105 protein-coding genes (2 of these 105 running past the window's edge) are annotated in these 112,256 nt (G+C 65.1%); 40 read left to right on the plus strand and 65 right to left on the minus strand.

Annotated features, from left to right (window positions below):
• From R2669_RS15345 to R2669_RS15360, 4 genes are all read right to left on the minus strand, one after another.
• A protein-coding gene (locus R2669_RS15345; protein WP_316901018.1) for a bacteriophage N4 adsorption protein A crosses the window boundary here: on the minus strand, positions 1-656 show its 5' portion. 1,078 nt of this gene lie to the left of the window's left edge; the window shows 656 of its 1,734 coding nt (coding positions 1-656); its start codon is at positions 654-656; the stop codon falls past the left edge of the window.
• Complete coding sequence (locus tag R2669_RS15350; RefSeq protein ID WP_316874548.1) at positions 653-2,764, minus strand: glycosyl transferase family protein; 2,112 nt, start codon at positions 2,762-2,764, stop codon at positions 653-655. Before R2669_RS15350 ends, R2669_RS15345 begins: the two co-directional genes overlap by 4 nt.
• Before the next feature lie 741 nt (positions 2,765-3,505).
• Entirely contained in the window at positions 3,506-5,335 is a 1,830-nt protein-coding gene (locus R2669_RS15355; RefSeq protein ID WP_316901020.1) for a methyl-accepting chemotaxis protein, read from the minus strand.
• A gap of 90 nt (positions 5,336-5,425) precedes the next feature.
• A complete protein-coding gene (locus R2669_RS15360; protein ID WP_147215367.1) occupies positions 5,426-6,115 on the minus strand; it encodes a glycine zipper 2TM domain-containing protein in 690 nt (229 codons plus the stop codon).
• A gap of 269 nt (positions 6,116-6,384) precedes the next feature.
• Between R2669_RS15360 and R2669_RS15365 the strand changes: the two genes are divergently transcribed.
• Positions 6,385-7,317 carry a 2-hydroxyacid dehydrogenase gene (locus tag R2669_RS15365; RefSeq protein ID WP_316901022.1) on the plus strand — a complete coding sequence of 311 codons (933 nt, stop codon included), beginning with the start codon at positions 6,385-6,387 and terminating at the stop codon, positions 7,315-7,317.
• 32 nt (positions 7,318-7,349) lie between these two features.
• Here R2669_RS15365 and R2669_RS15370 read toward each other — a convergent pair whose 3' ends face one another.
• Entirely contained in the window at positions 7,350-8,606 is a 1,257-nt protein-coding gene (locus R2669_RS15370; protein ID WP_316874551.1) for a branched-chain amino acid ABC transporter substrate-binding protein, read from the minus strand.
• A 229-nt stretch (positions 8,607-8,835) separates the two neighbouring features.
• Here R2669_RS15370 and R2669_RS15375 point away from each other — a divergent pair, with 229 nt between their 5' ends.
• From R2669_RS15375 to R2669_RS15385, 3 genes are all read left to right on the plus strand, one after another.
• A complete protein-coding gene (locus tag R2669_RS15375) occupies positions 8,836-9,501 on the plus strand; it encodes a TetR/AcrR family transcriptional regulator (RefSeq protein ID WP_316890757.1) in 666 nt (221 codons plus the stop codon).
• A 41-nt stretch (positions 9,502-9,542) separates the two neighbouring features.
• Entirely contained in the window at positions 9,543-10,988 is a 1,446-nt protein-coding gene (locus tag R2669_RS15380; protein WP_316890756.1) for an MFS transporter, read from the plus strand.
• Positions 10,989-11,083: 95 nt separating this feature from the next.
• Entirely contained in the window at positions 11,084-11,518 is a 435-nt protein-coding gene (locus R2669_RS15385) for an HIT family protein (protein ID WP_316901023.1), read from the plus strand.
• Between the two features lie 9 nt (positions 11,519-11,527).
• Here the strand turns inward: R2669_RS15385 and R2669_RS15390 are convergent, their stop codons facing one another.
• From R2669_RS15390 to R2669_RS15405, 4 genes are all read right to left on the minus strand, one after another.
• Positions 11,528-14,707, minus strand: coding sequence for an efflux RND transporter permease subunit (locus tag R2669_RS15390; protein WP_316901025.1), 3,180 nt, complete (start codon positions 14,705-14,707; stop codon positions 11,528-11,530).
• An 11-nt stretch (positions 14,708-14,718) separates the two neighbouring features.
• Positions 14,719-15,906 (minus strand): efflux RND transporter periplasmic adaptor subunit, encoded by a 1,188-nt coding sequence (locus R2669_RS15395; RefSeq protein WP_316901027.1) that lies wholly within the window; start codon positions 15,904-15,906, stop codon positions 14,719-14,721.
• A 24-nt stretch (positions 15,907-15,930) separates the two neighbouring features.
• A complete protein-coding gene (locus R2669_RS15400) occupies positions 15,931-17,100 on the minus strand; it encodes a TolC family protein (protein WP_316901029.1) in 1,170 nt (389 codons plus the stop codon).
• Between the two features lie 101 nt (positions 17,101-17,201).
• Positions 17,202-17,555, minus strand: a complete 354-nt coding sequence (locus R2669_RS15405; RefSeq protein ID WP_316874563.1) for a hypothetical protein — start codon at positions 17,553-17,555, stop codon at positions 17,202-17,204.
• Between the two features lie 197 nt (positions 17,556-17,752).
• On the opposite strand from R2669_RS15405, the gene R2669_RS15410 reads away from it, so the two are divergent.
• Both R2669_RS15410 and R2669_RS15415 read left to right on the plus strand, forming a co-directional pair.
• The gene (locus tag R2669_RS15410) at positions 17,753-18,427 is read left to right on the plus strand and encodes a heavy metal response regulator transcription factor (protein WP_232039092.1); all 675 of its coding nucleotides are present in this window, start codon (positions 17,753-17,755) and stop codon (positions 18,425-18,427) included.
• Positions 18,427-19,857, plus strand: coding sequence for a heavy metal sensor histidine kinase (locus tag R2669_RS15415; protein ID WP_316901032.1), 1,431 nt, complete (start codon positions 18,427-18,429; stop codon positions 19,855-19,857). Before R2669_RS15410 ends, R2669_RS15415 begins: the two co-directional genes overlap by 1 nt.
• A gap of 8 nt (positions 19,858-19,865) precedes the next feature.
• Here the strand turns inward: R2669_RS15415 and R2669_RS15420 are convergent, their stop codons facing one another.
• On the minus strand, positions 19,866-20,228 hold the full coding sequence (locus R2669_RS15420) for a DUF2917 domain-containing protein (RefSeq protein WP_316901034.1): 363 nt from the start codon (positions 20,226-20,228) through the stop codon (positions 19,866-19,868).
• Positions 20,229-20,482: 254 nt separating this feature from the next.
• Between R2669_RS15420 and R2669_RS15425 the strand changes: the two genes are divergently transcribed.
• Positions 20,483-21,439, plus strand: coding sequence for a TauD/TfdA dioxygenase family protein (locus R2669_RS15425; RefSeq protein ID WP_316901036.1), 957 nt, complete (start codon positions 20,483-20,485; stop codon positions 21,437-21,439).
• A gap of 10 nt (positions 21,440-21,449) precedes the next feature.
• Here R2669_RS15425 and R2669_RS15430 read toward each other — a convergent pair whose 3' ends face one another.
• Positions 21,450-22,976 (minus strand): M20 family peptidase, encoded by a 1,527-nt coding sequence (locus tag R2669_RS15430; protein WP_316901038.1) that lies wholly within the window; start codon positions 22,974-22,976, stop codon positions 21,450-21,452.
• Positions 22,977-23,156: 180 nt separating this feature from the next.
• Between R2669_RS15430 and R2669_RS15435 the strand changes: the two genes are divergently transcribed.
• The 6 genes from R2669_RS15435 (at position 23,157) to R2669_RS15460 (ending at position 27,929) form a co-directional block, all read left to right on the plus strand.
• Complete coding sequence (locus R2669_RS15435) at positions 23,157-24,575, plus strand: aminotransferase-like domain-containing protein (RefSeq protein WP_316901040.1); 1,419 nt, start codon at positions 23,157-23,159, stop codon at positions 24,573-24,575.
• Between the two features lie 71 nt (positions 24,576-24,646).
• Positions 24,647-25,102, plus strand: a complete 456-nt coding sequence (locus R2669_RS15440) for a DUF3005 domain-containing protein (RefSeq protein ID WP_147215390.1) — start codon at positions 24,647-24,649, stop codon at positions 25,100-25,102.
• Between the two features lie 109 nt (positions 25,103-25,211).
• Positions 25,212-26,423 carry a type II secretion system inner membrane protein GspF gene (gene gspF / locus R2669_RS15445; protein WP_316901042.1) on the plus strand — a complete coding sequence of 404 codons (1,212 nt, stop codon included), beginning with the start codon at positions 25,212-25,214 and terminating at the stop codon, positions 26,421-26,423.
• 3 nt (positions 26,424-26,426) lie between these two features.
• The gene (locus R2669_RS15450) at positions 26,427-26,915 is read left to right on the plus strand and encodes a GspH/FimT family pseudopilin (RefSeq protein WP_316901044.1); all 489 of its coding nucleotides are present in this window, start codon (positions 26,427-26,429) and stop codon (positions 26,913-26,915) included.
• Positions 26,902-27,306: a type II secretion system minor pseudopilin GspI gene (gspI, locus tag R2669_RS15455; RefSeq protein ID WP_316901046.1), complete on the plus strand. Its 405-nt coding sequence runs from the start codon at positions 26,902-26,904 to the stop codon at positions 27,304-27,306. Before R2669_RS15450 ends, gspI begins: the two co-directional genes overlap by 14 nt.
• Complete coding sequence (locus R2669_RS15460; RefSeq protein ID WP_316901048.1) at positions 27,306-27,929, plus strand: PulJ/GspJ family protein; 624 nt, start codon at positions 27,306-27,308, stop codon at positions 27,927-27,929. The genes gspI and R2669_RS15460 overlap by 1 nt, the downstream gene beginning before the upstream one ends.
• A 9-nt stretch (positions 27,930-27,938) precedes the next feature.
• Here R2669_RS15460 and gspK read toward each other — a convergent pair whose 3' ends face one another.
• Positions 27,939-28,913, minus strand: a complete 975-nt coding sequence (gene gspK / locus R2669_RS15465) for a type II secretion system minor pseudopilin GspK (protein WP_316901050.1) — start codon at positions 28,911-28,913, stop codon at positions 27,939-27,941.
• Positions 28,910-29,653 carry a hypothetical protein gene (locus R2669_RS15470; protein ID WP_316901051.1) on the minus strand — a complete coding sequence of 248 codons (744 nt, stop codon included), beginning with the start codon at positions 29,651-29,653 and terminating at the stop codon, positions 28,910-28,912. Before R2669_RS15470 ends, gspK begins: the two co-directional genes overlap by 4 nt.
• Positions 29,654-30,158: 505 nt before the next feature.
• Between R2669_RS15470 and R2669_RS15475 the strand changes: the two genes are divergently transcribed.
• Positions 30,159-31,394 carry a substrate-binding domain-containing protein gene (locus tag R2669_RS15475; protein WP_316901053.1) on the plus strand — a complete coding sequence of 412 codons (1,236 nt, stop codon included), beginning with the start codon at positions 30,159-30,161 and terminating at the stop codon, positions 31,392-31,394.
• A 112-nt stretch (positions 31,395-31,506) separates the two neighbouring features.
• Here R2669_RS15475 and R2669_RS15480 read toward each other — a convergent pair whose 3' ends face one another.
• The 12 genes from R2669_RS15480 to R2669_RS15535 all read right to left on the minus strand — a co-directional run bounded on the left by R2669_RS15480 (position 31,507) and on the right by R2669_RS15535 (position 55,339).
• Positions 31,507-31,992: a YbjN domain-containing protein gene (locus tag R2669_RS15480; protein ID WP_316901055.1), complete on the minus strand. Its 486-nt coding sequence runs from the start codon at positions 31,990-31,992 to the stop codon at positions 31,507-31,509.
• Positions 31,993-32,024: 32 nt separating this feature from the next.
• The gene (locus R2669_RS15485) at positions 32,025-32,729 is read right to left on the minus strand and encodes a hypothetical protein (protein WP_316901057.1); all 705 of its coding nucleotides are present in this window, start codon (positions 32,727-32,729) and stop codon (positions 32,025-32,027) included.
• An 11-nt stretch (positions 32,730-32,740) separates the two neighbouring features.
• Positions 32,741-34,522 (minus strand): putative porin, encoded by a 1,782-nt coding sequence (locus R2669_RS15490; RefSeq protein ID WP_316901058.1) that lies wholly within the window; start codon positions 34,520-34,522, stop codon positions 32,741-32,743.
• Between the two features lie 40 nt (positions 34,523-34,562).
• The gene (locus R2669_RS15495) at positions 34,563-35,279 is read right to left on the minus strand and encodes a TonB family protein (protein ID WP_316901060.1); all 717 of its coding nucleotides are present in this window, start codon (positions 35,277-35,279) and stop codon (positions 34,563-34,565) included.
• A 13-nt stretch (positions 35,280-35,292) separates the two neighbouring features.
• Complete coding sequence (locus R2669_RS15500; protein WP_147215418.1) at positions 35,293-35,706, minus strand: ExbD/TolR family protein; 414 nt, start codon at positions 35,704-35,706, stop codon at positions 35,293-35,295.
• Between the two features lie 7 nt (positions 35,707-35,713).
• On the minus strand, positions 35,714-37,564 hold the full coding sequence (locus tag R2669_RS15505; RefSeq protein WP_316901062.1) for a DUF2341 domain-containing protein: 1,851 nt from the start codon (positions 37,562-37,564) through the stop codon (positions 35,714-35,716).
• Between the two features lie 56 nt (positions 37,565-37,620).
• A complete protein-coding gene (locus R2669_RS15510) occupies positions 37,621-39,201 on the minus strand; it encodes a ShlB/FhaC/HecB family hemolysin secretion/activation protein (protein WP_316901064.1) in 1,581 nt (526 codons plus the stop codon).
• A 382-nt stretch (positions 39,202-39,583) separates the two neighbouring features.
• On the minus strand, positions 39,584-51,886 hold the full coding sequence (locus R2669_RS15515) for a filamentous hemagglutinin family protein (protein WP_316901066.1): 12,303 nt from the start codon (positions 51,884-51,886) through the stop codon (positions 39,584-39,586).
• 127 nt (positions 51,887-52,013) lie between these two features.
• The gene (locus tag R2669_RS15520) at positions 52,014-53,012 is read right to left on the minus strand and encodes a FecR family protein (protein ID WP_316901068.1); all 999 of its coding nucleotides are present in this window, start codon (positions 53,010-53,012) and stop codon (positions 52,014-52,016) included.
• A 171-nt stretch (positions 53,013-53,183) separates the two neighbouring features.
• Positions 53,184-53,696, minus strand: coding sequence for an RNA polymerase sigma factor (locus R2669_RS15525; RefSeq protein WP_316882826.1), 513 nt, complete (start codon positions 53,694-53,696; stop codon positions 53,184-53,186).
• Positions 53,686-54,399 (minus strand): TonB C-terminal domain-containing protein, encoded by a 714-nt coding sequence (locus R2669_RS15530; RefSeq protein WP_316901070.1) that lies wholly within the window; start codon positions 54,397-54,399, stop codon positions 53,686-53,688. Before R2669_RS15530 ends, R2669_RS15525 begins: the two co-directional genes overlap by 11 nt.
• Before the next feature lie 205 nt (positions 54,400-54,604).
• On the minus strand, positions 54,605-55,339 hold the full coding sequence (locus R2669_RS15535) for an NUDIX hydrolase (protein ID WP_147215430.1): 735 nt from the start codon (positions 55,337-55,339) through the stop codon (positions 54,605-54,607).
• 95 nt (positions 55,340-55,434) lie between these two features.
• Between R2669_RS15535 and R2669_RS15540 the strand changes: the two genes are divergently transcribed.
• Together R2669_RS15540 and R2669_RS15545 are read left to right on the plus strand one after the other, a co-directional pair.
• Positions 55,435-56,478, plus strand: a complete 1,044-nt coding sequence (locus R2669_RS15540) for an SPFH domain-containing protein (protein WP_147215432.1) — start codon at positions 55,435-55,437, stop codon at positions 56,476-56,478.
• Positions 56,475-57,407: a diacylglycerol kinase catalytic domain-containing protein gene (locus R2669_RS15545; RefSeq protein WP_316901073.1), complete on the plus strand. Its 933-nt coding sequence runs from the start codon at positions 56,475-56,477 to the stop codon at positions 57,405-57,407. The genes R2669_RS15540 and R2669_RS15545 overlap by 4 nt, the downstream gene beginning before the upstream one ends.
• Positions 57,408-57,456: 49 nt before the next feature.
• On the opposite strand, the gene R2669_RS15550 is transcribed toward R2669_RS15545, so the two are convergent.
• Genes R2669_RS15550 through R2669_RS15560 form a run of 3 tightly spaced genes read right to left on the minus strand, consistent with a single transcriptional unit; the run spans position 57,457 to position 59,551 of the window.
• Positions 57,457-58,236: an enoyl-CoA hydratase gene (locus tag R2669_RS15550; protein WP_316901074.1), complete on the minus strand. Its 780-nt coding sequence runs from the start codon at positions 58,234-58,236 to the stop codon at positions 57,457-57,459.
• On the minus strand, positions 58,233-58,667 hold the full coding sequence (locus R2669_RS15555; RefSeq protein WP_147215437.1) for a MarR family winged helix-turn-helix transcriptional regulator: 435 nt from the start codon (positions 58,665-58,667) through the stop codon (positions 58,233-58,235). The genes R2669_RS15550 and R2669_RS15555 overlap by 4 nt, the downstream gene beginning before the upstream one ends.
• Positions 58,664-59,551 carry an alpha/beta hydrolase family protein gene (locus R2669_RS15560; protein WP_316901075.1) on the minus strand — a complete coding sequence of 296 codons (888 nt, stop codon included), beginning with the start codon at positions 59,549-59,551 and terminating at the stop codon, positions 58,664-58,666. Before R2669_RS15560 ends, R2669_RS15555 begins: the two co-directional genes overlap by 4 nt.
• Positions 59,552-59,668: 117 nt before the next feature.
• Between R2669_RS15560 and R2669_RS15565 the strand changes: the two genes are divergently transcribed.
• Together R2669_RS15565 and R2669_RS15570 are read left to right on the plus strand one after the other, a co-directional pair.
• On the plus strand, positions 59,669-60,025 hold the full coding sequence (locus tag R2669_RS15565) for an ArsR/SmtB family transcription factor (protein ID WP_027679942.1): 357 nt from the start codon (positions 59,669-59,671) through the stop codon (positions 60,023-60,025).
• On the plus strand, positions 60,009-60,968 hold the full coding sequence (locus tag R2669_RS15570; protein ID WP_316901077.1) for an SRPBCC family protein: 960 nt from the start codon (positions 60,009-60,011) through the stop codon (positions 60,966-60,968). The genes R2669_RS15565 and R2669_RS15570 overlap by 17 nt, the downstream gene beginning before the upstream one ends.
• Here the strand turns inward: R2669_RS15570 and R2669_RS15575 are convergent.
• Positions 60,958-61,083 (minus strand): hypothetical protein, encoded by a 126-nt coding sequence (locus R2669_RS15575; RefSeq protein ID WP_316901078.1) that lies wholly within the window; start codon positions 61,081-61,083, stop codon positions 60,958-60,960. The genes R2669_RS15570 and R2669_RS15575 overlap by 11 nt on opposite strands.
• Entirely contained in the window at positions 61,080-61,463 is a 384-nt protein-coding gene (locus tag R2669_RS15580) for a tautomerase family protein (protein ID WP_147215443.1), read from the minus strand. The genes R2669_RS15575 and R2669_RS15580 overlap by 4 nt, the downstream gene beginning before the upstream one ends.
• 103 nt (positions 61,464-61,566) lie before the next feature.
• Here R2669_RS15580 and R2669_RS15585 point away from each other — a divergent pair, with 103 nt between their 5' ends.
• The 3 genes from R2669_RS15585 (at position 61,567) to R2669_RS15595 (ending at position 64,452) form a co-directional block, all read left to right on the plus strand.
• Positions 61,567-62,421 carry a LysR family transcriptional regulator gene (locus R2669_RS15585; RefSeq protein ID WP_316901080.1) on the plus strand — a complete coding sequence of 285 codons (855 nt, stop codon included), beginning with the start codon at positions 61,567-61,569 and terminating at the stop codon, positions 62,419-62,421.
• Between the two features lie 76 nt (positions 62,422-62,497).
• Positions 62,498-63,337: an AraC family transcriptional regulator gene (locus R2669_RS15590; RefSeq protein WP_316901082.1), complete on the plus strand. Its 840-nt coding sequence runs from the start codon at positions 62,498-62,500 to the stop codon at positions 63,335-63,337.
• 2 nt (positions 63,338-63,339) lie between these two features.
• Complete coding sequence (locus R2669_RS15595) at positions 63,340-64,452, plus strand: alpha/beta hydrolase family protein (RefSeq protein ID WP_316901085.1); 1,113 nt, start codon at positions 63,340-63,342, stop codon at positions 64,450-64,452.
• 28 nt (positions 64,453-64,480) lie between these two features.
• Here R2669_RS15595 and R2669_RS15600 read toward each other — a convergent pair whose 3' ends face one another.
• Positions 64,481-65,602 carry a beta-ketoacyl-ACP synthase III gene (locus R2669_RS15600; RefSeq protein WP_316901087.1) on the minus strand — a complete coding sequence of 374 codons (1,122 nt, stop codon included), beginning with the start codon at positions 65,600-65,602 and terminating at the stop codon, positions 64,481-64,483.
• A gap of 184 nt (positions 65,603-65,786) precedes the next feature.
• On the opposite strand from R2669_RS15600, the gene copC reads away from it, so the two are divergent.
• Positions 65,787-66,167 (plus strand): copper homeostasis periplasmic binding protein CopC, encoded by a 381-nt coding sequence (gene copC / locus R2669_RS15605; protein ID WP_430708800.1) that lies wholly within the window; start codon positions 65,787-65,789, stop codon positions 66,165-66,167.
• 4 nt (positions 66,168-66,171) lie between these two features.
• Positions 66,172-67,101 carry a copper homeostasis membrane protein CopD gene (copD, locus tag R2669_RS15610; RefSeq protein WP_316890726.1) on the plus strand — a complete coding sequence of 310 codons (930 nt, stop codon included), beginning with the start codon at positions 66,172-66,174 and terminating at the stop codon, positions 67,099-67,101.
• An 81-nt stretch (positions 67,102-67,182) separates the two neighbouring features.
• Here the strand turns inward: copD and R2669_RS15615 are convergent, their stop codons facing one another.
• Positions 67,183-68,406 (minus strand): M20/M25/M40 family metallo-hydrolase, encoded by a 1,224-nt coding sequence (locus R2669_RS15615; RefSeq protein WP_316901089.1) that lies wholly within the window; start codon positions 68,404-68,406, stop codon positions 67,183-67,185.
• A gap of 230 nt (positions 68,407-68,636) precedes the next feature.
• Between R2669_RS15615 and R2669_RS15620 the strand changes: the two genes are divergently transcribed.
• From R2669_RS15620 to R2669_RS15630, 3 genes are all read left to right on the plus strand, one after another.
• The gene (locus R2669_RS15620; RefSeq protein WP_316890723.1) at positions 68,637-69,311 is read left to right on the plus strand and encodes a histidine phosphatase family protein; all 675 of its coding nucleotides are present in this window, start codon (positions 68,637-68,639) and stop codon (positions 69,309-69,311) included.
• Between the two features lie 46 nt (positions 69,312-69,357).
• Positions 69,358-70,122, plus strand: a complete 765-nt coding sequence (locus tag R2669_RS15625; protein ID WP_316874585.1) for an SDR family oxidoreductase — start codon at positions 69,358-69,360, stop codon at positions 70,120-70,122.
• Between the two features lie 126 nt (positions 70,123-70,248).
• Positions 70,249-70,521 carry a CppA family protein gene (locus tag R2669_RS15630; protein ID WP_316901091.1) on the plus strand — a complete coding sequence of 91 codons (273 nt, stop codon included), beginning with the start codon at positions 70,249-70,251 and terminating at the stop codon, positions 70,519-70,521.
• Between the two features lie 12 nt (positions 70,522-70,533).
• Here the strand turns inward: R2669_RS15630 and R2669_RS15635 are convergent, their stop codons facing one another.
• Complete coding sequence (locus tag R2669_RS15635; RefSeq protein ID WP_316901093.1) at positions 70,534-71,400, minus strand: LysR family transcriptional regulator; 867 nt, start codon at positions 71,398-71,400, stop codon at positions 70,534-70,536.
• Between the two features lie 101 nt (positions 71,401-71,501).
• Here R2669_RS15635 and R2669_RS15640 point away from each other — a divergent pair, with 101 nt between their 5' ends.
• Both R2669_RS15640 and R2669_RS15645 read left to right on the plus strand, forming a co-directional pair.
• Positions 71,502-72,128: a LysE family translocator gene (locus tag R2669_RS15640; RefSeq protein ID WP_316901095.1), complete on the plus strand. Its 627-nt coding sequence runs from the start codon at positions 71,502-71,504 to the stop codon at positions 72,126-72,128.
• Positions 72,129-72,311: 183 nt separating this feature from the next.
• Positions 72,312-73,367 (plus strand): hypothetical protein, encoded by a 1,056-nt coding sequence (locus R2669_RS15645; protein WP_316901097.1) that lies wholly within the window; start codon positions 72,312-72,314, stop codon positions 73,365-73,367.
• 82 nt (positions 73,368-73,449) lie between these two features.
• Here R2669_RS15645 and R2669_RS15650 read toward each other — a convergent pair whose 3' ends face one another.
• The 5 genes from R2669_RS15650 to R2669_RS15670 all read right to left on the minus strand — a co-directional run bounded on the left by R2669_RS15650 (position 73,450) and on the right by R2669_RS15670 (position 78,080).
• Positions 73,450-74,691: an MFS transporter gene (locus tag R2669_RS15650; RefSeq protein WP_206274689.1), complete on the minus strand. Its 1,242-nt coding sequence runs from the start codon at positions 74,689-74,691 to the stop codon at positions 73,450-73,452.
• Positions 74,692-75,430: 739 nt separating this feature from the next.
• The gene (locus tag R2669_RS15655) at positions 75,431-76,468 is read right to left on the minus strand and encodes an AI-2E family transporter (protein ID WP_316901099.1); all 1,038 of its coding nucleotides are present in this window, start codon (positions 76,466-76,468) and stop codon (positions 75,431-75,433) included.
• Positions 76,465-77,136: a DUF1345 domain-containing protein gene (locus R2669_RS15660; RefSeq protein WP_316901101.1), complete on the minus strand. Its 672-nt coding sequence runs from the start codon at positions 77,134-77,136 to the stop codon at positions 76,465-76,467. The genes R2669_RS15655 and R2669_RS15660 overlap by 4 nt, the downstream gene beginning before the upstream one ends.
• A gap of 88 nt (positions 77,137-77,224) precedes the next feature.
• Positions 77,225-77,527 (minus strand): hypothetical protein, encoded by a 303-nt coding sequence (locus tag R2669_RS15665; protein ID WP_316901477.1) that lies wholly within the window; start codon positions 77,525-77,527, stop codon positions 77,225-77,227.
• A gap of 127 nt (positions 77,528-77,654) precedes the next feature.
• Positions 77,655-78,080: a hypothetical protein gene (locus R2669_RS15670; protein ID WP_147215468.1), complete on the minus strand. Its 426-nt coding sequence runs from the start codon at positions 78,078-78,080 to the stop codon at positions 77,655-77,657.
• A 421-nt stretch (positions 78,081-78,501) separates the two neighbouring features.
• On the opposite strand from R2669_RS15670, the gene R2669_RS15675 reads away from it, so the two are divergent.
• Positions 78,502-78,669: a DUF6726 family protein gene (locus tag R2669_RS15675; protein WP_175402352.1), complete on the plus strand. Its 168-nt coding sequence runs from the start codon at positions 78,502-78,504 to the stop codon at positions 78,667-78,669.
• A gap of 44 nt (positions 78,670-78,713) precedes the next feature.
• On the opposite strand, the gene R2669_RS15680 is transcribed toward R2669_RS15675, so the two are convergent.
• From R2669_RS15680 to R2669_RS15775, 20 genes are all read right to left on the minus strand, one after another.
• Positions 78,714-79,226 (minus strand): hypothetical protein, encoded by a 513-nt coding sequence (locus R2669_RS15680; RefSeq protein WP_147215469.1) that lies wholly within the window; start codon positions 79,224-79,226, stop codon positions 78,714-78,716.
• The gene (locus tag R2669_RS15685; RefSeq protein ID WP_316901104.1) at positions 79,226-79,789 is read right to left on the minus strand and encodes a glycoside hydrolase family 19 protein; all 564 of its coding nucleotides are present in this window, start codon (positions 79,787-79,789) and stop codon (positions 79,226-79,228) included. The genes R2669_RS15680 and R2669_RS15685 overlap by 1 nt, the downstream gene beginning before the upstream one ends.
• Positions 79,782-80,192 (minus strand): hypothetical protein, encoded by a 411-nt coding sequence (locus R2669_RS15690; RefSeq protein ID WP_186829296.1) that lies wholly within the window; start codon positions 80,190-80,192, stop codon positions 79,782-79,784. The genes R2669_RS15685 and R2669_RS15690 overlap by 8 nt, the downstream gene beginning before the upstream one ends.
• A 62-nt stretch (positions 80,193-80,254) precedes the next feature.
• Positions 80,255-80,830, minus strand: a complete 576-nt coding sequence (locus R2669_RS15695) for a DUF4376 domain-containing protein (protein WP_316901107.1) — start codon at positions 80,828-80,830, stop codon at positions 80,255-80,257.
• A gap of 2 nt (positions 80,831-80,832) precedes the next feature.
• Complete coding sequence (locus R2669_RS15700; protein WP_316901109.1) at positions 80,833-82,200, minus strand: hypothetical protein; 1,368 nt, start codon at positions 82,198-82,200, stop codon at positions 80,833-80,835.
• Positions 82,201-82,271: 71 nt separating this feature from the next.
• Entirely contained in the window at positions 82,272-82,940 is a 669-nt protein-coding gene (locus tag R2669_RS15705) for a hypothetical protein (RefSeq protein WP_316901111.1), read from the minus strand.
• Positions 82,940-84,070 carry a baseplate J/gp47 family protein gene (locus tag R2669_RS15710; protein ID WP_316901113.1) on the minus strand — a complete coding sequence of 377 codons (1,131 nt, stop codon included), beginning with the start codon at positions 84,068-84,070 and terminating at the stop codon, positions 82,940-82,942. Before R2669_RS15710 ends, R2669_RS15705 begins: the two co-directional genes overlap by 1 nt.
• Before the next feature lies 1 nt (position 84,071).
• Complete coding sequence (locus R2669_RS15715) at positions 84,072-84,452, minus strand: phage tail protein (RefSeq protein WP_147215481.1); 381 nt, start codon at positions 84,450-84,452, stop codon at positions 84,072-84,074.
• Positions 84,449-85,117: a phage baseplate assembly protein V gene (locus R2669_RS15720; RefSeq protein WP_316901115.1), complete on the minus strand. Its 669-nt coding sequence runs from the start codon at positions 85,115-85,117 to the stop codon at positions 84,449-84,451. The genes R2669_RS15715 and R2669_RS15720 overlap by 4 nt, the downstream gene beginning before the upstream one ends.
• On the minus strand, positions 85,114-86,280 hold the full coding sequence (locus tag R2669_RS15725; RefSeq protein WP_316901117.1) for a phage late control D family protein: 1,167 nt from the start codon (positions 86,278-86,280) through the stop codon (positions 85,114-85,116). The genes R2669_RS15720 and R2669_RS15725 overlap by 4 nt, the downstream gene beginning before the upstream one ends.
• The gene (locus tag R2669_RS15730; RefSeq protein WP_316901118.1) at positions 86,255-87,217 is read right to left on the minus strand and encodes a LysM peptidoglycan-binding domain-containing protein; all 963 of its coding nucleotides are present in this window, start codon (positions 87,215-87,217) and stop codon (positions 86,255-86,257) included. Before R2669_RS15730 ends, R2669_RS15725 begins: the two co-directional genes overlap by 26 nt.
• A gap of 6 nt (positions 87,218-87,223) precedes the next feature.
• Positions 87,224-89,110: a phage tail tape measure protein gene (locus tag R2669_RS15735; RefSeq protein WP_316901120.1), complete on the minus strand. Its 1,887-nt coding sequence runs from the start codon at positions 89,108-89,110 to the stop codon at positions 87,224-87,226.
• Between the two features lie 100 nt (positions 89,111-89,210).
• Complete coding sequence (locus R2669_RS15740; protein ID WP_316901122.1) at positions 89,211-89,615, minus strand: hypothetical protein; 405 nt, start codon at positions 89,613-89,615, stop codon at positions 89,211-89,213.
• A complete protein-coding gene (locus tag R2669_RS15745) occupies positions 89,612-89,746 on the minus strand; it encodes a hypothetical protein (RefSeq protein ID WP_257878166.1) in 135 nt (44 codons plus the stop codon). Before R2669_RS15745 ends, R2669_RS15740 begins: the two co-directional genes overlap by 4 nt.
• Positions 89,747-89,778: 32 nt before the next feature.
• On the minus strand, positions 89,779-90,138 hold the full coding sequence (locus tag R2669_RS15750) for a hypothetical protein (protein ID WP_316901124.1): 360 nt from the start codon (positions 90,136-90,138) through the stop codon (positions 89,779-89,781).
• A complete protein-coding gene (locus R2669_RS15755) occupies positions 90,138-90,569 on the minus strand; it encodes a hypothetical protein (protein WP_027679910.1) in 432 nt (143 codons plus the stop codon). The genes R2669_RS15750 and R2669_RS15755 overlap by 1 nt, the downstream gene beginning before the upstream one ends.
• An 85-nt stretch (positions 90,570-90,654) precedes the next feature.
• A complete protein-coding gene (locus R2669_RS15760; RefSeq protein WP_316901126.1) occupies positions 90,655-92,187 on the minus strand; it encodes a phage tail protein in 1,533 nt (510 codons plus the stop codon).
• 122 nt (positions 92,188-92,309) lie between these two features.
• On the minus strand, positions 92,310-93,146 hold the full coding sequence (locus tag R2669_RS15765) for a hypothetical protein (RefSeq protein ID WP_316901129.1): 837 nt from the start codon (positions 93,144-93,146) through the stop codon (positions 92,310-92,312).
• Between the two features lie 346 nt (positions 93,147-93,492).
• Positions 93,493-93,936, minus strand: a complete 444-nt coding sequence (locus R2669_RS15770) for a hypothetical protein (protein WP_316901131.1) — start codon at positions 93,934-93,936, stop codon at positions 93,493-93,495.
• 113 nt (positions 93,937-94,049) lie between these two features.
• Entirely contained in the window at positions 94,050-94,346 is a 297-nt protein-coding gene (locus R2669_RS15775; protein WP_316901132.1) for a hypothetical protein, read from the minus strand.
• A gap of 182 nt (positions 94,347-94,528) precedes the next feature.
• Between R2669_RS15775 and R2669_RS15780 the strand changes: the two genes are divergently transcribed.
• Entirely contained in the window at positions 94,529-95,314 is a 786-nt protein-coding gene (locus R2669_RS15780; RefSeq protein WP_186829297.1) for a S24 family peptidase, read from the plus strand.
• A gap of 272 nt (positions 95,315-95,586) precedes the next feature.
• On the opposite strand, the gene R2669_RS15785 is transcribed toward R2669_RS15780, so the two are convergent.
• Complete coding sequence (locus R2669_RS15785) at positions 95,587-96,135, minus strand: GNAT family N-acetyltransferase (protein WP_261797131.1); 549 nt, start codon at positions 96,133-96,135, stop codon at positions 95,587-95,589.
• Positions 96,136-96,296: 161 nt separating this feature from the next.
• Between R2669_RS15785 and R2669_RS15790 the strand changes: the two genes are divergently transcribed.
• Positions 96,297-97,274 carry a DedA family protein/thiosulfate sulfurtransferase GlpE gene (locus R2669_RS15790; RefSeq protein WP_316901134.1) on the plus strand — a complete coding sequence of 326 codons (978 nt, stop codon included), beginning with the start codon at positions 96,297-96,299 and terminating at the stop codon, positions 97,272-97,274.
• Positions 97,275-97,625: 351 nt separating this feature from the next.
• On the opposite strand, the gene R2669_RS15795 is transcribed toward R2669_RS15790, so the two are convergent.
• The 6 genes from R2669_RS15795 to fliF all read right to left on the minus strand — a co-directional run bounded on the left by R2669_RS15795 (position 97,626) and on the right by fliF (position 104,841).
• The gene (locus tag R2669_RS15795; protein WP_316901479.1) at positions 97,626-99,212 is read right to left on the minus strand and encodes a flagellar hook-length control protein FliK; all 1,587 of its coding nucleotides are present in this window, start codon (positions 99,210-99,212) and stop codon (positions 97,626-97,628) included.
• Positions 99,213-99,250: 38 nt separating this feature from the next.
• Complete coding sequence (gene fliJ / locus R2669_RS15800) at positions 99,251-99,715, minus strand: flagellar export protein FliJ (protein ID WP_004631467.1); 465 nt, start codon at positions 99,713-99,715, stop codon at positions 99,251-99,253.
• Between the two features lie 108 nt (positions 99,716-99,823).
• Positions 99,824-101,260 carry a flagellar protein export ATPase FliI gene (gene fliI, locus R2669_RS15805; protein ID WP_316901135.1) on the minus strand — a complete coding sequence of 479 codons (1,437 nt, stop codon included), beginning with the start codon at positions 101,258-101,260 and terminating at the stop codon, positions 99,824-99,826.
• Complete coding sequence (fliH, locus tag R2669_RS15810) at positions 101,250-101,987, minus strand: flagellar assembly protein FliH (protein ID WP_316874603.1); 738 nt, start codon at positions 101,985-101,987, stop codon at positions 101,250-101,252. The genes fliI and fliH overlap by 11 nt, the downstream gene beginning before the upstream one ends.
• A gap of 35 nt (positions 101,988-102,022) precedes the next feature.
• Positions 102,023-103,015 carry a flagellar motor switch protein FliG gene (fliG, locus tag R2669_RS15815; RefSeq protein WP_027679900.1) on the minus strand — a complete coding sequence of 331 codons (993 nt, stop codon included), beginning with the start codon at positions 103,013-103,015 and terminating at the stop codon, positions 102,023-102,025.
• Positions 103,012-104,841: a flagellar basal-body MS-ring/collar protein FliF gene (gene fliF / locus R2669_RS15820; RefSeq protein WP_316901138.1), complete on the minus strand. Its 1,830-nt coding sequence runs from the start codon at positions 104,839-104,841 to the stop codon at positions 103,012-103,014. The genes fliG and fliF overlap by 4 nt, the downstream gene beginning before the upstream one ends.
• A gap of 283 nt (positions 104,842-105,124) precedes the next feature.
• On the opposite strand from fliF, the gene fliE reads away from it, so the two are divergent.
• The 9 genes in view from fliE to R2669_RS15865 are tightly spaced (at most 33 nt apart) and all read left to right on the plus strand, a layout consistent with a single transcriptional unit that may run on beyond the window.
• Positions 105,125-105,466 (plus strand): flagellar hook-basal body complex protein FliE, encoded by a 342-nt coding sequence (fliE, locus tag R2669_RS15825; RefSeq protein ID WP_316874606.1) that lies wholly within the window; start codon positions 105,125-105,127, stop codon positions 105,464-105,466.
• 33 nt (positions 105,467-105,499) lie between these two features.
• Positions 105,500-106,609 carry a glycosyltransferase gene (locus R2669_RS15830; RefSeq protein ID WP_316901140.1) on the plus strand — a complete coding sequence of 370 codons (1,110 nt, stop codon included), beginning with the start codon at positions 105,500-105,502 and terminating at the stop codon, positions 106,607-106,609.
• 10 nt (positions 106,610-106,619) lie between these two features.
• On the plus strand, positions 106,620-107,393 hold the full coding sequence (gene rfbF / locus R2669_RS15835) for a glucose-1-phosphate cytidylyltransferase (protein WP_316901143.1): 774 nt from the start codon (positions 106,620-106,622) through the stop codon (positions 107,391-107,393).
• A complete protein-coding gene (gene rfbG / locus R2669_RS15840) occupies positions 107,378-108,484 on the plus strand; it encodes a CDP-glucose 4,6-dehydratase (RefSeq protein ID WP_316901145.1) in 1,107 nt (368 codons plus the stop codon). Before rfbF ends, rfbG begins: the two co-directional genes overlap by 16 nt.
• Positions 108,481-109,074, plus strand: a complete 594-nt coding sequence (gene rfbC / locus R2669_RS15845) for a dTDP-4-dehydrorhamnose 3,5-epimerase (protein WP_316901147.1) — start codon at positions 108,481-108,483, stop codon at positions 109,072-109,074. The genes rfbG and rfbC overlap by 4 nt, the downstream gene beginning before the upstream one ends.
• On the plus strand, positions 109,071-110,222 hold the full coding sequence (locus R2669_RS15850) for a DegT/DnrJ/EryC1/StrS family aminotransferase (RefSeq protein ID WP_316901150.1): 1,152 nt from the start codon (positions 109,071-109,073) through the stop codon (positions 110,220-110,222). The genes rfbC and R2669_RS15850 overlap by 4 nt, the downstream gene beginning before the upstream one ends.
• The gene (locus R2669_RS15855) at positions 110,207-111,049 is read left to right on the plus strand and encodes a phytanoyl-CoA dioxygenase family protein (RefSeq protein ID WP_316874613.1); all 843 of its coding nucleotides are present in this window, start codon (positions 110,207-110,209) and stop codon (positions 111,047-111,049) included. Before R2669_RS15850 ends, R2669_RS15855 begins: the two co-directional genes overlap by 16 nt.
• Before the next feature lie 2 nt (positions 111,050-111,051).
• The gene (locus R2669_RS15860) at positions 111,052-112,239 is read left to right on the plus strand and encodes a class I SAM-dependent methyltransferase (protein WP_316901152.1); all 1,188 of its coding nucleotides are present in this window, start codon (positions 111,052-111,054) and stop codon (positions 112,237-112,239) included.
• Positions 112,236-112,256: the beginning of a GNAT family N-acetyltransferase gene (locus tag R2669_RS15865; RefSeq protein WP_027679890.1), read on the plus strand. It continues 495 nt past the right edge of the window; 21 of the gene's 516 nt are visible here — the first part of the coding sequence; the start codon lies at positions 112,236-112,238; its stop codon lies beyond the right edge, outside the window. The genes R2669_RS15860 and R2669_RS15865 overlap by 4 nt, the downstream gene beginning before the upstream one ends.

A 112,256-nucleotide genomic window follows, 5' to 3' on the forward strand; every position in this document is an offset into this window, starting at 1 on the left:
GCGTAGCGCTGTTGCGCCGGATCGGTCGCATGTTCGGCAGCCAGCGTGGCAGCCTGTGTCGCGCCGTCGCGGTCGCCCAGTTGCAGGCGCGATTGCGCAAGGCGCAGTTGCACGTCGGCATCGGGTTGGTCTTTCATGCCGCTGAGCGCATCGATGGCAGCCTGCGGATGCTTGGCGGAGTACGCACTGTCCGACCAGGCCAGATGCAGGTTGCGCTGCTCCTGCGCGGTCCAGTCGGTGCCTTGCACGGCGTGTGCAAAGTCCTGTTCGGCCACGGCGGGGTCGTTGGCCTTCTGCGCGAGGAACCCGTGCTGCGCATACACGCGTGGCTCGTCGGGATATTTCTGCAGCAACGCATCGGCCTGCGCGCGTGCCGCATCCAACTGGCCCTTGCGCGTGAGCACATCCAGCAGCAGCAGGTTCAACTGCAGGCTGTCGGGCTGCACAGCCAAAGCCGCGCGCGTGGCGGCCTCGGCATCGTCGAGCGTGTTGGCCTCGATGGCGCGATAGGCGCGGTCGGCGCGGAAGTAGGCATCGGGCTGCAACGGCGCAGGCTGCTCTGCCAGCGATACGCCATGACACAGCGCCCACACTGCCGCGGCAATCGGCCAGCGCAAACGGCGCACGGTTAAACGGTTGGCTCTCTCGTGTGTCATGCCACACCTCCCGCAACAGATGGGTTCGGCCGCGGGTCTGGCCCAGGGGGCAAGTCCGGCGGCACAGGAATCGGGGGGATGGTGGAAGCCTCGGGTGCGGGTGCCGTGCCGGCTGCAACGCCTGGGCCGGCGCCCGTCATGGATTCGACGGCCAGCATGGCCGAATGCGCCGCCGGGCCGAATACGACCGTGGTGCGGCGGTTGGGGTCGGCCATCTGCGCCAGCTCGGCCGACATCTCGTGATCGCATGCCATGAAGCACGCGACCTTGCGACCGGCCGCACGGGCCAGCTCTTCCAGCACTTCGCCGTTGGGCAACTCCGACACGGCGATGTTGAGCGAGCCGTCTTCGCCGATCGAGAACGGCACCACGTGATGCCGCACAGCCAGGTCACGCGGCAGGCAATCGGCCAGCGCACCGAGCACGACGTTGGTCAGGCTCACGCGCGGCAGGTCGACCTGCTCGGCCAGCGCATCGGCCAGCGTGTCTGGCGTGACCAAACCCTGCTCGACCAGCACTTGCCCGAGCCGGCGCCCGGTCTGGCGCTGGATGGCGAGCGCGGCATCCAGCTGCGCCTGCGTAAGCACTTCCCACTTGACCAGCGTTTCGCCCAGCTTGCAGCGCGTGCGGCCCAGCGCGTCGTTCGACAGATACGTGTGCTGCGTCTTGTCCCAGGCGATGGGCTTGCCGGTCAGGCAGTAGATCAGGAAGATCTTCCACGCCCGGCATACCGAGAAGAAATTGATGAAGTTGTTCACCACCAGCCGGGGCAAACACAGCACGCCTTGCAGCGGGCCGTTCAGCCGACCAACAAAGTACATGCGCTGTGCCAGGCGGTTGACGAGCAACGCAGCGTTGACGGCCAGCAGATCCTGCATCCAGATGCTGCCGACCACGAACGTGCCATCCGGAATGGTCAACACACCCTTGGCCGAGAGCGCGCCGAGCGCCAGGTAGTTCAGCGACAGCACGTAGGCCAGGATCGAGAACAGCGCGGTCAGCACGCCCTTGCGGTCCCGGAAGAACATGTAGCGCGTGATGAGGTTGCCGTTCCAGCCCATCTGCAGCCAACCCTGGAAGGCAATGCCAAGCACCCAGCGGGCGCGCTGCCGATAGGCCGTGCGGAACGTGCTCGGAAAGTACTCGCGCGTGGCCAGCAGTTGCGGGCGCGTGCCCTTGCGCCGCCCCAGGTGCCAGCGGGTACGCGTCTTGCCCTCGGCGTTCTGCGCGGGCTCTGCGTTCTCGCAGATCGGGAAATGCACGAACGCTTCGCGCATGCCGAGTTCGCGCAGGCGGAAGCTGAAATCGTAGTCTTCCGTCAGCGTGCTGGTGTTGAAGGGTGAATCGCCGCGCACCTTCATCACCGCTTCGATGGCACGGCGGCTGTAGCACAGCGCCACGCCCGCCCCGGGCACCGTGCCGGTCAGTGCCTGGCGCGCCACCAGGTCTTTCTGGTGCGTTTCGGAGAAATCGTCCATGTACGTGCCGGCCACCCACTCGTACCACTTGCGTTCAAGCGAGAGCACCGGCAGCTGCACCAGGTCCTGATCGACGATGAAGTAGTTGAAATACTTCAGTTCCAGCGGGTGGATGACGTCTTCGCAGTCGTGCATTATCACGCCCGCAAAGCGGATGCCGTGGCCCGCCTCGTGCCGGATGATGGTCTGGATGATGGTGTTCAGGCAGTCGGCCTTGCACGTCGGGCCATCGTGCGTGACGGCAGCACGCACCACGCGGCCCGGGTAGCGGCGCACCATGCGCTCGACTTCTGTGGTGGTCTCCGCATCGTTGCGGTACGCGCCGGCAAAGATGATGAAGCGCGTGTACTCCATCGTCGCCAGGGTGTTTTCGACCATCTTGGCGATGACGTCGTACTCCTTCCACGCCGGCACCATGATGGCGAGCCATTGCTCTTCGCGCTCGCGCAGCGACTGCGCCGAGATCGTGACCGGCGTGCGCCCACGCTGCGGCCACAGCCACAGCTCTCGCACCCAGTAGAAGGCATCGAGGAAAAAATCGTCGGCAGTGCTGATGAAGATGACGAGCGTGGTCGCCACCGTCAGGGTGTTGAGCAACGCCAGGTAAAGCTCCCATGACAGTTCGCTCATGGCTGCTCCCCTGCCGCGGCCCTACGGGCGCGTTGCCAGTGTCCGGCGTACCCCCCGCCTTGCGCTGTGGCGCTCATGCTTCCCCCAAGGTCTTTTTCGACGTGCGACGCAACCGCTTTGCGCCGTGGCATCCGACCCGATCGCCTGCTGCCGATCCGGTTGATGTGTCGCCCTCTAGCCTGCTTCCCGCGAGGGGGAACGCGAGGACCATACCAACGCCCGCCAAGGCGCACGGTTATGCGGTGCAGCACGCCACCTACGTCTTCAGACGCGTGCCTGACACGCCGGGTTGTTGCATGCGTGAACGCAAGATGCGGGCGGCGAGGGTGGCAAGTTCAACGCCACGGCATGCAACGCCATCGGATAAGGTGAGTCGTTCGTCCGGGCAGAGGACAAGGCCTCCCTACGAATGACGGAGGCGCGGGGGGATCACGTGCAGGGTGTTTGGGTTAGGCGAGCAGGAAGCGCATCCCGCCGGCACGGGGCGCATGTTGGCGGATGGACTGCAGCACGCAACGGCACACGTGCTGCAAAGCCTTATGCGTAAAGGATCTGCCGGAGGAATGGCGCGCCTGAGCGCGCAGACCGCTCGGTCTTCCCGAATGCCGGCGACGTGATCGCGCGAATCGCCGGCGGGGGGTGGCAACATCGGCCCAAGCAATTGCGCAAATCGGTTGCAGCGCTGAAACACAAAGCCGCGCTCAGGGCGCGGCTTGTCGGATCGGCGTGTCGGCTTGTGCGTCAGAACTGTTCCCAGTCGTCGGCATCGTGGGAGACCGCAGCCAAGGCAAGCTTGCCCGGCTTGGGCTCGGCCGCCGCGGCAGGCGCTGCCTTCGCGTCCTGAACCGGCACAGCGGCAGGCTTTGCCGCCACAGCCGGGCGCTTGCGTGCCACCCGCGCCGTCGCAACGGCAGGTTTGCGCGCCGCCGGTTTAGCGATGTGGCTCGGCACGGCGGATGCAGTCGATGCAACAGGCGCCGCCTTCGCGGCCACGGGCGCCAGCACAGGTTCAGCGTGGGCGCCCGCCGCAGGCAAACGGAACGACGCCACCGCCTCGCGCAGCACGCCGGCCTGTTCTTCCAGCGATTGCGCAGCCGCCGCTGCCTCTTCCACCAGCGCGGCATTCTGCTGGGTCACTTCGTCCATCTGCGTGACGGCCTGATTGACTTGTTCGATACCAGCGCTTTGTTCGTCCGATGCGGAACTGATCTCGCCCATGATGTCGGTCACACGCTTGACGGCCACGACCACTTCGTCGATCACCGCGCCGGCCTCGGTCACCAACGTCGAGCCGTTCTCAACGCGGCCAACCGAATCGCTGATGAGCTCCTTGATTTCCTTCGCTGCCGTGGCCGAACGCTGCGCCAGGCTGCGCACCTCGCCGGCCACCACCGCAAACCCACGGCCCTGCTCGCCTGCGCGCGCAGCTTCCACTGCGGCATTCAGCGCGAGGATGTTGGTCTGAAAGGCAATCCCTTCGATCACGCCGATGATGTCGGCAATCTTCTTGCTGCTGTCGTTGATGCCCGACATCGTCTCGATCACGCGGCCCACCACTTCACCGCCCTTGACGGCGATGTCCGATGCGTTGCCCGCGAGCTGGCTGGCCTGACGCGCGTTGTCGGCGTTCTGGCGCACGATGCTCGTCAGCTCTTCCATGCTCGACGCGGTTTCTTCCAGCGACGACGCCTGTTCTTCGGTGCGTTGCGACAGGTCCATGTTGCCGGCCGCAATCTGCTTGGTGGCGCTGGCGATGGATTCGCTGCCGCCGCGCATCGTCACGATGGTGCGGATCAGGCCGTTCTGCATGTCGATGAGACCTTGCGTGAGTGCACCCATTTCGTCCTTGCTGCTGACGGTGATGCGCTCGGTCAGGTTGCCGTTCGAGATCGCGCTGAAGTGGCCCAGCATCTTAGACAGCGGCACCGAGATCGCACGGTGCAGGCCGAATGCGCAGCCCAGCGCCGCCGCAATGCCCACCACGATGGCGCCGACGATCAGCATCAGAAAGGCATGCGAGCGCGCGGCCGCGCTTTCGTAGGCTGCCTTGGCCTGTTGGACTTGGCTGCGGTCCAGCGCGTCGGCAGCGGCAGACAGCGCCACGGACAGCGGCGGGATGACGGTCATCACCACCTTGTCGGCGGTCGCGGCATCGCGGGCACGCAACGCGTTCATCAACGGCTCGATGCCGTCATGGAAAAGCGCGTTGCGCTTGACTTCCATGTCGGCGGCCAGGCGCGTTTCATCCGCGCTCATGGGCAGCGCCTTGTATTGCTTCCACGCGTCGTCAGACTTGGCGCGGTAGCCGTTCGCCTTGTCCAGGATGGCCGGTACATCGGCCGCATCCGGATGGAAGACAGCGCGATCCAGTGTTGTACGGACGATCGCCGCATTCAGCTGCGACTTGCCGACCAGCGAGGTCGAAGCGAGCTGATTGGAATAGATCTCGTTGATGTTCGCGTCAGATGCGCGCATTCCGACCACGCCGATGGTGCCGGTGGCCACCAGTAGCGCGGCCAAGAGCGCCAGCGCTGCGTTGAGTCGGAAACGGATGGAAAGTCGATTGAGCATGGGAATCACCGCGGGGTTATCGCCTCCGCTATATCGGTCGGCCCGCGCCGTTTCTGAAGCCGGTGCGGGCACCTCCCATGCGCGATGTGGCTAGTACGGCACTGCCATGTTGTTTTCGATGCGGGCGCGATCGCCCACGCGCAGGCCGTTGGGGTTGTTCTGCGTGAGCGTGATACGCGAGTTGTCGTTCAGCCGCATCGTCACGCGGTACGTCTGGCCGACCACCGTGTTGCCTTCCACGGCGTTGCCCGCCATGGCACCCGCCACCGCGCCGCCGATGGTGGCCACGGTGTTGCCGCGTCCGCCGCCCACCTGGTGGCCGAGCAAGCCACCCACCACGCCGCCGAGCACGGCACCCACGCCGCTCGCCTGACCCCGCACCGGCACCGCTTCGACGTATTCAACAACGCCGTAGCGGTTGTCCGCCGGCGCTTGATAAGACGGGTCGCCGTTGTTCGGATACGGCGAATAGTTCGGCTGCGAGTATGTCGGCTGCGGCTGCGGATAGGGCTGGGGAGCATTCTGGCCGTAGCTGCCGTAGCCGTTGCCGTACGTGTTGTCGTACCCGCTCGTATAGCCGCTGCTGTAGGTGGTCGGGCCGGTGCTGTTGCCGTACGCATTGCTGCCCGCGGCATAGCCTGCCCCGTAGCCCGCGCCGTATCCGGGGTAGGCCGGCGCTGTCACGCAGCCTGTCAGCCCGGCTGCCACGGCCGCCAATGCGGTCGCTGCCACCCAACGCGCTGCCCGCCCTGCACGGTCCGACTTGTTCGTTGCTTGCATGATGAATCCCGTCTTGTGAGCGAGGCGTCTGGGCCCGACCGGCAGTCTCGTCTGCGGCCTGCGGCCATGCGCCTCTTGCCGCAAAGTCTATGCCGCCGCCTTGCAAACCCGTGCAACCAAAACCGCTCATCGGTAACGGGGTGTAACCGCATGGCCGGCGTGGCTTTGAGCAAGGCCCAGGAGCGCGCGTTATCATCGCCAAGCGCCGTGCGACGCACCTCCCTGCGGGGTCCCGCCCGTTCATGCCGCCCGCCCTCTCTCCTGATCCCATGTCACCCACCCTGCTGCTCCTCATCGCGATGACGCCCGACAACGTGGCGCAGATCGCTGAACATTTCCACGTCATCCATGCGCCCACCCGGGCCGAACGCGACGCCGCCATCGCCCGCCACGGGCAGGATGTCCGTATCGTGCTCACCAATGGCTCGACGGGCCTGACGGGCGCGGAGATGGCTGCAATGCCCAAGCTGGAACTTGCCTGCGCGCTGGGCGCCGGCTACGAGAACATCGACGTGGAGGCCGCCCGGGCGCGCGGGGTGGTGGTAGCCAACTGCGCCGGCACCAACGACGCCTGCGTGGCCGACCACGCCTTTGGCTTGCTGCTGGCCACCGTGCGCGGCATTGCCAAACTCGATCGATCCACACGCAACGGCGTCTGGCGCGACGACATTCCACTGCAACCCGGCGTATGCGGCAAGCGTCTGGGCATCGTCGGCCTGGGCACCATCGGCATGCAGATCGCGCGCCGCGCAGCAGGGTTCGACATGCAGATCGGCTATCACAATCGCAAGCCGCGCGAAGGCGTGACGTACCGCTACTTCGATGCGCTCAAGGACATGGCGGAGTGGGCGGACTTCCTGATCGTTGCCACGCCCGGCGGCGCGCAGACCAAACACCTCGTCAACCAGACGATCCTGGAAGCGCTGGGCCCGAACGGCTACGTGGTCAACATTGCGCGCGGCAGCGTGGTCGATACGGCGGCGCTGGAAGCCGCCATCCGCTCAGGCAAGCTGGGGGGCGCGGGGCTGGATGTGTATGAGAGCGAGCCCAAGCCGCCGGCCGGGCTGCTGGACCTGGAGCAGGTCGTGCTGACGCCGCACATTGCCGGCTGGTCGCCGGAATCGGTGCAGGCGACGGTGGATCGATTTCTGGAGAACGCCCGCGGACACCTGGCGGGCACAGGCGTGGTGTCCCCGGTCTGAGGAATTGACCCCGGGACACCTCCATCACGCGGTTACGACGCCGGACGCTTCATCTGGCACGACGTCGGCTGGGCCGCGAGGTGCGGTTCCAGCGTGACGTCGGTGCGCCAGCCGTAGCCGGTGTTTTCCTGGTCGTACTTGATCTTCTTGCCGTCGGCCTTGACCCAGGTGGTCACGTACAGCGTCTGCTGGGCCTGGTGGTCGGTCTTGCGCATCTCGATCGGGCCGTTGAGCCCATCGACCGTCATGCCTTCCATCACCTTGGCCACCTTGGCCGGCTCCGCCGAACCGCTGGTCTTGATGGCCTTGGCCAGGAAGGCGATGCCGGTGTAGACATCGGCGTTGAAGAAGTCGTCGTTGTACTTCTTCTTGAAGCCGTCGAGCACGGCGCTCGTCTTCGCGTTGCCGTCGTTCGGGGCGAAGTAGCTGATGACCTTCACGCGGTCGGCGCCGGAGGCCCCCATCGCCGTGGGCACACCCGTGGTGCCTGCGTAGTACGTATAGAAGTTGGTGGCGAGGCCCGCATCCTTCGACGCACGGATCAGCAGCGCCAGGTCGCTCCCCCAATTGCCGGTGATGACCGTATCGGCGCCCGATGCCCGGATCTTCGCGACATACGGCGAGAAGTCCTTCACCTGTGCCAGCGGGTGCAGGTCTTCACCCACCACCTGGATGTCCGGGCGTTTGCGCTTGAGGTATTCCTTGGCCGCACGCGCCACCTGGTGCCCGAACGAGTAGTTCTGGTTCAGCAGATAGACCTTCTTGATGTTCGGGTCCTTGGCCAGGTAGCTGGTCAGGGCCTCCATCTTCATGTCGGAGTTGGCGTCCAGACGGAAGTGCCAGTAGTTGCACTTGCTGTTGGTCATGTCCGGATCGACCGCGGCGTAGTTGAGATAGATGATCTCCTTGCCCGGGTTGCGGTCGTTGTACTTGGCGATCGCGTCCTGCAGCGCCATGCCCACGCTGGAGCCGTCGCCCTGCGCGACGTAGCGGATGCCCTGGTCGGTGATCTGCTTGAGGATCGTCAGGCTTTCTTGCGGTGACACCTTGTTGTCAAAGCCGACGACTTCAAACTTGGTGCCGTTGCCGCTCCAGTTCTGCTGGTTGGCCAGATCGGCGGCGTATTGCCAGCTGCGCAGCTGGTTCTGGCCCAGCGCGCCCATCAGCCCGGACAGCGGATCGATCCACGCGATCTTGACGGTCTCGGCGTGGACGGTGCTCGGGCAGAATGCGCCCGCAAATGTGCCAACTGCTGCCGCCGCGCACAGCGCGAGTCGGAATGCCTTCATGCAAATGTCTCCTGATGTCTTATCGTTAGACGCCGTGCAGAAGGCATCGTCGAGCATGGTTCTTGTACTAAACCGCAAACCGAGGCTTACGGTAGCTCGATCCTTCCATACACAAACGTATGTGCATGGTAGGAGGGCGTTTGTTGCCGTGTCAACCCGCGCAAACCTGGGGGCCTCAGCATGATTTAAGCGCTGGACAGCCGTGTCAGCGGGACTAGAATCCGCCTTCATGCCCAAGCCTTCCTTGCTGATCGACGAACACGACGCTGCCGTCGACGTCGATGCCGAAACCTCCGCCCCTGCCGCGCCGCGTGCCCAGCTCACGCCCGACGACTGGGTGCGCGCCGCCACCGATCTGCTCGTCACCAAGAGCATCGATGCGGTGCGCGTGGATGTGCTCGCCAAGCAGCTGGACGTCACGCGCGGCAGCTTCTACTGGCACTTCAAGAACCGCGACGACCTGCTGCACCAGGTGCTGCAAGACTGGAGCGAGCGCACGCGCATCGGCCCCAAGCTGGAGCGGCAGAACGCATCGGTGCAGGGCCTGGTGCGCGATCTGCTCGCGCTGCCGTTTCGCGGACGCAGCGCGCGCCGCACCGCCATGATCGAATTCGCCATCCGCGCCTGGGCGCGGCGCGACCCGATGGCACAAGAGGCAGTCGAAGCCGTCGACGAACACCGCATGGACTACTACGTCCAGCATTTCCAGGCGATCGGCTTTACGCGCAAGGACGCCAAGACGCGCGCCTTCATGCTGTACGCCTACCAGCTGTCGGAGGCCACGCTCTGGCACCAGGGCAGCAAGCCCGACAAGGACGCGCGCCGCCGCTTCTTTGAAGACACGCTGCTCGCCGGCGCACCGCAAGAAGATTCGGGCACACCTGCGCGGGAATAATTCGTGCTGCTTGGGGCGCATTCCCCTCCGAGTGCGCCGCGATGCCCGAATCGCCAGCCTTCCACACATCCGACCTGCCCAGCCGGCTCGATCGCCTGCCCTGGAGCCGCTTTCACACGCGCGTGGTCATTGCGCTGGGCATTACGTGGCTGCTCGACGGCCTGGAGGTGACGCTGGCCGGTGCCGTGGCGGGCACCCTCAAGCAAAGCCCCGCCTTGCATCTCACCAATGCGCAGGTCGGCATTGCCAGCAGTGCCTACCTGATCGGGGCGGTATTCGGCGCGCTGCTGTTCGGCTGGATGACGGATCGGCTCGGCCGCCGCAAGCTGTTCTTCATCACGCTGGGCGTGTACATCCTCGCCACGTTCGCCACGGCGTTTTCGTGGAGCTTTGCCAGCCTCGTCGTGTTTCGTGTGCTCACGGGCGCAGGGATCGGCGGCGAATACGCAGCCATCAATTCGACCATTCAGGAACTGACGCCGGCACGCGTGCGCGGCTGGACGGACCTCGCCATCAACGGCACGTTCTGGGTCGGGGCGGCGTTGGGCGCGGGCGCCTCGTTGTGGTTGCTGGACCCCGCACACCTGAGCGTGGATACGGGCTGGCGGCTGTGCTTCTTCATCGGCGCAGTGCTGGGGCTCATCATTCTGGTCATGCGTTTCTGGATTCCAGAAAGCCCACGCTGGCTCATCACGCGCGGCCGGCATGAAGAAGCGCAGGCCATCGTGCGCGACATCGAAAGCGAGATTGCATCGCGCGGCCATCGCTTCGATACCGCGCCACTGCCCGCATTGCGCATGCGCAGCCGCGGCCATCCTCGCTTGGCCGAAGTGGCCCGCGTGCTGTTCGTGCAGCACCGGCAACGTGCGCTGGTGGGCCTCGCGCTGATGGCAGCGCAGGCGTTCTTCTACAACGCGATCTTCTTCACGTACGCGCTGGTGCTGACCGATTTCTATGACGTGCCCGCAACGAAGGTGGGCACATACCTGCTGCCGTTTGCGCTCGGCAATTTTCTGGGGCCGCTGCTGCTCGGGCGATTGTTCGACGTAGTGGGCCGGCGAACGATGATTGCCGCCACGTATGCGATCAGCGGCCTGCTGTTGCTGGTGAGTGGCGCGCTCTTCAAGGCCGGTGTGCTCGATGGAACCACGCAGACGATCGCGTGGACGGTGGTGTTCTTCTTCGCATCGGCCGCCGCCAGCTCGGCGTATCTGACGGTGAGCGAGACCTTTCCGCTGGAAGTGCGCGCGTTGGCCATCGCGCTGTTCTATGCCGTCGGCACGGGGCTGGGCGGCGTGGCGGGGCCTGCGCTGTTCGGCTGGTTGATCGACACGCACTCGCGCGGTGCCGTGTTTGGCGGCTACGCATTCGGCGCGGTGCTGATGCTGCTTGCAGCTGCGGTGCAGGCCCGCTGGGGAACGGCGGCCGAGCGCAAGCCGCTGGAACATGTGGCTGCGCCGCTATCAGTCGACGACAGGCCGGCTTGATCTGTGCCAAACCTGCGCAACGCGCGTCGCCGCCGGTCGCCTATATACTTTCGCGCAGCGCTTTCCCGTGCATTTCCCGCCTACTGGAGACACCCATGCCTGACGCGACTTACGACAACCAGAACATCTTCGCCAAGATCCTGCGTGGCGAGCTGCCGTGCATCAAGGTGTACGAAGACGATCACACCATCGCTTTCATGGACATCATGCCGCAGGCCGACGGCCACGTGCTGGTGCTGCCCAAGGAAGGCGCAGCGGAATTGTTCGACCTGTCCGACGATGCCGCATCGGCCGCCATCCGCACCACGCGCAAGCTGGCGCGCGCCGTGCGCGCCGCATTCACGCCGCCGGGCATTGCCATCTTCCAGCTCAACGGCAGCGCTGCCGGGCAGACGGTGCCGCACGTGCACTTTCACGTGCTGCCGCGCTACAGCGACACCCCGCTGCAACCGCACGCCCGCGTGCAGGCCGACACCGACAAGCTGAAGGCCCACGCTGAGAAGATCATCGCCGCACTGCAGGCCGAATAAGCACCACCGTTACGGCGCGGCGGATGGCACCGCCGGCTCTGCCCGCGCCGTAACACCTTCCCGCCCAGCGTCCCGTCGATAGGCCAGCCGATACAACACCGGCAGCACCAGCAGCGTCAGCGCCGTCGACGACAGAATCCCCCCGATCACCACCGTGGCCAGCGGACGCTGCACTTCCGCGCCCGTGCCGGTTGCCAGTGCCATGGGTACGAAGCCCAGCGACGCCACCAGCGCGGTCATCAGCACCGGGCGCAAGCGCGTTAGCGCGCCCTCGCGCACGGCCTCGTCGACGGGCTTGCCGCTCTCGCGCAGGCTGCGGATGAAGCTCAGCATCACCAGCCCGTTGAGCACCGCCACGCCCGACAGCGCGATGAAGCCCACCGCCGCGGAAATCGACAACGGAATACCGCGCAACGCCAGCGCCAGGATCCCGCCCGACAGCGCAAACGGAATGCCGGAAAACACCAGCAAGCCGTCCTTCAGGTTGCCGAACATCATGAACAGCAGCGTGAACACCATGGCCAGCGCCAGCGGCACCACGATCTGCAGGCGCCCGGTGGCCGACTGCAATTGCTCGAACTGCCCGCCCCACGCCATCCAGTAACCGGCCGGCAGGCGCACCTGCGCATCGAGCACCGCCTGCGCTTCTTCGACGAACGAGGCGATATCGCGCCCGCGCACATTGGCGCTGACGACGATGCGGCGCTTGCCGTCTTCGCGGCTGACCTGGTTGGGGCCGGTCACCTCGTTGAGCGTGGCCACATCGGAAAGCGGCACGTAACCCTGCCCGTTGGGCAGCGCCAGCGGCAGGCGGCCCAGCGCGGCCGGGTCGCTGCGCGCGGCTTCCGGCAGCCGCACGACGATGCCGAAACGACGGTCCCCCTGGAACACCGTGCCCGCATCCTTCCCGCCGATGGCAGCGGACACCGTGTCCTGAATCGCGCCGATGGAGAGGCCATAACGCGCGGCCTTGTCGCGATCGATGTCGACGTTGAGGAAAGGCAGGCCGCCGGTCTGTTCGATCTTCACCTCGGCAGCGCCGGCCAGCTTGCCGAGCTGCGCCGCAATACGCGTGGCCTGGGCTTCCAGCACACTCATGTCGTCGCCGAAGAGCTTGACGGCCACGTCGCTGCGTACGCCCGAAATCAGCTCGTTGAAGCGCAACTGAATCGGCTGTGAGAACTCGTACGCGTTGCCGGGCAGCGCTTCGACTGTGGAGCGAATGTCCGCGAGCAACTGCTCCCGGTTGCGTCGTTTGCCATCGGGGCCGGCCGGCCAGTCGCGCTCGGGCTTGAGCATGATGTAGCCGTCGGAGATGCTGGGCGGCATCACGTCGGTCGCCACTTCTGCGGTGCCGGTGCGCGCAAACACACGCTCGATCTCGGGAAACTTCGTCTTGAGCGTGCGCTCGATCTGCATCTGCATGTCCAGCGATTGCGCCAGGCCGGTGCCGGGCACGCGCATAGCCTGGATGGAAAGATCGCCTTCGTTCAGATTGGGCACAAACTCCGCGCCCAGGCGCGTGGCGGCCACCACCGAGACCGACACCGCCACCGCGGCAAACGTCAACACCACGGCAGGCGCAGCCAGCACCCGTTCGAGCAGCGGGGCATACATGCGGCGCGCCCAACCCATCAGGCGGTTCTCTTTCTCGGCCACGCGTTCGCCAATGAACAACGCCACGGCGGCCGGTACAAACGTGATGGAGAGAATCATGGCCGCAGCCAGCGCCAGCACCACCGTGATCGCCATCGGGTGGAACATCTTCCCTTCGACACCCGAGAGCGCAAAGATCGGCAGGTACACCACCATGATGATGAGCTGGCCATACAGCAACGGGCGGCGCGCTTCGCGGGCGGCTTCAAATACCTCGTCGAAACGCTCGGCGCGCGTGAGCGGGCGTCCGCGCAATTCCTGCGCATGCGCAAGGCGCCGCACACAGTTCTCGACGATCACCACCGCGCCGTCGACGATGATGCCGAAGTCCAGCGCACCCAGACTCATCAGGTTGGCGCTTACCTTGGCCGACACCATGCCGCTGAACGTCATCAGCATCGACAAGGGAATCACCAGCGCCGTCAGCACGGCTGCACGCAGGTTGCCCAGGAAGAGAAACAGCACCGCCATGACGAGAATGGCGCCTTCCAGCAGATTCTTCTTGACCGTGGCGATGGCCTTGTCGACGAGCACCGTGCGGTCGTACACCGACTCCACGCGAATGCCCGCCGGCAGCGTCTTGCGAATCTCCTGCATGCGCTTGTCCACGGCCTGCGAGACGGTGCGGCTGTTCTCGCCCATCAACAGGAACGCCGTGCCGAGTACGACTTCGCGCCCATTGCTGGTCGCCGCGCCCGTGCGCAGTTCGCTGCCGCTTTCGATGCTGGCGACGTCACGCAAGCGCACCGGCGTGCCGTTCGGGCTGGCGAGCACGACGTTGCCGATGTCCGCTGCATCGCGCAACTGGCCGGGCGCACGCACGAGGTACTGCTCGCCCTTGCGCTCGATATAGCCAGCGCCGACGTTGGCGTTGTTGCGGTCCAGCGCGGTCACCACATCGGCCAGCGTGAGCTTGTACGACGCCAGGCGTTCGGGGCTCGTCGCCACCAGGAATTCCTTGGCAAAACCGCCGATGGTGTTCACCTCCGTCACGCCGGGCACATTGCGGATCTGCGGGCGGATCACCCAGTCCTGCAGCTCGCGCAAGTCGGCGGGGGTGTAAGCGGTGCCGTCCGGCTTGCGCGCGTTGGCATCGGCCTCCACGGTCCACAGGTAGATCTCGCCCAGGCCGGTGGAGACCGGCCCCATGCTAGGCGAAATGCCGTCGGGCAACTGTTCCTTTGCGGCCTGCAGGCGTTCGCTCACCAGCTGGCGCGCGAAATAGATGTCGGTGCCCTCCTTGAAGATCACCGTCACCTGCGACAGGCCGTAGCGAGACAGCGAGCGCGTCTGCTCCAGCTTCGGCAAGCCGGCCATGGCGGTTTCGAGCGCGTAGGTGATGCGCTGCTCGGTTTCCAACGGCGAATAGCCCGGTGCCGGCGTGTTGATCTGCACCTGCACGTTGGTGATGTCGGGCACCGCGTCGATCGACAGACGCGTATAGCTGTACGCGCCGAACGCGGCGGCGGCCAACACGGCCAGCAGCACCAGCCAGCGCTGGGCGATGACGGTGCGCAAGAGGCGTTCAAACATGGCGCCTCCTTTCAATGACCGTGGTCGGCTGACTTGCCGGCTTCGGCCTTCAGCACGTAGCTGTTGGTCGCGGCGTAGCGCGTGCCGGCGGGAAGCCCTTCGAGAATCTCCGTCCAGGTGCCGTCGGTGCGGCCCGTTTTGACGGGGCGCACTTCAAAGCCTGCGGGCACGGGCACAAACACCGAGGGTCTCTCATCGACGGTCTGCACGGCATCGGCGCGCACGGCCACGGGCACCTGCACGCGCCCCGATTCGACCGATACGTTGACGAACATGCCGGGCCGCCAAGCGAGCTTCGGGTTGTCAAGCGTGACGCGGGCGGGCGCGGTGCGGGTCTGCTCGCCCAGCAATGCGCCAACGTATGAGACCTTGCCTTGCACGGCGGTGCCCGTGGCCGTGGCGCGCACGGTGGCGGCAGCGTTGGTGGTGACCGCCTCCAGGTCCTTGGCGGTGACGGAAAAGTCCGCCCACACGGTGCGCAGGTCCGCCACGGTAAAAACGGCTGTCTCCGCTTGCACGGCTTCACCCTGCGACAGGTGTTTGGCGACCACCACGCCATCAAACGGCGCACGCAACTCGAAGCGATTCAGCGCCGAACCCGCCGGTGCTGCGCCAATGGCCGTCAGCTTCTGGCGGGCGTTGTCCGCAGCAATGCGCGCTTCCTGCAGCGATGTGCGCGCCTGCTGGTAATCCTGTTCGGCGGCGATGCCCTGCTCCCAGAGGCGCTTTTCGCGTGCGTGCGTTTCCTGCGCGAGCGCAAGGCGTTGCTGAGCGGCCTGCAGTTCGCTGCGCTGATCCGACAGCGCGGGGCTGGACAGCACAGCCAGCAGTTGGCCGCGCGTCACGGGCTGGCCCAGTTCCACCGCCACCTTCTCCGCCACACCGGCCACGCGCGGCACCACGTGGGCGGTGCGGTCTTCGTTCAGGCGGATCTCGCCGGGAAGGACAACCTCTGTTCGCAACTCGGCAGCCCCTGCGGTATCCACGCCGATCTTTGCATTGGCGATGGCTTCGGCCGTCATGGCAAGCGTCTCGGCGTGAGGTGCCTCGGCCTGCTCGGTGGCGGCTGCAGGCGCCGCTTCAGCTTCGGACGTGCCAGTCTGGCGCGCGCCCATGCCAAGCCATAGCCCGGCAGCGGCCAGCGCGCCTAACACGACGATGAGCGCGATGGCGCGCCGTTGTTGCGGTGGAAGTGTCATGTCTGCAGAAAGAGAAAGGCCGCACTACCGGCCGAGGATGCGATCGATGCCGGCAGCCGCCTGATGCGCGCGCGACAGCGCAGCCAGGTATTGCGCGCGCGCCTGGAACAGCGTGCGCTGGGCGTCCAGCACATCGAGAAAATTGAACTTGCCGGCATCAAAGCCGATGCGTGCCGCGTCATACGCGCGCTGCGCGCCGGGCAGCACGTCTTGCCGCAGCGACTGCACGGCGGCGCGCGCCGCGTCGAGCCGCGCGACGTCTTGCGCAAGCGCGGCGTTCTGTTCAAGCTGCAGGGCGCGGTAGTCTTCAAACGCCTTGTCGGCCAGACGCTGCGCTTCAAGCTGGCTGCCCCGGTTGCGATCAAACAACGGCAGCGGCACGGCAATGCCGAGCACCGCCATGTTGTTGTTCGCGGCGCTGTCGCGCTTGGCGCCCACCGTGAGCGTTACATCCGGCACGCGTTTGCTGCGCTCCACGTTGGCGAGTGCCTGGCGGCGGTCGATTTCCAGACGGGCGCGGATGGCGCGGGGCGTGTTTTCCAGCGTGCCGGTGGCCTGACGTGCTTCGAGCGGCACGACTGGCAGCGTCTCTGCGCTCCCGTCGGCTTCGGGCGCGGCAGAAGGCGCGCCCCAGAAGGCCGCCAGGGCGCGTTGGGCGACCCGCAACTCGGCATTCGCGTCGCGCAGTTCGATGGCGGCGCTGGCGCGTGCCACGCCCGCCTTGGTCTGCTCCACCGGCGACACCTTGCCTGCCTGCACGCGGCGCGCGGCGGCGGATTCAGCCTGGGCGGCCAACGCATCCGACGCCTGCGCAAGCGCGACGCGCTCCTGCGCAATCACGAGATCAAAAAACGCACGCGTGACATCTGCACGAAGCTCGGCCTGCAGCACGGCAGCATCCTGCGCGGTGGCGTCGCGTGCCACTTCTGCGGCGCGTGTGCGGGCGCCGCGTTTGCCGCCCAGTTCCAACGGGATATTCAGTTGCGCCGTCATCGTGGCGCGGTCGCGGCGGACGTCTTCCGTCGTAAAGGCCGCTTCGGGATTGCGCAACCGACGGGCCTGGTCGAGCGCGCCTTCGCTGGCGGCCACCTCATAGCCCGCAGCGGCCAGCGCCGGATGTGTCTGCACCGCGCGCTCAACGGCTTGCTGCAGCGTCACCCGCTCCGTTGCCGCAACCGCTGATGCACCGGGCATAGAAAGGGCCACCGGAGCAACGGGGTCAATCGCCGCAGCGGTGGCCAACGGGGCAGCCAAAAGACACATGAGGGCTGCCCCGACGGACTGGACACGGCGCATTACGCAATCGCACCGTCGGTGTACGGATCCGGGCTGCGCGGGCTGCTCAGGCCGCCATCGGTGTAAGGGTCACGCGCACCGACGCGGGCATCGAGCACCGTTTGCGCTGCACCGTCCGTGTACGGATCACGTGCGCCGGCCTTTGCGCCATCGGTATAGGGGTCGCGCGTTCCGGTCCGGGCGCCATCGGTGTACGGGTCACGGGCGCTGGTCTTGGCCAGCGGTGCGGCCATCGACTTGGCCTGCGGCGCGCAGCAGGCATCGTGATCGCCTTGCGCGGCCACGGCCGTGCCGGTTGCCAGCATAGCGGCCAGTGCAGCCAGGGGAAGCACACGTTGGAATCGAATCGCCATGAGGATCTCCTTGAAAAGGCCTGACATCAGCAAACAAGGGGGATGGGGGGGGCGATGTCAGTGGGGCCAGTCTAGGGAGCGGTGCACCACGCGGGCATGACTCGAAGATGACAAACTTGTCATCTTTGTGCCTGGGCCCAAGGTTTTGGCATATCGTGGCGGCATTGGCGCAGACACCCAGCGCGCCACTTTTCACCATGCGACTGCTCATTGTTGAAGACGAGCCCAAAGCGGGCGATTACCTGCTCAAGGGCCTGACGGAATCCGGCTTTGTGGCCGACCTCGCCCGCACCGGCCCCGATGGCCTTTTCCAGGCCATGGAGCATGACTACGACCTGATCGTGCTCGACGTCATGCTGCCCGGCATGGACGGCTGGCAGGTGCTGCAGGAACTGCGCCGCCGCAAGAGCACGCCGGTGCTGTGCCTGACCGCGCGCGACGAACTGGCCGACCGCCTGAAGGGCCTGGAACTGGGCGCAGACGATTACCTCGTCAAACCCTTCGCCTTTGCCGAACTGGTGGCGCGTGTGCGCACCATCCTGCGGCGCGGCCCGCTGCGCGAAAGCGAAATCCTCGAAATTGCCGACCTGACGATTGACACGATCAAGCGCCGCGTGACGCGGGCAGGACAACGCATCGACCTGACCGCCAAGGAATACGCGCTGCTGCATCTGCTGGCGCGGCGCGCGGGCGAGGTGCTCTCGCGCTCGCTGATCGCCTCGCAGGTGTGGGATGTGAACTTCGACAGCAACACCAACGTGGTGGACGTATCGATCCGGCGCTTGCGCGCCAAGGTGGACGATCCGTTCGAGCACAAGCTGATCCACACCTTGCGCGGCATGGGCTACGTGCTGGACGCGGTGGGCCGTTGATGGCGTCGCTCGATGGTTCGCTCATGCGCTGGCCCGCATCGCTTGCGGGCAGGCTCGTGCTGGCGTTTGTGGTGGTGGCATCGGTCACGCTCACCGCAGCTGGCACGTATCTGTACTTCGCGCTCAACGCACAGTTGCGCGCGACCGACGATGCCATGCTGATCGGCAAGATCGCCCAGCTACGCCACCTCGCCAGCGAGGCATCCAGCGCCGACGATCTGGTGCGCACCGCACACCGCTATACCGATGTGGTGTCGGGCCACGATGGATTGATCCTGCGCATTGCCACGCCCGAAGGCCGCACGCTGGTCGAAGTGAACCCCGAGGGCGAACAGGTGACGATGCCGCCCGTGGTTGCGGCCGCGGTGCCGCCGTCGGAGTCGTCCGTACAGACATGGACGTCGATGACCGGCATGGCCTCGCGCGCTGCAGCGGCGGAGGCCCGGCTGGGCCAGAACAACGCAAAAGTGATCGTGCTGGTCGCGCAGGATGGCGACAGCCGCGCCGCATTGCTGACCCGGTACCAGCGCCACATCGTCTTTGCCGTCATGGGCGGCGTGGCGGCGGTGGCGCTGCTGAGCCTGCTGCTCGTGCGTGGCACGCTGCGCGGGTTGGCGCGCATCGGCAGTCAGGCTGCGGCCGTGGTGCCGAGCCAGCTCGACACCCGTCTCACGCTGCAAGGCGCGCCACGCGAATTGGCCGACTTGCTGGCATCGCTCAACGCCATGCTGACGCGCCTGCAGGACGGCTTTGCGCGGTTGTCGCAGTTCTCTGCGGACCTGGCGCACGACTTCCGCACGCCGCTGGCGAACCTGGTGGGCCAGACCGAAGTCACGCTCGCGCACCCGCGCACGGGCGAGGAATACCGCAGCGTGCTCGAATCCAACCTGGAGGAATACGCGCGCCTGTCGCACATGATCGAAGACATGCTCTTTCTGGCACGCGCCGACCATGCACGCGTGGCGCTGTCCATCGAGGCGCTGGATGCGCGCCACGAGGTGCAGGTGCTGGTCGACTATTTCGAGGCAGTGGCCGCCGATCGCGACATCACCATCGACGTGCGCGGCGATGCGCAGCTGCACGCAGACGCCACGTTGCTGCGCCGGGCGATCAACAACCTGCTCGACAACGCGCTGCGTCACACGCCCACCGGCGAGCGCATCGACGTGACGATCGAGACAGCGCCGCAGGGCACCGCAATTGCCGTGCACAACCCAGGGCCGGGCATTCCGCCCACCGCGCTGCCGCTGCTGTTCGAGCGGTTCTACCGGGGCGACCCCTCGCGGGCGCAGTCTGGGACGCAATCAAGCCAATCGACCGGTTTGGGACTCGCCATCGTCAAAACCATCATGGACCTGCACGGTGGTAGCGTGCAGGCCAACAGCCCGCCGGGTGGGCGGACCGAGTTCCGGCTTGTGTTTCCGGCTTGACGCAAGGCTTAGGTGCCGATCCGCAGTGCCGATGGCGTACGCGCGGCATCCTGCCCGTCGTCGCGCAGAATCTGCCGATATGCCGCCACGACCATCGCACCGATAAAACGCAGCAGGCGGCGCGGCGCGTTGATGTCTTCGGTCACCGAAAAGCGCGCCGGCATGCCGCCGACCGGCTCACCTGACAGCCAGAAACGCACGCCGGCCGGCACGTCGATCGACTGGCCGGGCTTGAGCCAGATGTCCTGGCGCTGATGCTCTTGCGTGACCCACAACAGCCCGGCTTGCGCGGCGATGGTTTGGGCCCGTGCCGACCGCCAGCTCACCGGCACACCCGGCCGGTCCAGTTCGAAGATTCTGATTTCGCGCATGATTGAGACTCCTGTGCCGGGGTTCGTGGTGGATTTTTTATGGGGACTGCGGATCGGCACGGTTCCATCTTGCGCGGCCATTCAAGCCGTTGACATGAACAGTTGCGAACAGTTTGGCTGAACTGTTCAGCATCTTTCGCGAACAGTTCATCGGCATGACCGACAGAACTGCATTTGGATATGTCAAACCGTTCGTTCTCGGCCGGGCGCGGGCTAATTAGCATGGTCCATCGCCATCTTTTGCCGGAGCCGCCATGCCAGACGATCACAACGCCGCCATCGACACCACGTTCGGCACCCTGCGCGTACGCCGCGTGGCCGGACATATCGGCGGAGAGGTGCTCGACCTCAAGCTCGACGCCGACCTGGCGGAAGACACGTTCGCGAGCCTGTATGCGGCGCTGCTCAAGTACAAGGTGTTGTTCTTTCGCGACCAGCAGCAGTTGGACGATGACCGGCACCAGGCCTTCGGCAGGCGCTTCGGCCGCATCGTCGCCCACCCGACCGTGCCGGCGCCCACCGGCACGCAGCTGTTTGAACTGGACGCGTCGAAGGGCGGCGGCCGCGCCGACTCCTGGCATACCGACGTGACGTTTCTCGATGCGTTTCCGAAGGTCTCGATCCTCCGCGCGGTGACGATTCCGGCTTACGGCGGCGACACGGTCTGGGCCAACACCGCCCGCGCCTATGAGCAGTTGCCCGACCCGCTGAAGCAGCTTGCCGAGCAGCTCTGGGCCGTGCACACCAACGATTACGACTACGGTGCCGAACGCACGCAGATCGACAGCGCACGCCTGCGGCACCACCGCGATGTCTTTACCGCCTCGGTGTATGAAGCCTCGCACCCCGTGGTGCACGTGCACCCGGAGACCAGCGAACGCGCCCTGCTGCTCGGGCATTTCGTCAAACGCTTCACGGGCTTGACGGGCAGCGAATCGACGCGGCTGTTCGAACTGCTGCAGAACCGCGTGACGCGGCTGGACAACACCGTGCGCTGGCAATGGCGCCAGCACGACGTCGCCATCTGGGACAACCGCGCCACGCAGCACTACGCCATCAACGATTACGGCAACCAGCCGCGCCTGGTACGCCGCGTGACCGTGCACGGCGACACTGCCATCTCAGTGGACGGCAGCCGCAGCACGCAACTGCGCAGACCCGAAGCCACCAACGACGCGCACATCGACACGCTCGTGGCCAACGCCCACTGACCCACCGATATCAAGCCCCGGCCGCCTGCTGCACCAGCCGGTGGTAGAACCGGATCAGCTCCACCAGATTGGCCTCGGTGATCCGCTCGTTGGTGCCGTGAAAGCGCGGCAGGTCTTCCGGCTTGGCGCGCACCGGCGAGAACCGATACACATGGTCGGCAATTTCGATCATGTGGCGCGAATCCGTCGCCCCAATCATCAGCCCGGGCGCCACGACCGTGCCCGGGAACAGCTCGCGCACCGTCTTGTTGATCAACTGATACGACGCTGATTGCGTGGGCGACACCGGCGACGCTTCGCTGGAACCCGGCAGCCGGGTCAGCTCGAACTTGCCTTTGGGCGCGGCCGCCTTGGCGGCGTCTTCCACGTGCGCGGTGACGGAGGCGATGGTGTCGCCGGGCAGCAGGCGGAAGTTCACCGTGGCCTCGGCGCGGCCGGGCAGCACGTTGTCTTTGTTGCCGGCCTGCACGATGGTCAGCGCGGTGGTGGTACGCAGCATGGCGTTGGAGCTGCCCGATGCTTCCAGTTGCTTCTGCACCAGCGGCCCGAACAGCCACAGGTTGGACAGCGCCACGCGGCTGAAACCCTGCATCTCGGGCGCCAGCGTTGCAAACATCTCCTGCGCAACGCCGCGAATGCCGGCGGGCAATTGATCGTCATCCAGGCGCTTGAGCGTGGCGCTCATCATGGCGATGGCGCTCTGCCCGTGCGGCGGCGGCATCGACGAATGCCCCGGCGTGGCCCCGACCTTGAGTTGCACGGAGAGAAAACCCTTCTCTGCTACGCCGATCAGCGCCGCCGGTTTGGTGAGCCCCGGCAGCACGCCCTCGGTAATCAGCAGCCCTTCGTCGATCACGAAGTCGAGACGCTCGCCGCGCGATTTGAGCAGCGCGGCGATCTGCTTGGCACCACGCTCGCCGCCCACTTCCTCGTCGGCGCCAAAGGCCAGGTGGATGGTGCGGCGCGGCTTGAAGCCGCTAGCCGCCAGCAGCTCGATGGCTTCCATCTGCGAGATCAGGTTGCCCTTGTCGTCCCATGCGCCGCGGCCCCAGACCATGCCGTCCTTCACCACGCCGTCAAAAGGTGGCTGGGCCCAGTCGCCTTCCGTACCGGGGGCGATGGGCACGACGTCCTGGTGCGCCATCAGCATGATGGGCTTGAGCGATGGGTCGGAGCCCTTCCAGGTGTAGAGCAACGCGAAGTCGCCCACCTGCTCACGCTGCAGAACGGCGTGCGCCTTTGGATAACGCGCCTCGAGCATGGCGTGCAACTGGCGGAACTGGTCGGCGTTCAGCTGCGCGTCGGTGGCGCTCGATACGGTGCGTGCGCGTACGGCTTCGGCCAGGTGCGCGGCGGCCGCCGGGCCATCCACCGCAACCGGCGTAACGGCGGGCACATCAAGTTGGCGCGAGCTGTGCCGCCACGTGTTGACGGCGACGGCTGCCGCCAGTGCCAGCAGGACGACTGCAACCGCCAACAACAAGCGGCCGACAACGCGGCCTGCCATCCCATGACGTCGCTTGAACGAAGCCTTCATTCGTCTCCCCTCTCTTTCGGTATGCGCAGTTGTTGAACCAGGAACGCAAGTATCACTGCAACTCGGTGCATTCGCCACTTGCCCGGGGGCTGGGTTTCCCAGGATTACAATGCGCTGAACAGTTGTGAACAGTCTTTGCCAACTGTCTCGTAGCTTTCACGCTCTACAGCCGTTCGCGCCATGAAACTCCAGATCGACCCCGCCACCCGCGTCCCCATCTCCGACCAGATCGTGGCCGGCGTGCAGGCATGGATCGGCGGCAATGACGTGCGCCCCGGCGCCAAGCTGCCGTCGATCCGGCAACTGGCGGCCGACTACGGCATCAGCCGCTTCCCCGTGATCGAGGCGTATGACCGGCTGGTGTCGCTGGGGCTGCTGGACTCGCGGCACGGCTCCGGCTTCTACGTGGCCGAGAGCAACCTCACCGGGCGCGACGGGCGTGGCTGGTCGGACCCGCGCCGGGCGGAGGCCGAGTCCAAGCACATCTTCGAGCAGTTCAGTTACCCCGACGGCATGCTCAAGCTCGGCGGCGGGTTCGTGCCGGCCGACTGGCGCGATGTGGAAGGCCTGACGCAGGCCATCCGCCAGGTCTCCCGCACCGACACGCACGCCGTCATCGACTACTCGTCACCGCTTGGCAACACCGCGCTGCGCCATCAGGTCATGATGCGTGCGCGGCAGCTCGGCATCCAGGCCGACCAGCCCAATGTGCTGATCACCGCCGGCACGAGCCAGGCGATCGACTTGGTGATGCGCCACCTGCTCAAGCCCGGCGACACGGTGTTTGTGGAAGACCCGGGCTACTACACCGTGTTCGGCCTGCTGCGGTTGCACGGGGTGAAGCTGGTCGGCATTCCGCGCCGCAGCGACGGGCCCGACGTGGAAGTCACCGAAGCGATGCTGCGCGAGCACCGGCCCAAGCTGTTCTTCATCAACAGCGTGCTGCAGAATCCCACCGGCTCGGTCGTGTCGCCGCCGGTCGCGTTTCGGCTGCTGGAGCTGGCGCGTCGCCACGGCTTCACCTTTCTGGAAGACGACATCTTTGCCGACCTGCAGGCCGATCCGACCGCGCGGCTGGCGACGCTGGACCAGCTCGATCATGTGATCTACGTGGGCGGGTTTTCCAAGACGGTGTCGGCATCGCTGCCGGTGGGTTACCTGATTGCCAAGCGCGAGCTGGTGCATGACCTGACCAACGTGAAGATGCTCACCAGCGTGGGCGGCTCGCGCTTTGCCGAGGCCGTGGTGAGCACGCTGCTGGAACGCGGCGCCTATCGCAAATATGTGGAGCGGCTTCGCCAGCGCGCGGGTGACTCCGTCATCGCGTCGCTCGATGTGTTGGCGGATGCGGGCTGGGAGGTGTTTCACCACCCGTCTGGCGGCAACTTCCTGTGGGCGCGGGTGCCGCATGTGGAGGACTCGCGCGATCTGGCGGCTACTGCCGAAAAGCACGGTGTGACGCTGGCGCCAGGGCACTACTTTCGCCCGAATCTGGAGGTATCGCCATGGGTGCGCATCAACAGCGCCTATGCGACGGAGCCGCGTGCGGTGGCGTTCCTGCAAGAAGCGGGGCGCCAGCCTGGCCGCAAGCGCGCCTGACGCAAGGCCGGGCACGCACGTTGCGGCGCTGTGGAGGTTCATGCCGCATGCAGCGGCGCAGGAGCCCGATCATGCACAACGCCGAATACAACGAAGCGCAGCCCCAGCCCGAAGAACCCGTGACGCGCCGGCCCGAAGGCGCCAAGCTGACGCAACCGCCACCCGATTCGCCGCGCAACGACCCGCTTGCGCGCGCCTCCCGCCGCATCCTTTCCGTCGACGCCGCAGGCGCCGAAGCGACTGACAACACCGTCGATACAGACGGCAAGGGGCTGGAGGCGGCGAAGAGCGCGTCACAGTGGCAAGACAACGTCATCTACTCCAACGCGTCGCTCGACAACAGCCGCCCCGAACCCGACCCCGCAGCGCCCATCGCCGGGATCGACAGCCGGCCCAGCCAGGGCCAACCGACCATTGCGACGCAGCCCGGCCAGCACGTGGTCATGCGGGGCGTGGTCGATGAAACCGCCCGCAACGGCACGCGCGCGGCACAGCGGTTTTCATTGGAAGACGACGAGCAGCCTTAGCATGGGGCGTTGACACGTCCGTGCAAACTTTCCCACACCGAGGCGCCATCTTTCTGCCCTAAAGTCGGTCCGGCTTTGCTGATGAACCCGCAAGCGCTCGTTCAAGCTCATGCCGACCTTCCGTTACGAGGCCGTTACGCCGGCCGGACAACTTCGCCGTGGCGTCATCGACGCGGACGGCAGCCGCGGGGCGCGCACGCTGCTGCGCTCGCGGGGCATGACTCCGATCGACGTATCGGCGGTGGCGGAGCGCGCTGCGGGCGGCCGCCTCGGGCTGTTGGGCCAGCGGCTCGGCACGACAGAACAGGCGCTGTTCACGCGGCAGCTCGCCAGTCTGCTGACGGCGGGCCTGCCGCTGGACGAAGCGCTCTCCGCGCTCGCCGCTGAAGCCGAACGCGACTATGTGCGCGACTTGGTCAGCACGCTGCGTTCGGAGGTGGTCGGCGGCCAGTCGCTTTCCGGCGCATTGGCCCGGCACCCGCGCGACTTTCCCGACATCTACCGCGCCCTCGTCTCCGCAGGCGAACACACGGGGAAGCTGCACGTGGTGCTCGCTCGTCTGGCCGACTACATCGAAGGCCGCAACGCCCTCACGCAAAAGATCAAGCTGGCCTTCACCTACCCTGCCGTCGTGACCGTCGTGGCATTCGGCATCGTGGTCTTCCTGCTGACTTATGTCGTGCCGCAGGTGGTGGGCGTGTTTACGACCACCAAGCAGAATTTGCCGACGCTGACCGTCGTCATGCTCGCGTGCAGCGACTTTGCGCGGGACTGGGGCTGGCTTGCGGCGCTCTTTGTCACCGGCGTGGTGGTGAGCATCAAGCGGCTGCTGAAGCGACCCGGCCCTCAGCGGGCATGGCACGGCTGGCTGCTGGGCGCGCCGCTGGTCGGGCGGCTCGTGCGGGGCTACAACACCGCGCGCTTTGCCAGCACGCTCGCCATCCTCATCAGCGCGGGGGTGCCGATCCTGCGCGCGCTGCAGGCGGCGGGAGAAACGCTGAACAACGTCGTCCTGCGCCATAACGTAGAAGACGCCATCAGCCGTGTCCGTGAAGGCACCTCGCTCTCGCGTGCGCTGGCGCAGGCCAACCGGTTTCCGCCGGTGCTGGTGCATCTCATCCGCTCGGGCGAATCCACCGGCAACCTCGCGCCCATGCTCGACCGTGCCGCCGAAGGCGAAACGCGCGAGCTTGAGCGCCGCACCCTGTTCATCACGAGCCTGCTGGAGCCGGCGCTCATCCTGAGCATGGGCGTGATGGTGCTGCTGATCGTGCTGGCGGTGCTGATGCCGATTCTCGACATCAACCAGATGGTGCACTGAAACATGACCCTGTGGCCCCGTATCCGCGGTCGTGACCGCTCTCGTGCCTTCACGCTGCTGGAGATGCTGGTGGTGGTCGTCATCATCGGCATCGTGATGGGTGCAGTGGTCGTCAACGCGCAGCCGAGCAAGCGCAATGTCCTGGAGCAGCAGGCCCAGCAGCTCGTCTTCCTTCTGTACGCCGCCCGCGACGAGGCACGCCTGCGCGCGCAGCCCATCGTCTGGGAGGCGACACCGCAGGGCTACCGCTTCCTCGTGCGCGAACGTGATACCTGGCAGCCGTTGCAGGACGATGTACTGCGCGGCGGCGCGTGGCGCGAGCCGCTGTCGGCGCTGTCGTTCATGCAGGCGGGGCGCGCGCCGCAGTCCGGCACCGTGCGGGTGCTGTTCGGTCGTGAAGCCATCGAGCCCGCCATCACGATTCGCCTCGCGCGCGACGATGCGCAGGTCGATATCGTCACCACGGGGCCCGGGCGCTATGTCGTGCAGTAGCGCACGCGGCGGCAATGGGTTCACGCTGCTTGAGGTGCTGGTGGCGCTTGTGATCGTCGCCGTCGCATTGGGCGCCTGCCTGCGGGCGACCGGCATGCTGGCCGATTCGAGCGCCGGCATGCGTGAGCGCACGCTGGCGCAGTGGAGTGCCACGAATCATCTTGCGCGCATGCGACTGATGGGCGTGTTGCCGCCGCCCGGCCTGCAGCGCACGCAATGCAGTCAGGGGCGCATCGCGCTCGTCTGTGAAGACACCGTGATCACGCTGGAGAACCCCGCGTTCCACCTCGTCGTCGTGTCGGTCTATCGCGCTGATGAGGGCATCGACACACGCGTGCGCCTGGCGCAGGTGGCCACCGTGCTCACCGCCCCCGCCAGTCCGGCCCTGTGATGCGGCGCGCGCGTTCGCCCGGTGGCTTCACGCTCGTCGAAATGGTGATCGCCATCACCATCCTCGCGATCATTGCCTTGATCTCGTGGCGCGCGCTGGACGGCATCATCCGCGGCCAGCACGCACTGGCAGACAACCTGCAGGAGACGCGCGCCATCGATCAGCTCTTCGAGCAGCTCGACACGGATTTTGGCGAGACCGTACGAGACGATGACCTTGGCGAACCCGCAGTCGCGTTTGGCGGGGGCGACCTGCGTATCGTGCGATGGCTGCGCGAGGCCACACAGCCTACGCGCTGGCAGGTTGTCCGGTATCGCCTTGAAGGGGATGCGCTGGTGCGCGAAACTTCCGCGCCGCTCAATGCCCGTGGCGCTGCGCGCGACGCCATCAAGGAGGTGCTGCCGGAACGGCTGGTGCTGGTCGAGCACACTTCGGCGCTGCAGGTGCGTGGCTGGTCCAGGCAGGGTTGGCTCGCCTCCCCGCCGGATGCATCGCAACCGGCGTCTCTGGCCGCCGTACCGGGCATGCTGCGGCGCATGTCACCGAACACCGTGACCGGGCTCGAAGTGACCATCACGGTGAGCAATGCGTCCTATACCAAGGTGATGCTGCCAGACCTTTGACGCAGAGCCTTAGCCGTCGATGCCGGGCATGGCAGGCTCCCGCACCCACAGCACCGTTGTGCGATACCGCTCACCGATGCCTTCGCGCAGGATCAACGCGTCGAGCAAGCGCGTCGCGCGCCCGTTGCGCAATCGGCTGTGTGCGATGAAGTAGCGGCTGCGCGTCTCTAGCAAGACGTCTTGCTGCTCGGGCAATGCCGGCGCAATGGCTTTCAGCCGATTGGTCAGATCGGCCGCATCACGAAACCACGCACGCTCGCGGCTCGACACCAGCGCCGCTGCCTGCCCCGGCGACAAACCCTGGATGGCCGCCTGCAGCACCTCGGGCGCCGCCGTGTTTGGATTGATCGACGTGGGCTCAGGCAACACGACCACGTACGGCGCCAGCTTGCGAACACCGTCGACGGAATAGCCGGGAATGCGCAGCAGGTCTTCCGGCTGTTCCAACGGCAACGCCGACGATGTCCTCGCATCCAAACCGCGCAGGATGGCCGTCGCCGTCAGCATTGCCAGGGACGGATCGAGATCGGCCCTGGTGAGCAACTGCTGATACACGCGCACACCCTCGGGCCGGATGCCCGGCGGCTTGCCGCCTTCGGCCGCCGTCACCAGCGTGTTGAGGTTGAAGCGTGCCTGCGCATCTTCGATGGTGCCGTCGACGCGCATGTCGTTCGCAGCGTTGAAAGTCTGCACTGCCGTCTTTCCCAGCACGGTCGCCACAGGCAGGTCATGCACGGGCAACGCCCAGCGCTGGCCAAGATGATCGGCCGGCGTGGTGCGGGCGTTCTCGCGCAACAGCAGGCGCGCCCATTCAACTGACGCACGCTGCATCCAGACGCTATCGGTGCGCAGACGCTGCGCTTCCACCGTGCGAATGGCGGCGCGCTGGCCGGCAAACATCGTCGCCACGAGCGTGACCGCCATGGCGACCACCAGCAGCGCGGTGACCACCGCTGCGCCGCGCTGCTGCGATGCGCGCGTCATGCCTCGCTCCGCCGCAGGTAGGCCCAGAATGCACCCACGTCATCCGCGCTTACGGCGGGCTGCGTGTCCTCCAGATAAGACTGCGACAAGCTCACCTCCTCCATATGGAACAGATGCTGTTGTGATGGCAGCAGCGTTGCGCGCGGGTGTGCGTAGTGCGCGCGAAAGAAGCGCGGCGGCGATGCGCGCGGCACATGCAGGTCATGCACGTCGCGCACCGAAGAATCGAACCAGAAATGCAGCCAGCGCCCACCGCGCTGCCGCCCCGCCAGAATGAAACCGGCATACGACAACAAGATGTACGGCACGCTCGCGGGCTGCAGTGCTTCGTACGCCCAGAGGTTGCGCAGCGTCGCGTAGTCCAGTAACGCAATGAAGCGCGCAATGGACAGCGAAGGCGCATGCTGCGGCCGCTTCATGAACGCGAAGTGCCACTGCCATTGCGAAAGGAAGCGCTCGCGGTTGCGCTGCGCGAGCGCGATATCGGCCTGCTGCGCGACGGTGATGTCGGACGGCGCCTCACCATTGCGCACCAGCGGGCAGCGCAGCCGCTCGCCGTTGATATGGCTGAAGCGCGGCTTGAGCTTGTCGCTCTTCGAGCCAATCACATACAGCGCCCCGTGGCAGATGGGACAACGCGCGCGGGGCACGTGTTCTGCCCTTGCCAGATGACCAAACTCCTCGAGATACATCGCTACCGTCAACATGCGTTCTTCGGTCGGATGCAAAGCCAGATTCATGAATGGACCTCATGGTTGAATGACTCCGCAGCGCTCCCCTTCCTGTAAGGCTTTGCATGATGCAAAATGCCCCGCTCTGCTTTGGAACAGGATCGAAAAGCAACACGCATCCCTGGCTAACCACGCCATGCTTGTATTCAATTGAATTTCAATCAGAATGCAGTCATGCAATTCAATTGTTTGGATTGCATTCCGCATGCATGGCGCAATGCCATGCGTCCGTCACGTCTGAAACTCAAACGTACCGTTCGCCTCTAATTGACGAACGCCGCCCCGCAAACCCGCATAACGCATCTAGTTTTCGGCTTTTCTTTTTCGCCCGATCTCATGACCAAGGCGCATGAGCCGGCTCCATCGTTTCTTCATCTGCTTATCCCGCCTGATTCATGCGCGGCATCAATACTTTGCATGCCGATGTGAATCAACGCATGGATGCACCGCATGAATGCACATCGGCAAACAACAACACTTGTATTTGCTGATACCCATTCCTCTGGAGCACTCCATGAAGCTGAAGCAAGTCATGATTCAAGCCGCCTGCGCCGCACTGGCCATGGGCTCGGCCGCCGTGGCATTTGCCGGTACGCAACCGAACCCGAGCCCGGCATCGCCGGTGGTCGTGGGTGGTGGCGCGTCGCTGCCCGAGTTCCTGTACAGCTCGGAAATCGCCGTGTTCGGCCCGAACCACATCTACGCCGTGACGGGTAGCGGCGGTGGCAAGACCGCGCTGACCACCAACAACCCGGCTGCGTTCAACGCTGCCTACGTCACGCCGCGCACCGACACGACCGTGCACTACGCCGGCAGCGACTCGGTCCTGAGCGCTTCGGACATCAGCGCCTTCTCGCCGCGCGCCGGCACGGACGGCGCCCTGGTGCAGATCCCGTCGGTGGGTACGGCGGTTGGCATTCCGTTCAAGAAGACGGGCCTGTCGACGCTGACGCTGAACGACAACCAGCTGTGCGGCGTGTTCTCCGGCAAGATCACCGACTGGAGCGCGATCACCGGCGGTGCTGTTTCGGGCCCGATCACCGTTGTGTACCGTTCGGATGGCAGCGGCACGTCGGAAATCTTCACGCGTCACCTGAATGCCGTTTGCACGACGGGTGCCTCGGGCAATTCCAACGTGGCCTTCGTGACGAGCACGAAGTTCACCGACAGCTTCCCGGGTGGCGTGGTGCCGTCGAACTTCGTCGGCGGCAACCTGAGCGCCGGCGTGCGTGACGGTGTTGGCGCAGGCAACGCCATCGGCTACCTGAGCCCGGACTACATCAACAAGACCCTGGCTCCGCTGTCGACCGTTGCTACGCAAAACCTGACGGCTGCCAGCCTGGTGAACAGCAACAACGGCGTGACGTACACCCCCAGCTCTGCCAATGCCACCACGGCCCTGAGCAACCTCACGCTGCCGACGCTGTCGTCCAACCTGGCTGATCCGAACACCTGGGCATTGACCGTTGCCAACCCGGCAACCGGCTACCCGATCGCCGGCCTGACCTACCTGGACCACGTTCAGTGCTACTCCGACGCCACAGTGCTGAGCAAGATCCAGACGTTCCTGGATCGTCACACCACGTACTCGGGCACGAACAGCAACGCCGGCCGCATCCTTGGCAACGGTTTTGCCCAACTGCCGAGCGCTCTGGTCAGCCTGATTCGTGACAACCTGCTCAACAACGTGAACGGCAAGAACGTCAACATCGGCAACACCACGGCTTGCGCAGGCAAGGCTGGTCGTTAATCGATAGCGACACGGGCAGCGGTTCGCCGCTGTCATGAGGTTTGGGCCCGGCAATGCCGGGCCTTTTTCATGGTGATGCCAATGCAGCATCCAAGCAGAACGACTAGCCGCGTTACTGCACAACGGCTTCCGAAGGCTGTGCGGCGACGGCATCCAATGCAGTGGTCTGCCTTGTCGGCTCATCGCGGTAGTTGCGCAGGTACACGAAGAACTCGCCCATCATCTGCATCCACAGTCGGATCTGCGTGACGAGGTGCTCGGTGGAGATGCCACCGGCAGCGATTACGTCCATCTCCAGCACCACGAAATCGCCATGCTGCGCCAAACGCGCAAAGCGGCGCGAGCGGTGCCAATCGGCAATCAAACCTTCGGGCAACGTACCGCCCTGCACGCGCAGCGGGCAGCTCAGCGTGAGGTCCGCATAGTGGCCCGGTTCGATGGCGTTGCCCCACAGAATCTGGAAGCTGATGCCATGGCTGGCGCTGGTGAGATACGTGATGCCGCCCTGCTCGATGGCGTTGACGGCGCCGCCGGCGGCCTTGATGGCGTCGGAGACATCGTTGGGGGAAAGCGTGGTCAGCATGGACATGGTCGTCATGTGCGTAAGTCCAACAGGAGGGAGAGGAACACTCAGGGCGCCTTGGGCGCTTCTGCGTGTGGGGCGGACGCGTCAGACACGGGCGCCGGCGTCGTAACAGCGCGCGGGTCGAAACGCCCGTCGTACAGCTTGTCGCCATACTCCTGCGCGATTTGCTCGTACTTGACGCGCGACCTGGTGGCGAACGGTTGGCGGGCGGCGATGACGGTGGTCACGTCCATCGATTCGTAGGCGTTCAGGACTTCCTGGCCGACGGCGTAGAGCTTGGCGTTCTTGGCCTCGCATTGCTGCAAAGCCGTTTGCTGTGTGACGGATGCGGTGACCAGCTTCTGCCGCTCGGCTTCGCTGGCGCGGGCGCGGCGCAGAAGTTCTTCGTACGCAGCGCGCAGTTGCGTGATCTGCGTGTTGGCCTTGTCGGCCACGGTCTGCGCTTCGCGATGCGCTGCGGCACTGCCTTCGCTCAGTTGGCGGGTGCGGGCACGTTCTGCATCGAGCTGGGCGCGCAGGTCGGCCAGTTCTTTCTTGGAGGCATCAGACGCCGGTGCGTTGCCGCCACCGGCTGCCTGCAATTGCGCGAGCTGCGCTTGTGTTTGCTGTAGCTGCGTGGTGGTCGCGCGCAACTGCGCACGCAGGCGCTCCTCCATGCTCGGCTGTTGCGCCAGCGCGATGCAGGGCGCCAGCGAAGCCATTGCCAGCAATGCCAGCAGCAAGCGCGAAGCGATTCGGGTCTCATCCACGGCAAATCCCCTTAGAACTTGGCGTTGAAGTCGAGCTGCAGCGTGTCGATCGACAGGCGCGGGCCGGTGACTTCACGCGTGGAGATCCAGCGGCCGGTAAACCATGCGTTCTTGTCCACCGCATACGAGCCGCCGAAGTAGTAACCGCGCGCATTGGTGCCGCCACCGTGGAAGGTCGAATCGTTGTAGCCGTCGGGCATGGAGTCGGCCTCGATGCGCTTGTAGCCGGCGAGGATGTTCCAATCGCCGCGAGCGGTCGGCGCGGGCTTGCCAAAGGTCGCCTGGAACATGTACGCGTTGCCGCCGCTGCGGAAGTCGGAGCGGCTGGTCCCGCCCGTGCCGCCGAAGTTGTTGACGATGCCGTTCGGCCCCGCGCGATTCCACATCTTGTCCGGGTCGTAAGCCAGGTTGCGGATGTAGTTGCCGTCCAGCCGCAAGCCGTAGTTGCCCATGACCTTCGTGTCCCAGCGGGCGTTCAGGTCCAGCAGGTGGAACTCGGAAGCCAGGCCGACGTACTGCGGCATCGGCGTGTTGGCCGGGTCGAGCGGATTGAGCGCGATGCTGCGCAGGAGCATCAGCGTGTTGCCCTTCTGCATAAACGCGGGGCGGGACCAATCCGTGCTGCAACTGTCCTGGCCGGCATACAGCGCGCACGGCTGCGATACCTGGCCGCTCACGTTGTTGAAGTTGTAATACGCGACCGCACCGCGCAGCGTATTGCGGCTGTCGAGCTTCCATTCCGCGCCGGCCTGGGCCGCGAACAGCCACTTGTTCTCGCTGGCGCTCTTGTCCTGGCTGCGGCTCGGGAAGCCGTCGGCGGAATACTCGAGCGGGATCACGCCCACCGTGCCGAACAGCGTGAGCGATTCGCCGCGCAGCGTCTTGCTGAAGTTGGCGGCAATGCCGTCAAAGTTCAGGTCTTGCGAGAACAGCGTGTCGGTCGACCAGAACGGATTGCCGAAGCGCCCGCCCGTGATCGTCACCCAGTCTGCCGGCTTGTGCGAAATCCAGGCCTGATCGAGCCACACGTTCTTCTTGCTCAGGCCGCCGCCCAATGTCTGCGTGGTCGACACCGGGTTGTTGTCGCTGCCCGATGCCAGCCGCACACCGGCCTGCGTGCTCTCGGAGATGTCCGCGAAGATGCCCAGCCGCGCACGCACCTTCCATTGGTTGCGCCGGTTCTGCGAGGTGTTGAGCAGCGGCGGCAGCTTGGTGTTCGTGTTGGTGTTGACGTCGAAACCGCTGCCGGCGTTGATGGCTGCCCAGTCGATTTCGATGTTGCTGTTCTGGCTGGAGAGGAATCGGGACTCATTGCGCACGCGCACATCGCCTTCGACCCGAATGCCCTGCGTCCAGGCGGGAATCGAATCCGGCGCGGCCCAGCGTTCGGACTTGGCCTGCGCGAGCACTTCGGTCTTGACCTCGTCACGAATCTGATCGCGCACGGTCTGCGGTACATACGGCACGCGCACATCGCCGGGCTCAGGCTTGACGCCGGCCGCGGTTTGCGTGGGTTGCGCCGTGGCTTGTGCGGCGACCTGGCGCTGCAGCTGCTGCGTGGCTTGGGCCTCTGCGCGGGCCTGTGCGAGCAGTGCTTCGCCCACGTCTTTCTTGAGCGCACCGCTCTGGATCAGGCCGCGGATCAGCTTGACCATTGTGCTGTCGCCCGTGGTGGCTTGCGCGTGTACGGTGCCCGATGCAATCAGCAGACCGACCGCCGAGGCCAGCGCCGCAGCGCGGAAGGAATGAGTGATTGGGTTGAGTGCCATGTTGTTGGAAGAGGTGCGTTGCATGCTGGAGTGCCGGTGCGACTGCCAAGCCGGCATGTCGTTGTTAACCGGCGGGCCGCTTGCCTTGCAGCGTCACGCGCTGCGGAAACTGCAGCGATGCCGGCGGGCGTTCGTCCACCTTCTCGATGCTGCGCAGGGCGGTGAGCACGGCCTGATCGGTGTCGGCATTGCCGCTGCCGTGTACGAGTTCGACGCGTGTGAGGCGGCCGTTCGGGTCGAGCCACACGTTCACCTGCATCAGGAAGACGAGGCGGCGCGCACGCTCATCGCGTGACAGAGCCTGCTGCAGCACGTAACCGAAATAGCGGCCGTACGTGGCATTACCTCCACCAGCGCCGGTGCCGCTCATGCCGCCGCCCTTGCCTGCGCCAATGCCGAAAGCGTCCGTGCCGGCCTGGCCCTCGGCGTTCATCGTCACGGGGTCGGACAGGTCCTTCGCGGGGTTGGGCGTGTCCTCAGCCGGCTTGGGTTCTGCCGGTGTGGGCTCGGGCTTGGGCTCCACCACTTCGGGCTTCACCTTTTCGGGTTCGGGCAATTTCTCCGGCTGCGGAGGCGGCGGCGGTGGAGGCGGCGGCTGCAACACCAGCATGGGCGTGGAAGGCGCCTCGCGCTTCGTGCTGGCCGTGCCCGCCAGCAGATACCACACCACCGCCACCGCGATCAGCGCCACCACGGCGCCGATTGCATAGCCGCCCCAGCGCCGCCAGAAGGCGGGCGGCGCCTCGGCCGTGGATGTGGACGGATTCAGGTCGAGCTGCATGATCGCGCCGCCCTCATGCCGCCGGCTTGCCGGTCACCAGACCGATCTGGTTCAGCTCGATCCTGCGCAGCAGGTCGAGCACCTCCACCACCTTGGCGTATTGCACGGAGGCATCGCCGCGCACGATCACGGGAAAGTCCGGCGTGACGGCTTTCTCGGTGCGCAGGCGGTCTTCCAGCTCGGGCAGCGTCACCGGATACGCATCCAGGAACACCTGCCCGTTGTTGTCGATGGTGATGGCCTTGGTCTTGGGCTTTTCCAGCGCAACGCTGGCGCTGGCCTTGGGCAGGTTGACCTTGATACCGGGAATGCTCGCATTGCTGGTGAGGATGAAGATCACCAGCACCACCAGCAGCACATCGACAAACGGCGTGATGTTGATGCCGCTGGAGCGCTTCTTGGGGCCAAAGCGGGATGCAGTGGACATGGCGCCCTCACTCGCGGTGCGGCGCGGCCGGGCTGGCCACGAAGCCGCCGCCCGGCGCATCGGTGCGGTGACCGGATGGCGCGCTGTGCGCAGCGGTATCGCCCATCACGATGGTGGCGCGGCCGTCGCCGTGCTCTTCAGCCAGGCGCGTGGCGAACTCGTCGACAAACACCGCCATGTCCGCCGCAATGGCTTCCGAGCGCGAGGCGAGCCAGTTGTAGCCGAACAGCGCCGGTATGGCCACGCCCAGGCCCGCTGCGGTACACAGCAGTGCCGCTGCCATGCCGGGCGCCACCGAGTTGATGTCCACCGCGCCGGCCATGGCCGCCACCACGAACACCAGCATGATCCCGATCACCGTGCCGAACAGGCCCACATACGGCGCGCCTTCAATGGTGGTGGACAGCCAATTCATGCGGCGTGCCATGCGCTCGTTCTCGCGCACCATCACACCTTCCATGGCGGCGCGAATGGCCGCAATGGTGGCGGCCGACACCGCGTTGATGTCGAAGCCGCGCTCGTGGCGCAACTGCATCTCGCGGATGGCGATTTCGTACAGGCGCCACAGCGACGAATCCTGCCGTACATCCGCGCCGACCTTGCCGCCGCGCACGAGCGAATCGAGCGATGCACCAGCCGTCTCGCGAAACACCGCCATGAACCGCGCATTGGCACGCGACACGGCGCTGTAGTAACGGCTCTTGGTGATCATGATGGCCCACGAGCCGGCCATCATCAGGCCCAGCAAGCACACCACAACCCACGCATCGACCGGCATGGCCGCAAGGATGAAGCCGAAGTGGCTCTTGCCGGCCTGCTGCTCATCCGGGCCCATCACCACGAGGCGCGACTCGGCGCCCTGCGCGATCGCATCGGCCTGGATCAGCCCGGCGGGGCGTGCGGTCTTGGACAGGTGAAGCTCATCGATCGCCCCGCTGAACGGGTTCAGGCCCGAGCCACCGGGGGCGTCGGCACCGACGGCTGCGGCACTGTTGAGCGCCGGCATATGCGCTGCCAGCGTGGCTGCCCCTGCACCGTTCACATACAGATGCACACCCTGCTCATCGGCAGTGGCCGCGACGTGCGACCACTGTCCATCGCGCACGGGTTGGCCCGGTGCGCTGCGGCGGCCGTTCACCTGCACGAAGGGCACACCGTTGTCCACGCCGAGCACGAATTCGTTGGCGCCATCGCGGCGTGCGTAGATGACCTGCCCGGCCGCCAGCTTCTCGGGCCGTACCCAGGCCGAAACGGTAAAGGTGCCGTTGGCCTGCGTCGTCAGCGACGGCGATGCCGGCAGCATCAGCGGTGTGCCGTTGAACTGCGCGCCTTTGCCGATCACCGCGCCGTCCAGCGTCGTCACCGGCGTTTGCGCGTGATTGCCATAGGCGGTGGTATCGCGCGGCGGTGCGCCGGTCTCACCAAAGTGATAGACGAGCGTGTAGTCCGGATCAAACGTCAGCTGGCCATTGCCCGCGGCCGGTGCCTTGCGGTTGCCGTAGTACATCCAGATGTGCTGCGGCGTGCCGGTCGTCACCGTCGGCACATCCACCCACACCAGCGCGATGCCCAGCAGCGGGTCGAACTGTTCGATCTGGTGGTTCAGCACGGTCTTGTCGTCGCCGGCGATGAAGCGCAAGTCGGCCCCGTTCTCGCTCGTGCCGTCAAAGCTGAAGTTGCCGGTATGCAGGCGCACCAGCACGGGCGTGCGGCCGGCATCGCCCTTGAGCGCGCCGCCTTGCGGGCCGGCGTCGATGGTGATCGGCTTGCGATACGCCCAATCGGGCTGCCACCACGCCAGCGCGGTGCCGGGCAGGAAGACGCTCAGCAGCGTGAGCAGGAACAGAATGCGTCGCATGGCAGAAACTCTCCGGAACAAAAAAGGACGTGGCTCAGTGATGGGCTCAAGGCGGCTCAGTAACTTGCGTTGACGCTGAAGTTGACGCGCGGTGAATGCGCCCGCGTGCTGGGGCCGTCGCGCAGCGGATAGCCGAACTCCAGGCGGCCGCGCACGTAGTCGGTCAACTTGAAGCTGGTGCCGAAGCCCAGCGAGGCGAGCGTGAAGCTGCTGGCCTGCTCCACCTGCGGTTGGCGCAGGCGCAGGTAGACCGCATCGGTAAAGAGGTAGAAGCGCAGTTCATCCAGTGCAGGCGCGAATTTGTTGAACGGTGCGGTGCGCCATTCGAGCGAGGCAAGCGCGCCATAGTCGCCCGTGGTCTCCGCCGACAGATAACCGCGCACGCTGCTCATGCCGCCAGCGGCAAACTGCTCGCTGGAAACGAGCGGCGAATCCGACAACTGCCCTGCCACGCGCACCACCGCTTGCGAGCCGCCCTGGAAGGTGTGCGTCTCGGTGGCGTCGGCCTTGAAGACGAGGAAGCTCGAACGCGCGTTCACGCGTTTGTAGTCGTAGGCCTCTTCACGGCTGCCGTAACCGAACAGGCTGCGCGTGCCGGCGGTGGCGGTCAGGTTCAGGCTGAGCGTGTCGCGCTCGGTCTGCCGATAGCCGGTGTAGTAGAGCGAGATGGGCGCGTACTTGAGCGGCACGTGGTCGCTCGCGTTGCCGAAGCGCAGGCTCTCGGCGTTGTCCTTGAAGTCGATACCGACGCCGAGCTGCTGCCACCACGCGCCCGCCATCGGCAGCACGTAGTTGGCCTTGACACCTACTGCATGGCCCTTGCCGAGCACACTGGTGCCGCCCACCGTCGCGACATTGCTGTCGGATTTGTAGCCGGAGAACTCCAGGCTCCAGTTGGTATCGGGGATCGGCGCCGTGTAAGCACCCGACCACACCCGCGCCTGGCTGAAGTCTTGCGGCGCACCGAAGAACGACAGCGATGCGCGATGGCCAAGCTGCCACAGGTTGTCGTGGCTCACCGAGGCCGTCATGCGCAGCGGGCGCGTATCAGCGCTGTGGTCGTTGTTCAAACCAATGCTGGCATGCACCGGCGATTTGTCATCGACCTTGAGGTCAACATCCATCGTGCCGGGCAGCGCGCCCTGGCGCACCACCGGAATCACCTGGCGGTCTGCGCGGTTGAGCGTTGCCAGCTCGTTCTGCGCCTGCGCAAAGTCGGGCACCTTGCCTTCCTGCAGCGCCGGCACCGCTTCACGCACGATGCGGGGCGAGGTGTACTCCGCGCCCGTTACACGCACGCGGCCCACGCGTGTTTCGTTCACCTGCAGGATCACCACGCCGCCGGTCACCTGCTGCTCGGGCAGATCGACATAGACGGATTGATAGCCCTTGGCCTGATACACCGCCAGCAGCGCAGCGCGTGCGTCTTCAATGTCCTTGAGCGTGCGATCGGGCCCGAGAAACGGCGTGACGGTCTTCTCGATGGTGCGCACGTCGAGCATCGTGTTGCCGCGCACGACGTACTCGTTGATGTTGACCTTGCGTTGCGGTGCGGGCTCGGCGGAGGGTGCAGCAACCGGTGCGGCAGCGGGCGGGGTCGGCTCCTGCGCCAGAGCCACGCCCGGGGTGAGCAGCATCAGAACTGCCAGCCGGACACTCCCCACAGACCTGCGTTGGTGGCTGCGTTGTTTGAATTCGGACATGCGTTGGCTCGGTGCCGGTTCGGCATCATTCGTGTGTTGTTCGCCGGCTGGCTGCGTCGTTCGTCAGCCGTCGGTCTTCACAGGAATGACGTTTGCTGAAACGCAAATCCGCAAACATTTTGTGATGTCACGCAAAGTTCATGGAGCGCCGCGTGCGTTGTCATGACGACATTGCACGCGGGCCTTGAAGGCGCATGGAGATGGACGCTGCGGCGCATCCACATAACGCGGTGCGCTGTAGCTTCACGAAGCGTCGCGCGGTGTATGACCACACGATGACGCGTCGATGAAGAACGCTTGCCTGTCGCTTATGGCATCACAGGTTTTTACGCTCGGCAGCGGTGAGCCGCATCTTCTGGCGCTCGTTCAAATCGCCATTGCCGATCATCTGGAAAGCGCTGCCGGGGTCGTAGCTGGAGCGGTCCTGGTGCTGGGGTTCCGGCGTCTTCTGTGCGCCATTGCCGCCCTCGCCACCCGCCCCGCCCGCGCCACCGTAGCCGAGCACCTGCACGGTGATGATGGAGGGCAAGCCGTTACGCGCAGCGGCCTGCTGCTGGCGCATCACGTCTTGCGCCGCCTGCGTGGCCGAGTTGGCTGCAGCGCTGGCCGAGTTGAGCGCACTCACGTTGACCAACGCCACCGTCGGAATGCCGCGCGACTCACCTTGCGCCTGGATGTTGGCCGCATTCACCACGCGCAGCGCCGCCACGTTGATATCGCCTGACACGCGGATGCCCGCTTCGCCGGGGTCCACCGTGCCGAGCGGCGCGATCAGGTCCACGTCACCGCGCGGCACTTCCGGAATCGGGTTCAGCGTGGCAATGCCCGCGCCTGAACTCGGCACCTGCGGCGACAGCGTGACGTTGCCCATGCTGTCATACACACGCAGCGGCGGGGTGTAGAGCAGCGACGTTTTCGACCCGCGACCCGCGTTGATATCGCCCTCGGCCGACCACACGAGAATGCCGCCGCCAAACGTGGTCATGATGCGCGACAGACCCAGCAATACGCTGTCTTTGGAATAGACCTGGATGTCGCCCGCGCCCTGCGTGAGCAGGCCCGACGTGGCCGGCGGTACCTGCCCCTCCACACCCACGATCAGCTTGCCGCCCGGCGTGAGCGTCTGGATGGCGCCACCGAAATCCGTGCGAATGCCCGAGGGCCCGAACATCGTGATCGTGCCCTCGCGCTGGATCGGCCGGCCTTCGGCATCCTTGTCGGGGAACAGCGATGCGATGGCCTGGCGCCCGCGCAGGTAACTGCCGAAGCGGCGGCTGCCTGGGTCGTTGTATTCGCGGCCGCCTGCGCGCAGTTCACTGAAGTACACCGAGCGCGCGAACACGCGTTGCTGCTCCGCCGGCAAGCCCAGGTAGAACGCGAGTGCGCCGTCTTGCGGGCCGGTGTAGCCGAAGCGCGTTTGCAGCCAGTCGAGCAGTTCCTTGTCGTACGTCTTGACGACCTTGCCCGCCTGGTCAGCCAGCGGCGCATTGGGGTTGGCCAGATTGGCCGCGTCGAGGTAGCGGCGCGCGAACGTCGTGAAGTCCGCGCCTGCTGCGCCCGCGCCGGCCATCACGCTGATGCCCGCGCCACTGCTGCGGTCGCCCGCGTTGACGGAGATTCCCATGCCGATGCGACCGATGCTTTCCAGCAAACCCTTGTCCGCCTGATACAGGTTGCGGCCCGCGGTGACCTCCAGCGTGCCGGGGCCCGCCACACGGAAATTGCCGAAGAGGATGTCGCGGCCTGCAGAGACGACGGAGATGTCGTTGGGGTTGTTGTTGAGGAGGAGGTTGCCGGTGGAAGTCGTGGCGGAGAAGCCGGTCGGCGTGGATGTGCCTGGCGGGGTGCCAGCACCCACGATGTCTCTGCCGGCCAAAATCCAGGTCGGCTTGGCTGCGACATACCAATTCTTCAGAGATTTCGGCGAAGCATTTTGGCCGCCATTGGTGAAATCGAGAATCTCGCCGGTGCGCAGTCCGACAATGTCACCATTCACCGCATAGAAACGTGCTGGCTCGCTATCGTTCGCGTGCAACGTGCCGGAAGCCGTATCGGGGCCAAATGCGAACAACGCTCCACCGCTTCCCCGCGAGACAGTCGTGCCGTCGGCGCTGGTGTTGTCTACCAACAGCACAGTGCCGGCGCCGATGCCATAGCCAATGAAACCTGGGTTGAACGGCGTTACGAGCGCATTTTGCGATGCACCAGACTGGGTGATCCCGTAGCCGTTTGCATACAGCGAGCCGTTGGCCAGAATTTCCAACTGGCCGAACGGAGAGGGAGCGAGTACGAGCGATGTGTTGGCAGCGCTAGCACTTCCGCCGCCGTAGTACACGTTGCCTCGCGCCGCACTTGCCCGCAGCGTACCCGGATAGACGAAGCGGCCGTCTGTTGCGGCGCCGACACCCGCTGCCACGGAGGAATCAAGGCTCTGCGTGGTGGGTGTGAGGTTACCGCCAGCGGAGAACAGGTTCAGCGCCGTCTTGTCGGTCCACAGCGAGAACCAGCTGTAGCCACCACCCGTTTGTGGCGTAAGCGTGCCGCCCAACGTCGGCAGATACGGTGTGGCATTCATCTGCGTGAGGCGGCCCGCATCTCCAACTGCAGCGAGCACCAGATCCCCACGGCTCGACATATTGACCGTCGCATCGCCCGGCACGATCGTCAGCCCGCCCAGCGGCGTTGCTTTGGTGGCGGCAAAGACATCCTGCCCGCGCGGGTCGTTTGGAATGGCCGATCCGTATGTCAGCTCCAGGCGACCAATGGCACCCGCTTCCACGCTCAGGTTGCCGCGCAGGTTCGTCAGCACACCATCGATATTCGGGCTATTGCTGTATGTATTGCGGAAAGCTGAGTCCAGCGGATTGATCGCGCCCTGCGTATCGAGCCGCAGATCGCCACCGCCCGTCAGCACCGGCTTTCCGTCCGTGCCAATTCGCCCCGTGCTGGCCACGGCTACATTCAGTGCTTCGCTTGCCGACTGCGATCGGACACCCGGGTCCGATTGCACACCAACATCACCACCGGCTATCACCTGGACATTGCCGCCACCCAGTGCGCCAATTCCCGTGAAGCCGACGAGCCTTGGGGAAGCCGCCGCGCTGCTACTCGGCGCCGAGAACACGTACGTGCCAAAATTCACCCACCACGCCGTTGGCAAGCCGGACCCAGTGCCCCCCTGGCGCCATAGCCAATCGCCAGGGTTGTTGCTGAAGGTCGGACCAATGCCCAACGTATGTCCGGTGATGGCACCTTGCGCCGACAGCACAACATTGCCGCCGCGCTCTGGATACCACGCTTGGTACAGGCTGGTTGCCGGATCGCCGTTGACGAACGGTTCATATGCAGCACCGTCAGCGCCGAGAACTGTATTGCCGGTTGTACGCTCCGTGCCGCGTCGCTGGTTGTAGGGGTTGTTGCCGCTGCTGTCGAGCAACGATGCGGATTGCGTGCCGGCCGTGTAGACGCCGTAGGTGGAACGCATGTCGATGCTGCCGCCGCTGACGAGGTCCAGGTCGCCCGTGCCAGTGCGCAGGACACTGAAAAGCGGGAAGCGTGGGATCAACGTCGTCTGCGCCGGTTCACTCGAGCAGTAGTCGCCAATGTCACAGAAGAACAGCAGGTCGTCTGGTACAGGATCACCGGCCTGCCCAAAGGGGGAGCCATCCTTCCACACCACGCGCGCCGGTATTGACTGCGCCACCGCAGACAGATGCGCATCTCCCAACACGAGATGACCGGATTGCCCCGCATCAGGTCGCACCGCGCGGCTGTCTGCTGCGCTGATATCCGCCCCGCTCACCAACCGCATCGACCACGACTCAGTGCCCGACTTCAACATGGGCGCAATCGCCCAGTTGCTGCCCTGCGAGCCGTTCACCGTATCGCGCAGCTCGACAAACTTGACGTCGCCGGGCAGCTTCACATCGGCAGAGCCGGGGATCAGCGCCCCCACTGGCAGGGCCAATGCACCGTCCAGCGCAATGCCGGGTGTGCCCAACGGCGCTGCCATCGACACACCCTTCGGCCAGACAATCGAAGCCACCGACACGGGCGTAGCGACCACGCTGCCTGCATCCAGCACCATGCCGGCCGCGAGCGCGGTGTCCTGCCGCAAAACCGTGCCGGCGGGGTACACCACATTGCCAGTCGCATCGCGCACGGCGGCACGCAGCACCGTGCCGGCAGGCAGGTTCAGCACCTGGCCCAAGGTCAGGCTGGCAGGCACCGTCGTGTTGGCCGGCAGCGTGAACGAGCGCAGCGGCACGTCGTAGTTGAGCATCGTGCCGGGGGCAAACAGCGTGCCGTCGGCCAGCGTGATGCCGCTGCGGGGCACGATGATGTCGTTGCCGTAGGGCTGCTTGCCGGAGGTCAGCAGCCAGCCTGCGTCGTCCTGCGTCGCCGGCGGCGGCGCGAACCCATCGTTGATGCTGCCGAGCACCTGCAGCTTGCCGCCCGCCCGAATCACCAGCGCGCCGGGTTCGCCCGAACCACGCACGCCCGGATCGACATTCGGGCCATAGCGGTAGCCCGAGAAATCCAGATCGCCGCGCACGAGCAGATTGCCGTCCGGCGTGGCGCTGACGATCTCAACGCCGGGCCGCAGATGGTAGGTGCCGCCATAGGTTTTCAGGCCGGCGAGGCGCGCCTGCAGATCGGCGTTGTTCCATGCGGCATTGATGAAGTTGCGGCTGTCAGCATCGACGCCGTCCATCCAGCCCTGCGTGATGACCTGAGTGGGCTTGCCGTCCACCGTGGGCGCCGTTTCGAGCGGCGCGTTGTCGTAGCGGCGGAACCCCTGCACGGCGATGCTCCTTGCGCCGCGGATGTCGACCGCGCCAGACGCGTCGATCGCCATGTCGCCCTGGGCGTCTGCACCGATGCGCGGCGCGCTGAGCGTGACCGTGCCGCGCGCCACGTTGTCAGCGGCGCGCACATCGATGACCGCACCGGGCGCCAGTGCCAGGCGCCCTTCTGTGGCGCGCAGCTCAACGATGCCGCGGTTGGGCGCGTCAATGGGCAAACCGTAGCTGTCGACACGCAAACGCGTACCGTGAGCATCCAGCACGGAACCCGCGCCGAGCGTCAGCCCATTGCGCGCCGCCAGTCGAATCGTGCCCGGCTGCTCGCCACTGGCATCGACACGGCCGTTGACGGTCAGGCTGCCGCCGTCGAGCGAGATGTTGATCGCATTGGCCTTCAGTTCGTCACCAATGGAGAGATCGCCCTGCTTGATCTGGAAGCTGCGTGAGCCGGTGACGCCGTTCGTCGTCAAGCGCTGGTTCAAGCCTGCGAAGTCATTCAGCACTTGTGCGCGCACATCGACGCTGCCGGCTTGCCATGGCACATCGGTACCGCCCGCGTCGTAGCGGCCGCTTGCCGTGCCCCGAATGGTGCCGGCCAGATCGACGCGCCCCGCCGCTGGATCCAATGCAGTGACCGACACGCTGCCCGCATGGTTGTTCTGTGCGGAGACATCGATGACCGCCCCCGCCGCCTGGCTCACGTTGCCGTGTGCGCTGTCGATCAGCACATCGCCGCCAGCGCTGTACTTGGTGACGTCGTTCATCGGCACGGCGCGCCCCGCTACGTCGATGCGCGACGCGTCGGCCAGCGTGACGCCGTTGTCGCCGGAAATCGTGAGCTTGCCGCTCGGCAGCACGATGGCGCTGGCCACGTTGACGGTGTTGCCCTTGAGGCCGATCTCAGCACCGAATGCATCCGTGCTGACAGTACCCGCCCCCGTTGGCGCGGCCACGTTGAGCGCCCCGCCTGCCGTGAAGCGGCTGATGGAGCCCGACTCGCCCGTCAACAGCGGTGCGATGAGATTGAGATTGCCCCCGCTGTACTGGTAGCCGGTACCCGCTTGATATGCGCCCTGCGATTGATACACCGACAACGTATTGCGGTTGTTTGCCGTGATCTTGTCGCTGGCCTGCACATTCATGTTGGCAAAGCCGAGCACAAGGCGGTCCAGCGTGAGTTGCGTGTCGGGCTGGCTGAACGGGCCGTAGCCGAACACCACGTCGCGGGCGACGATGTTCAGCGTGCCGCTGCCGGTGCCGGCACCATCTGCGATGACGCCGCCCGGTTTTGCACTCGACGGCGCCTGATTGGACGCCCGAATGACGCCATCGCTCACGCCATTCCACACCAGCTTGTCGGTCGTGATGGTGGCAACGTCGCCGGCATTGCCCAAGCCGTAGATGGCTGGCGTATTGAGCACGAACGACGCCAGCGACGATTTGCCCGTCACCGGGTCAATCGTATTGAGCGCCGTGGTGCCGTAGAAGTTGACCGACTGCGAGGCCGTCAGCACGAGGTTTTCCAGCTTGGGCACGCCAATGCCCGTATTGCCTGCAAGCAGGCGGCTGAGCAAATCCTGATTCAGGCGCAAGCCGTTCGGAAGCACGTTGGCGGCAGCATCCAGTGCTGCCTGCTCGCCGATGTTGATGCTGGGCATCGAGAGCGTGAGGTACTTTGCGCCGTAGCGGGCGCCGTCGCTCAGCGTCAGTTGACCGTTGCCGCGGGTAGAGAACAGCAGCGAGCCCTCTCCATACAACTCGGACTTTCCGATCGAAACGCCATTCGAACTCCCCAGGGGTTGTCCTTGGACCACGTTGAGCAACCCATTGGAAACCGCCACGAGATTGGCAGAGGTCGAGTAGACGTAGCCGTCCGTGGACGGCCGCGGAGTGTCCGCGCCCTGCCCCAAGGTGCTGATGCGAGCGCCATCCTCGATAGTGATGCCGCCTGCCTGCGCCAGTAGGAGCACCTCGCGCGCGCTCAGGCTGGCGCCGGAACGGACGAACACTCCGTCGGTATTGCCGGCCAGATCGCCCTGCACAGCGCCCTGTGCTTGCACACCGCCGCCGATGACCATCCGGGCGGGAGCCATCGCATTGAGCGCGTTGGCATCCACGGAAACGAAGCCAGGCGTGGCCCCGGTTGCCCCTGAAGTCATCTCGATCGACCTTGCCGTACCCGTGGTATCGACGGACAACGTACCGCCATACCCGCCCGGCGCGGCGTCAAAACGCGCCGTGCCGGCAAATCGGAGCGCTGGAGTATCGGTCGTTGTATTGCTGTACAGCAATTCCAGTGTCCTGCCGTCAGAGGGCAGCAACGGCCTAGCTGCGCTGAACAGCTTCGCGTTCGCCCGGACGAAGTCGGCATAGCTGGTCTCGTTGTACTGAGACAGCTGACGCACCGCGCTGCCAGGCGTGACGATAATCTGCGAGGGCAATGCCGATTGAACACCGGTATTGGCCGTGCTAAGGGTTCCGCCTGCCAACCATGAGCCTCCGCCCAATGTGGCGGCGCCAGTCGCAAGCGGGTTGGTGTGCCCCAGCTCGATGCGGTATGCCCCCGGCATCAGCGCATAGGCCGCGGGCAGCAAGGTATAGACGCCCGGTGCCAGCCCGGGGACACCGTCGCCAATCGTGATCTGGCGACCAACATCCGCCATCCCGCCCGCACTGCTGAATGGTGCGTAGCTGCTGCGATAACCGGGAACGATGGCATATACGCCGTTATTGCTGGCGCTGTAGGTCAGCGCCGGGTTGGCGTTGATCAATGGCGTCGCCAATACGTTGACCGATCCACCACGGCCGCTGACAAACCCCGCACCGGCAATCGTGCCGCCGCCGGAGAGGTCCAGCACTGCGTCCGGAGCCACGTCGAACGATTGGCCCGTCAGGCGCAGGATGTTCGAATGGAAGATGTCAATGGCTGCAGCGCCCGTAATCGGCGCGCCGTTGTAGGTGTAAGCGACCCCGTCAGTCGTACCACCGTAAGGCAGTACCAGACCCGCGCCGCTTACTGAAGTCAGACTGCCCGGGAGCAGATTGATGCGGATCGTGGGCGTGGGCAAATCGATCTGGTTGTTTGTACCGAGCAGCAGATTCCCCAGCGGCGCGCGCAATACGCCACCTTGATCAATGGTGGGCGCGTTCAACAAGAGCGTGCCGAAAACGCTGTCCGGCATATCGGGCGTGCCCTGTGCGGTGCGGCCGAGCGTGAGATGTTCCGTGGCCACCAGCCTGCCCAGGCTTGCGCTGACTGGATAGACCTGAGCAGCATTCAGCGTGACCTGACGGGAAGCCCCACCGCCGAGGTTGACTCGAATATCCCCCGCGCTGTTGAGCGTAAGCGTGTCGAACCCCGCACGCGTCACCTGCAACGGTGACTGCTGGTACTGGGCAACCGTTCCGTTTACGCCCGCGGTGTAGAGGAACCCCAGGTCGATCATATTGGCATCGACCGTTAGTGCAGCGCTTGTCGGCACCGGCTGTATTGAGCCGATCCGCAGTCGCTGCGCGGGGTCGATCGCACCGCCCACGAGCGGGTAGATCGCGCTATTTTCGCCAACCAGGGTGTTGCCAAATCTGATGTAAGGCGCCGCAAGATGGACGGCAGATGCACCGTCGCGAGCAGACAGCGCGTTGCTCTGTACCTGCAGGCTGCGACCCATTGAGACGTTGACCGACCCATCGAACGTAATCATGTCGGCATAGACCGAGAGTGCGTCAAAGCCGCCGGCTCCGATCTGGTCCATGCCGATGCGGGCCTTGCCGAACGCAAGCGCGGCGTTCGACTCTCCCGGACGCAGATCTGCCGGCAACGCCGACCGATGTGTCGAGCCGATCTCCAACTCGCGCGGCACAACGACTGCACTGGGAAATGGCACCCCCTCGGCAGCCAGGTAATGCGGCGTCTCCAACGTGAGCGACAGCGTGCCGCCTGCAGCCGCCGCGCTGCCAGCGAAAGCGCGCAAGGTTCCATCAATCTGCAGCCCTGCAAACGATGCCAACGAGATCGTTCCACCGTCCCCCGCCAATTCGACAGGTCGAGACGCCTGCCCGAAAGCGGGCAATGCGCCTGCGCCTTCCAACACATCTACGGTGGTGTGCGTACCGGACGCATCCAGCAACGCGCCTGGCCGAATCACGATGAACGCATTGGCGGCGGGGGCAGTGCCGTTGGCCGTTGCCGGGCCTTTCGGGCCGATTGCAATGGTGCCGCCGTTACCCGCCTCACCATAGCGACGGCCAAAGGTGTCCACCGCATGGACGGCACGTGCACTCACATCCAGAACGGCGTGATCGCCGATCCAGACCGAACGGGCAAGGTCGGCGTAATCCGCGCGCCCGTTGGCCGCGTCCGCACCATTCATCTGCAGCACCTTGATCGTGCCGCCCGGCGCCGTAATCGAACCATCAACGGTGATCTGCCCCGGCGTCTGCAACGTCACCGTCTGGCCCGGGTCCACCACAATCCGCGCACCTTCGCCGACCTGCAGGTGCGATCCCACCGTCTGGTTCAGGCTGCTGTTCGACTCCAGCGTCAGGCTCGCCCCGCCGCGCTGGATCAGCTTGGCGTTGACTGCGTCCTCCTGATACACCGGCGGCGTCCACAGCGTGAGCACCTCGGCCGGGCGTGCACCGGTGGCGACCTTGCGCGCGGCGTCGGGCACGAAGTAGACCGGCATTTCCACATTCAATGCCGTGCCCGGCGCGACGTTCAGGCCGCGATACCCGTTCACGTCATAGGCGGAGAAACCCTGGCGGAAGAAATCGGGCGTGAGCAGCAATTGCCCCGCCTGTGCACCCGTGCCGTCGGAAATGAGCGCCTTGTCGGCCGCCACCGTCAGCGTGCCGCCGCCGCTCACGCCGTAGCCCTTGAGCGTGCTGCCCAGCTGCAGCGTGCTGCCATCCGCCGTTGCGGGCGCAAACGGGGGCGTGTTGGCGGTCAGCGTCACGTTGCCGCCCTTGCCGCCGCGCACGGTGCCGCTGGCGAGAATGCCCGCGCCCGATGACACATCGATCGTGCTGCCGTTCGCCAGCGCAATGCCTTGCACGCCCTCCATGCTGACGTTGCCGCCGTTGAGCCATGCCATGCCGGCCACCGCGGTCGGATCCAGCGCGCCGTTCACCCACAGGCCGCTCACATCCACCGTCGCACCCTGGCCGAGCGTGATGCGCGACTTGCCATCCTTGGTAAGCGCCCCCGCTTGCGTGGCCGGGTTCGCGGCACGCAGCACATTGCTGAATGCAACGTTGCCGCCATGCGCCACCACGTCTGCATTCACGTCGATGGACGACGCAGACACCGACACCGTGCCGCCATCGGCCAACGCCAAGCGCTTGTCGATCGACACATTGCCCTGCGTGGCGATGGTGAGCCCACCCAGCCCCATGTCGTTCAGGCGCTGAGCATCGAGTTGGATGGTGTTGACGCGGTCTGCCGGCAGCGCGTCCTTGAGCGAGATCGGCTCCGCCACGGCCACGTCGCCGATGCGCACCTGCGTGTCGTAGGCACCAGCGAGTCCGTAAGCGTCGTAACGGCCGATGCGCAGCGTGGCCGGAATGGCCACGGCGGTCTGCGACTGGCCGTAGCCATCGGCCGCGCCGGGCACGTGCGCCTGGTTCTGGCGCGGCCCGTTGTAGACGGCGCTGACGATGTCGCCATCCACCACCGCCGTCGGCGTGGAGAGAATCAGCTGCCCTGCATCGCGCCCGGCCGTATAGCCGTTCTCCAGCTTCTGGCGCGGTGCGATCAAGGGGCTGTAGTAGTACTCGGTGGTCTTGTTGCCCCAACGCGGGTGCGCTGCTTCAAAACCCTGATAGACGCCGCTGTACAGCACGTCCATCGGCGCGGACGACGCATCGTAAAGCTGCCCGTCGCGCCCCTTGAGGAAGGTCTGGCGCAGGTAGCCGCTCTGCACATCCAACGAACCGCCCGACAGGTTGATCGACGACCCACGCTGCGTGACGACTTCCTTGCCGCCCAGCGTGACGGTGCCGCCTTGTGCCGCCCACTCGCCGATGCTGTGGCCGGCGTTGTCGAGGTAGCCGCCCACTTCCAGCAGGCCGCCGGCGGTGTAGTAGCGATCCTTGTCATAGACGCCGGGCTTGGCCGGCACGTAGATGAGGCGGCGGCGGTCGATCCAGACCGTCGCGTTGTTCAGCGCGCCGCTGTCACGGTTGCCGGGGGCATCGCGCTGCTCGTTGCCCTGCACATTCACGGCAACGTTGTTGGATTCCATCGAGACCTGCACGCCCACGGCGCCGCCCACGTCCAGCCGCGCGCGGTCATTCACCAGCGTGCGGCGTGCAGCGCTCACCTGGATCTGCCCGCCCGTGGCGAGGGAGAGCGAGCTGTCGCCAAAGAACACGTCACCGCCCGAGACGATCTCGATGCGCGATTGGTCGCGCCGGTCCGACAAGCGCGAGAGGTTGTCGAACACACCTTGCGCGGTATCCGCACGCACCTTGTCTTGCGCGGCAGATTCCTGCAGCAGCGCGTTGCGCTGGCTATCGAGCGCGGTGCTGCCGTCCTGCTCGATCAGAATGGCCGAGGTTGCGCCCTGCCCCATCGACACTCGCCCCTGCGTATCGGTGGCCGAGTTCAGCAGATGGATCGTGCCGCGCGTATTGACGGTGCTGGTGGAGACCGCCACGCCGTTCTGCACGACATCACGCCCCGCCAGCGTGATGTCGCCCTGGTTGGCGACGATCAGGCCGTTGTTGACGACATGGCCCGCCGTGCTGTTGGCGACGAACTGCGGCGCAATCTCGTTGCCGCGCGTGGTGGACGACGTATTGCCGTCCGTGCCCACGCCCTTGCGGATGATGAAGTTGTCGCCCGCGGCCAGTTGCGTCTGGCCCTTGGGCGTGGTGATCGTGCCTGCGTTCTCGACTTCAGTGCCCACCAGCAGCACGTAGCCGCCGCTCTGCGTCACGGACTGCGGTGTCTGCGTGGTGATCTGCGCACCGGCTTCCACCTTGACCTTGCCGCCCGCGTTCGTGAACGTGGGCGTGGCATTGTCACCGTACAGGCCCTTGCGAAACTGCTCGTCGGTGATGTTGGCAGCGGCAGCCACGAGGTTGCGCGTATTGACCTGGCTGCTGCCCGTGAAGACCACACCGTTGCGGTTGACGATAAGCACCGTGCCGTCGGCCTTGATCTGGCCGCGAATCTCGCTCGGCCGCCCATTCGGATCGTTCACCCGGTTCAGTGCCGACCAGTTGGACTGCTGCTGGAATTCCACCGTCGTGTTGCGGCCGACGTTGAAGGTCTCCCAGTTCAGCACCGCCTTGTCGTCGGTCTGCCGGATGGCCACGTTCACGCGGCCGTCCTTGTTGGACTGCACCGGCGCATTGGCGTTGACCCAGCCACGCGTGAGCGAATTCGTGTCGACTTTCAGGCCGCCGTCTGCCAGACCGTCCGGCACGTCGGAGGGGCCGGTGAGCGCGGCTTGCCGCGCCGCATTCTGTGCCGCCTGTTGTGCGGCGATGGCTGCGGCCACACCGTTGAGGTTGGCAAGCGACTGCTGCAACTGCTGGCGCGCCTGTTGCGATTGCTGCTGCGGATCGTTCAGCAGCGCGACCGGCGTGCCGTTGGGCAAACGCCCCGTAGCGGCCGCCGTGTTCTGCGCCGCACCGCGCTCGGCAAACCATGCGCCGCTGAAGGCGCGCGGCGCTGCGTGCGCATTGGCCGCCAGCAGCGTCAATGCGGCGGCATGCACGAGCGGCTTGAGGCGCCACGCATGACGCTTGCGCTGGCGGTGCAACGCAGTATTGGCAAAAGAAGACTTGGCGGACGGGCTCGGCTGCATGTCGGGTGGCGAACGGACGATCGAACGGCGGCCACACTCACCTTGCGGCCTCTCCTGCTATGACGAAGGTCACAGCGCCAACCCGCAATGACAGAAACATGTCAGCGGCGCATGCTCGCCGCCCGGCTTATCCCAGCAGCACGATGCCGCCGGGCAGCTCCGTCACCTTGGCGCCCAGCATTTCGCGCATCTGCGCAAACACCGTGTCCAGCTTGTCGATGCGAAAACGCCCATTCAAGCGGCTGCGCTCGAGCTTGCTGTCCACCACCAGCACGTGGCCGGGGCGATACCGATTGATCTCATCCACCACGTCGGACAACGGCGTCTGACGGAACACCAGCACCCCACTGCGCCACGCCGATGTGGTCGCCGCATCGGCAGCCATCACGGCACTCATGGCGTGCTTTCCGTAAGTCACTTGCTGATTGGCCGTCAGCATCACACTGCGGCCATTCGCATCGACCCGCACGTCGCCTGAAAGACATGTCACACACACGCGCGTATCGAGATTGCGCACTTCGAAGTTGGCCTGCGTGGCCTCCGCACGGCCCGGTCCCGCCGCAACGATGAACGGTTGCGCCGCGGCGCGCGTGGTGTTGACTGCGATCTCGCCGTCGAGCAGCTCGACGCCTTGGAGCGCATTCGCTGTTGCATCACGGCGCAGCGCAACGCTCGTGTGCGTGTTGAGGTCGACCGTCACGTCGGCTGCGAGCGCCAGCTGGCGCTGCTCGCCCGTCTTGGTGCGGAAATCTGCGGCCAAGGCGGGGAACGCGCCCCAGAGCCCAGCCGGCGCCACCACAGCCACGGCAGCACCCGCTGCGGTTGCAAAGGCACCACCGAGAAATGCGCGTCGGCCGAATGTCGTCGCGCGCTGCATGTTGGTGGCCTGTGCGGCTTGCCTGCGCCGCACGGCTTCACCGGCAGGCCCGAAGTCTTTCCACAACCGGCGCGCCTCCACAAACGCCGCCGCATGCGCGTCGCTCGTTTCGCACCAGCGTTTGAGCGCCTGCGCGTCGGCCACGGTGGCATCGCCCGAAGTCAGACGACGCACCCAGGCATGCGCTTCGCGGCGCAGCGTGTGCGGAATCTTCAGTGTCGTCGTGTTGGGTTCGGGTGCTGCCTTCATGCGTTCAACCATCTGTCATACGGCCGTCTTTGTGGGCGCGGCTTGCCTCTGCCGCCACTTCGACGGTCTTATGGGTAAGACGACGCCCGGCGCACAAACCCGCAAGCATTTTTTTGAGAGTTTTTTTTGAATCGATTGCCAGGGCAGATTGTGGCTTGCGAAGGCGCGCGGCTAGCGACCCAGCTTGGCGGCGCAGTGCTCCTGGGCGCGTTGCAGTTCCAGCTCGACGAGCCGCAGCGAGATGCCAAAGCGTTCGGCCACCTCGCGCTGCGGCGTGCCCTCCAGCCGCACGGCCAGCAGGATGTCGCGGCGCCGCGTGGGCATCTGCTCCATTGCCCGGATCAGCGCATCGAGTTCGGAGTTGGCCTCCGCAACTTCAGCGGGCCCCGGCGCGGGGCTCACCAGATCGAGCATGGTTTCGACCTCGCCCACGCTCAGGCGGCGGTCTTCGGCGCGCTGCTGGTCGATGGCCGCGTTGAACGCCATGCGATAGAGATAGGCACCGGGGTTTTGCACCGGCTCGATCGCCTCGCCGCTGCCGTGGTTCTCCAGGCGCAGCCAGATGTCTTGCAGCGCATCGCCGGCAAGGTCGGGGTTGCCCAGCCGCCGCGACAGCAGGAACTTGAGGTGGCTGTACCGCTCCAGGAGGAAATCGCGCAGCATCGCGCGGCCGCTATCCGCCATGCCGCCTCCCCATGGAAAGCACGGAGACCGACGTGGCCGGCGCGGGGCATCCCCAGCTCTGGCCCGATGCCCGCGGCATCACCACCAGCGTAAAAGGCTGCGGCACGAATGCGGGCACCGGCTCACCCACCGGCGCGCCTTGCAGAGCGCTCACCACCAACCTGTCGAGCACGGCATCGCCGGTGGAATCGAGCAGGCGCACCGTGGCGATGCTGCCCGACGCATCGAGCCACAGGCGCAGCGCGATGCGGTGGCGGCCTTGCGCCAGGATCGCATTTGCACAGAACACATCGCGGATGCGACGCTGGATCAAGCCGTAGTAACGTCGCTGCGCCGGCAGGTCGGTTGCCCCGGTATCGTTTGCATCGGGGCCCGCTTGCGGCCGCACCGGCAAGAGCACCAGCGCATCGTTGCCGGTGTAGCGCGGCGCAAGGCCACTGCCTTCCAGCAAACGCAGCAGTGCCATATGGGGCGTCATCGTGCCGCGCACGGCAGGGGCCGCACGGCCCGCCGTCAACGCGCTGTCATACAGCAGCGCCATTCCGGTGACGGCGCCATAGTGCTCCAGCGCGCGTTGCAGCGGCTGCGCCTCGATGTCGAACCAGCGGTCGACATCGGCAGGCGGCGCGCCGGCAATGGCAGCCGGCTCCGCTTCAAGCGGACCGGCCAGCACGGCAGGTTGGAAAGCGCAGATGCCGATCATCGCGATGCACCAAGGCAGTATCCGCCGCGCACCACCCGATGCGACGTTTCCAGCCATACCCGGTCAGTGAAAGACGCGTGCGTCAGCGCCCGGTCTGCAGGCGTGTTTCACAGCGCGCAAGTGTGAAATAAGCGCGTAGGGTAGTAATGCAACGTGACTGTTCTGTTACAGCACCCGTTGGAGGGGTGCTGCGCCAAGCCGGTGCTCAGGCGTTTGAATCACCACCGCGCGGGCTGAACGTGCGCGGGAAAACAACCGGCTGGCTCCGATCAATCAGTCGGTAGCCCTTGGCAGGACGGTACGAATCCCCTTCCGCCACGCCGGCTTCTTCCAGAAAGTTGGCGGCCAGCATGCGGGTGCGAAAACCGCTTTTGTCGACCGGGCGGCCGAGCACGATTTCGTACATGCGTTGCAACTGCGGCAGCGAAAACGGCTCGGCCAGCAGAAAGGCTGGCAACGAGGTGTATTCGACCTTGCTGCGCAAACGCTCGACGGCGGCGCGCAGGATTTCCGCGTGGTCGAAGGCGAGTTCAGGCGCGCGAAGCACGTCGTCCACCGCAAACCACGCCACGTCGGCCGCATTGGCGCCCTTGGCGAGTGCCACACCCTGCGCAGGCATCAACGCAAAGTAGACATGCGTGGCAGACCAGCCGCGCGGGTCACGCGTCACGCCGCCCCAACTGCCCAACTGCTCCAGATACGGGCTGCCCACACCGGTTTTCTCCAGCAGCTTGCGGCGCGCGCAGTCTTCCAGCGTGGCATCGACGGCCGTATCGACAAAGCCTCCCGGCAACGCCCATGCGCCGGGAAAAGGCTCCCCTTCCGTATTGGGACGCTGCACGAGCAGCACGCGCAACACGTCATCCAGCACCGTAAAGATGACGACATCGACGGTGGTAAACGGCAGCGGGAAGGTCTTCGCGGAGGTTCGGGTGGCCATGGCGCATCACAAATTTCTTGACGGCCCCCATAGTAAGTTGTATTGTCCAACCCATACAAGTTGTACTGTACAACTTATAAAACAAGGAGGTCATCATGTTCGGCATCCGCTTCATCAAGTCACAGCCCACCGTTCATCTCATGCAGTTCCGCGCCGGCAAGGTGGTGCGCGAAGGCTCGGGCCTGTCGTTCTTCTATTACGGCCCGACGACCACGCTGGTGGCCGTGCCCGTGGCCAGCCAGGACCGCCCTTTCATCCTTGAACTGGTAACAGCCGACTTTCAGAGCGTGACCGTGCAGGGCCAGGTGACGTACCGCATCAGCGACCCGCGCCGCACCGCCGCGATGATGGATTTCTCGCTCGCCAAGAACGGCCAGACCTACGTGTCGGAAGACCCGAAGCGTTTGGGCGATCGCGTCGCTCAGCAAGTGGAAGTGATCGTGCAGCAAGCCGTTCAGGCGATGGAGCTGAAGGCCGCGCTGCGCGCATCGGCCGCCATCGCGCGCACCGCGCAAGCCGAATTGGCTGCGCAGCCTGAAATTGCCGCGTTGGGGCTGGAGATCCTGGGCGTGTCGGTCATGGCGGTCAAGCCGACCCCGGACATCGCACGCGCGCTGGAAGCCGAAGCACGCGAATCCAACCTCAAGGCCGCGGATGACGCCGTCTACTTGCGTCGCATGTCGGCCGTGGAAAACGAACGCGCCATTCGCCAGAACGAGCTGGACACTGACATTGCAGTCGAGCAGAAGAAGCGCCAGATCCGCGAGACGCAGATGGAAGCCAAGGCCACGCTGATGCGCAAGGAAAATGCCCTGCGCAACGAACAGATGGCCGCCGATGTGGAACTCGAAGGTCAGCGCAAGGCCTTCGTGGCCGGGCAGGCCGAGAACAGCCGCACGCTGGCCGAAGCCGAGGCCTACCGCGTGGCCGCTGTCATGCAGGCGCTGGAAAAGGCCGACCCGCGCATCGTCAACGCGCTGGCTGCGGCCGGCATGCAACCCGGCCAGCTCATCGCCCAGGCCTTTGGCGGCATTGCCGAACGTGCAGAACGCATCGGCCAGTTGAACGTGTCGCCGGACCTGCTGCAAGGGCTGATGAACGCCACGTCCCCCAACGCCACCGCACGGGTCGCATCATGAGCACCGAAGGCCGCAAGGTCGTGCTGGTGACGCGCCGCACCCGGCTTGAAGAGCTGGTGGCGCGGCACCACACGCTGGCGCAGGCGAAGTTCTACCTCGAACACCTGGGCGCCGATTTTTCCGACTACCTGGCCGAGAACGCTGCCTACGCGCGCAGCCTAGAAATTACCGTGCGCGCGCTGGAAGCCTGGGGCCGCTATCAGGTGGTGGATCGCGGCTACTTGCCCAACTTCATCTTTGCGCCGGACGATATCGTCGTGGCGCTCGGGCAAGACGGGCTGGTCGCCAACTCGATGAAGTATCTCGATGGCCAGCCGCTGATCGGCCTCAACCCGGAGCCCGGCCGCTGGGACGGCGTGCTGCTGCCCTTCGAGCCGAAAGATCTCGGCACCGTGCTGGCCGACGTGGCGCGCGACAAGCGCCCCACCAAAGCGGTGACGATGGCCGAAGCACGGCTGTCCGACGGGCAGGTGCTGCGCGCCGTCAACGACCTCTTCATCGGGCCGCGCACGCATGCATCTGCGCTGTATGAAATCGAGCTGGGTGAGCGGCGTGAAGCGCAATCGTCGTCGGGCATCATCGTCGCCACGGGGCTCGGTTCGACGGCATGGCTGAAGAGCATCGTGACGGGCTCGATGGGCGTCGCACGCGCCATGCATGCCGGCGGCGATGGCTTTCGCTACGAACCCGAACCGTGGGACACCCCGCAACTGACGTTCGCCGTGCGCGAGCCGTTTCCGAGCCGTGCATCGCAGGCCACGCTCGTGTTTGGCCATGTGGATGCAGACCAACCGCTCAGGCTGCGCTCGCGCATGCCGGAGAACGGCGTGATCTTTTCCGACGGCATGGAGGCCGATTACCTGCGTTTTACCGCCGGCATGGAAGCGACGATTTCGGTGGCAGCCACGCAAGGGCGCTTGGCGGTCTGAATGAAAAAAGGCGGCCGGACCAGGGCCGCCGAAGGAGACACCGCCGCGCTCAGTGCGCCACGGCGTTGAAATTGGGCGGTCGTCGATCGACAAACGCCCGGAAGGCTTCATGCGCCTCCGGAGATTGCAGACGCTGCGCAAAGCAAGCGCTCTCCGCATCCATCTGTTGCTTGAGCAGTTCGGCATCGCGCATCAGGCGCTTGGTTTCGGTCAGGGCGCCCAACGGCTGGCGCGCCAATCGCGCCGCAATGGCCTGCGCCTCCGTGCCGAGCTGGTACAGCGGCACCACCCGGTTCGCCAAACCCCACGCGAGCGCCGATTCCGCGTTCACCGCATCGCCCAGCGCGAACATCTCGAACGCGCGCACGTGGCCGAGGCGCGCAGGCATCAGCAGGCTCGATGCGGCTTCCGGCACCAGCGCCAGATTGACGAACGGCGTGGACAGCTGCGCGTTGTCCGCCAGCAGCACGAAGTCGCAATGCAAGAGCATGGTCGTGCCGATGCCGACCGCGCGGCCTTGCACTGCCGCCACCAGCGGGCGCGTGGCACGGGCCAGCGCATGCAGGAAACGGATGACGTTGCGCTCAGCACCGCCCTTGCCGCCGGTCATGGCAATTGATGCAAATTCGCCGATGTCGTTGCCGGCGGAGAACATGTCGCCCTCGGCGCGCAGCAACACCACGCGCACGGTGTTGTCGCGTTCGGCGGCGCCCAACGCGTCGGCCAGCGCGCCGTACATCGCATCGGTGATGGCGTTTTTCTTGTCGGCGCGGGCCAGGGTGAGCGTCAGCACGCCGTCGGCGTTGTGGCTCCGGATGTGTTCACTCATTGCTCGTCTCCGTTGGGGAACTTGGTTTGCAGGCTGGCCAGCCAGCGTGCGACGACGTCGATCTCGGCGTCGGTAAAACCTTCGGTCAGCCGCGCGTTCAGTTCGGCCAGGCCGGTGCGCGTTTCGGCCAAGGCTTCGCGGCCGGCAGGCGTGATCCAGAGCTGCCAGGCGCGGCCATCCTTGGCATCGGCGCGGCGCTCGATGAGGCCGGCGTCGACAGAGCGATCGACCAGGCCGCTCATGGCGGAGGGGCCGAGGTCCAGCGCGGCGCCGGCTTCGCGCATCAACGCGCCGTCGTTCTTTTCCAGGAAGAACAGCAGGCCGGATTGCGCGGCGGTCACGCCCTCGCCGGTGCGCGATTGAATCCAGCGCTGCAAGCGGCGCTGCCCGACGCTGATCAGATACACAAGGCGGCGGTCGGGTGCCGTCATGCAGCCTCCGCTTCGTTGCGTGTGGCGGCGGCACGCTCGCGCAGCCAATCCACCAGACCCGGCCACAGCGTGGTGGCGAACTGCGCGCGGAAGAAGCCCATGTGCCCCACCGCGCCGCCGGCCTGTGCAGGCGTGATCTGCCGCCGTTCGACCCACGTGTTCGTGAAGTGCATCGTCAACGCGTTGATGGCGGCGGGCGTGGCCCACGGGTCATCGTCAAAGCCGTAGACGAGCACCGGATGCGTGACACGGTTGAAGCGCTCGACGGCGCCGAGCGTCGGATCATCGAAAAAGTAGCGCTGCATGCCGGCCCATGCGCCCCATTCGATGGCGACACCGCCCGGCAGGTCTTCGCCCAGGCCCATGCGCTTGCCCGGCACGTAGCCAATCAACCGCGCCATCAAGGGGCCAATGCCGCGCAGGATCAACTCCACGCGCCAGCGTTCGCCGCGTTGGCGGATGAAGCGCGAGTTGCCCGTGTGGCAGGCCACCTGCACCACGCCCGCGACATCCCAGTCGGCGCAGCACAGACCGATGGCGTGGCCGCCCACCGAGTGCCCGACCGCCAGTTGCGGCAAGTCCGGATAACGCGCCCTTGCCCATCGCATCACGCCTTCGGCGTCGAGCAGCGCCCAGTCGCGCATGCGGGCAGCAAAGCGGCGCAGGCTCTTGGGCCGCGATGCGCCGATACCGCGGTAGTCGTACGTGATCGTGTGGAAGCCGTGCTCGGCCAGGAACTTGGCAAAGGCTTGGTAGATGCGCTGCGGCACGCCCGTGGCCGGGTGCATGACCACCACGCCCTGCGGCGCGCCGGCAGCCGTCCAGAGCATGGCGCCGAGGGGATAGCCGTCCGTGGCGGGAATGGTGAGCGGTGTGCTGTTCATGACGTCGGTTTAGTTCGCGTGCGAAGTGTTTTACTTTGTATGCGAAGTAAATCGGTGTGTCAACGACAGAAAGATAAAGTACTTGCTTAACTATTCAGAGTCGCTATAGTTAACCACATGCTTAACCATGACACTTCCCTCGATCTCGCCTTCCAGGCCCTGGCCGACGGCAACCGGCGCGCGATGCTGGTGCAGCTCGTGCGCGGGCCGGCGTCGGTGAGCGAACTTGCGCAACCCCTCGACATCTCGCTGCCCGCGGTGATGCAGCACCTGTCGGTGCTGGAGAACTCCGGTCTCGTGCGATCGGAAAAGGTGGGCCGCGTACGGACTTGCCGTATCGAACCCGAGGCGCTGAGCCTCGCCGAGCAGTGGATCAACCAACGACGCCTGGAGTGGGAACAGCACTTCGACCGCCTGGGCGCCTATCTGGAAACGCTCAAAACCCAAGGAGACTTGCATGACGACGACCATTGACAGCCCCGCCGGCACGACCCTGCGCCCCCTCGTGATCTCACGCACCTTCCCCGTTTCGCGTGACTGGGTCTTCAAGGCCTGGAGCACCGCCGACCACATCAAGCGCTGGTTCTGCCCGACGCACTTCACGGTGCCGGACGCAACAGTCGAGTTTCGCGTGGGCGGCAAGTTTGACGTCTGCATGCGCTCGCCCGAGGGGCAAGACCACTGGTCGCGCGGCCACTTTCTCGAGATCGTGCCCAACGCGCGCCTCGTCATCGACATGAACGTCGTGGATGGCGACAACCGCCCGCTGATGAACGCCCACACCGTCGTCACCTTTGCCGAAGAATGCGGAGGCACGCGCATGGAAGTCACGCAGACCCACACGCCGCTCGCGCCGATTGCCGAGATGATGATCAAGGGGGCATCCGAGGGCTGGAAGCAGACGCTCGACAAGCTGGAACGCGAAGCCGCAAGCGTGCCGGTGGCCGATGGCATCCAGCGCTCCGTGGTGCATGCCACCTTTACGGTGGAACGCACCTACGACGCACCGCGCTCGCGCGTGTTCAAGGCACTGACTGACCCGGCCGCCAAGGCCAAGTGGTTTGCCGGCGGCAACGGCTACACGCTGCTCGTGCGTGAAATGGATGCCACGCCCGGCGGCCGCGAAGTCGTCAAGGGCCGATGGGACAGCGGTGTCGTCTCCAGCTTCGAAGCGCTGTATCACGACGTCATCCCGAACGAACGCGTCGTCTATTCGTATGTGATGCACCTGGACGATCGCAAGATCTCCGCCTCGCTCGCCACGCTGGAATTGCGCCAGCCCAAGGACGGCTCAGGCGGCACGCACCTCGTCATGACCGAGCAAGGCGCCTTCCTGGATGGCTACGACGATTCCGGATCGCGCGAGCGCGGCACGCAGTTCCTGCTCGACATGCTCGGCAATTCGCTCAAGGACTGAGCCTCGGCAACACGTCGCGCGCGACGGCCGCCAACGTGACCGCCGTGCCGACGATCAACACCGCCCCCCACAGCACGCCGCCCAGGTGCGCGAGAAGCGCCTGGCGCGGCGTCATTTCGCATACTGCGCGATCCCGTGGCCGAACGACCAGTTCTCGGGCAGCACCTCTACGAGGTTGATGAATACGTCTTCGGGCCGCACGCCCGGCTTGTCGCCCAGCAGCTCGACGATGCGGCGATAGAGCGCCTGCTTCTGCTCGAGGTTGCGCGTGTTGTTGGCGGTGATCTGGATGATCACCACGTCGTCGCTGCGCGCGATGCCGAAGTACGTCGGGCTGACGCTGAAGGTGCTCGCGTCGTGCTCGGTCAGCGTCATGAAGCGATCGTCTTCCGGCACGTTGAATGTTTCGCGCATGGCGCGATAGACGCCGTCGAAAATGGCCTGGTGATAAGCGGCAGGCTTGCCGCGCCGCAACGACACTTGAACGAGAGGCATGGTGCACTCCTTGGTTTGCAGTGACCACAGGATGCCTCACATTGCCCATTGCAAAAAGGCATCCTAAGATATTTCAATCATTCGATTTTAAAATGATTGAACCATGAGGATGCTCGACCTGGAGGCTGTTCAAGCCTTCGTGCTGACCGCCGATCTGAAGAGCTTCACGCGCGCGGCGGAGGCCATGGATTCGACGCAATCCGCCGTGAGCCTGAAGATCAAGCGGCTGGAAGATGCGCTGGGCCGCCGGCTTCTGGAGCGCACGCCGCGCCTGGTGCGGCTGTCGCAGGATGGCGCGGCGTTTCTCCCGGCAGCGCGTGACCTGGTGGCTGCGCACGAAGGCGCGCTGGGCTCGTTTGGCGTGGAGCGGCGGCGCTTGTCGGTCGGGATGAGCCACCACATCGTCGGCGCAGAACTGCCGCGCCTCTTGCGACAGATGGGCCGGGCGGAACCGACGCTCACACTGGAAATCCGCATCGCCAGTTCCTGGGAAATCGTGGAGATGCTCGAAGGCGGCGTGCTGGATGCCGCCATCGTGCTGCGCCACGACAACCGCCGCACCGACGGCGAAGTCCTCATGGAAGAGCCTTTCGGCTGGATGGCCGCACCCGACTTTGAGCACCGCGCGGGCGAACCGGTCCGTCTGGCCAACCAGACCGAAACGTGCCGCATCCGGCAGATGGCAACGACGGCGTTGGACACCGCGGGCATCGCCTGGCAAGAGGTCTTCATCGGGGGCGGCGTAGCCACCATCGGCGCGGCGGTGGCGGCCGGCTTGGCGGTGGCGGCACTCAGCCGACGCGTGGCACCGGCCGGCACCATCGATGTGGGCGATGCGCTTGGCCTCCCGCCGCTTCCGTCGCGCAGCGTGGTGCTGCATTCGCGGGTCGCCGATCCGGCCGCAAAGAAGGCGCTGCGGACCTTCGCCTCCACCTTGCGGGCCACGGGCGGACGATAGCGGGACGCCCCTGGCCCGCGCATTTTGCGCAATCGCTGCACCGCGCGACGCCTGCGGGGCGACTATGCTTTGCCGCATGAAGCCCCGCACTGAACACGACTACCACCGCCGCATCGCCCGCGTCATCGAGGCGATCCTGGCCGACCCCGCCGCGCCGCATACCGTGCAGAGCCTGGCGGCGGTGGCGCACCTGTCGCCATTTCACTTTCATCGCATCTACCGCGCGCTCACGGGCGAAGGCGTGTTCGAGACCGTCCAGCGCGTGCGGCTGGCGCAGGCTGCGCACCGGTTGAGCGGCGCAGAAGATTCCGTCACCGATGTCGCGCTCAACGTTGGGTATGGCAGCCCGCAGGCCTTCGCCCGCGCTTTCCGCGAGTTCACCGGCGTAAGCCCGCGCGCGTTCCAGACCCGGCAGCAGGCGCTGAATGTGCGCAGCACCGAGACCGCAGACCTGCCGCCCATCGAGCTGATCGAGCAGCCGCCGCGGCACGCGCTCTGCCTGCGCCACGACGGCCCCGTTGCGACGATCCGTCAGACGTTTGTCATGCTGCGGCAGTTGCTCGGCATCGATATGGAATCGGCGGATGCGCCTGACCGCATTGGTGTCTGCTATGGCGATCCGGAAACGCCTGGCTCGTTCGAATACTTCGCGGGCGTGATCCTCGATACGCCGCGCGCCATTACCGGCCGCCTGCAGCCGATGCGCATCGAAGGCGGCCTCTACGCTTGCCACCGGCTGATCGGCCCTTATGCGCTCATCGCACCCACCATGCAGGCGCTCTACGGCGGCTGCCTCCCCAGCTACGGCTTCGAACCGGACGACCGGCCGGCGCTCGAGTTGTATCGCAGCCCCGGGCGGCACCACCCGCCGCGCGCCTGCGTAACCGATCTGATGATCCCCATCCGCAAGGAGTAAAGATGTTGCGTCGTTGCCTTGCCGCCGCGCTGGCGGCCTTTGCCATGGGCGCGGCCTATGGCGGCTCCGCTGATGAGCCTGCTGCGCCATACCACGTGGGGGAAACCACCCGCGCATTTCATCCGCAGGCCGAGCGCCATTGGCGCGGAGCACGCACGCAGGCGCTCATCACCAACGTCTGGTATCCGGCGGATATTTCCGTGCCCGAGATTTCACACAACGTCGATGCGCCGGGCCGGTCGCCGTTCCGCATGCAGCCATCTGCCGGCGAAGCGCCCGTCGCGTCAACGCAGGCGCAATATCCGCTGCTGCTGCTTTCGCACGGCACGGGCGGCACGGCAGGAAGCCTCGATTGGATGGCGGCTGCGCTGGCGGCGCACGGCTACATCGTCGCGGGCGTGAACCACCCGGGCAACACGGCGCTGGAACCGCTCACGCGCGAAGGCTTCATGCTGTGGTGGGAGCGCGCCACCGATGTCAGCGAAGTGTTGGATGGCGTGCTCGCCGATCCCGTGTTGGGCGCGCATGTCGATCGCACGCGCATCGGCGCCGTGGGCTTTTCGTTGGGCGGCTATACCGTGCTGGAGCTGGCCGGCGCACGCACGGATGTCGCGGCCTTCATGGCGTTCTGCGGCTCGCCACAGGCGGACGCCATCTGCCACCCGCCTGAGATGGCCCGAGCGCAGATCAACCCGACTGCCGACACAGCCAGGTCACCGCAGACGGAAGCGTCCCTCGCCCGCTCCGGCGCGTCCTACCGCGACGCACGCATCAAAAGCGTTTTTGCGATGGCGCCCGCCCTGGGCATGGCGATGGACGCCACGTCGCTTGGCAACATCAGCATCCCCGTCTCGCTGATGGCCGGAGACGCGGATGTCACCGTGCCCGTCGACACCAACGTACGCCGCGTCGCCAAGATGCTGCCCAAGGCCGATCTGCTGCTGGTGCCGGCGGCGTCGCACTACACGTTCGTGGACACGTGCCTGCCCGGTGCCGCACCCCATGTGCCGCTGCTGTGCAAGGACAACCCCGGCGTGGATCGCGATGCGGTGCATGCCCAGGCCGTGCGCCGGGCGCTGGACTTTTTCGCGGCGACGCTGCCCGGTCAGACCTGAGCGCCGCCCGCGATTCGGTGCAGATCGATTACTGCTTCTGCACCGCCACACTGCCGATCGAATAGCCTGCGCCAAACGAGCAGATCATGCCGAGGTCGCCCGACTTCAGGTCGGCACGGTGGCGGTGGAACGCAATGATGGAACCTGCCGATGCCGTGTTGGCGAACTCGTCGAGAATGACCGGCGCCTCGTCGGCCGATGCATCGTGCCCGAGCAGGCGTTTGCCGATCAGCTGGTTCATCGCCAGGTTGGCCTGATGCAGCCAGAAGCGGCGCACGTCGGCCGGGGCGTGGCCCAGTTGCTGCAGATGGCCGGCAATGTGCTCCGCCGCCATCGGGCAGACTTCCTTGAAGACCTTGCGGCCTTCCTGGCGGAAGAGCTGATCGCGATCGTCCGGGTTGCGGTCTTCGCTGCGCGAGAGGTAGCCGGCGTTGTTGCGGATGTTGTTGGAAAAGCTCGTCGCGCATTTGGTGCCGAGCACGCGCCAGGCGTCGGTGGAGCGCGTGTCTTCGGCGCGCTCGACCAGCACGGCCGTGCACACGTCGCCAAAGATGAAGTGGCAATCGCGGTCTTTCCAATCGAGGTGGCCGGAGGTGATTTCCGGGCTCACCACCAGCGCGGCGCGCGCTGTGCCACTGCGCACGGCGTTGATGGCCTGCTCCAGCCCGAACGTGGCCGACGAGCATGCGACGTTCATGTCGAACGCGTAACCGCCCGCGCCAATGCCGTTCTGAATTTCCACGCCCAACGCCGGATACGGACGTTGGAAATTGGACGTCGCGCAAAGCAGCATGTCGACGTCGGCGGCATCGCGGCCGGCGGCGGCCAATGCGTCGCGCGCGGCGGCCACACCAATCTCTGCCTGCAGCGACAGCGCATCGTCGGGGCGCGGCGTCAGACGCGGGCGCATGCGCGTCGGGTCCAGCACGCCGGCCTTGTCGACCACGTAGCGCTGGCGGATGCCTGACGCCTTCTCGATGAACTCCGCCGACGATTCCGCCAGCGCCGTCAGTTCGCCCGCCGCAATCGCGGCAGCGTGCTGCGCGTTGTAGAGCTGCGCGTAGGCGTTATAGGAGGCGACCAGCTCCTCGTTGGTGATGACCTCGGGCGCGACCCACAGGCCCGTGCCGCTGATGACGACGTCGTGCATACCCGGAATTTGTGAATTTTTCGTGGCGGGGACGATAGCACATCGGCCCGATAAAACGGGGCGCCGGATGTGGTCGTTTACATCTAGTCTGGCCTTGCGCTGCGGCACGCACAAGGGCAGGGGCGCCCGCGCGGAAAATGATGCGTTACGCTAGTCGCCATCCCCCAATTCACAGGAAGCCCGCATGCCGATGCTCAGCCCCTCCCGAATTGCCCAAGCGTGTGTTGCCATTGGTGCCGCCCTCGCCACCTCGCTTGCCATGGCCCATCCGAAGCTGCTTTCGGCCAATCCCGCCGACAAATCGGTGGGGCCGCCCCCGGCCCAGATTGCGCTCCATTTCTCGGAAAAACTGGTTGCCCAGTTCAGTGATGCCACGCTCGTCATGACCGCGGCATCCGGCTCGACGACGAATGTGGCCGCCAAGGTCGCCACGGGCACCGACGGACGCACGCTGACCGTCTCCCCCACGCAGCCGCTGGCGCCCGGGGCGTACCGCGTCGACTGGCATGTCGTAGCCGCAGACACGCACCGCGTAGCCGGCAACCTGACGTTCCAGGTGAAGTAACGCGATGCCGGAGGACTGGCTGGCCGTCACCCTGCGCTTTGCGCTGTATCTGGATTTGATGGTGCTTTTCGGCGTATCGCTTTTCAGCCTCTACGCGCTTGGCCCAACCGATCCATCGTCGGGCGTCTCTCGGCTGTACGGCAGGGTGCTGGATGCATCGGTATTGGCCGGTATCGTGCTGTCGATCTGGGACGTGGTGGCGATGGCCGAGTCGATGACCGGCGCCACACGCTATAGCGAGCTGACCGGCCATGTCTTCGACATGATCCTGACCGGCACGGCAGTCGGCGCGGCATGGCTGGTGCGCATTGCGGTGCTTGCGACGGGTCTCGTCATGGCAATCGCGTGGCGCCGAAATGCGCGCCGCCGACAGATCGGACTCGCGGCGTCCGGCGCCATCGCGCTGGCCACGCTTGCATGGGCCGGGCACGGCGCCATGGACGAGGGCTTGCGCGGCGCGTTCCATCTGGCAATCGACATGACGCATCTGCTGGCGGCTGGCATGTGGGTGGGTGCGTTGGTCGCGTTCGTGCTGCTGTCGTCGGCCCGCCGGACCGGCACGCCGCATACGGTGCAAACGCTCAGCCGTGCCGCCAGCGGCTTCGCGACCATCGGCACGTGCATCGTCGCGATGTTGATTGCCACGGGCGTCGTCAACTATGTGCTGGTTGCCGGCCCGACGTTCGACGCGCTCTTCACGGCGCCGTATGGGTGGTTGCTGCTCGGCAAGCTCGCACTGTTTGCGTTGATGCTCCTGCTGGCAGCGGGCAATCGCTATCGATTGAGCCCCCGGCTCGCGGCTGCAATCAACGCTGGCGATACCGCTGGCGCAGTCAAGGCGCTGCACAACAGCCTGCGGGCAGAAGCCTGTCTTGCCATGCTGATCCTGGCGCTGGTGGCGTGGCTTGGCACGCTTTCACCACTGCCTGCGTAGCGTCCGGCGGAGCCGACAAAACAAAACGGGTGACAGCACCGCGCCGTCACCCGTTCGTTGTTGCATGCCGCCGCGCGGCACTTACTTGTTCGCCGCAAGCTCCATGATCATGCGCGACAGCAGGTAGAGACGCGGCACGACGCTCTCCACTTCCGCGTATTCCTCCGGCGTGTGGATGCCGCCCCCGACGATCCCGAAGCCATCGAGCGTGGGCGTGCCGACACCGGCTGACAGACTGGAATCGGCGGCGCCGCCGCTGCCCTCGAGCGTGAGCTTGCGGCCGATCTCGCCGTAGATGGCTTGCGCCTTGGCGGCCAGCTTGTCCGACGCGTCATTGCGCGGCATCGGCGGGAAGCTGCGCACCAGCGAGGTCTTGACTTCCGTGTCCGGAATCAACTTGTTGGCCGATACGCGCGTCAGGTCACGCTCCACGCGGTCGAATTCCTCCGGCACGGCCACGCGCACGTCTGCGTACGCCGTTGCATGGTCGGGGATGACGTTGGTCGCATCGCCCGCCTTGAGCACCGTCACGTTGAAGGTCGTCTGCTTGGCGCTGTCGCCCAGCTTGCCGAGCTGCAGCACCTGGTGCGCCAGTTCGTTGGCGGCGTTGCGACCGGATTCGGGCGCCACGCCGGCGTGCGCGGCCTTGCCTTTGATGTCGATCTCTGCGGTGCCGCTGCCCTTGCGCCACACGACAAGCCCATCGGCGGGCCGGCCCGGCTCCAGGTTGAGCGTCACGTCATGTTGCTTGGCCTCGCGCTCGATCAACGCCCGCGTGCCCTTGGAGCCGGTTTCCTCGTTCGTGTTGAGCAGCAGCGTGACTTGCCCGTATTGCTTGAAGTCGAGCTGCTGCAGGATCTTCATCGCATACAAACCCGCCACCACACCGCCCTTGTCGTCCATCACGCCTGGGCCGTAGGCGCGCTTGTCCTTGATGGTGAACGGCTTGGCGCGGGCAGTGCCGTCCTTGAAGACGGTGTCCATGTGGGCCATCAGCAGAATGCGCGTTTTGCCGGTGCCCTTCCAGGTGGCGAGGATGTTGTTGCCCACGGCCGGCGCCGCAGACACCGTTTCCACCTGGGCGCCGGCCTTGCGCAGTTCGTCGGTGACGATGGTGCCGATCTGGCTGAGCCCCGCTTCATTGCCCGTGCCCGAGTCGATGTTCACCAGGCGCTCCAGCAATTGCAGCGCGTCACCACGGTAGCCCTCGGCGGCGGACAGCACCTTGGGATTGGCATCGACGGCACAAGACAGGCCTGAGGCACACAGCAGCAGCGCAGCAACGGCAAAGCGAGACGGTTTCATACAGGACCTTTGTAGCGAGTGGCGAAACGGCCATTACACACAAGATCGGCGCGCGCGGGCAGCCATGTTGCGTGCGGCGCACGGTCGTCACCCGGAGCTTGCTCTCGCGCCGCAACTCATGCGGTGGCACAACTATTCATTGCATGCATTACCGGTCATTCAAAGAATAAATTTCACAAATAATGGTCGCGCCGCTAATCTGGGTCCCCGTTGATTTTGGCGAGCAGACGATGGCGGAGCTTTATCTCGTACGGCACGGACAGGCCTCGTTTGGCGCGGCAGATTACGACCGGCTCTCCGAGCGCGGCGAGCAGCAGAGCGTCTGGCTCGGCGAATATTTCGCGCGGCAGGACATCGTTTTTGATCGCGTCATCTGCGGCACCTTGCGCCGTCATGAACAGACCGTCGACGGCATCCTGCGCGGCATGGGCATTTCAGGCACGGCGGTTGAGCAGCATGCCGGGCTGAACGAATACGACTTCCAAGGGCTGTTTGCCGCCCTCGGCGAAGATTTTCCGGAGCTGACACAACTGGCTTCGGGCTCGATGCGCGATCACTACCGGGCGCTCAAGCAGGTGCTGCACCTGTGGTCGGACGACAAGATCCGCGGGCCGCTGCACGAGACGTGGGCCGCCTTCCAGCAACGCGTGGCCGATGCGCGCGCGGCCATCCAGGCCGGCGGTGGGCAGCGTGTGCTCGCCATCAGCTCCGGCGGCCCCATCGCCGTGACCGCACAGCAGGTGCTGGCCGCACCGCCCGCCAGCGCCATCGCGCTGAACCTGCAGATCCGCAACAGCAGCGTCTCTCAGTATTTCTTCAACGCCGAATCGTTCCAGCTCGCCACCTTCAATGGCATCCCGCATCTGGACGACCCGGCACGGCGCGCGTTCCAGACCTACGGCTGAACGCCCCGGCGAAGCTCACAACACACAACCATTGGAGGAGCACACCATGAGCACGAACCTGTTCGACCTGACCGGAAAGATTGCCCTTGTGACCGGCGCCAGCCGCGGCATTGGCGAAGAGATTGCCAAGCTGCTGGCAGAACAAGGCGCGCACGTAATCGTGTCCAGCCGCAAGCTGGCCGACTGCGAAATCGTGGCCGAACGCATCCGCGCTGCGGGCGGCAAGGCTGAAGCCCTCGCCTGCCACGTCGGCCGCATGGAAGACATTGCCGCGGCGTTCGACACCATCCGCCGCACGCACGGCCGGCTCGACATTCTCATCAACAACGCCGCGGCCAACCCGCACTTCGGCCACATCCTCGACACGGATCTGGCAGCCTACGAGAAGACGGTGGAAGTGAACATCCGCGGCTACTTCTTCATGTCGGTCGAAGCCGGCAAGATGATGAAGGCCCAGGGCGGCGGTGCGATCGTCAACACCGCATCGGTCAACGCGCTGCACCCGGGCGACAAGCAGGGCATCTATTCCATCACCAAGGCCGCCGTGGCCCACATGACGCGCGCGTTCGCCAAGGAATGCGGGCCCTTCGGCATTCGCGTGAACGCGCTGCTGCCGGGCCTGACCAAGACCAAATTCGCAGGCGCCCTCTTTGAAGACAAGGCGACATACGACCGCTGGATCAGCGAAATCCCGCTGCGCCGCCACGCCGAACCGCGCGAGATGGCCGGCACGGTGCTTTATCTCGTGTCGGATGCGGCGAGCTACACCAACGGCGAATGCATCGTCGTCGATGGCGGCATGACGGTCTGACACTGGGCGTTTACGGCATCGACTGAGCCGCCCGTCACGCTCGTGCGGCGCGGCTGCAACATCGTCCTTGAAATCCGTGGATACCTGTATATATTTACAGTAACTGTAAATTTATACAGCACTGCCATGGACGACCTGATCCGCATCGAAAACGAGTACGACCGCCAGACGGTGCTCTGGCTGCGCGAGCGTCTGGGTGAACAGGCGCTGAACGAAGTCGTGTTGCGCATGGAGGTGCGCGGGCGGCCCTATGCGTCGGAAGTCTGCCGCACGCTGGGCCTGACACCGCCGCCGCGCAAGCGGGCGACAGCGCGTGCGCGACCGCTCAACCGAGCCGTGGGTGAGGCCTATCTGGCTACGATTCGGAGCATCCTGGGCGGCGGGCACGCGGCGGCGTAACGCCGGTTTGCATTAATCCGCCAGCGTGGCGGCCGTCTCTTCGCGCAGCCAGGCAAGCCAGGCGCCGGCCGGGCTGTCGGGAGCGATCGGCGCATCGGCCAGCAAGTAGTAGCCCGAGCCGTCACGCCTAAACCCTTCGGGCGCAATCAGCCGCCCATCTTTCAGATCGTCACCGGCCATCAGCTTTGATGCGATGGCCGTGCCCTGCCCGGCCAGGGCCGCCTGCAAACTCAGATAGAAATGTTCATAGCGCGCCTCGGGCAACCGGCCGCGCGGTCGGGTCGTGCTGCTGGCACGCCACCACGCCTGCCATGCATCGGGGCGCGTGGCGGTATGCAGCAGCCGTCGGCGCGCGGCGGGATCCGCTTGGGGGGCGTGCACCGGGCCGATCCACTCGTCGCAAATGGGTGCTGCATGCACGTGCGCGGGCCATGCAAAGTCATCACGGCGCAAGGCGACGTCCACACCGGTGCGTGCGAAATCGATGGGGCCGCCCGCCGCAAACAGATGCACCTGGATGGCCGGATGCCGGGCCTGAAAGCGCGACAGCCTCGGGATCAACCATCGCATCGCCAGCGTCGGTTCGCATGACACCACCAGCGCTGAAGACGTTGCCCGGCGCGCAATCCGGTCGATGCTATCGGTGAGAATTCCGAACGCATCGGTGGCAGCGGCATGCAGTTGTTCGCCCGCCGATGTCAGGAAGACCGCCCGATTGCGACGCTCGAACAAGTCCACGCCTAACGACGCTTCCAACTGCCGTATCTGGCGGCTGATCGCGCCATGTGTCACGTGCAGCTCCTGCGCCGCGCGCACGAAGCTGCCGTGCCGTGCCGCAGCCTCAAACACACGCAGCGTATTCAGTGGAGGCAGTGCCATCTGTCAGTTTTTCTCACCTAAAAAGAGCATCATAAATCGATTTTCAGCGATGACGGATGCCTCGAGAATCGGCGCACCTCCACTTTGCGATTGCGCCCGACATGACCGAACTCCTTGCTGTTGCCATCATCACGATCCTGGCTGTCATCAGCCCGGGCGCGGACTTTGCCATGGTCACGCGCAACAGCCTGCTGCATGGGCGGCGCGCCGGCGTGCTGTGCGCACTGGGCATTGCGCTTGGCGTGCAGGTGCACGTGTTCTACACGATGTTCGGCGTGGGCCTGCTGATCGCGCATGCGCCAACGCTTCTGCAAGGCATCAAGCTGGTGGGCGCGGCGTACCTGGTGTGGATTGGCTGGAAGACGCTGTCGGCCAAGCCGTTGCCCCGCGGCGAAACTGCCGGTAACAGCGTCGACGCTCCAACGCTATCGACGTCCGCAGCCCTGCGCATGGGCTTTCTCACCAATGCGCTCAATCCAAAAACAACGCTGTTCGTGGTCAGCACGTACACGCAGGTTGTTCACGCGAGCACGCCGCTGCTCGCGCAGTTCGGCTACGGCCTGTTCATGTCGGCTGCGCACGCGGTGTGGTTTGCGTTGGTGGCCGCATTGTTTGCGTCAGGCGCGTTGCGACGTTCGCTGCTGGCGCGGCAACGCATCGTGGACGGCGTGATCGGCGCGATCCTGATCGGATTGGGATTGGCGCTGGGGCTCGCGCGGCTTGCGTGATGGCACGCACGGCGGCCTTCCCATGCCTGCGCCCATGCCTTCCATCCCAGGTCTTCTGCTGCATTAACAGGCGCCAGCCTGTTTGAGACAGTGCCCTCGCGCCCTGCCCATCGCTACGTGGCGATGGAGACCACCGCGCAAACCCGCTGACCCGCAGCACAACCTCAAGCCTGGAGTGCAACCATGCAATGGAATCGCGCCTTCACCGACCTCATCCGCAACGGCCGCGCAGCTTACTGGGGCAACTGGACGCTCGCCCCCACCATCAAACCCGGCGCCGTCGGCTTTGTGTCGCCCGACACCGGCGACTTCACGCCCGTCAAGCCGGAAACGCCGGGCGTGGCGATCAACACGCGCACCGTACCGAATCAATGGAAGCTGTCGACCAACAACGTCCACCGCACCGAAACCAACGTCAAGCTCGACGGCTCGGCCACCGATCCTGAAAGCGGCACGAAGATCAACGCAGGGGTGGAAGTGAAATGGGAGTTCTCGGCGGTCGGGTCGATCGCCTCGGAATTCGGCATTGCTTCGGAGTCGTACATCAGCGATCTCACGCAGCTCACCCGGCCCGAGACGATCAGGTGGCTCGCCGAGCAGGCGCAGTCCGTCAGCATGGGTTCGGGCGGGAACATCGCGCAGGGCTTCGGCGTGGTGACCAGCGTGATCCTGGCCAACAGCGGACTGAACGTGGGCTCGCAAGACAACAACTCGTCGTTCTCGATCACGGGCTCGGCGGGCGCTGTGCATGACATGCTCGGCAGCGCGACGGGCAAGGGCTCGTTCGTGTCGGTCAACCAGACCAAGAGCGTCGACCAGCATCTGTGGCCGTTCGAGCCCGGCAAGCAGGCGCCCGCGCCCATTCCGGTGGCCTACACCTTTGCGTCGTTCGACGGCAACCTGCTGATCCCGAACTGGATCACGCGCCTGGGCGGCTTCGAGATCTATTTCAACAACAAGCCGGGCTGCACCTACGTCACGCACATCAAGCTGCGTTTCAACACGCCGCAAGGCCCGCGCAGCGATGAGTTTTCGCTCAGCGGCGGCATCTCGAAAACGGTCGCGAACATCCCGCTCAACGCGAGCGACATCCAGGTCGACGTGAAATTCCAGGGCATTGTGAACAGCGACAACTATTCGTTCCGCTGGCCCAGCCCGCTCGGCCAATGGCTGACCGGCCGGCGCGAAATCGAGATGACCGGCGTGTGGCCGGGCCCGACCCACGCCGTCGAGAAGTAACGCCCAACAGCAGAAAGCAAAGCGGCGGATCGTCCGGGAGGGGACGTCCGCCGCGCTGCATCCGTGTGCGACGTGTGTCGCGTTACGCCGCCTGCTGGCGCTTGCGTTCGATATCCGGCAGGAACACCGTCAGCAAGCCGATGAGCGGCAGGAACGAGCACAGGTGATAGACGTTGTAGATGTCGGTTGCATCGGCCAGCTTGCCGAGCACCGCAGCGCCAATGCCGCCCAGCCCGAACGCAAACCCGAAGAACAGGCCCGACACCATCCCGACCTTGCCGGGAATCAGCTCCTGCGCATACACGAGAATGGCCGAGAACGCCGAGGCCAGCACCAGCCCGATGATCACCGTCAGCACAGCCGTCCAGAACAGGTTGGCGTACGGCAACAGCAACGTGAACGGCGCCACCCCGAGGATCGACACCCAGATCACGACCTTGCGGCCCACGCGATCCCCAATCGGACCACCCACGATCGTGCCCACCGCCACCGAGAACAGGAAGAGGAACAGGAACAGCTGCGACGTCTGCGCCGACAGGTGGAACTTGGTGATCAGAAAAAACGTGTAATAGCTGTTCAGGCTCGCCAGGTAAAAGTACTTCGAGAACAGCAGCACGACCAGCAGCGTCATCGCAAACGCGACCTGCCCGCCCGACAGCTTGACCGCTGCATGTGCGCGGCCACCTGCCTTGCGGCCATGGCCTGCAGCGCGTTCACGCTTGTACCAGCCGCCCACGTGATACAGCACGAAGATGGCGATCAGCGCAGCGATCGAGAACCACGCCAGGCTGTGCTGCCCATACGGCATGATGATGATTGCCGCGAGCAGCGGACCCATCGCGCTGCCCACATTGCCGCCCACCTGGAACAGCGACTGCGCCAGCCCATGACGACCGCCCGACGCCATACGCGCCACGCGCGACGATTCCGGATGGAAGATCGACGAGCCGGTGCCGACCAGCGCCGCCGCCAGCAGCACCGTGCCGAAGTTGGGCGCCACCGACAGCAGCAACAGCCCCACCAGCGTAAAGCCCATGCCCACCGCCAGCGAATACGGCTTCGGGTGTTTGTCGGTATAGAGCCCGACCATCGGCTGCAGCAGCGACGCGGTGATCTGATACGTGAGCGTGATCAGCCCGATCTGCGAAAAATCGAGATGGAAATTGCCCTTGAGCAGCGGATAGATCGCCAGGATCAACGACTGCATCATGTCGTTGAGGAAGTGCGCGAAGCTGATGGCGCCGATCACGCCAAAGCCGGTCTTGTCGGCCTGCGCGGCGGGCGTCGCCGATGCAGCGGCCGTGCCGTTTGCGGTGGTTTGCATGATGTTTGAGGTCACGAGGTTGAGGCGAGGAAGCGCTCAATCTTGCGCCTAAACGGTGCAGGCGTGTTACCGCAAATTCGACAACGATTAGCGCAAACCGGACAATTTATTGTCGGGGCAGAAGCGTCACCCCACGCCGCGCCGGTTTCGCCAAAACGTGGGGCATCTTCCCGCAAACCCTTACCCAGCTTGCCCTGGCAGGCAGCTAACGTGTTAGCCGTTTTCTCGCGCGGGGCTACTCCGTTCGGAGCATGGCCGCTCAGGAGACGCTTTCTATACTCGCCAGCATGGACTGCAGCACGACGCCAAAAACATCAATCAGGCGCCAGTGCCGACGGCCTGACGGAACCCGATGCGTGAGCCGCTTCACACGCCCGACGATCCGCAACCCGGACCGATGACCAGCATCGAGGATGCCGCACATCGGCCAACATGGGAGGGGAGCCATGATGATCCTGCTAACGGGAACGCTATGCCGCGCGATGGGAGACCTTTTCTATCAGGCCCTGCTCGACGACCGGGTCGTCTGCTGCTTCGTCACGTCCGAAGCCGTGGATGTCACCGGCAACGCCACGCGCCCGCCGCCCGCTTCGTCCCCGTGTACCGACCCTCGGCTCGCTGACGTCTCTCGGTCAGCGAGTTATTGCGCGCCCCTCGTCCCGTAGGGCGCGCTCTTTTCTGCCGATGCCGTCAGCGCGGGGGCGCTGGCGGGTCACCCCGCACATCAACGCGTAACGCGTCAGCCGATCAATTCGGCGTCCGTCAGCTCGCGCTTCATATAGGCGTACAGCACAGGCGCGGCAATCACGCCGCCCACGCCGAACAGCGCCTCCATCACGATCAGCGCGAGGATCAGCTCCCACGCGCGCGCATCGATGCGGCTGCCGATGATGCGCGCGTTCACGAAGTACTCCAGCTTGTGCACCACCACCAGGAAGATGAGCGACGCCACCGCCAGCTCCAATGAAGCGGTCACGCTCATCACCACGATGGCCGTGTTGGAGATGAGGTTGCCCGCCACAGGAATCAGCCCGGCCACAAAGGTCAGCAGGATCAGCGATTTGGAATACGGCACGTGCTGCCCGAACAGCGGCAGCGCGCCCAGCAGGTAGAGGGCGGCGAGCGCGGTGTTGAGCGCGGAGATCTTCACCTGCGCAAACACCACCGCCTCGAACGCATCCGTCAACCGGCTCAGCCTGCTCACCAATGCTGCAGCCAGCGGCTTGTGGTGCTCGGGGTCCAGCGTATCCGACCAGGCCACCATTGCACCAAGGATGAGCCCAACCAGCATCAACGCGCTGGCACGCAACCCGTCGATCCCGAGCGTCGATACCTGATGGCCGTGCTCCTTGATCATCTGCACCAGTTGCACACGCAGCTCGGTCACCGACTGCGGCACGTAATTGACCACCGCTGCCGGCAGCGATTCGCGCAGGTTGTCGAGCACGTCGGCAATGCGCGTGAGCATGCCTTCGAGCCCATGTCCGTGCTCGACCAAGCGGCCAATCCCGATGCCAAGTCCGGCAAGAATGAGCGCGGCGATCACAAACACGCAGATCACCGCAATCGCCTTTGCGCGCAGAGACAGCGTGCGGCGCTCACGCAGGCGTGCCTCGAGCTTGCGTGCCAACGCATACACAAGAAAGCCGGCAATGGCGGCCGGCAGCAAATGCAGCCACAACACGGCCGCGATCATGGCCGCCACCAGCACGTAGCTGACAGCATTGATGGTGCGGGTGTGTGCGTTGGGGGGAAGCTCGGGAGGCAGCATCGTCATGAAAACAGGCCGGCAGCAATGTTGATGGAGAGCGCGAGGATGCTCGTATTGAAGAAGAACGACAGCAGCGATTGCCCCAGCACCGCCCGCCGCATGGCGCCCGAACGGATGCTGACGTCAGCCGTCTGGCTGGCGACCGCGATCGTAAAGGAGAAGTACAGGAAATCCCAGTAATCAGGCTCGAGCTGCTCGTCGGGAAACCGCAGCGGCGGCTCGTGCGGCGCACGGTAATACAGATGCGCGTAGTGCACCGTGAACATCATCGGCACCATGAGCCACGCTCCGAGCACCGTGATGCCCGTAAACACATAGTGCGACGTCTGCGCATGGCCCGCCGACTTGGCTGTAGCCAGTTCAAACGCAATGGCTACCATGCTGGCCACCACGCCAAGGCAGACCACCGCCAGCACGGCAGAAGCGCGCTCGTCTTCACGGCGGGCAACGGCACGGATGCGGTGCGGATCGGCGCGCAACATCATCACCGTGATCAGCATCAGGTACGCCCACACGGCGATGTCCCAGCCGAGCAGCAGGCGCGCGAGCCAACCATGCGCCGGCACAATGGCGACCGCAACGGCGCCCAGCGCGAACGCAGACAGCAGACGCGGTCGCGTCGCGGCGAAGCGGGAAAGCTGGGAAATCTCGGAGGACTTGTCTTGCGGGTTCACATGCGCCTCAGGTGCGTGCCTCGGGAGTGTTCACACAAGGCCGGCAACGCCAGCCGAGAGGCGACATGGTAGCCGCTTCAGCGCCGCATCAGGACGGCGACAGCATGGAAGCAAACGAGCGCTTGCAGCGCTCCTGCAGACGCTCGTGCGTTGAGAGCTGCTCCGCGATGACGGTGGCGTCCGGATACACGCGGCACATGCCGATCATGGCGGTCTCGAGCGACCCCTGCGAGCCGGCCTGGAACTGGAATTGCTCCAGCACCGTGTCGTCGGCATCACGCACGGTGATCTGGAACGGGCCGGGGGTGACGGTCGCGCAGCCGGCCAGCATGGCGGCCGCGGCCAGCGTAAGGCATTGGAGGGAGCGGGTTGGACGACGGAAACGAATCATCATGGCTTCCTGGTTGCGATGAGAGTGAGACGCGGCGACGGCGGCTCGGTTCGCAATCATTGCGCTTTCCGGTGACGCAAATAAAAACGCCCGCTGTGTGCGGGCGTTCTTGCGGAAGAAACCGGGCTCAGGCCACGGCGCCTTCGGTGTACGGATCAAACTTGCTACCGGCCTTGGCGCCTTCGGTATAGGTGTCGAACTTGCCTGCGCGGGCCAGTGCACCTTCGGTGTACGGGTCGAACTTGCTGCCAGCCTTGGCGCCTTCGGTATAGGTATCGAACTTGCCGACGCGAGCCACGGCGCCTTCGGTGTACGGGTCAAACTTGCTGCCGGCCTTGGCACCTTGGGTGTACGGATCGAACTTGTCGCCGACCTTGGCGCCTTGCGTGTACGGGTCGAACTTGTCGCCAACCTTGGCGCCATCCGAATACACGTCGAAGCGTTGGCCGACTTGCGCGGCGCCTTGCGTGTACACGTCAAACTTGGCTGCTGCCAGGGCCGGCACACTTGCCAGGGCGATCAGGGCAGCGATCAGGGTGCGTTGGGCTTTCATGATGTCTTCTCCAGATGGGCGCAGCGCGTCGGGCAGGTGATCCGGGCGTTTCCTGGATCTTCTTTTTTCGCTGCGGCGCCGCATTCGATGAACCCATCGTAGGCGAGCCTGTTCAGACAATAAATGTCGCGACAGACAATTTATTGTTGCGATATGTGAAATTACGGGAAAACCCGCATCAACAGTGGCTTTGCGGCCTGCAGCAAGGGCTAGTGGGTTCGTTTGCGCAAATAAAGAATGTGACTTTTTCACCCAAAGTCAGCATTGTGCGGTCTTCGAACGTGTCGCATTGTTGCGTTCTGACGCATCGCATCATGGTTTTGGAACGCGCACAGATTGTCATTTCCCGATACAAACGCGCACAGGTTGGCGAAGGACTCTGTGTCACACTGCGCGGCATTCGCTTTCGAACTCACGCACGATGAAACGTCTTCTGCTCGCTGTGTCCCTGCTTGGTGCTGCCTGCATTTCCGGCTGCGGTGTGGTGGCCGCGCCGTGCCGTGTGGCATCGGCGGGCCTGAAGATGGTGCCGCTGGTCGGGCATGTGGCGGCCGCGCCGACCGACGCCTGCGCGGACATCATCGATTGATTGAGCCTGACCGGGCGCAGCAAGCTCGGTCTCTTCTCCATTCTCTATTGAGGCTTCGCGGCCTCCTCCTGCTGAGTCACCCAATCCTGCAAGTCTTTCAGTTGCCGGGCGTTGCTGTGGAAAGCTTCGGCCTCGCGCTCGTGCTGGGCTTCAACGTCAGAGAGGACAACGCCACTGGCGGCTTCATCAAGGAGGCCGGCGGCGGTGGGAAGCTCGGCGCGGTTGGCGGAGTTCCACATGCCGACAAAACGGCCTGGGATGCGGCAAGCAGCGTCGTCGTGCACAACGATTTCATGGGGTACCTCACGGTCTCGGTAAAGGATGCGGTCTCGGAAGACGGTCTGGATGCGCGTCTGAGCTTGAGCGGCCTGATCAATCACCTGGGCGCTGACGTTGGCCTGGCGCGTTTCGGTTTGCGCTGCGGCCACCTTGGCTTGCAACGCGTGGGATCGCTCGGCCCGAAGCCGATGCAGATCGCCAGCCCCATAGCCGAGGCCAAAGGTGAGCACCAGCGCCAGGAAGGCGCCGGCCCAGAAGCGCGGGTCGAGCAGGCTCATCACGTAGTCCCTCCAGTCAGCACAGCGCGAGCGCGCAACCACAGCGCGCGCCGATCATCCAGGCCATTCGTGCCGCCATTGATACGGCGCGTCAGCTGCACAAATGCGGCGTCGGTGTCCTGATCTGCAAAGCGGTTGAGCCCGTTGGTCAGCCAGAACCACGCGGCCGATGCCGTGGCGTGCGCGGGCGTCTCGAGCAGCTCGGGCTGCGCTTCCAGGTCGAGGCCCAACGCGATGCCGCAGGCACGGTAGTTGGCGCGTCCGGTGATCTGAATGAGGCCGCGCCCGAGATAGCGCTTGCCGTCGCCGGGTTGCGTGTTGCCGAGATCGGAGCGCCCTTCATAGCCGCGCTGCGCAGGTGTCGGCCCCCACAGTTCGCGCACGTAACGCAGTTGTCCCGATTCGTGCCCGACCTGGGCGAGGAACGCGGCGATGCGTGCGGGCGTGTTGATCTGTCGGAAGAGCAACACGTCTGCCAGGATGGGGGCGAACACATCGGCGCGCCCGCCGGCGTTGGGCATGACGACGCGCAGTTGCGCCGCGGTCAGAAGCGGTTCAGCCATGGTTTGCCTTATGCAGGGATTCGCGCACGTCGTCGACGACCTCGGCGAGGTCGGCATCGCGCCGCTTGTTGATGAAGTTGAAGACCCAGCGCACAAACGCCCAGCCGGGCAGACCGCAGACGAAATAGACGCCGCCGAGCGCCATGGCGCCGTTGGCCGAGCCGATCCAATGCGCCACTCCGAAGTACTGGATGACGGTGGCGCCGCCGCCGAGGCTGGCGATGACGGTCGAGATCAGCGCAACCGCCCACTCGCCGCGAGCGCGCGGCAACGTCATGACCATGACGACGATGGTGGCGAGCACAGTCGCAGCACCGGCCACGGCTGCGAACCCGCCAAGCGCCTTGAAGGCCGCCGCACCGGCAACCCCCGCTGCGGCGGTGCTGGTAATGGGTTCTGACATGGTGTCTCCCGGAAATGAAAAAGCCCGCGCAAAGGCGGGCTGTGTTGCTGAGATGGATGTGCTTACCAGTCGATGGCCTGCACCTCTGCAATGCTGGTTGCAGCGTTGATCCTTGCGATCAGGTCGGCGTACTTCTGCTGCGCAGCGACGCGGTGAGCCAGCCAGTCCGCGTTGACCTGCTGGACTTGTGCGGCGGTGTGATCAGTCAACGACCAACCTTCTTCATCGCTGGACCACAGCGGTGTAGACCAACTCGGGGACTGACCTTCGGCACCGAGCGCCGCATTGAGGAAATTGCGCTGATCAGCATCCTGTGACGGGTACGTGCGAGCACTACCCAATGCCGAAGAAATGAAACCAGCTACCAACGCGGTTTCACAAGCGATGCGCATCTTCTCGATTTGCGCAGACTTAAGCGTTGCAAATCGTTCCGCCTTTCTTGCCCGATTTTCGACCCATCGACCATCCGTCCATTCCATAGTTGGATCAAAAGGCAGTGGCTCGCCGCCGCGCTTCAGGAATTCAAGATACTCCCGCCAGACCGGGTTATCACGGTCGTTGGGCACGGCATCCCCACGTGCGTAGACTCCATTTACCAAGAGCCCAAGCAAGGGCATTTCCATGTAAATGCTTTCCATGATTATGCAATCCTATATGAAGTGAACGCCATTCCGTTGCTACCGGGAGTAATCGTGACAGTTCCTTGCCCGGCGGGAGTACTACCGTTGTTCTTAAGCCCAAACCGCACGGTTGCTGTTCCGCTTGTAATCCGCAAGACCAACGGAGACTGGTCGTAGGACATCGCACCCGACTGTTGAATGTTGATGGATGTGCAGGTACCGCTCCCAGACACGAATTCTCCGAACGCCGTCATGAAGTAAGAGCCTGCAGCGTTTGAGAGCGTCCAACCAGTGTTGTAGGGGAAGATCAAATACACGCCCTTAGATTTGGAGATGTTTGGGGTGTATAGGGCGTTTGCTGTTCCTCCCTGAACAGCGGTAGCGAAATCGAAACCATTGCCCAAATCGAAGCTTGGCGCTTTGCTGGCACTCACCCAACCACCCACACCATCCGACACAAACTGCACCGCCTCGCCCGGATTGAGCGTGAGGCTGTTTGCGCTGCTGCCTTGGCCGAACGCCAGCGTATCGGTGCCATTGCGCGTGACGGTCGTCGAACCGCTCGCCTGCATGTACGTCACGCAGATGCTCGTGCCGTTGGGGCAGTTCGATGCGGGGGGCAGCGTGACGGTCTGGCCAGTGGCCGTGACGTTCACCAGTGCGCCGAGCGCCGCCGTGCTGAGCGTGCTCGATATGGCGACGTTCTGAATGCTGGAATATCGCTCACCAATGGCCGCAAGAAAGCCGCCCGTCGGTGCCGTTGGCGCGTTCGGATACGGGACGATGCTGGCGTTGGTGATCGTGCTCTGGCCGTTGGCCACCGTGACAACCGCCAGGCCAACATAGCCGGCCGTCACCGCAGGCGTCGTCTGCGTGCCGGTGGCTGCGGCGGTGCCGGCCACGAGCTGCAACGACACTTGCCCCGCCCGCGTGGTCGGTTGCGCATTGCCACTGCCGCCCGGCCCGTTGAACGCTTGCGACGGATTCGCGCTGTTGTAGTACGGCAGCACGACGTTGTTGACGTCGCTCTCAAGATAGGCCGCCTGGATGAGGTAGTTCTGGCTATAGCCCGACGTGGCCGGCGCCGAGAGGACGAAGGACTGCGCGTCCATCAGGATGCCCTGCTTCAGGAGGCTGTGCGCAGCATCTTGCGGCAGCGCGCTGTACGGCGTGCCGTCCACATTGGCAAGCTGATAGATTTGCCCGGGGTTGACGGTCACGCTCATCGATGTGGGCGTGGTGGGCACGCAGCCCAGACCCGAGATGACGGTGGATGTGCCGAACAGATCGGCGCAGAGCTTTGCCAGCGCGATCATGGTCTGCCGGTTCGTGTTCAGCAGGTCCGTGGTTTGCGGCACCTGGCCGCTGTAGACAATCTGACGATCCAAGACTGTTCTCCAAAAGAAAAAACCCGGCGTAGTGCCGGGCTGTCGGTGGTTGGGAAAGCGTATGTGCGCACCTAGGAGCTGATGCGCGTCCAGATGATCGAGGCCGCGGGCCGCACCGATTCGATGGCGGCGTAGATGTCAGCGTCGGACACGGTGTTGCTGCTCATCGACGCGTCAACGTATTCGCCCTGCGACGGCGCGCTGTAGCCGGTGGTGACGATGCTGTAGCCGGCCACGTTGGGGATGCCGCTGCCTAGCGGCCGATACGCCTGCACAAAGGCCTGATACGTGAGCGAGACCTGCCCGTACGCACCCGCCATGCCGTAGCCGCTGTTCGGCGCATCGTAAGCGCCGCAGTCTGCGGGTCGGCTCGGTTCGATGATGGTCGGCGCGCGCCCGGTCAGATCGGTCAGCACGCGGATGATCGCGTTGCGCGTGCCGCGTTCACGAAACAGGTTGGCGACGATGTTGGCGCGAAACGATGCGTCGGACTGCCCGGCCCTGCGCTTGGTCGACAGGCCGAAGAAATCCGCCGCAATCATGTCGAGCCAGCCATCAGAGGCGCTCAGGATGCGCGTCTGCCGCTTCGCATAGGCATACAGGGTGTAGACGTAGGCACCGCTGTAAGCCAGGCCCTGCAGCAGCCCGTTGATGATCGGCGACTGCGCGGCGTCGCCAAACCAGCGCGGCAGATACCCGCGGATGCGCGCGAAGATGTCTTGTTGGTCACCGGTTGCCATTACGTCACCATGATCGAGTTGGCCGTGGTTTTGATGACCTGCAGGCTCGTGGCCGGCAGGTCTGCCGTGCTGCCGTTGAGCAGCGTATTCGTGACGTTGGTGACGGCCGGCGACGCGTCATACGCCACCTGCGCCAGTCGTGAATACGTCAACGCCGCACCCAACGGCAGGCTGTTGATGTAGTTCAGCAGCGCCGCCTGCACCTGCGCCGTGATCGCCTGGTGCGTGTAGCCTGCGGCGGTTGTAATGCTCATGGAGACCGTCGCGTTCACGACGACGGGCCCATACACATAGAACGTGCTGGTCACCGGCCGCACGGCATCCACGGCGTTGCTCACGCTGGCGAGCAACGTAGACGTGGGCGCCCCCGTGCCGTCATCCACGATCACGATGAAAGTCCCGTTCTGCGGCAACCCGGCATAGGTCTGGTTTTCCAGGATCACGTACGTCAACCCCTGCTTGACGCTGGCGATGGCCGAGCCGATGGCCGTTTTCGTGGCTTTTGACAGGCTCGCTACGTAAGCAATGAAGCGCGAACGGAACGCGGTGTCAGGCTCAGCATCCGCCCCATTCACGAACGTCGCTGCATTGCTGACGGTGTCCACTCCGGAGATCGCGCCGACGATCGTCGACACCGCCCCCGCCACCGCATTGCCCGCCGCACCGGGCGTCACAGCTTGCACCGGCACATTTACACTCGCCGTACCGGCTGCAATCACATAGCCGCCCAGCGTGGCGCTGTAGGCAGGGTTGGTCGTATCGACCACCACGTTGAACTGCTGCGTGCCGTCGCCCGTCTGTACCACAGCCGTGAGCGGCACCACCACTTGCTGCGTGACCGTGAAGCGCGAGAACGTGACACTTCCCGTGGCCGGCACCGCGGCCAGGCGTGTCAAACCGAAATCGGCCATCCACGTATCGAGATCGGAACCGCTTGAGGTTGCCGCCCGGGTGATTGCCAGCACCTGCAGGATCAACCCTTGCAGCCATACCGTGACCGCTGCGTTGGCCTCAACGACGGCGCGCAGCACCGATCCGACGGTCAGGTCGACCAGCACCTTGGCGTAGCCCTGGATGGCGGCCACTTGGTTGCGCACGAGCGTCACCCAGTCTTGCGTCTGAATGGACATATCACTTGCTCACATTGAATTGAAGAGACACCGGCTCACGCGTGACTGCGCTGCTGTACAGAATGCGCACACTCACACCGCCAGCGATGGCCGTGACGTCAACCCGCGGCTCTGGGTCCTGCGCCACCCCGGCTTCCTGCAGAATTTGCGAGCGGATCAAGCCGCGCAGCGCCGGCACGTCGAGCGTCTCGCCGATCTTCTGCGGCAGGCCTGCGCCGTAGTCGGTGTGGAAGATGTAGTCACCCGGATTGGTGACTAGGCGCCGCACGATGCGCTGCTGCGTCCGCAGGTCTGCACTGGCGAGACCAAGGTCGCCGGTGGGCGACACAGCGATGTCATCGCCCACCCAGTGGTTCACATCGCTCAGAAGTTGTTGCGTCATGCCACGCTCCCTGTATTGCCGGACCCGGGCTGCACCCCGGTATGGCGATGCGTGTCGTCGATGCGATGGCCATTCGCCGACACCTGGCCGCTGAACTGCGTATTGCCGCTGATGCTCATCGAGTTGCCCGTGCCGTTGTTGCCCGAGACGGCCATGCCCGCCTGACCCGTGATGGTTTGCGTGACCAACAGCGCACCGTCGATCTGCACAGGCCCCGTGTGGTTCCACTGCGGCGCCTGGCTGACGAGCGTGCCCGAACTGATGAGCGTGACCGTGCCGTCGTTGTGGAACTGCAGCCTGGAACCCGATGCATGTGTCAGGAAGAACTCGCCAGACTGCGCACCTGTAGGCCGCGCCAGGTCGCTGAACAGGCGTGCACAGATGACGCCGTTCTCGATGTCGCCGCCCACGAACTGCACCTCCACCTGATCGCCCGGGCTGACCGGCGCATCGATGCCCCAGCCATTGCCGACCCAGGCAGTGGCAACGGGCATCCAGCCGGTCAGCGAGCGCGCTGGGTCGGCGGGGTCTTCAGGTTGGAGGCGTACGCGCGCAGAGGCCGTCCCCGGGTCGTAGCTAGTGACGATGCCCATGCGGTTCTCTGCGCGATTCGACTGCGCCATCATCGCGGCGAGCACCATCTGGTTGCGAAGCTGTTGGATCATTGGCTCGTGTCCTTGTTGATGTTCTTGGCCGACACCTCCATCACATAGCCATCGGTCAGGCTCATGGTGCGTGTGACGCTGTCGATGAGGTAGTCCTGATCGAAGTTCGTGCCGGTGCCGGTCAGGCGGAGCATGTCATTGGTCGTCAGAAGATGGTCTGCGGGTAGGCGGGCGCGCAGCTTCATTTCGTGCTGTGCGACTTCGTCGTACTTCTGCCTGGCCAGGCGCTTGACTCCGGCTTGGTCGAGCCCGTTGCGCTCGACCGTGTGGGTCGGCTTTTGACCTTTGCCACCGCCAGGCGCGTTGCTGTAGCGGGCCGTGAACTTCTTGCCTTGCTTCGCATTCCAGGAACGCGCCTCCACCGTCACGCCCTTGGCAACCGTCAGATCACGCAACAATTGCAAGCTCGACACGTTGGCGGCCGGGTTACCTTTCTCCCCGATCGTCCATCGCAACTCGTAGGGCAGCGCGGGCCCTTGCAAGCGAGGCCCGAAGTAGAGCGTCTTGCCACTCACCGCGCAGAGGAAGTCCTCCTCACGCGCCAACGCGGCCAGAAGGTCCCACTCCGTGCGTTGCGCCGTCAGGCTGACGTTGTCGTGCGCGTAAGACTTGCCGATCGGCCGCTTCGTCTCCGGGCCGATGGCCTGCAAGCCGTGTGCGGCCGCCAGTTTTTCAGCCACTTTCGATGCCGTCATGTTCTGAAACTGCAACGTCACCTTTTCATCGATAAACAGCGCAGTCAGATCGCGGCCGCTCAGCGTGAGTTGAGCCGAAACCGGATCCAGTTCGACGGTGTCGACACGGCCATAGATGAGGCTTTCAAGGTTGGCCTCGTCGTACTGCACGGGGTTCAACGGAAAGCCGGCGAAGATCTCGACCAGCAATTCAGGCTGACCGGAAAACCAGTTCGCATCGCGATCTGGCGGCAAGGCAGCTGTTGCGAACGTGACCTGGAACGTATCCGCCTGCTCGTACGAATTGCTCAGGACCGACCAGCTCACACACGCGGCGACACGTTCGCCGCCCACTTTGACGATGGTGCGGGGCTGCCGCACATCGGGTATCACGGGTAGCTTGTTCAGGCTCATAAGAAAAAAGCCCCGCGTTGCGGGGCTGTCTGTTGATGAAAGCGGCTCGCTAGGGTTTTGGCAAGCCGCCGGCACGGTCCTTGTTGGGTGGCACGATCAGGTTTTTCACACCTTGCACAAGCGGGTCCCACATGAGATCCGGGTTCGCCTTTGCCAGGCTCGTCCACGCCATCGCGTCGTTGTATTCCTTGGCCGCCATCTTCATGAGATCGCCACCAACCGTCACCACATGCTTGGCGCTCTTGTAAACGGACTCGATGTTCTTCTGCATGCGGCCGGCAACACGGTCAAGCTGAACCAGCACCGGCAGGTTCAATGCCGACGTCATCTGGCCAGCCAGCTTTTCCACCTGTTGCGATACCGGGTTATTCGGCAGGATGCCGCCCAGCGTCGTCACCTTTGTCAGCGTGGTATTGGCTGACGCGATCAGCGCTTGAGCACGATCACGCACCGCTGTCACTTGCTGCAGAACGTTGCTGAGTGTTGACTGCGCTGCGTTGGCAAAACTCGCAACGGTATCGATCGCCGCGTTGGCCGAATCAATCAGGCCAGACAACGTGCCGTCGCCAATCGCGCTACCCATGTCCGTCACGGCCGCGGCATCGCTCTTGATCTGGCCATCGATGCTCTGGTCTGCATCACTGCCTGCAAGTTTCGACAGATCGCTCGCCACTTCGCAGGTGATCTTGTATGGGATCTTGTAGGCGCGCTGAAAATCCGCACGAAAGTCACGGATGACAACGGCGTAGTAGATTTCGGACCACTGCAGCAACAACGATGCGCCGCGTTCGCGCAGATCGTCCAACTGCCGCGCGCGCGCCAACGCATCCTTGCCGAGCAGCCACCCGGACCATTCGACGGGGCCGCAGAACGCTCCCATCGAATCGATCACGCGCGTGCCGCCCACCAGGTCGTGCATGGCGAGTTTCTGCGTCCCGCCGAAGGGGATGCTTTCAGGGACTTCCAGATCCTTGAACTGGAAGTCTCCGAGTTTAAGAGCGAAGTCGGGCATGGTCGATCAGAGTCCGGATGGCATGAGGTTCATGCCGGTATTGAAGTTGCTGGAGCCAGTCTGCGGCCGCGCCAGTTGGCCTTCGATCTGCTTCCAGACCACCTGGGCGACCGTACGGCCATCCATGGTCACATCGCCTTTGAGGTAGACGAGCTTGGGCTCGGCGACCTTCACGGCGGTGCTGGGCGCGCTCGCGCCATGGCTGGAGTCCGGCTTGGTGGCTGGCAATTTCTTGCCAGCGTCTCCGTGAAGTACGTCATACAGAAACGTGCCCAGCGTCGCACCCTTGACCCCGCTGACGCGTTCCATCAATGGGCTGATGACGTTGTCGTTGACGTAGCCACCGAGCTTGTAGCCGCCGTATGCCGCACTGATAAGGCCGCTACCCCGCCCCAGCACTCCCAGCGCCTTCGACGCAAGCGGCGATTCCATCAGCGTTCCTGCAGCGCTCAGCAGACCGCGGCCCAGTCCACCCCCAGCGCGAAGCACAGACAGGCCAGCCCGCCCCACGCCAGCTCCCAGGCGAACCGCGCTGCTGGCTACCGATTTCGCAATACGCGCCACGCCGCGTGCGAAACCACCGCTGCCCTTCACACCGCCGCCCGGCACAGGCACCGACAGCGTGGAGATGACCTTGTGCAGAAAAGCGAGTCCCGTGGCGAACGCCATGATCGCCTTCGTTGTGCCCGGAAACTCCTGTGCAAGGTGTGTGATGCGCTCAATCAGGCCATTGAACTTCTCCAACCCTGAAATCGCCAACGGCAAAACATGTTCGCCAAGCGCGATATTGAGGTTCGTCTTCTTGGCCTCGTAGTCCTTCAGCTTGCCTTCCAGCCCTTCGTTGTTTTTCTCGTAGAGCTTTGCTGCGCCAGGTCCTTTTCCGGCATTCGCGAGGTACAACCCGGCCCACTCCTTGTCACGCTGAAGCTGCTCCAGGATGTTCTTCTCGTCCTTCATGCCGAGCAGGTTGCCCAACTTCGTGTTGAGCGCATCTCCGCTGTATCCGCTCTTCTGCAGCGCCGGCACGATCACACTCGTCACGTACTGAAGCGGATTCTCGGTGAAGGCCCGCGCGTCCGCTATGCCGGTTACATCCACACCGGTGATGTGCCCTGCCGTGTCGCGATGCACGGCCTTCGGGTCCAGCAGCTTGACGCGTTCAAGCTCATGCGCGACCGTGGCAGGCATATTCCCTGCCACCCAGCCTTGGAGCGCCGACATGGCGTCAACGCCAGCCTTGGAGCCGCCATTGGCTTGCATGAACTGCTTCAGCCCAAACACCGCGGCCTCTGACGGCTTCAGCGCGCCGGAGAGCTTGCCGCCTTGCATGGCCTCCAGGTAGTCCTTGGGCAGCACGCCACCGCCGCTCGCCAGCGCCGTATTGACGAGCATATTGAAGGTCTCTTCCACCTTCTTCGTATCGATCTTGCCGTCTCTGCCGATCACGCCGTCGCGCATCTGCGCGACCTTCAGCGCAGTCAGCGCCATGCTGTCGAGTTGCGCGCCGTCCTTGACGCCGGTTGCCGAGCCAAAGGCTGTCCGCGCCTGGGCCAGCAGTTTCGTCACGTCCTGCGCCTGGGTCGAACTCTGCAGAATGGTCTGTGCTCCACCAAACAGCTGTCCGACATCCGTGAGCGACATGCCCTTGATGTCGAGCCCTTTGAGGAACTTCTCGTTCGCCGCCGCAGCGCCGGCGTCAAAACGGCTGATCCGTTCAAGTACTGCGTGGTACTTCGAAGCAGCATCCGCTTGCTTGTCCCACATGTGGGCGGCTTCGTTGCCGGCCTTGAACAGGCCGCTGCCGAACTCGGTCAGCTTCTTGACCCTCTCCAGACGGGTCTCCAACTTCTCCGCACTCTTGTTGACGGATTCGAACTGCGCGGCGATCGCCAACAACCCGCGCGACACGTTGTCCACCAACGCAATCTGTATCCCGATCTTGTAAGCATCGAGGCTCATAGGAATCCTTGTTCGTCTGTTGAGGCCACCGATCTCACGTGTGCGCGCTTGCGGTGGAAGCCAATGGGCGGCCCTCCAGCACCGCCGTCACCGCATCGCCCACACTCCTTAGCAACGCGTCGGCCTGCGCGTCTGCCACCGCACCGAGGAAAGGGTGCGGTGGCGTCTGCGCACTGCCTAGCTCCAGGACGACAGCCTGGTTGGCGTTGGAGCCAATGGCCGCCTCCAACCCCTTGACCTCTCGGCCGATGGAATCGCGCAGTGCATTCACCAGCGCCGCATCCGTGAGGCCGGCGGCCACCGCGCTTTCCGCCGCCTTGGCACTGGCTGCCAACTCCAGTGCCGCAGCGGCCGCGTCCAGCCCCTGCGACAACGCTTGCGGCACGCGCGCCTCCAACTCGGTCAGGCGACGCGCCATCTCTGCTAACGAAAGGTTCATTCGCGCTCCTTGAAAGACATCGTCTTCAGGTCGAACTGCGCGCCATGGAATTCGCTGCATTTGATCGCCATCGCCTGCCGCATGGTGTCGTCCAGCGAAAACGCCACGTCGAACGGAACACCGTTATGCACGAGCCACATCGCCTCGTGAAACGGGCCGTTCGTCAGGAGTTTTTTAGCTCGGACTCCGACGTGGCAACGTTGATGAAGCTGGCCGCCACACCGCGCTGCGCGGCTTCGTTGCCCTCTTCGCCCAGGCGTTGATACAGCGCACGCAACTGGGCTTCCGAGGCTGGCGTCGGCATCGGTTCACCGTCGATGGCGCAGACAAACTTCAGATGCGCGACCTCGGCCAGGTACAGCATGTTCAGCTCGCTGCCGCCCGCGGCCTTGGCAAAGTCGAGGTTCGCCAGCGGGCTCGGTTTGCGCAGCGTGATCTTGCGGCCGAGTGCATCGTCAACCACCAGCTCTTTCGCGGCGGCCTTGATGATCTGTTCGGAGGGAGTGATGGTCACGTTGGTCATCAGGACACCTTGATGCGGCGCGAAGCCACGAAGTTGACGGACTGCTTGATGGTGGCGTCACCGGCGCGGTTGCCCGCATCCGCCAGCGTCATCAGCACACCGTCATAGCGGAACTGCGACACCGAGCCGTTGGCCTCCTGGATCGTTTCGTAGATCTGCGCGGGCGCTTCGTTCAGGCCCGCGTAGTAGCCCGCTTCGAGCTGCGCAAAATAGTTGTCGAGCGTCGCGTCCTGGCGCTCCACGTCGAACGAACCCGACCAGCCGTCGAAGAAGCGCACATGGTCGGTGATGCCGTCCAGACGTTTGACGCGCACGTCGGTTACGTCCTGCTTGCTCTTGAATGCGGTGATCTTGTTCGGTTGCAGCGTGCCGCTTGCAGTCTGGATCACCAGCGTGTAGTCGCGACCGACGGAGTAGCCTTGAATCGGCATAACGTTCTCCAAAAGAAACGCCCCACGTCGTGCGGGGCGGGAAGATTGATTGATATGCGAGGAGGGGACGCGCTTGACGCGCGTATTACTGATTTGCCGTCGACGTGCGGATCACCGTGGCCTGCGAGCCTTCCACGTTCACCAGGAACTTCTCGATGACCGACAGGTAGACCACCTTCACGTCAGCCTGCATGTAGCCCAGCGCAACGCGGTTCATCGGATTGTTGTTGGCATCGATCTGCACCGAGAACGCCGGGCCGCCATTGACCGCGCCGATCATCCCCTGCTGCTCCATCGAGCTGAGGAAGTTCGACAGCGTGGCCGCGGCCTGCGCGCGCACCGTGGCGGACTGCAGCTGGCCGACGTACTTGCCCATGCCCGCGTTGATCGTGCTGGCGATGTAGTTGGTCATGCGCGTGTAGTTGTCGCCCTGCGTGAGCGCGTTCGAGCTGGTGTTGTGCCCCGCACGGCAACCGAAGTACGCACCGCCCGGCACCGGATTCGTCACGACATCGATGCCGGCCTGGATCAGTGCCTGCAATTCGGCCGAGCTGTAGTTCTGGTTGGCGAACGTCTTCTGCGTGCCCACCACGCCGTAGATCTGCTTGTTGAGGCTGCTGTTCTGCGGCGACAGGTTGGCAAGCAAGCCCGCAACAAAGCCTTGCGGCGACACCAGGCGCGTCACACCGTTGACGGTATCGAGCCAATACACCCAGTCGCCAAACAACAGCTTGAAGGCGTACGAATCGATGCCGGCGGTGCTCTTGGCCGTGACAGCGTTGGCGATGGTGTCGCCGCTCGGGCCCGTGCCGATCATGTAGATGCCTTCAGACAGGCCGAACGCCACCTGGGTGGGCCAGGTCGTTGCGTCGGTGCAGTCGGCGAGCATGGCAATCGACACGCCCTGGTTGCGCAGCGCGTACATGCCCTTGCGCGGCACGGTGTCCTGACCGAGCAGCACGGCGCCGGTGATGGTGGCCGCGCCATCCGTACCGCCCGCCAGTTGCAGCGTGGCGGCCGTCGGTGCGGTGGTGCTGGCGCCTGCGGTGGCAGTGATGATTTGCGACGCGCCGCGCATCACGCTCACGCCGTTGTTGATGGCGTTGGCAATTGCGATCCACAACGCATTGCCGGTCTGACCTGCACCGATGTTGTCGAACACTTCGGGCGCCAGCGTCGGAGCGGCCACGGTCACCTTCCACGTGTTGGCGGCCGAACCTGCCGCCAGCGCCACCGTGACGGTGTTGCCGAGCGAACCCGTGTACTTGGCAGTGAAGGTCACGCCGTTCGTCTGCGCGACCACCGTGGCGGCGGTGTCGGTGCCGTCGGTCACGCGCACGCAGCGGAAGTTGTTGGCGCCCTGCTGAACCGCCACGGCCACGGCCGTGCCCATATCGTAGGTGCGGTTCTGGATTGCGCCGAACGTCTGCGCGTACATGGCCATGTTGCCGATCAGCGTCGGCGAGTTGACGGGGCCCCAGGTGGCCGTGCCCACCACGCCGAGCACGTTGGTGGGAACGCCGTTGAGCAGGGTGACCTGCGGCGGAACAATCTGGACGTACAGGTCCGGAACGATGAGTGCAGTGGTATTGATGCTGCCCTGCTGGACGATCGGCATGCGTGCCTCCGAGTGAGAAAAGCAAAAGGCCGCGCAAAGGCGGCCGGACATAAAAAAAGCCGCCCTAGTCGAAACGGGCGGCACGGTTGGTTGACTTCGACTGCTATACGGCCACGGCTGCGCTACTGCACGAGTGTTCGAACAGGAAACTGCCCGTCCATCGCCGCGCCGGCGTTCACGTTCTCTACACCCGTCGCAATCTGATACGCCGTATCGGTCACGATGGTCGCGTACTCGACGGCATAGCGCAGGTCACGCCGGTAAATGCCATTGGCCGGATCGTCGTGTTGATGACCGCGCTTATAGCGAAGCGCGGCACTCTGGTCCGGCAACGTCAATCGCACGATGCCCGAGAGCACTGCATCGACCTTGCCCGCGATGAGGTCGCGAGGCGCCGCGCCATTCGCCCACGTCGAGATCAGGAACGTGCGTTCTTGCCGGCGCGTCTCGCGCTGTACCGTGCCGATGCCACCCACGCGCGGCGAGATGTATGTCGCGTTCGGAATGGTGATCGACGAGCCAGCAGCCGTTGCCGGGCGGTCAACAGCCACCAGCGCAGCCAGCGCTGTCGCAATGCTGGCCGGTGTGTCGCTCGCCTGCACGGCGTAGGCATATGCGCGGCCGTCCACCAACAGCACAACGTTCTGCGGCGTGCTGACGGTGCCGTTCACCATGACGGTCTGTGCGGTCACGCTCAAGGCCAGCGTGTTCGCCGGCGGTGTGGCGACGGTCCAATCCGAGAACGCAGTGTTGGCGTGACGTTGATGACTCGTGATCGGAAAGATCGACACATGCGCCTTGTTGGCTTGCAGGTCGGTCTTCAGTTGCGTCATGTTGGGCCAGCCGCTGTAGACCACCACCGGATTGGCCGTGATCGACGGCTGGCTGGCGCCGTTCGGATAAACCACGCCGGTGACCAGCGTGACGACTGCATTGGAAACGTCGGAGAGATCTGCCATAAGACAAGCGCCTTCATCGATGCGCGCTGCGATGCGTGATCGATCGAGTGAGTTGTATCCAGGATTGAGACAGCCGCGAACCGTTCGTCACCGTGTAGCGACATCGAGGCATGTATTGCGTGGGAATACGTCAGAGAGCGAAGCCGAGAAACAAAAAAGCCCGCTGCGTGGCGGGCTTTGTTTCGCGATGTCTGCGCTTCGTCTGGGTAAATCAATGCACCCCAGTGGGGTGCATGTCTCGGTCTGAACCGGTTACGCCGCGAGGGCAATCGAACATCTGGGAAACAGAATACGAAGGGGATATAAACCGTGCAAGTGGGCCGAAGAGAAAATTCCGAAAAAATTTTCAGGCGGCCAGCGGAGCGGCCGTCACAGTGACGGCAGCGGCCGCTGCACGCACGGCCTTCGTCATCTGCACGCGAGCAACTTCCGAATCGATGACGTGCGACATGATCGACTGCGCCTTCGCAAGCCGCACCTTCCAGTGCTTGAGCGTATGCGGCGACGCGCCGTACTTGCGCACGAGAATGCGGCACACCATCTCTGCCGGCATGCGGTGCACGTAGTGATATTGCAGCAGCCGCTTGGCTACGGGGTCGGCAATTTTCTGCCACGCTTGCTCGACCAGCCAGCCGTCATTCACGTCGATGCTGACGATGGCTTGCGGCGCGCCGCATTCTGCATCGCGCATGGCAACGGCCAAGCGTGCCCACGATGCGCAGTACTGCGGTTGCCAGCTCGGGTCGCGCACGACGCGACTCCAGTTCTCCAGACGGTCTTCGATGCCCATGTCCCTTGTCCTCGTATGTTCGTGGCTTGTTGCCGATATCGGGTTGCGTCACCGTCTCTCGCGCTGTCGCCGCACTTACGGAGGACAGTTTGAGAACGCGATGACGCATGCGTCTATTGGAAAACGGGCACCTGCTCAGGCACGGCGCGCACCGCACGCACCGACTGCACCCAGCGGCCTGTGACGCCGCATTTGCGTTCCTCATCCAGCTCCAACCGCTTGGCGGCAATCAATTCGCTGCGGCGCGCAGAGACGCTGGATTTCTCAATGCGCAACGCCTGTGCGATTTCGGCAATCGTGGCGGTGCCGCTGCGGGCGACGTAGTCGGCGATACGGTCGCACTGCAGCTTGGCCGTGGACGTGGCGCGGTTACGTCGAAAAGCATCCATCGAAGTTTGGGGGACGGTCATGGGAAGAGGCTCCAGTCGGCGCGGCGTGGCGCGCGGATTGAACAAGATTCGGTTCGACCGAGGCCGCCTGCAGTGAGCAGAGGCGGGAAGCAGGTCGTGCAGAGAAGTTTAGATTGTTCTAAACTGTTGCGTCAAGACACTTCTAATACACAAATTAGAAATTTCTTGCTCTAATGCGACCCATGGACATCTACGACAACCGCCGCCAGTGGCTGACCTACTGGATCCAGACCCTCGTCAACGGAGACCGCTCGGCGTTCGAGCGTCTGTATGGGTATTCGCGCTCGCAGGTCGCGCAGTTCCTCTCGCGCAGCTACCAGGACGGCCGCAGCATCGGCGACATTGCCGCCCGCCGTCTTGAGAAGAAGCTGGGGTTTGCCGACCGGGTGATGGACACACCGTTCTCCGACGCGGCCGCGCAGGCTGCCGGCGGCAGCGCGGGCGATCTGGTCCGCACAAGCGCAGGCGCGTCGGCGCACAGCAAGGGCTTTCCCGCGCGCCCCATCACCACGTACAACAGCCTGGACGAACTGCCGAGCGAGACGACCATTCTCATCACGCATGTCGACGTGGCGCTTTCCGCGGGCAACGGCCGGGAAACCTGGCATGTTGAAGAGAAAGAACCGCTGCCGTTCCAGGCCGATTACGTCCGCAGGCTGGACGCCAGCCCCAAGCACCTCGTGGCGGTGAAAGTGCAGGGCGACAGTATGGAGCCGCGCCTGTTCGATGACGACACGGTGGTCGTCGACAAGGCGGACCGGCGCATCCCCACGGGCGGCGGCGTGTTTGCCCTCGTGTATTGCGGCGAGATGCTGGTGAAGCGGTTGTTCCGCCTGCCCGACGGCTCGATCCGGGTGGTGAGCGACAACAAGGAGAAGCACGATCCGTTCATCGTGACACCAGACCAGCTGGAACACATCGACATCGTTGGCCGCGTCAAATACCGGTCGGGCATGGGCGATTTTTGAGCGCTTGCACGCGCCCGCCTCTCAACATGCAAACCCGCTTCGGCGGGTTTTTTCGTATCCGAAGGCGTATTTCTAAACACTTAAGGTAGACATTTCTTGACAAAATGTTAGAAATATCTAAAATAGCGGGACGAAAACGATCTGATCGCCCTGCGCTGAGCCAACCTAACGCAATCTGAATGACTGAAACCCAAACACTCGACCGTATTCTTGAAGCGACCCGCAGGGCATGGGGCCTGCCGGCCGTGCGACGCGGCGGCCCTTCCTTCGCCTCACAGGGCCCGCTGCATCAGCAGACAATCCAGCCAGCGGCCAAACTTGTAGCCCACGGCCTCCAGCACGCCCACCTCCCGAAACCCGCAGCGCGCGTGCAGCTTGGCTGAGCCTGGGTTTTCGCGACCACCACCCACCACGGCCACCATCTGCTTGAAACCGCGCGCCTGGCATTCGCGGATCAGCGCCGCCAGCAGCAACGTCCCGACGCCACGTCCTTGAGCGGCGGCGTCAAGGTAGATGGAGTCTTCTACCGTGTGGCGATACGCGGGCCGCGCGCGATGCGGGCCGGCATACGCGTAACCGAGCAGCACGCCGCCAGCTTCTGCCACCACGTAAGGCATGCCGGCATCCTGCAATGCGTGAAAGCGGCGCGTCATCTCGGCCAGATCGGGGGCATCGATTTCAAAGCTGGCGGTGCCAGTTCGCACGTGATGTGCGTAGATGCCGACGATGGTCGGCAGGTCCGCCACGGTCGCCGCACGAATGGCGACAGCACCGGATTCGTGCACGGGAGCGGAAGCGTCGATGGGCATTGCAGAAGACATGGCGGCAGGATGTGGAAGCGGTGTGAAGCGTTCATTGTCACGCCAATTCCACATGAACCGTAGATCGCCGAGCGCATTCCGGTGACATGGCTATCGGGCGGCGCCGGAATGCGGTAACTTGGCAGACGCTTTCGCCCCGCCCTGCCCCCGCCGTCCCTGCCATGCATGACCTGTTTCCCCTGATCGCCGAATACGGCGCGTTTGCCGTATTCCTCAATGTGCTGCTGACGCAAGCCGGCGCGCCGCTGCCGGCCGTGCCGACGCTGCTCGTGGCTGGTGCGCTCACATTCCACGGCCCGCTCTACTTCATGGAGCTTGCGCCCGCCGCCGTGTCCGGCGCGCTGCTGGGTGACGGCCTGTGGTACTTCGCCGGCAAGCGCTATGGCCGGCGCGTCATGGCACTGCTGTGCCGCGTGTCGTTGTCGCCCGATTCCTGCGTGCGGCGCACGCGCACGCAGTTCGAGCGCTGGGGCGCGCCGATGCTGCTGATCGCGAAGTTCATTCCGGGTTTGTCGACCGTGTCGTCTGCGCTGCTGGGCACGATGCGCACGCCGTTCAGCACGTTTGCGCTGTACAACCTGATGGGCTCGGCGGTGTGGGCCACGCTGTGGCTGCTGCTGGGCCGCGTGGCGCACGACAGCATCGACCAGGCGCTGCGCCAGCTCGACGTGCTGGGCACGCGCGCCGTGCTGCTGATCGCGTTGCTGGCGGCGGTATATGTGGCCGCGCGCTGGCTGCAGCGCTGGCGCTTTCGCAAGATGCTGGAGATGGCGCGCATCTCGCCCGACGAGCTGCATGCGCTGATCGAATCAGGCGCGGCACCGGTCATCATCGACGTGCGCGCAGACAGTTCGCGCATGCTGCAGCCGCAACGCATTCCCGGGGCCATGCTGTACGACATGTCTGGCAGCAACCGCGCCATCGAGATCGACGGCCCGGATCGCGAGATCATCATCTACTGCGCCTGCCCCAACGAGGCGTCGGCCGTGATGCTGGCGCGCACGCTGATGGGCCGCGGCTTCAAGCGCGTGCGTCCGCTGCATGGCGGGATCGATGCATGGGTGGCACGCGGCTATGGCGTCGAGCACGTCGTGTCGGTCACGCCCGCCACACTGGCAACGGCGGAAGCCGGCGCCTGAGGCTTTCGGGCAAGCGCACAAAAACAAAAAGCGCACCTCGCGGTGCGCTCTCCCGTAAGTACGGCAAACATGCGGTGCGCCAGCCCCCCGGCTCGGACACCCCGCATCGGTCCGTGTGCATCCGCCCGAAGACGGATGTGGCGAAATGATCCCCGTTTGATCCCTTCTTCGCCAGTCGGACTTGACCCCCTTGTTATTCATTTGCAACGCTGCCGCATCCAACATATGCGCGGCGTGTTCGCGTTGTTATTTCCCGTCCTTCTTTCGTTGCCTCGCGGCTGGCCATTTTGCATGGCACTCCTGCGTACTAACGGCAGGCTTGCATCAAACTTTAGGCACCGCCCGTCATCGTCAAGCAAATGTATCGATCGCGCCTTCGTGGGTCGAAACACGGCGCGGTGCCACCGTCTGCGTATCGGCGCGGTCTTGCGAGCCGCCGTTGCCATAACGGCCGCCGTTGCCACCGTTGCCCGAACCGCCACCCTGGTTTTGCGCCGACGCACCTTGCGATGCGTTCTGCTGCTGGCTGAAGTCGCCCGTGCTGACGGACGTTTGCGCAAGCTGCATCCCGCCTTGCTGCATGGCGTCGCGCAGGCGTGGCATGGCGTCCTGCACGAGTTCGGCCACGGCCTGGTGCTGGCAGACAAAGCTCGCGTTGACGGCGCCGTTGTCCACCTCCAGCTTGACGTGCATGCCACCCAGCTCGGCCGGATTCAGCTGCAGCTCGGCCGATGATTGACGATGCACCTGCATGAAGGCGAGCTGGCTGGCCATGCTGTGCGGCCAGGCGGCGTCGCCAAAGGTGGGCAGCGTGTGGATTTGCTGCGGCGTGATCGATGCACCTGCCGCAGCGCCTGCGTTGGCACCGCCCCCCGCAAAGGTAGGCGCGGCCATGCCCGCGTCGCCGTTGGCGCGCGACAGCACGCCCTGGAACTGCATACCGTTGCCCTGCGCGTTGGCCTGCCCGCCCCCAGCGTTGTCGGTGTTGCCGCCATTGCTGGCGTGGCTGGTGGCATCGGCCACGGCTGCCGTGGGCGTCTGCGTGACGGTGTTGCGTGCGCTCAGGTCGCTGCGGCGCGGCAGGCCGTGGTCGGCATTGGCGCCCTGCGCAGACGACGTGCTGCCGAGCTGGCGCACGGCGGGCGGCGTGTTGTCGGCAACGGCACGCGTGCGGGCCATGGTCTGGGCCAGCGTGCCGCTGTCGGGCAGCGCGGTGGCGGGCGGCGTCGGCGTGTTTGCAGCGTTGGCCTTGGCGTCCTGCGCCGCCGGCAAGCCAGCCGGGGCAGCTTGTGCCGTCATGGCCGGATCTGAGGTGCCCTGTGCCGCGTTGGCCGCCTCGTTGCCCGCAGCGTTTGCGGCAGCCAAAGCAGCAGCGTCACTTGCCGACGATTTGGCGACAGCCGGCGTTGCGGCGTCGGTATCGGCCTTGGTATTCGTTTGGGGCGCCGGTTGCGCAACCGGCTGCGGCACGACTGCGGCCGCCTGCTGCGCGGCCTGCCGTGCGGCTTCGATCTGAGCCGCCAGTTGGGCAGCCGGGTCGACCACCGCCTGCTGTGCAGCGGTATCGAGATCCTTGGCGCCGGCAGGCTGGGCCGGCTTGGCGTTGACCGTATCGGCGGTGCTGGTAACAGGCGTGGTGATGGCCTGCTCCGGCGTGTTGTCGTCCGCCGGTTTGGCATCCTGATCGGTGCGCGCGGCGCCGGTGCGGGCGACGTCCTTGCGCGCGATATCGGCGCGGCGGCCGGCATCGTCGGCGGCGGATTGCGCATCGGCGCGACGGCGTGCGGCCTCCTGGGCCAGACGGTCCGACAACAGGTTGCCGAAGGTATCGGTGCCGGACGAGGAAGCCTGCGTCTTGTCAGCGGCGGCAGTATTGCCGGCCGACAGCATGGCGCCGAGGTCCTTGGCGGCGGTGTTGGGGGTGGCACTCAAGCCCACGTTGACTCCATCTTGCGACTGCGTGTTCGCGTTCGTCTTCAATTGCCGCCCTGCGCCGCACGCATGCGGATCACCTTGGCGGCGTGTTCGTCGTTGTCGCGCTGGGCGCGGCGTTCTTCGTCCAGGCGCTGCTCTTCAATGTGGCGCTGGCGCAGGATGTCGAACGACTGCTCGCGGCGTTGCTTTTCCAGCCAGTTGGCACGGCTCATTGCAAGCTGCTGTTCCAGCGCGTTGATGGTGCCCTTCTGCTGGTGCACGGCATTGCCCAGGCGGTCGATGAAGGCGGCGTAGTTGCGCAGGCGCGTAACGTCCATGCCGCCTTCGGCTGTGCTCAGCATCTGCTGGTGGTAGTTGTTGCGGTAGTCGGACAGCAGCGCCAGCTTTTGCGTGGCGGCCTCGCGCGTGTTCATCAGGCGGCCGACTTCCTGCGTGGCTTTCTCGGTGTCCTTCTGGGCCAGTTCCAGCACGGTTTCGAGGCGGAACGGCTTGTTCATGGTGGTCATCAGTGGACCCTCCAGCTTCCCGTTACATCAACCCATCGGACGCAAACCCGGCGGCTTTAGCCTCCGGCTTGCGCAACGCTTGCGGCTTCACAGTGTCAAGCGGGCACATCACGCCAGCACTCCCTGCATCTTCTGCAGCGTGTGCTCGCGGCTTTCGTTCTCGAACATGCCCTGCTGCAGGAACGCTTCCATGTCGGGGTAGCGCGCGATGGCCTGGTCGGTCACCGGGTCGCTGCCGCGCGCGTAGGCGCCCACGGCAATCAGGTCGCGGTTGCGCTGATAGCGGGCGTAGAGCTGCTTGAAGCGGCGCGCCGTGTCGAGCTGCTCGCGCGGCACGATGGCCGACATCACGCGGCTGATCGACTGTTCGATATCGATGGCCGGGTAGTGGCCCTGCTCCGCCAGCTTGCGCGAGAGCACGAAGTGGCCGTCCAGAATGGCGCGCGCCGCATCGGCAATCGGGTCCTGCTGGTCATCGCCTTCGGCCAGCACGGTGTAGAACGCGGTGATGGAGCCGCCGCGGCCGTTGGCATCGACCATGCCGTTGCCGGCACGCTCAACCAGCGCCGGCAGCTTGGCAAACGCCGAGGGCGGATAGCCCTTGGTGGCCGGCGGCTCGCCGATGGCCAGGGCGATCTCGCGTTGCGCCATCGCATAACGCGTGAGCGAATCGACGATCAGCAGCACGTTGCAGCCGCGGTCGCGGAAGTATTCGGCAATCGTGTGGGCGTAAGCGGCGCCCTGCAGCCGCATCAGCGGCGAGGTGTCGGCCGGCGCAGCCACCACGGCTGAACGCGCCAGGCCTTCGTCGCCAAGAATCTCGTCGATGAATTCCTTGACTTCGCGGCCGCGCTCGCCGATCAGGCCGACCACCACCACGTCGGCCTGCGTGTAGCGGGCCATCATGCCCAGCAGCACGCTCTTGCCCACGCCGGAGCCGGCAAACAGGCCCAGACGCTGGCCCTGCCCAACGGTCAGCAGACCATTGATGGCACGCACGCCCACGTCGAGCACATGCTCGATCGGCTTGCGCTTGAGCGGGTTCAGCGGTGCCGGGTTCAACGTGCCCCAGGCGAGATCTTCGTGCGCGCCCAGCGGCCCCTTGCCGTCGAGCGGCTCGCCGTTGGCGTCCACCACACGGCCCAGCAGGCGCGGGCCCACGGGCAGGAACTTGCTGTGCGAAATCGTCGGATCGGCGCCGTCTTCGCTCGACACCGGCAGGCGTTGCGGCTCCAGCGGGAACACGCGCGCACCGGGCACCACGCCCACCAGATCCGTTTGCGGCATCAGGAAGGCGCGCTCTTCGGCAAAGCCCACCACTTCGGCCAGCACGTGGCGGCCGTGCGGGAGTTCCACGCGGCACGCGCTGCCGACCGGCAACTTCAGGCCAACGGCTTCCATGACGAGGCCGGCCACGCGCGTGAGCTTGCCGCACGTCACCACCGGGCGCGCCAGGCGCGCGCGCTGCGCGGTCTGCTGCAGGTGGGCTTGCCACATGCGAACGTTCGGATTGCCGGCGGCGGGCTGCACGATCTCAGGCGACATGGAGTGCGCCTCCTGCAACGCGTTCGGCTTCCGAGCGTTCGCTGGCAAGCCATGCGGTATCGCGGCCCAGCGCGCGGGTCAGTTCAGCCCAGCGGGTTTGCAGCGTGGCATCGGTTTCGCCAAAGCGGGTCTGCACACGGCAGCCGCCGCGCTCGATGGCGGCATCGACGATGAGCGTCCAGCCGGCCGCGGCCAGCTCGGTGCCCAGCGTCTGGCGGATCAGCTCGGCATCATCGGCATGCACGCGCAGCATGGCGGGCGCGGGTGCGGTCGGCGCATCGCCCAGCACTTCGCGAATCATCGGCAGGATGCGTTCGGGCTGCGCATGCAGTGCGCCGCGCAAAAACTGCTGCGCCAGTTGCAGCGCCAGATCCACCAGTTCTTCGGCAACGCTGCCGTTCAGTTGGTCGATCGCCTCGCGCACGGATTGCATCAGCGCGGCGATGTGTTTGGAATCTTCCTCGCCCTGGCGGCGGCCTTGTTCAAAGCCATCCTGGAAGCCTTGCGCAAAACCATCGCGGCGGCCTTCGTCGCGGGCGGTGGCAAGCTCCGCGTCCAGCGCGGCCTGCCATTCCTCTTCGGAAATGGGCGGCTCTTCGGGCTCGGGCGGCGGAGGCGGCGGCGCGGCTGCAGCAGCGGCCTCTGCGGCCTGCCGCCGGAAGTCGGTCGGCTCCCACGCCTGGTATTCGACCAGCGTGTCGCGCGGGATGATCGGCGGACGCGGCATCTCAGCGCCCCATCAAAACAAAGCGGCCCGCACGGTCAGACATAAGCGTCCTCCGCCTTGCGGCCGATGGTGATTTCGCCTTCGTCGGCCAGGCGGCGCGCAACGACCAGGATTTCCTTCTGCTGCGCTTCGACTTCCGACACCTTGACCGGGCCGAGCACTTCCAGCTCTTCCTTGAGCATCGTGCCGGCACGCTGCGACATGTTGGCGAACACCTTGTCGCGGAACTCCTGCTTGGCGCCCTTGAGCGCCACCACCAGAACGTCCTGGCTGATCTCGCGCAGCAGCGTCTGCAGTGCACGGCCGTCCAGATCGATCAGGTTGTCGAACACGAACATCTTCTCGACGATGGCGTCGGCCAGTTCCGGGTCGCGCGAACGCACGCCTTCGATGACGGAGCTTTCCACGGCGCTCGGCACCAGGTTGAGGATTTCCGCTGCCGTGAGCACGCCGCCCATCGCGTTCTTCTTGCGGTGGTCGTTGCCTTGCAGCAGCTTGGTCAGCACGTCGTTCAGCTCGCGCAGGGCGCTGGGCTGAATGCCGTCGAGCGTGGCGATACGCAGGATGGTGTCGTTGCGCAGGCGCTCGGTGAAATACGTGAGGATTTCCGAAGCCTGATCGCGGTCAAGGTGGACCAGGATCGTGGCGATGATCTGCGGGTGCTCGTTGCGGATCAGTTCCGCCACCGACGATGCATCCATCCACTTCAGGCCTTCGATGCCGCTGGTGTCACCGCCCGAGAGGATGCGGTCGATGATGTTGGCGGCGCGGTCGTCGCCGAGTGCCTTGCGGAAGACGGTGCGGATGTACTCGTTCGAATCCACGTCCAGCGGCAGGTCTTCGGCTTCAACGAAGAACGCATCAAAGGCGTCGAGCACACGCTCGCGCGAGACGTTCTTCAGCGCGGCCATGGTCGCGCCCAGCTTCTGCACTTCGCGCGGGCCCAGGTGCTTGAGCACTTCGGCGGCTTCGCTTTCGCCCAGCGACATCATCAGGATGGCGCTGCGTTGGAGTCCTTCGGCGCTCATTCGTTACTCACCCATTGTTTGATGACGGCCGCGACGGCGCGCGGGTTGCTCTGCGCCACGCGGCGCATGGTCTCGAGCTTCTTCTCGAAGTCGTTGTTCTTGAGTTGCGGCAGCGCGTCCGGCAGCTCTTCGGATTCGGCGCCGGCAGCCGCCGGGCCTTCCAGCTCCGGCCCGGCCGAAGCCGCGGCACCGGTGATGATCGGCGCGTTCGGGTCTTCGCCTTCGCGGCCTACAAAGGTGGCCGTGGCCGCCTCGTCCTTCTTGCCCATCGAGCGGATCGCCGGACGGATCACCGCGAACACCAGGATCAGGAAACCGATGGCCAGTGCCAGATACTTGGCGCCCTGGATGCCGTACTGGATCATCTCCGGCTGCTTCCACAGCGGCAGGTCGTCCTTGGCCATCGGCAGCGTGCCCGAGAACTGGCTGTTGACCACGTTCACGGAGTCACCACGCTTGGCGTCAAAGCCCACGGCGTCCTTGACCAGCGCGTTGAGTTTGGTCATCTCGGCTTCCGACAGCGGCTTCCAGGTCTTGCCGTCGCCACGGTAGTTGACGACCACGGCCACCGACAGGCGGCGCACGGTGCCCACCGCGGCGCGGGTCCGGCGCACGGTCTTGTCGACTTCGTAGTTGGTCGTGGTGTCGCGGGTGCTCGACGAATTGCCGGTGGTCGCGGTGCCGCTCGAGTTGGCAGCCGCCGCTTGCTGCGGTTGACCGTTCGGGCCCGTTGCAACCGGTTGTGAGGCCGGAGCCGGTGCGGTCGGCAGCATGCGCGGCGCGGTCGGCGGCTGGTTGGACAGCGCGCCGGGCACGCCGCCCTGGGCGTCGGCCTTGTTCTGCGTGGCTTCGGCGGTGTGCGTGCTGCGCACGGCGGCGTTGGCCGGGTCCTGGTTGGGACGATACGTCTCGGCCATCTGCTCGGTGTTGTCCAGATCGACGTCGGCCGTCACCTGCGCGCGCACGTTGTCTTCGCCCACCACGGGGCCGAGGATGGCTTCGATGCGCTTGATGTAGCCCTGCTCGACGTCGCGCACGTAGCTCAGCTGCGTCGGGTCGAGACCCGAGGCGTTGTCCTGGAACGACGACGACAGCAGACGGCCGGACTGGTCGACCACCGTCACGTTGGCCAGCGGCAGGTTCGGCACGCTGCTCGACACCAGGTGGCCAATGGCCTGCACCTGCGAGCGGTCGAGCATGCGGCCCGGATACAGCTTGAGCAGCACCGAGGCGCTGGGCTTGGCCTGCTCGCGCACGAACACCGACGGCTTGGTCATCGCCAGATGCACGCGGGCGGACTGCACCTCCTGCATGGCCTGGATGGTGCGGGCCAGCTCGCCTTCCAGGGCGCGCTGGTAATTGACTTGCTCGGCAAACTGGCTCGTGCCGAATTTCTGGTTCTCCATCAGCTCGAAGCCGGCCTGGCCGCCCTTGGGCAGGCCTTGCGAAGCGAGCTTCAGACGCGCTTCATGCACGCTCGCCTCGGGCACCATGATGGCGGTGCCGCCTTCGGCAAAGCGGTACGGCACGTTCATTTGCTGCAGTGCGGCGATGATCGCCCCGCCGTCGCTGTCGGACACATTGCTGTACAGGACGCGATAGTCCGGCGCGCGGCTCCACAGCATCGCGGCGGCAATGACGGCCACCAGCGCGGCACCGCCGATCATCATCAGCAGGCGCGGCGACAAACGGCCGAGCGGGCCCAGGGCGCCCAGCGCACCTGCACCTCCCGCTTTCTGGCGCGTCATCGCGCCCTGGCCCACCGCCGGCATATCGACCGTACCGAGCGTGTCGGCGACAGCAACCGAATCGGCTGTCGTTGGCATCCCAAATCTCCTGACTGACTACGTTGCTTGAGCGCTCGCCCAACGTCTGGGCATGGCTCCGTGGTTGCCATTATCGGCAGCGGGTGCGCAAGCAAATTGCCAAGAAGAGGGCGTTTTCCCGTTCTTTTGGGCGCTTGGGAACGGCGGCCGGGCGGCTACCTTTGCATCACCGTGGCGCCATGGCGACCAGCCGGCCGAGGCGGAAAACGCCCAGAAAAGCCGGCCCAGGCAGTCAAGCAACGGCGCCGCAAGCAAGTCAGAGCAAAAGAGGAGTTGTCTTCACATGGATATTACGAACGCCAATTCAGTGGTCTCGCTGATGAACAGCGTGCTGGCGCCGTCCAAGACGGTGGGCGGCATTGGGGCGGGCGGTTCCGGCACGGGCGAAGACGCCAAGGTCAGCGTCGACTTCGGTGCGGTGCTCAAGTCGTCGCTGGACCGGGTGGATGCGTCGCAGCAGAAGGCCGAATCCGTCTCGCGCAGCTTCGAAATGGGCAACAACGACGTGGATCTGCATGACGTGATGCTCTCGCTGCAAAAGGCCAACATTGACATGCAGACCGCGGTGCAGGTGCGCAACAAGTTTGTCTCGGCGTACCAGAGCATCATGAGTATGTCGATCTAACGTCACTTTTCACGCTTTCTTTTTTCGCGCCGCATGTCCAAACACGCCAAACACCGCGCCAAGCCCGTCAAGAGCAGTCTTGCGCTGGTCGTCATCGCCCGCGACGAGGCTGCCTGCATCGAGCGCTGCCTGATGAGCGCCAAGCCGCACGTCGACCGCATGATCGTGTTGGACACCGGCTCGACCGACGACACCGTGGCGATCGCCAAGGCGTGCGGCGCCCAGGTGCACCATTTCACGTGGGTGGACGACTTTTCGGCCGCCCGCAACGCCGCGCTGGCCGCCGCCAATGCGGACTGGAACCTCGTGCTGGACGCCGACGAATGGATCGAGGCCGGCACGGACGAGCTGCGCGACGCCTGCACCTTCGGCCCGTTGCTGGGCGTGGTGTGCATCCGCAGCGGGTTTGAGGTCTCGGGCAAGGTGGAGCAATCCAACAGCTGGATTGCGCGCCTGCTGCCGGGCGGCGTGCGTTACAAGGGCCGCATCCACGAGCAGCCCGACGCCGACCTGCAGCGGGTTCGCCTGCCGCTGGTGATCGGCCACGACGGCTACCTCGACGTCAAGCTCGAGAAGAAGCGCGGGCGCAACCACACCCTGCTCCAGCTGGAGCTGGCCGCGCGTCCGGACGATCCGTACGTGCTCTACCAGCTCGGCAAGGATTTCCAGATCAACCAGGGCGACGCCGCCCAGGCCGCAGAGTATTACCGGCGCGCCGTGGCGACGGCACCCAAGCAGTCGCCCTATCGGCACGACCTGTGTATCTGCCTGCTCGCGTGCCTGAGCCAGACCGGACAACTCGACGAGGCCATCACCCTGGCCGGCGAGTGGATGGACGAATGGTCGGGCTCGCCGGACTACTTCTACCTGCTCGGCCATCTCATGTTTGAAGCCGCCGCCAAGCACCCGGCCGAGGCCGAAAAACAATGGCTGCCGATGGCGGAAAACGCCTTCCTGAAGTGCCTGGAGATTGGCGAGCAGCCCAAGCTGGACGCCGCCGTATTCGGGCGCGGCAGCTTTGCCGCCGCAAAGTACCTGGCGCTGACCTACCGCGCCCTGGCCGACACGCTGGCCATCAAGTCGAACCAATATTCCGACCTCGCGCGGCAGATGCAGGAACGCAGCGCAGTCGCCGCCGCATGAGCACGCAATCATGAAGACAGTCATCCTGGCCGGGGGCCTCGGCACGCGCATCAGCGAAGAATCGCACCTGCGGCCCAAGCCGATGATCGAGATTGGCGGCCGCCCGATCCTGTGGCACATCATGAAGATCTATGCCGCCCACGGCATCAACGACTTCATCATCTGCCTTGGCTACAAGGGCTACGTCATCAAGGAATACTTCGCCAACTACTTCCTGCACATGTCGGACGTGACGTTCGACATGTCGAAGAACGAAGTGACCGTGCACGAGCGCCATGCCGAGCCGTGGCGCATCACGCTGGTCGACACGGGCGAGCAATCGCAGACCGGCGGGCGCCTGAAGCGCGTGGCCGCCTATCTGGACCCGAACGAGCCGTTCTGCTTCACCTACGGCGACGGCGTGTCGGACATCGACATCACGAGCAAGATCGCCTTCCACCGCGCGCACGGCAAGATGGCCACCGTGACGGCCGTGCAGCCGCCGGGCCGCTACGGCATGCTCCAGCGCGACGGCGCACGCGTGACCGGCTTTACCGAAAAGCCGCCCGGCGACGGCGGCAGCTGGATCAACGGCGGCTTCTTCGTGCTCAATCCGTCCGTCATCGAATACATCGCGAGCGAAGACACGCCGTGGGAAGGCGCACCCATGGCGCGCTTGGCCGAGATGGGCGAACTGAACACGTTCGAGCATCACGGCTTCTGGCAGCCGATGGACACGCTGCGCGACAAGAACAGTCTGGAAGCCCTTTGGCAAACGGGGAGTGCACCGTGGAAAAAGTGGTGACGCTCGACCCGCGTGCGTGGGCCGGCAAGCGCGTCTTCCTGACCGGGCACACCGGCTTCAAGGGAAGCTGGCTGGCTCTGTGGCTGCGCCAGCTTGGCGCCGATGTGTATGGCTACAGCCTGGCGCCCGAAACGAGCCCGAATCTCTTTACGCTGGCGGAGGTGGAATCCGCCATGGCCGGCCACACGCTGGGCGATATCCGTGACGCGGATGCCTTGCGTGCCGCCATGACCGCGGCGCGACCCGACGTGGTGTTTCACCTGGCCGCGCAACCGCTGGTGCGTGCGTCGTACCAGGACCCGGCCGGCACCTACGCCACCAACGTGATGGGCACGGTGAACGTGCTGGAAGCCGCGCGCACCTGCGCCGGCCTGTCGGCCATCGTGGTCGCCACCACCGACAAGTGCTACGACAACCGCGAGTGGGCCTGGGGCTATCGCGAGACCGACGCACTCGGCGGCCATGATCCGTACAGCGCCTCCAAGGCCTGCGCCGAACTCGTGGCCGCAAGCTACCGACGCGCCTTTTTCGCCAACGGCCCGCTGCTGGCCACCGGCCGTGCAGGCAATGTCATCGGCGGTGGCGACTGGTCGGAAGACCGACTCATCCCCGATGCCGAGCGCGCGATGCGTGCTGGTACGCCGCTGGTCATCCGTTCACCGCACGCTACGCGGCCGTGGCAGCACGTTCTGGATTGCCTACATGGGTATCTGGTGCTCGCACAACGGCTGCTGGCCGGTGACGCCGCGTGCGCAACCGCCTGGAACTTCGGCCCGGACAGCGCCGCCACGCGCACGGTCGAACAGGTGTTGCAAGGCTTGCAGCAACATTGGCTCACGCTGATGTGGCAGCTGGACGCCAATGCCACCGCCGGCAAGCACGAGGCCGGCATGCTGCATCTCGACGCCAGCCGGGCGCGCCAGCATCTGGGCTGGCAGACGGCGTGGCCGTTCGAAACCGCGCTGGAACAGACCGCCGCGTGGTACCGGCATCTGCATGAAAAAACTGCGGACGCCCGCGCGCTGTGCGATCAACAGATCGACCGCTTCACCGCCGCCGCATCTGCTGCCCCTTTCAGGAGCGCCGCATGAGCCGCTTCACCATCCAACCGACGCCGCTGGCCGGCGTGGTTGAAATCAACCGCAAGGTCATCGGTGACCATCGCGGCTACTTCACGCGCTTCTTCTGCGCAGACGAACTGGCCGCCGCCGGCTTTGACAGCCCAATCGCGCAAATCAATCACTCGTATTCCGCCAAGCGCGGCACCGTGCGCGGGCTGCATTTTCAGTACCCGCCGCATGCCGAGATCAAGCTGGTGAGTTGCGTGCGCGGCCGCGTGTTCGACGTGGCCGTTGACCTGCGTGCAGGCTCGCCGACGTTCCTGCAATGGCATGCGGTGGAGTTGTCCGCCGAACGCCACAACAGCCTGCTGGTGCCGCGCGGCTTTGCCCACGGCTTCCAGGCGCTGGAAGACGATTGCGAGCTGCTGTATCTGACCTCGACGCCGTACGCGCAAGCCGCTGAAGACGGCATCAACCCGACCGACAGCCGGCTCGACATTGCCTGGCCGCTTGCCATCACCGAATGCTCAGACCGGGACCGCAACCATCCACCGCTGACCGACGCGTTTGCGGGCATCACGTTGCGTGCCCTGACTCCTGAACTGCAGGAACAGCCATGACCCAGAAGATCCTGTACTCCAAGCCCTCGATCACCGAGCTGGAAGTCGAATACGCCACCGACGCCGCACGCAACGGCTGGGGCGACCAGTGCTACGCCTACATCAGCCGTTTCGAAAAGCAGTTTGCGGAATTTGTCGGCACGCAGTACGCCATTGCCACCTCAAGCTGCACCGGAGCCATGCACATGGGCCTGGCCGCGCTCGGCATCGGCGCCGGCGACGAGGTGATCCTGGCCGACACGAACTGGATCGCCACGGCATCGCCCATCACCTACGTGGGCGCCACGCCGGTGTTTGTCGACATCCTGCCGGACACGTGGTGCCTGGACCCGGCGCTCGTGGAAGCGGCCATCACGCCGCGCACGAAGGCCATCATCGCCACGCACCTCTACGGCAACCTGTGCGAGATGGACCGCCTGCTGGACATCGGCAAGCGCCACGGCATTCCCGTCATCGAGGACGCGGCCGAGGCTGTGGGCTCGCGCTGGCACGGCCACGCAACGGGTTCGCAAGGCATCTTCGGCACGTTCTCGTTCCATGGCACCAAGACCATGACGACGGGCGAAGGCGGCATGTTCGTCACCAACGACCGCGCGCTGTACGACCGCGTCATGACGCTGAACAACCATGGCCGCGTGCCGGGCGGCAAGCAGTTCTGGTCCGACTTCATCGGCTTCAAGTACCGCATTTCCAACGTGCAGGCCGCCATCGGCTGCGCGCAGCTTGAGCGCATCGACGCGCTCGTTGCACGCAAGCGCGAGATCTTTGCCGAGTATCAGGCGCACCTTGGCGGCGTTGCCGGCCTTGCGCTCAACCCCGAGGCACCCGGCACGCTCAACAGCTATTGGATGCCCACCGTCGTGTTTGACGAAGCGCTGGGCATTACGCGCGACGGGCTGCTGGCCGCGTTCTCGCGGCGCGGCATCGATGCACGCGTGTTCTTTTATCCGCTGAGCCAGACCGAGTTGTTCGGCACGTCCGAGGCCACCGGGCGCCACAACGCGCCCAACAGCTACGCGATTGCAGAGCGCGCCATCAACCTGCCGTCATATCACGACATGTCGAGCGAGAACATCGCGACGGTGTGCAACGTGGTGCTCGATCTCGTGAAAGCCCACCAGGAGACGCTGACATGCCTGGCATCCTGAGCCCCGACCAGATCGAGACCTTCCAGCGCGACGGCCTGCTGATCCTGCGCGACTTCTACGCGCCGTCGCAGATCGAGCCGATCCAGCGCGCCAGCTACGACATCATCGGTCTGGTGATCGACAAATACCGCCTCGACATCGAGCGCGCGCCGTTTGCGCCGGAACGGTTCGACGACGGTTATCAGGCCGTCATCAAGGCCAATCGCAAGTACGGCGCCGAGGTGTACGACGCCGTCAAGCAGATCCCCGCGTTTGTCCGCCTGCTGGGCGACGAGCGCCATGAGCAGCTCGTTCGCGAAGTGCGCCCAGGCGCGCTGCCCGGCATTGCGCACGCGGGCTCCGGCATCCGCATCGACAATCCGCGCGAAGAGAAATTTCGCGCCAACTGGCATCAGGAATACCCGGCCCAGTTGCGCAGCCTGGACGGCGTGGTGTTCTGGAGCCCGCTGGTCGAAATCACGCCCGAGATCGGGCCGGTGGAGTTCTGCCCCGGCTCGCACGTCGAAGGCCCGCTGCCCGTCTTCAGCGCCGACCCGGACAACGCCGGCAAGCAAGGCGCCTACGCACTGCTGATCAAGGACGAGGCGAGCTACCTCGCGCGCTATCCGCACGTGCAACCGCTAACCAAGCCGGGCGACCTGGTGATGGTCGACTTCCTGGTGCTGCACGCCTCCGGCCACAACACGAGCCAGCGTTCGCGCTGGTCGATGCAGTTCCGCTACTTCAATTTCTGCGAGCCGACCGGGCGCTCGCACGGTTGGAAGGGTTCGTACGCCAACGGCGTCGACTTCCGTACCGTCCACCCCGAACTCTCCGTGGAAGCCTGACCATGATCCAAGCTGCACTGCCCTGCAATGTCTGCCAGCAGCCGCTGGCCGAGCCGATTTACCGCGCCGCGCCGCAAAGCTCGCTGTCTTCGCTGCGTCGTGCCATGGACGGCACGCTGGAAGTGTTCTGCTGCGATGCGTGCGGCCACATCCAGACCGCCGAGCTGTGTGACAACGGCAGCTTCTACGACACCGAGTACGACATCCTCGTCAACAGCGAGGAAGAAGACCAGATCTACGCAGTCGAGAACGGCCAGAAGATCTTCCGCGCCGATCACCAGGTCGCCACGTTCCAGCGCAAGCTGGCATTGCAAGGCGCGTTGCATGAGGGCGCGCGCGTGGTCGACTTCGGCTGCGCAAAGAGCGCGACCATGCGCCTGCTGAAACAGCAACGCCCTGACGTGAACGTCCACCTGTTCGACATCAGCGACCGCTACGTCGGCTTCTGGGAAAAGTTCCTGAGCCCCGAACAATGGGCGACGTACACAATCCCGCCGGCATGGCAGCGTTCATTCGATGTCGTCAGCTCGTTCTTCTCGCTCGAACACATTCCCGACCTGACGACGGCGCTGCGCAACATTCACGGCCTGCTGCGCGATGGCGGCGTGCTGTACGCGATCGTGCCGAACACGTTCACCAATTCGGTGGATTTTCTGGTGGCGGATCACGTCAACCACTTCACGCACACGTCGCTGCAGACGCTGCTGGCCAACCACGGGTTTGACCTGCTCGAGGCGGACGCGCACAGCCACCGTGGCGCGTTCGTCGTGACCGCCGCGCGCCGGCCTGGCGACAGCAAAGTCGCGCCGGTGCTCGACGCACAAGCATTGGTCGACACGCAGAGCGCCGCGCGCAAGCTTGCCCACTTCTGGCAACAAGCCTCCAGCCATCTGACGGACTTTGAAGCGCAGCACGGCAGCGCGCCCGCCGTCATTTACGGTGCCGGTTTCTACGGCGCCTACACCGCGAGCAATCTGCAACAGCCGCATGCCCTGCGCGCGTTTGTCGATCAGAATCCGTACCTGCAAGGGTCCTCATTGGCGGGCAAACCGGTGGTGGCGCTGGACAGCATTCCGGACGAAGTTGAAGTGGTGTACCTGGCCGTCAACCCGGTCATTGCCGATGAAGTGCGGCACACCGTGGAAGCCGCGTATCCGAATCGCTTCCGCTACTTCCGCTTCCAGCCATGATCGCGCGCGGCTCCCTC

It is taken from the genome of Ralstonia edaphi, assembly GCF_958350185.1.
In the GTDB taxonomy this organism is placed as follows: domain Bacteria; phylum Pseudomonadota; class Gammaproteobacteria; order Burkholderiales; family Burkholderiaceae; genus Ralstonia; species Ralstonia edaphi.

What these genes read in the sequence shown, in the direction of transcription:
- R2669_RS15710 (WP_316901113.1), bottom strand. Translation starts at nt 84,070, where the DNA reads ATGTCCATTCAGACGCAAGACTGGGTGACGCTCGTGCGCAACCAAGTG.
- R2669_RS15755 (WP_027679910.1), bottom strand. Translation starts at nt 90,569, where the DNA reads ATGCCGATTCAAGGCTACTCCGTCGGTCGCGACTACACGCTGGTGATC.
- R2669_RS15515 (WP_316901066.1), bottom strand. Translation starts at nt 51,886, where the DNA reads ATGCAGCCGAGCCCGTCCGCCAAGTCTTCTTTTGCCAATACTGCGTTG.
- R2669_RS15555 (WP_147215437.1), bottom strand. Translation starts at nt 58,667, where the DNA reads ATGACGGCACCCGACCGCCGCCTTGTGTATCTGATCAGCGTCGGGCAG.
- R2669_RS15775 (WP_316901132.1), bottom strand. Translation starts at nt 94,346, where the DNA reads ATGACCGTCCCCCAAACTTCGATGGATGCTTTTCGACGTAACCGCGCC.
- R2669_RS15365 (WP_316901022.1), top strand. Translation starts at nt 6,385, where the DNA reads ATGTCACCCACCCTGCTGCTCCTCATCGCGATGACGCCCGACAACGTG.
- R2669_RS15850 (WP_316901150.1), top strand. Translation starts at nt 109,071, where the DNA reads ATGACCCAGAAGATCCTGTACTCCAAGCCCTCGATCACCGAGCTGGAA.
- R2669_RS15750 (WP_316901124.1), bottom strand. Translation starts at nt 90,138, where the DNA reads ATGACCAACGTGACCATCACTCCCTCCGAACAGATCATCAAGGCCGCC.
- R2669_RS15375 (WP_316890757.1), top strand. Translation starts at nt 8,836, where the DNA reads ATGCCCAAGCCTTCCTTGCTGATCGACGAACACGACGCTGCCGTCGAC.
- R2669_RS15435 (WP_316901040.1), top strand. Translation starts at nt 23,157, where the DNA reads ATGAAACTCCAGATCGACCCCGCCACCCGCGTCCCCATCTCCGACCAG.
- R2669_RS15530 (WP_316901070.1), bottom strand. Translation starts at nt 54,399, where the DNA reads ATGATCGGCATCTGCGCTTTCCAACCTGCCGTGCTGGCCGGTCCGCTT.
- R2669_RS15680 (WP_147215469.1), bottom strand. Translation starts at nt 79,226, where the DNA reads ATGAGCCTGCTCGACCCGCGCTTCTGGGCCGGCGCCTTCCTGGCGCTG.
- R2669_RS15730 (WP_316901118.1), bottom strand. Translation starts at nt 87,217, where the DNA reads ATGCCCGACTTCGCTCTTAAACTCGGAGACTTCCAGTTCAAGGATCTG.
- R2669_RS15540 (WP_147215432.1), top strand. Translation starts at nt 55,435, where the DNA reads ATGTTCGGCATCCGCTTCATCAAGTCACAGCCCACCGTTCATCTCATG.
- fliF (WP_316901138.1), bottom strand. Translation starts at nt 104,841, where the DNA reads ATGCCAACGACAGCCGATTCGGTTGCTGTCGCCGACACGCTCGGTACG.
- R2669_RS15490 (WP_316901058.1), bottom strand. Translation starts at nt 34,522, where the DNA reads ATGCAACGCACCTCTTCCAACAACATGGCACTCAACCCAATCACTCAT.
- R2669_RS15690 (WP_186829296.1), bottom strand. Translation starts at nt 80,192, where the DNA reads ATGTCAGAACCCATTACCAGCACCGCCGCAGCGGGGGTTGCCGGTGCG.
- R2669_RS15575 (WP_316901078.1), bottom strand. Translation starts at nt 61,083, where the DNA reads ATGACGCCGCGCCAGGCGCTTCTCGCGCACCTGGGCGGCGTGCTGTGG.
- R2669_RS15765 (WP_316901129.1), bottom strand. Translation starts at nt 93,146, where the DNA reads ATGGCAGATCTCTCCGACGTTTCCAATGCAGTCGTCACGCTGGTCACC.
- gspI (WP_316901046.1), top strand. Translation starts at nt 26,902, where the DNA reads ATGTCGTGCAGTAGCGCACGCGGCGGCAATGGGTTCACGCTGCTTGAG.
- R2669_RS15595 (WP_316901085.1), top strand. Translation starts at nt 63,340, where the DNA reads ATGTTGCGTCGTTGCCTTGCCGCCGCGCTGGCGGCCTTTGCCATGGGC.
- R2669_RS15535 (WP_147215430.1), bottom strand. Translation starts at nt 55,339, where the DNA reads ATGGCCACCCGAACCTCCGCGAAGACCTTCCCGCTGCCGTTTACCACC.
- R2669_RS15630 (WP_316901091.1), top strand. Translation starts at nt 70,249, where the DNA reads ATGGACGACCTGATCCGCATCGAAAACGAGTACGACCGCCAGACGGTG.
- R2669_RS15585 (WP_316901080.1), top strand. Translation starts at nt 61,567, where the DNA reads ATGAGGATGCTCGACCTGGAGGCTGTTCAAGCCTTCGTGCTGACCGCC.
- R2669_RS15770 (WP_316901131.1), bottom strand. Translation starts at nt 93,936, where the DNA reads ATGGGCATCGAAGACCGTCTGGAGAACTGGAGTCGCGTCGTGCGCGAC.
- R2669_RS15545 (WP_316901073.1), top strand. Translation starts at nt 56,475, where the DNA reads ATGAGCACCGAAGGCCGCAAGGTCGTGCTGGTGACGCGCCGCACCCGG.
- R2669_RS15410 (WP_232039092.1), top strand. Translation starts at nt 17,753, where the DNA reads ATGCGACTGCTCATTGTTGAAGACGAGCCCAAAGCGGGCGATTACCTG.
- R2669_RS15855 (WP_316874613.1), top strand. Translation starts at nt 110,207, where the DNA reads ATGCCTGGCATCCTGAGCCCCGACCAGATCGAGACCTTCCAGCGCGAC.
- R2669_RS15505 (WP_316901062.1), bottom strand. Translation starts at nt 37,564, where the DNA reads ATGCGACGCATTCTGTTCCTGCTCACGCTGCTGAGCGTCTTCCTGCCC.
- R2669_RS15720 (WP_316901115.1), bottom strand. Translation starts at nt 85,117, where the DNA reads ATGATCCAACAGCTTCGCAACCAGATGGTGCTCGCCGCGATGATGGCG.
- R2669_RS15425 (WP_316901036.1), top strand. Translation starts at nt 20,483, where the DNA reads ATGCCAGACGATCACAACGCCGCCATCGACACCACGTTCGGCACCCTG.
- gspK (WP_316901050.1), bottom strand. Translation starts at nt 28,913, where the DNA reads ATGACGCGCGCATCGCAGCAGCGCGGCGCAGCGGTGGTCACCGCGCTG.
- fliE (WP_316874606.1), top strand. Translation starts at nt 105,125, where the DNA reads ATGGATATTACGAACGCCAATTCAGTGGTCTCGCTGATGAACAGCGTG.
- R2669_RS15705 (WP_316901111.1), bottom strand. Translation starts at nt 82,940, where the DNA reads ATGGCAACCGGTGACCAACAAGACATCTTCGCGCGCATCCGCGGGTAT.
- rfbC (WP_316901147.1), top strand. Translation starts at nt 108,481, where the DNA reads ATGAGCCGCTTCACCATCCAACCGACGCCGCTGGCCGGCGTGGTTGAA.
- R2669_RS15450 (WP_316901044.1), top strand. Translation starts at nt 26,427, where the DNA reads ATGACCCTGTGGCCCCGTATCCGCGGTCGTGACCGCTCTCGTGCCTTC.
- R2669_RS15560 (WP_316901075.1), bottom strand. Translation starts at nt 59,551, where the DNA reads ATGAACAGCACACCGCTCACCATTCCCGCCACGGACGGCTATCCCCTC.
- R2669_RS15670 (WP_147215468.1), bottom strand. Translation starts at nt 78,080, where the DNA reads ATGAAAGCCCAACGCACCCTGATCGCTGCCCTGATCGCCCTGGCAAGT.
- R2669_RS15350 (WP_316874548.1), bottom strand. Translation starts at nt 2,764, where the DNA reads ATGAGCGAACTGTCATGGGAGCTTTACCTGGCGTTGCTCAACACCCTG.
- R2669_RS15480 (WP_316901055.1), bottom strand. Translation starts at nt 31,992, where the DNA reads ATGACGACCATGTCCATGCTGACCACGCTTTCCCCCAACGATGTCTCC.
- R2669_RS15655 (WP_316901099.1), bottom strand. Translation starts at nt 76,468, where the DNA reads ATGACGATGCTGCCTCCCGAGCTTCCCCCCAACGCACACACCCGCACC.
- R2669_RS15440 (WP_147215390.1), top strand. Translation starts at nt 24,647, where the DNA reads ATGCACAACGCCGAATACAACGAAGCGCAGCCCCAGCCCGAAGAACCC.
- R2669_RS15625 (WP_316874585.1), top strand. Translation starts at nt 69,358, where the DNA reads ATGAGCACGAACCTGTTCGACCTGACCGGAAAGATTGCCCTTGTGACC.
- R2669_RS15385 (WP_316901023.1), top strand. Translation starts at nt 11,084, where the DNA reads ATGCCTGACGCGACTTACGACAACCAGAACATCTTCGCCAAGATCCTG.
- R2669_RS15760 (WP_316901126.1), bottom strand. Translation starts at nt 92,187, where the DNA reads ATGCCGATCGTCCAGCAGGGCAGCATCAATACCACTGCACTCATCGTT.
- R2669_RS15620 (WP_316890723.1), top strand. Translation starts at nt 68,637, where the DNA reads ATGGCGGAGCTTTATCTCGTACGGCACGGACAGGCCTCGTTTGGCGCG.
- R2669_RS15645 (WP_316901097.1), top strand. Translation starts at nt 72,312, where the DNA reads ATGCAATGGAATCGCGCCTTCACCGACCTCATCCGCAACGGCCGCGCA.
- R2669_RS15355 (WP_316901020.1), bottom strand. Translation starts at nt 5,335, where the DNA reads ATGCTCAATCGACTTTCCATCCGTTTCCGACTCAACGCAGCGCTGGCG.
- R2669_RS15460 (WP_316901048.1), top strand. Translation starts at nt 27,306, where the DNA reads ATGCGGCGCGCGCGTTCGCCCGGTGGCTTCACGCTCGTCGAAATGGTG.
- R2669_RS15470 (WP_316901051.1), bottom strand. Translation starts at nt 29,653, where the DNA reads ATGAATCTGGCTTTGCATCCGACCGAAGAACGCATGTTGACGGTAGCG.
- R2669_RS15550 (WP_316901074.1), bottom strand. Translation starts at nt 58,236, where the DNA reads ATGAGTGAACACATCCGGAGCCACAACGCCGACGGCGTGCTGACGCTC.
- rfbF (WP_316901143.1), top strand. Translation starts at nt 106,620, where the DNA reads ATGAAGACAGTCATCCTGGCCGGGGGCCTCGGCACGCGCATCAGCGAA.
- R2669_RS15420 (WP_316901034.1), bottom strand. Translation starts at nt 20,228, where the DNA reads ATGCGCGAAATCAGAATCTTCGAACTGGACCGGCCGGGTGTGCCGGTG.
- R2669_RS15830 (WP_316901140.1), top strand. Translation starts at nt 105,500, where the DNA reads ATGTCCAAACACGCCAAACACCGCGCCAAGCCCGTCAAGAGCAGTCTT.
- fliH (WP_316874603.1), bottom strand. Translation starts at nt 101,987, where the DNA reads ATGCCGCGTCCGCCGATCATCCCGCGCGACACGCTGGTCGAATACCAG.
- R2669_RS15525 (WP_316882826.1), bottom strand. Translation starts at nt 53,696, where the DNA reads ATGGCGGATAGCGGCCGCGCGATGCTGCGCGATTTCCTCCTGGAGCGG.
- gspF (WP_316901042.1), top strand. Translation starts at nt 25,212, where the DNA reads ATGCCGACCTTCCGTTACGAGGCCGTTACGCCGGCCGGACAACTTCGC.
- R2669_RS15520 (WP_316901068.1), bottom strand. Translation starts at nt 53,012, where the DNA reads ATGAAGGCAGCACCCGAACCCAACACGACGACACTGAAGATTCCGCAC.
- R2669_RS15570 (WP_316901077.1), top strand. Translation starts at nt 60,009, where the DNA reads ATGACGACGACCATTGACAGCCCCGCCGGCACGACCCTGCGCCCCCTC.
- R2669_RS15740 (WP_316901122.1), bottom strand. Translation starts at nt 89,615, where the DNA reads ATGAACCTTTCGTTAGCAGAGATGGCGCGTCGCCTGACCGAGTTGGAG.
- R2669_RS15360 (WP_147215367.1), bottom strand. Translation starts at nt 6,115, where the DNA reads ATGCAAGCAACGAACAAGTCGGACCGTGCAGGGCGGGCAGCGCGTTGG.
- fliJ (WP_004631467.1), bottom strand. Translation starts at nt 99,715, where the DNA reads ATGACCACCATGAACAAGCCGTTCCGCCTCGAAACCGTGCTGGAACTG.
- R2669_RS15615 (WP_316901089.1), bottom strand. Translation starts at nt 68,406, where the DNA reads ATGAAACCGTCTCGCTTTGCCGTTGCTGCGCTGCTGCTGTGTGCCTCA.
- R2669_RS15785 (WP_261797131.1), bottom strand. Translation starts at nt 96,135, where the DNA reads ATGTCTTCTGCAATGCCCATCGACGCTTCCGCTCCCGTGCACGAATCC.
- R2669_RS15665 (WP_316901477.1), bottom strand. Translation starts at nt 77,527, where the DNA reads ATGATTCGTTTCCGTCGTCCAACCCGCTCCCTCCAATGCCTTACGCTG.
- R2669_RS15715 (WP_147215481.1), bottom strand. Translation starts at nt 84,452, where the DNA reads ATGACGCAACAACTTCTGAGCGATGTGAACCACTGGGTGGGCGATGAC.
- R2669_RS15370 (WP_316874551.1), bottom strand. Translation starts at nt 8,606, where the DNA reads ATGAAGGCATTCCGACTCGCGCTGTGCGCGGCGGCAGCAGTTGGCACA.
- R2669_RS15790 (WP_316901134.1), top strand. Translation starts at nt 96,297, where the DNA reads ATGCATGACCTGTTTCCCCTGATCGCCGAATACGGCGCGTTTGCCGTA.
- R2669_RS15695 (WP_316901107.1), bottom strand. Translation starts at nt 80,830, where the DNA reads ATGGAAAGCATTTACATGGAAATGCCCTTGCTTGGGCTCTTGGTAAAT.
- R2669_RS15640 (WP_316901095.1), top strand. Translation starts at nt 71,502, where the DNA reads ATGACCGAACTCCTTGCTGTTGCCATCATCACGATCCTGGCTGTCATC.
- R2669_RS15635 (WP_316901093.1), bottom strand. Translation starts at nt 71,400, where the DNA reads ATGGCACTGCCTCCACTGAATACGCTGCGTGTGTTTGAGGCTGCGGCA.
- R2669_RS15390 (WP_316901025.1), bottom strand. Translation starts at nt 14,707, where the DNA reads ATGTTTGAACGCCTCTTGCGCACCGTCATCGCCCAGCGCTGGCTGGTG.
- R2669_RS15685 (WP_316901104.1), bottom strand. Translation starts at nt 79,789, where the DNA reads ATGGCTGAACCGCTTCTGACCGCGGCGCAACTGCGCGTCGTCATGCCC.
- R2669_RS15510 (WP_316901064.1), bottom strand. Translation starts at nt 39,201, where the DNA reads ATGCTGCTCACCCCGGGCGTGGCTCTGGCGCAGGAGCCGACCCCGCCC.
- R2669_RS15675 (WP_175402352.1), top strand. Translation starts at nt 78,502, where the DNA reads ATGAAACGTCTTCTGCTCGCTGTGTCCCTGCTTGGTGCTGCCTGCATT.
- R2669_RS15860 (WP_316901152.1), top strand. Translation starts at nt 111,052, where the DNA reads ATGATCCAAGCTGCACTGCCCTGCAATGTCTGCCAGCAGCCGCTGGCC.
- R2669_RS15395 (WP_316901027.1), bottom strand. Translation starts at nt 15,906, where the DNA reads ATGACACTTCCACCGCAACAACGGCGCGCCATCGCGCTCATCGTCGTG.
- R2669_RS15415 (WP_316901032.1), top strand. Translation starts at nt 18,427, where the DNA reads ATGGCGTCGCTCGATGGTTCGCTCATGCGCTGGCCCGCATCGCTTGCG.
- R2669_RS15650 (WP_206274689.1), bottom strand. Translation starts at nt 74,691, where the DNA reads ATGCAAACCACCGCAAACGGCACGGCCGCTGCATCGGCGACGCCCGCC.
- fliG (WP_027679900.1), bottom strand. Translation starts at nt 103,015, where the DNA reads ATGAGCGCCGAAGGACTCCAACGCAGCGCCATCCTGATGATGTCGCTG.
- fliI (WP_316901135.1), bottom strand. Translation starts at nt 101,260, where the DNA reads ATGTCGCCTGAGATCGTGCAGCCCGCCGCCGGCAATCCGAACGTTCGC.
- R2669_RS15590 (WP_316901082.1), top strand. Translation starts at nt 62,498, where the DNA reads ATGAAGCCCCGCACTGAACACGACTACCACCGCCGCATCGCCCGCGTC.
- R2669_RS15475 (WP_316901053.1), top strand. Translation starts at nt 30,159, where the DNA reads ATGAAGCTGAAGCAAGTCATGATTCAAGCCGCCTGCGCCGCACTGGCC.
- R2669_RS15430 (WP_316901038.1), bottom strand. Translation starts at nt 22,976, where the DNA reads ATGAAGGCTTCGTTCAAGCGACGTCATGGGATGGCAGGCCGCGTTGTC.
- R2669_RS15405 (WP_316874563.1), bottom strand. Translation starts at nt 17,555, where the DNA reads ATGGCGATTCGATTCCAACGTGTGCTTCCCCTGGCTGCACTGGCCGCT.
- R2669_RS15400 (WP_316901029.1), bottom strand. Translation starts at nt 17,100, where the DNA reads ATGCCCGGTGCATCAGCGGTTGCGGCAACGGAGCGGGTGACGCTGCAG.
- R2669_RS15500 (WP_147215418.1), bottom strand. Translation starts at nt 35,706, where the DNA reads ATGTCCACTGCATCCCGCTTTGGCCCCAAGAAGCGCTCCAGCGGCATC.
- R2669_RS15495 (WP_316901060.1), bottom strand. Translation starts at nt 35,279, where the DNA reads ATGCAGCTCGACCTGAATCCGTCCACATCCACGGCCGAGGCGCCGCCC.
- R2669_RS15380 (WP_316890756.1), top strand. Translation starts at nt 9,543, where the DNA reads ATGCCCGAATCGCCAGCCTTCCACACATCCGACCTGCCCAGCCGGCTC.
- R2669_RS15580 (WP_147215443.1), bottom strand. Translation starts at nt 61,463, where the DNA reads ATGCCTCTCGTTCAAGTGTCGTTGCGGCGCGGCAAGCCTGCCGCTTAT.
- R2669_RS15565 (WP_027679942.1), top strand. Translation starts at nt 59,669, where the DNA reads ATGCTTAACCATGACACTTCCCTCGATCTCGCCTTCCAGGCCCTGGCC.
- R2669_RS15780 (WP_186829297.1), top strand. Translation starts at nt 94,529, where the DNA reads ATGGACATCTACGACAACCGCCGCCAGTGGCTGACCTACTGGATCCAG.
- copD (WP_316890726.1), top strand. Translation starts at nt 66,172, where the DNA reads ATGCCGGAGGACTGGCTGGCCGTCACCCTGCGCTTTGCGCTGTATCTG.
- R2669_RS15600 (WP_316901087.1), bottom strand. Translation starts at nt 65,602, where the DNA reads ATGCACGACGTCGTCATCAGCGGCACGGGCCTGTGGGTCGCGCCCGAG.
- copC (WP_430708800.1), top strand. Translation starts at nt 65,787, where the DNA reads ATGCCGATGCTCAGCCCCTCCCGAATTGCCCAAGCGTGTGTTGCCATT.